Raw genomic sequence first — 113,149 nt, 5'->3', positions numbered from 1 at the left:
CGAGGCTCCGCACCGACACGGTGTAATGCGGACGAGGGGGTTTAGGCCCCTCTTCCGGAATCCAATCCGGAGCGCACCGATGAGCGACGGCCAGTCCAGCGCCGCGACGACAGCCTCGTCGTCGAGGTGGAGTATCGTTCGGCCTCAGGCCGCTAATCGGAAAGCCGGCAGCGGGTAGCGGCGTGCCTCGTCGGGCGGCAGCAGCTCCAGCCTGGCTCCGCTCGCGATCGATGCCGCATCGGCGCCGATGATCCGGCCCAGCAGGCTCGCGCCTTCATCCAGCGCGATTTCGGCGAGGACGATCGGAACCTCCTCGTTAAAGGAAGGATGGTTGGGGCGGGTGATCAGCGAGAAGGACACGATCCGGCCGCAGCCGGTCACCTCCGTCCAGATTAGGTCGGTCGAGCCGGTATAGGGGCAGATCGGCCGGGGATAGAAGAACAGGGGCCCACCGTCGCGGCTCTGCTGCAGCAGCAGCCGGCCCTCGCGCCAGCCCGCCAGGAGCGGCGCATTATCCTCGTCTTCGTAGGGTTGGGGGTAGGCGATCTCAGAGCTCATTGTACAGCCTCCAGGATAATGCTGCTGGCGGAAAGACCATGGCCGTAGCCGACCATGCCGTAACCCGCGACGAGGCCGCGTTTGGCATTGGCGACCTGCCGGTCGCCGGCCTCGCCACGCAACTGCCGCACCGCTTCGGTGACGCTGAGCAGACCGCCCGCGATGCCGGCCTGCCCGCAGGACAATTGGCCGCCGCCGGTATTCAGCGGCAGGCTACCGTCCCAGGAGAAGCTGTTGGCGGCCAGGAAGGCGCTCACCTCGCCCTTCTTGCAGAAGCCGAGATCCTCCAGCTGGATCGCCACCATGATTGGGTAGTCGTCATAGAGCTGGATGAAATCCATGTCCCTCGGACCGAAACCCGCCTTGTCATAGAGCTTTCCGGCAAACGTCTCCCAACCGCCGCGCAGCGGAGCGATTTCCATCGGCGGATGATTATGGCGCTCGAAGCCGGAGAGGATGCGAACGGCCTTCCCGGCCGGCGCGCGGTCCAGCGTGGTGACAACGACCGCCTCGGCGCCAGCGCAGGGCAGTACGCAGTCATAGAGGCAGATCGGGTCTGCGATGACGCGGGCGTTCAAGTAGTCGTCGATCGTCATCGGGCCGCGCAGGAGAGCGTGCTCGTTGCGCTGCGCGCTGCGGCGCTGGTCGACAGAGATGCGGCCGAGATCCTCGCGCCGCGTACCATAGGTCTCCGCGTGCTTGCGCTGGATGATGCCGAATAGGCCGTTGGCGCCGCCGAAGCCGAGCGGCGTGCCATAGTTGCGCAGGCCCCGGCTAAAATTGTCCATCAGCTTGAAGTGGCCGCCGACATCATAATTGTCGCCGGCGATGCACAGCACTGTCGTGGCCTGGCCGCTCTCGATGGCGTGCTTGGCGTTGATGATGCTCGCAACCGGGCCTGCACTCCCAGCGGTGCCGAGATAGGCCCAGGAGACGGAGATGCCGAGCTGTTCCGCCGCCGTCACCGTGTTGTCAGGCGGCAGTTCGAAAGAACAGATCGCCAGTCCGTCGACATCCCTGAAGGACAGGCCGGCTGAAGCCAGCGCCTTGCCCCCTGCTTCCGCGAGAAAGGAGAACAGCGTGCGTGTCGTCCGCTTCTCGTAGGCGGTGTGGCCGTAGCCGGTTATTCCGATGCTGCTTGTCATGACCGCCTCAGATGATGTGGTTGCGCCTGAGGTCTTCGATCTCGGCCGGCGAAAGACCGAGCCAACCACCAAAGACCTCGTCATTGGATGCGCCGGGATCACGCCCCGACCAGCGGATGTCTCCCGGCGTCTCGCTGAGCTTTGGCACCGGCGCCGGCATGCGCATCGGGCCCAATGTCTCGTCAACAAGCGTGCGGACAGCTTCCCGAGCGGCGACATGAGCATCACCCAGCACGTCGGCGATATCGTTGATCTTGCCGGCGACGACATTGTGAGCGACGAGCTTCTCCAGTGCGAGCGCAGTGGGCTGTGTCTTCAGCCAGGCAGCGACCTCGCCATCGATCGCAACGCGATGCGTGACGCGGTCGGCCATGGTCGCGAAGCGGGGATCGTGCTTGAGATCCGAGCGTCCCATAGCATCGACCAAACCTTCGTAAATCCGCTGGGAGCCGCAGCTGATCGCAATCGCGCCGCCATCCGCCGTGGCGTAGACATTGCGCGGAACGTCCTCCTCCATCTGGTTGCCGAGCAGTGGCTTCTTCTGGCCGGTCTGGTCGTAGCGCACGATCACGGATTCGATGATGCGCAACAGCGGCTCATAGAGCGCGACGTCGACCACCTGACCACGGCCGCTACTCTCGCGCCGATGGATTGCCGCCAGGGCGCCGAAAGCCCCGAAGACGCCAGCGAGATAATCGCCCATCGGGAATGCCGAGACGGTCGGCCCCTTGTCGGCATGGCCCGTGAACGATGCCAAGCCCGAGAAAGCCTCGGCGATGGTCGCATAACCGCCCTGCTCGCGGTTGGGTCCGGTCTGCCCCCAGCCGCTGACGCGGACCCAGACGATGCGGGGAAAGCGCTTCGACAACTCCGCCGGATCAAGCCCCCAGCGCTCAAGCGTGCCGGGACGGAAGTTCTCGATGACGATATCGCTTTCACCGATAAGTCGCATTGCGAGTTCGCGCGCTTCCGGCCGCGAAATATCGAGCGTGACGACATGCTTGTTGCGCGCCATCGTCTTCCACCACAGGGCTGCGCCATCCTTGTGCGGCGGCCATTCGCGCAAGGCGTCCGGCTTGCCCGGCTTCTCTACCTTGACGACGCGTGCGCCGAAATCACCCAACATCGAGCCGACGAATGGTCCGGCCAGCATCGAGCCAAGTTCGAGCACCTTGAGGTCCGAGAGGGCACCTTCAGGCATAGTTCGGGCGTGCGCTTCCATGATGGCTCGCTTTCTGGAGGGATAAGAGGCGGCGCTGGCCGCCTATTTTGTGGGTGCGGCGACCCGGTCGATGCCGACGAAGATATCGAGCAAAATTACCGCTACGATCGCGACATAGATCGTTCCGGCGGAGATCGCCGCGACCATGGGGTCGATGGCGTACTGGACGTAGTTGAAGAGCTTGACCGGAATGGGCATCAGCGTCGCGGTCGCGTTGAAAATGCTCAGCTCGACGTTGATCCAAGAGATGATGAGCGCGAATAGAGCACCAGCGACCAGCCCTGGCTTAATGATCGGTAGAGTTACCAGGAAGAAGGTCGAAGTGGCAGAAGCTCCGAGATCGAGGCTGGCTTCCTCCAGCGTCTGGTCGAAACGGGCGAGCGAGGCCAGCACCGTCCGCAGGATGTACGGCACGACGATCACGACATGGCCGACGAGCAGGGCGGTATAGCTGCGCGCAAAGCCAAGCATGCTGGCATATTGCAAAAGCGCGGCGCCAATCACGATCGTCGGCAAGATCAAGGGCGCTAGGAAGATCGTGTTGATGACCTTAGCGCCGGGCAGGTTGCTTCGCGTGATCGCCAGGGCCGCCGGCACTCCAAGCAGAACAGCAATCACCGTTGAACCGACTGCGAGCGAAACGCTAAGTCCGATAGCATCAAGATAAGATGTGTCGGCGAGAAAGCGCTCATACCAACGCAAGGTAAAGCCCACCGGGGGAAAGGTCAGATATTCGGTTTCCGTGAAGGAGACCGCAACGATGATCGCGAGGGGGATGGTCAGGAAGGCTAGGCCTGCCCAGACGAAAGTCACTAGGAAAATGCGGCCAATTCGTTCCGAGAGCGTCATCATGCGCGCACCGCTTGGCGGCCCGTCGGCTGCCGTTCGATGAAGAACAGATAAAGCGCGATCAGCACCAGCGTAACGACAAGCAGCCCCACCGCGAGCGCAGCTCCGAAGTTGAAGTCAAAGAGCGAGCCATATTGCTCGAAAATCGACATCGCCATCACGACGGTGCGGCCGCCGCTCATGATGCTGGGAACCACATAGGCGCTTACGGCGAGTGTGAAGACGATCAGCGATCCCGCGACCACGCCGGGCAGACTCAGCGGGAAGGTCACCTTGGCGAAGGTAACGAACCGGCTCGCTCCCAAATCCAACCCGGCCTCGACCAGCGATTTGTCGATGGTCTGGAGGACGCCTGCGACCGTCAACACCATGAAAGGCACGAGGATATAGGTCAGGCCGATGATGATGCTGAGTTCAGTGAACAGGATAGGGATCGGCCTGTCGGTGAGTCCGAGCGCCATCAGCGTCGTGTTCACCAACCCCTGCCGTCCGAGCAGAATCATCCAGCCGAACGAGCGCACGATGTTGCTCGTGAACAGCGGCATGAGTACCAGGATATAGCAGAGGCGCCTGGCCGCGCGGCTGCTCACCACGTTCACGATGTAATAGGCGATGGGATAGCCGATCGCGAAGGAGACCAGCGTCGCGATCAGCGAGAGCTTGAACGTCACGTAGAGGACGCCGGGATAGTAGCTGTCGCCGAGAATGCGGGCGTAGTTCGCCAGGCTCCAGACGCCTTCCTTTGTCTGGAAGCTCGCAACGACGACAACAAAGAAGGGCACAAGGAAGAACGCTGCCATGAAGGCAAGGGGCACGCCGATCAAAAGGGCGGCCCAGCCGTTGCGGATTCTCATCGCAAAGCCTCCCTCGGCCTATCGTGGACGGCGAGCGCGCTCATTTAGTCAGCACCCGACCGCTGTCGCGGTGCCAGGACAGCACCACCTCGTCGCCCACCGTGATCGGTGTATCGCCCGCGAGCGATGCCTTCTGAGCGACGATCTCCTGACCGTCGGTTGTAACGGCGTAAATCCGAACGATTCCGCCGGCGAAGACGATTTCCCTGACGCGTGCGGGCGTCGAGACGACATCGTCAGCGGGGGCTGCTGCGTGTTGGGCGTTGACTGCTTCCGGACGCAAAAGATAAGTCGCCGTCGTACCGGGCCTGGCGTCGTGATGCGCCGCAATCGACAGCGATCCGACAGACAGTGATCCATCCGTCGCGACGGTCGCGGCCAGCAAATTCGCGTCCCCGATGAAGTCGGCTACATAGCGCTCGGCCGGTGCATGATAGATGTCCCGGCCGGAGCCGATCTGCGCGATGCGGCCAGCATCCATCACAGCGATACGATCGGCCATCACCAGGGCTTCCTCCTGGTCATGCGTGACGAAGATGAAGGTGATGCCGAGTTTTTGCTGAAGAGCTTTCAGCTCGATCTGCATCTGCTTGCGCAGCTTGAGGTCGAGCGCGCCAAGCGGTTCGTCGAGCAGCAAAACCTTCGGGCGGTTCGCAATCGCGCGAGCCAAGGCGACGCGCTGCTGCTGCCCGCCCGAGAGCTGCGACGGGAAGCGCTCGGCATAAGCCGCCATGCCGACGGTCGAGAGACATTCCTCGACGATCGAGGAAACGTCGCCGGCAGTCTTGCCCGCGCGCCGCGGGCCGAAGCCTACATTCTGCTCGACGGTCAAATGTGGGAACAGCGCGTAGTTCTGGAAGACTGTGTTCACCGGCCGACGGTTCGGCGGCAGGCGCTTCATCGATCGGCCATCGATCAGGATGTCGCCATCGCTGAACTCGACGAAGCCGGCGATAGCGCGCAACAGGGTCGTCTTTCCGCAGCCGCTAGGGCCCAGCAGAGCCAGGAACTCGCCTTCCGCCACATCGAGCGAGATATCGTTCAGCACCACGAGATCGCCATAGCGTTTCGTCAGGTGTTCGACTCTGATGTAGCCCTTGTTCATCGACATTCCCGGCCCTTCGCGCGTCATTTCAGGCTACGGGTATCGGCATATTCATCAGCGGAACATGTTGCTGGCAGCCATACATGTCTCCTTCCCCAGCCGATCCCTGTGCGCGAGGGCGCTTGATCGTGATCTTGATGGCGTTTGCCATGTCGATCTCGAAAAAGGACGAAATATCCGAAACCGAAAGTCCGTAGGCCTTTGCGACGCTTTCGGGAGTGATCGCGCCGGAGGAGCGGATCGCTTCGTAATTCGCCTTCTCCTTGCACAGGATGTCGAAGGTGATGCGATAGGGGCCGGCGTTCTTGCTGCGGACGATGTCCGCAATCTCGCGGAGGGGACGGACGCTCATCTCACAACTCCTCGATGCTGACGGGGAAAAGCTCGGTCGGCGAATCCACCTTCATCAGGTGATAGGCGCTGAACTCATAGACCGGGCCGACATCGAGGTCGGAGGGCGAATAGGGAAAGGCCAGATTGCCCGAGGGATTGATGATGCCCTCGTAGTGATGGTGCAGCATCGCTCCACTGATCTGATGGCAGGCTGCGTGGGCAAGCTCCTGGCTGGCCGCGGTCACCTCGATCACGAGCCCGACCTCGCGTTGCAGGTCTTTGTCCCGCTCCAGCTCCTTCATCACACCATCCCGGCCATAGACATGGAACTGGATCGAGATTGGAGACGGTGCAAAATAGTCCGTCGCTCGCTGCTTGAGCTGATCCAGAATGCCGTCGAGTGCCGCGATGGTCGTGGGACAACGAATGCCGGCGATTGAGATCGAGCGGTAGCCTGACAACCGCGCGCCCTCGAGCTTGACGTAATAATCCTCCGTTTCGGTCAGTTTCGCGCCCCTAACTCGAACCTGCCTTTCGCCGAGCTGCTCAAACGAGCAGGCGGTGAGATCGATTTCGTGGCCGGGCCCCCCCTGCTTGAAGGGGTTCTCGCGCTCATAAAGTGAATGCGCGGAGACCGACTTGACCGAAGCTCGCCGACCGGTACTGCCCGGCTCAAGCACGAAGCTGTCTTCGTGAATCGTGCCAAGCATCACGTCCATGGCGAAGGGTTCGGCGGAGAACGCTCCGCATTCGAGGATCTTGCCCATGTGGATCGCGAGCGCGGGATCGGCACCCTTCCAGATCGGATAGGCGGCGATCACCGAGTCATCGCAGGCACGGCCGGCGATGATGACGTCTGCGCCGGCGTCGAGAGCTTCGCAGATCGGCTCGTGCCCCATCTGAGCAACGAGGGTGACTGTCTGGTCCAGTGCTTCCTGTGTCAGCGGATGGCCAACCTCGAAGTCGATCACCTCGCCCGCTGCGACCGCACGCTTAGCACGCTCGATCGGAATATCGGAGCGAATGGTCGCCAGCTTGACCTTCAAACCCCTCTCTTTGGCAATCTCGCGAACCAGAGCGGCAGTCCGATCGACCTGCACCCCGGAACCTGCTCCACCCACGCTGCCGACAATGACTGGTATTCCGGCCTTCTGCCCGGCGCTGATCAAGGCCGTCAGCTCTCGCTTGATGCTGACATCGGAGACCAGAGGTTTGCCCGAGCCGAGATAGTGAGGTCCGGGATCGGTCGAACCAGCATCGACCGCAATGACCGCGGGATTGAGGGACATGCCCCGCGCCAGGGCTTCATCACCAAAGCCATAGCCCAGGGTTCCCGTAGGGGTTAGCACGGTGATGGCGGGCATATTTGACCTCGATCTTTCGCTCGGCCGGAAACGGTGGAATTCGCCAGTTTCCAGCGAAATCTTCGGCTTCCATTGAGCGATCAAGGTCCTCGGGGGTCAAATTGCTTCTGACAGGTCAGCCATAACCACCGGATATGTCTCGGCGGTGACTGCGCGAGTCATGCTGCACAGAACGTCAAAGATCGTCGCCGATCGCTGCCGACATAGCCGCAATTTTCGTGGTCAGATTTGATCGGACATGCTCCGTGAGCGCCTTCGTCGCAAGGGACGGTTCGCGGAAGCTGGGCATGACGACCCACACGTTGAAATTCACCACCGGACGAAACGGCCTGACGACCAGCTGATCGGATGTGAACCCTTCAGTGCTGAGCGGATCCACGATCGACACGCCCACCCCGGCCGCGACAAACGAACAGCACGCCTCGGTGAGCTGGACCTTGATGACGATGTTTCGCTCTGAGCCATTTTCGGCGAACACCCGGTCGATTTCCAGCTGTGCCCGATCTTCATCGACCATGCCGATGAAGCGCTCCCCATGCAGGTCGCGGGCATGGATTACCTCACGCGACGCCAGGGGATGGTCCGGTGCCATCGCGCAGACAGCCTTCATCGAGCACAATATTTCAAAATTCACACCAGCGCGGTCCGGTGCGAACATCCCGAAACCGAGGTCGAACCCTTGCGTGGCGACGGCCTCTACGAGAAGCCAGGAATTCCGGCTGGACATCTCGATCCGCAAACCGGGCCTGGTGGCCAGAAATCCGCCCAGGATAGGCGGCAGAACTCTCGCCGCCAGCGATGGATACGAAACGAGGTTGATCTCGCCATAATCAAACTGCTTGATGGCCCGGGCCCGCGCAGAAACGGATTCCACGCTCAGAAAGACCCGCTCGACCTCGGAGTAGAGCATTTGCCCTTCGGATGTGGGCACAACCCCGTTCTTCTGCCGATGAAACAGCGAGAAGCCGCATTTTCGCTCGAGCAGGAAGATCAGTTTGCTGACGGCGGGCTGCGATAGGCTGAGCTTCTCCGCCGCTCTGGTGAAGCTGCCCAATTCCATGATGGTTTTGAAGGCTTCAAGCTGTCGGATGTTCATAGCGAAAAGTTATCTCAGAGCCTTCGATTTCAATTTGATGCGGAACTCAAGCCGAGTCCTCATACCTCTCTCAGGGGAAATAAGCCAAACGGCGAAGGAAAAGCCATGACGCATTTCAAGGCAAAGCGGCTCGCGGGCACGATTTCGTTCGCCGCGCTCGCAGGGTTCGCGACCATCGCCGCAGCCGAGGACTCCATCACGGTCGCCACATATGGTGGGGAATGGGGCGCTGCGATGCAGGCCTGCATAATTGATCCTTTCACCCGCGACACCGGCGTGCGTGTGACGCCTGAGCCTGGGGTCTCGGGTGTGACGCTCAGCAAACTTCGTCAACAGAAGGACGCTCCCTCGCTGGATGCCGTATGGATCGACGGCGGCGTTTCCGAAATCGCGGCGGCCGATGGCGTGGTCGCAGCGGTCGATCCGGTGAAAGTACCCGCCGTGTCCGGCATGGTTCCCGAGGGTGTCTACAAAGGCACCGACGGCAAGATCTTCGCGCTAAGCACGGGCTTCTATTCACTCGGGCTCGCCTACAACACCCGCGACATCAAGCAGGCGCCGGCCTCCTGGCTCGATTTGTGGAAGCCCGAATTCGCCGGCGCGGTGACCTTCCCCAGCCCGTCCAATGCCATGGGCGTGCCGTTCATCGTGCACCTTGCGGGGCTGCTCGGAGGCAATGCGGATAACGTCACTCCCGCCTTCGAGAAACTCAAGCAACTCAAGGTTTCCGCCTATTTCGATACAGCAGGCGCGGGAACCAATCTGTTCCAAAGCGGCGAGGTCATCATCGGCGCTCACTACGCCAGTTCCGCCTATGCCATGCGCGACCAGAAGCTTTCGGTCGCATTCGTTGTGCCGAAGGAGGGAGCAATCGGCGGTGACATCCGGTTGCATCTCGTGGCCAACAGCAAGAAACAGGCGCTGGCAGAGAAATTCATGAATTATGCGATTGGCAAAACACCAGCCAAGTGCATGGCAGAGAAGATCTATGTCGGGCCGGCGACAGCGGCAGTCGAACTGTCGGACAATGCCAAGCAGCGCATGCCCTGGGGCCAGGATGGCTCGATCAAGAGCCTGGCACTGCCCGACTGGAACAAGATCAATGCAAACCGCGCAGCCATCATCGAAGCCTTCAACAAGACAGTAGTCGCCAAGAAATAAGCCCAGCCGTGCGGTCTCCGAAGTCGCGGCAATGGCGGGCGGATCAGCCGCCCGCCATCGAGCTGTCACAAACAGGCCGCGGATGAAATCTTGCAACTCGGCGCAATCATACTCGACGACGCGATCTGCAAGGCTGAACGGGCGTGCTGCCTTCGGCCTGCCTTGCCGAAACCACCAGAGCCGAAATCTCGACTTGAGGTGAAGACGAAGGGAATGCGAGACACTCGCGACCGGACAATACTACGAACTGCGCTATCCCACGCTGAGCTCATCGTGCTCTCTGGGACTTCTCGCGATCGTCGCCGGCGCAGTGTTCGTGATCGGTGCTAAGGTCGACTGCCTGTCCCGGGCGCGGACTGAGCTTGTCGTCTCGGCGGGCTGCTCGCAGACGCCACCCACGGCCTCGGCAACTCCGTTAGGCTCTGATCATGTGTCAGCGCAAATGACGCCCCCGAAGCCGAACCGGGTAAGACAATGCCGGCAGCCTACTGAGATAGGTCTCGGCAAAATCCTCATTGTTCGGGCCTTCGAAAAGCGCACTCCCTGAGCCCGTTGAAGACTGATATTCACCCGGATCAAAAGCCGCAGCCGGGCGATTCATCAGCTTGCCCCACGCGCGGGTGCCAATAGCTCGCGATTACGAGAAGGCCCGGCCTGTCGAGGTCGGATGCCTGTCAAGCTTGGAGTTGATGCATCTGCGTTCAGCAACCGCAGTAAGATCGCCTAACCCAGAGGTGCGCCGTAGCGCTCGACCTGATAGGGCTGGCGGGCCAGTCCAACGCAGAAGCTCGCCACAGCGTCCTGCAGCTTCTCGGCCAGCACCTTCATTGGTGCGTTAACGGCTTCGAGGCGCTCCCGCGCCGCCTCGGCCTGGCGTGCCAGTTTGGAGATATCGAGTGTCAGAAGTCGGCCTTCCTTGACGACGAAGCGGCCGCCGATCATCACATCGCGCACCGCCGTGCCGTCCTCGACATGAACGATCTGATTGACGGTGCGGTTGTGCGGCAACCAATTAATGTGACCAAGATCGACGAAGACGAGATCAGCCTTGTAGCCGGCTTCGATCCGCCCGATGCGCCCCTGGAATCCGAGCGCGCGGGCGCCTCCTTCCGTAGCCGCATGCAGTGCCTCGGGCGTGGTAAGCCACTGGAGCATGTCGGGACCGCGAACCTTCGAGACGAAGGAGGCCAAGCGGGTCGCCTCGTACATGTTCTGGTTGTCGCCGCTGTTCGAGCCGTCCGTGCCGATCGCGACGTTGACACCCGCGTCGAGCATCGCCCTGAGATCCGCCAGCCCACTGCCGAGTCGCATGTTGCTCGCGGGATTATGAGCGACCGAGGCGCCGTGGCCGCCGAGGATGCGCATGTCGTCGGGGTCGAGCCAGACACCGTGCGCCACTGTGAAATCGGGGCCGAGCAAGCCGAGCCGGTCGAGATGGGATGTCAGGGTACGACCATAGCGCTTTACCCCGGCCAAGGCCTGAATCTTCGATTCCGAGACGTGGCTGTGCAGGCCGAGGCCAAAGCGGCGTGCGCAGTCACGGCAGGCTCCGAGGAACTCGTCAGAGCAGTGCAGCGGAATCGTCGGGGCGAGCGCAATCTTCAGCCGCTCGCTGTCAATACGCGTCTGCGTCACGAAAGCCTCGAAGCCTTTAAGCGTCTCGGCGTAAGGCTGCAGGCGGAAGCGGTCGACCTCGGCGCGCAGCGGCTCGGGTAGTGCGTCGTAAAGGCCAGGAATCGCCTCGTAGAGTGTCTTGTCTGCGACCATGGGAGCGATTGTCGCTCGCATGCCGACGTCCTGATAGGCCTGCGCAACGGCGGACATCCCCTCCACAGACGGGGCGGGAACCTCGAAGAACAAGTCATAGCAGGCAGTCGTACCCTTGAGCACCATCTCAGCGCCGTTGAGCGCAGCGCTGAGATATTTGTCCTCAAGGCTGCGGTTGCCGCTGATCCACGGTCCGGCTGCGAGCAGCAATTCCAGCGTCCACCGATCGCCCATTGCCTTGGCCAACGCGCCATGACCGTGTGTATGGGCATTGATCAATCCGGCATGAACTAGCTTACCAGCAGCGTCTACGGTGGCAGCGTCCGGCGGAGCTGAAAGGCCCTGGGGGCCAATCTCGCGGATCGTATCCCCCTCGAGCAAGAGGTCGAGCGCTTCGGCCTGAACCTTTCCCGGCAACAGGACGAGGGCGTTACGAATGATCGTGTAGAGCGGATTGGTGCTCATCGGGATCTCCTTCTCGGGCCGTTGGTCAGTGCCGCTGCTCGGCAGCAGCCCAGGGAAAGAACACCCGCTCCGCTACAACGATAAGTTGGAACAGCACGATACCGAGCAGCGCCAAGATCAACATGGCGCCGAAGGCAACGGGTACCTTGAAGAAGGCGGTCGCAGAGGTAATGAGATAACCCAGCCCGCGTTCGGCCGCGACGAACTCGCCTACTACCGCGCCCACAACCGAAAGGGCGATCGCAGATTTCAGGCCGGAGAAGACAAACGGGATCGAATAGGGCAACCGCACGCGCAGCAATTCTTGCAGCTTCGTCGCCCGGCATGAGCGTGCGAGTTCCACCAGCTCCGGCGGCACAGCTAGAAGACCGGTGGTCATCGATATCACCAGCGGAAAGAAGGCGACCAAGAAGGTCACGATCACGCGCGGCAGCTCGTTGGGCCCAAGCATCACGACGAGGATCGGCGCGATCGCAACTTTGGGGACCGACTGAGTCAGCACTAGCAGGGGATAGATCGCGTCAGCAGCCATCCGCGAGGAGGAGATTAACACGGCAAGCGGGAAGCTGACGGCGATCGAAAGCAGGAAGCCAAACAGCACTGTCCTGAGCGTCGCCAGCGTATGCTCTCCCAGAGCCGGACCCATGGCCGCGGTATCTTGGAAGATCCGGGAGGGTGCCGGCAGCAGATATTCCGGAACGGAAAAGGCCCGGACGCTGATCTCCCAGATCCCCATCAGTACGACGAGGGCCACGAGCGGGATCAGGAATTCGCGGCTCGATGCGAGCAACCCCGAGAATTTAGTGTTCGACATCGAAGCGCGCTCCCTGCTCGCCGAAGATCAGTTCGCGGATGCGGCCAGCACAACGCTGGAATTCCGGATCGCCCGACATCGCGAAATCGCGCGGACGCGGCAGATCGACGTCGATGATCTCAGCTATCCGCCCGGGGCGCGGCGACATCACCACAACTCGGTCAGCCAGGATAACTGCCTCGGGAATTGAGTGCGTGACGAAGACGATGGTCTTCGGCGCATTGGCCCAAATCCGCAACAGCTCGATCGTCATGATCTCCCGGGTCAGCGCGTCGAGCGCACCGAAGGGCTCATCCATGAGGAGAATGTCGGGGTCATGGACTAATGCGCGGCAGATCGCAGCGCGCTGCTGCATGCCGCCGGAGAGCTGGCGCGGCCGATGATCAGCGAAGTCGGCAATACCGGCTACAGCCAGCAGATCCTTGGCACGCCGTCGCGCAGCTTCGTCAGCACGCCCCATAATGGTCGAGGGGAACATCACGTTCTCCATGACCGTCGCCCAAGGTAATAGGGTAGGTGCCTGGAAGACGATGCCGGTGTCCTGCCGCGGTGCGGTGACCCGGTCTCCGTTGATGGTGATATTGCCCTCGCTCGGCGGCACGAGGCCGGAGATCAGTCGCAGCAATGTGGACTTGCCGCAACCTGAGGGGCCGACCAGCGTGACGATTTCTCGGTCTCGAATCGAGAGGTCGATCCCGTCGAGCGCGCGCACTCCGCCCTTGCCGACCGAGCCAAATACCTGGCCGGCTCCGTTAATTTCAATCATGTCTGCTCTCCGGCGGCCGTCCTGTTCGCGGCGCTCACTTCTTGGCCGGCAGGAACGACATATCGACCGCGGTCGCAGGGTCGGCCTTGGCATCGAGGTCCTGCGACTGGGCAACAACCTCGTAGGTCTTCTTCAGACGTTCCGAAGTGATGCCGCCAACCCCAGCTTCCTTGGCATGGTCGGTGAAGATGAAGCCCAGCGTCGCCTTCAAGCTACCGAGACAATCGTCCAGGTCGACCTGGGGGATCGCTTTCACATGGGCCTCGCAGGTCGCCTGTGGGTCCTTGCGGGCGGCCTCCCAGGACTCGGTCGTCGCCTTCATAAAGTTTTTCAGCATCTCCGGGCGGTTCTTGATGCTCGCTTCGGTGGTGTGGAAGGCGAGCGAATAGATCGCGAAGCCCGCCTCGACGAAGGGCAGGAAGGCGAGCTCTTTACCGGCGCGCTGGGCCTGCTTGTTCTGATAGTAAAAATTCGTCGAGTATGAGGGGATCGCGTCGACCCTGCCGGCAATCAAGAGCGGCCCCATCGCCGAGCCGTCGACGGTGACCCATTCGATCTTGTTCGGATCGGTCTTGGCGGCGGCGGCTACGGCCGGGAAGTACAGCCGGTGGCTGTTGCCCGGTGTGATACCGATCTTCTTGCCTTCAAGTCCGGTGAAGGTCGTGATCCCGGAATCCTTGCGGACGAAGAGGGAGTGCGGGGAGTGCGCGTAGACGGCGCCGATCATCTTCAGAGGCACCGAGCTGCGCTGGCGAGCGGTGAACAGCGCAGAGACATCCGCCATCCCGATATCGGCTGCTCCGCCGGCGACCTTGCTCAGCGTATCCCCCGAGCCGTTACCCCTGCTGATCCGCAACTCAATACCGTTGCGCTGGTAAATCCCCGCCGCGATGCCGGCGTAATACGGGGCGTAGTCTCCCGTCGGAATCCAGTCGAGCATTAGATGGACGTTCTCGGCAGCTCGCGTGGTGGCGGGAAGTGCCAGGAGCCCAGCGGTGGCGCCCAGAACGACACTGAAAATGCCCGTTGCGACTTTCGACATGATGGCTGTCCTTTCTCGTTCCCTTCCTGTCAGGAACCTCCGGCGAGCCAATCAAATCAAATACCAAATTGGCGGCGGTATATGAGTTCGTGTTATGCTGAGCGCCCCGCGATCTCGAAATTCCGAGCTCAATGCTGATCGCTGGTGGTGCTGGGCACCAATTCCGTCAAGACGCGGACGAACGTGCGCGCGATGCGCGATAGCGGATCGACCCTCGACGACAGCAGATGCGGCCTCGTCGTGGTCTTCGGTATTAGCGGCCGAGACGAGATATTTGGCCAGACATTATCGATCAGGACAAACTCATCGACGATCGCAATGCCTCCTCCGGACTGGACAAGCGAACAGGCATTTGGCGTGTAGCGAACCTGCGTATTGAAGCGGACCGGCTTGGGCGAACTACTCAGCGCCCTACTTACCACCATCCCGTAAGGGGTTTGCGGTCCGTAGCCGATCATCGGATAGGGAACGAGGTCGGCCGCCTTCAGCACGCGCTTCTCACCAAGAGGATGTCCTTCCGGAAAGATTACCCGCAGTCGTCCTTCGGCGATCTGCATCGCCTTTACGCTCGGATCGTCGACCGCCATGGACGTGACCGCCAGGTCGGCTCGATGGCTGGCGATGCGCCCAATCAACTCGGTTAGCGTCAGGATCTCGAAGTCGATCCGGACATCGGGGTGGCTCTGCCGGAACCGGCCGATCGCCTTGGGGACGAATTTGTGGCCGACGCTGGGACTCGCCAGGAGCCTGATTGAGCCGGCGCTTCCGCGGCGCAGCTCCTCGGCCATGTCGTTGACGCGCATCACCCCTTGATGGACCAGCTCAACTTCCCCGAAGAGTTGCCGCGCTTCGGGCGTCGGCTGAACGCGTCCCTTGACCCGTTCAAAGAGCGTAAGGCCCAGCCGGTCCTCGGTATACGACAGAAGGCGGCTGATCGCAGGCTGAGATACCGAGAGCAGGCGCGCGGCGCCGCTGATCGAACCGGTTGCCATGACGGCTCGGAACATCTCAATCTGCCGAAGATTCATGGTCATTATATATAACATCCGGTTATATATCTGCAGGAATTTGATATATACAGTTTTTAAGCGCGCTCGCCTAGAGTGCTCACAGCTCGACGAAGTTTTCGATCTGGCAGCTGTAGTATTGTCGCTTCTGCTGGCAGTTGCCGCGGCGCAACTTGGTCGAATAAGCCCGATGGATAACCGCGGGATGGCCGTGGAACGCATGTCGCTCAAATGCGATCCGCTACAGCGCTTGGGGCGAATTTATCGTCTATTCCGAGCTTGCCCGGACGATCTTCTTTCCGCGCTGGTACTATGGAAATAGCGCCGAGACCGACCTCTAGCTCGAGACCGCGATGACCGGCCGAAACGCAACCGCTCTTCGATGTCGCGAGACGGATCCGCTTGCGCCGCGGCCGAACGTGACGCCCCAGGCGCGCATGCCGAAATACTTGCTCCGCGGCAGCTACGCGGGCGCGCGGCGACCTGAGACCGTAATCTTCCTCCAAATCTGAGCAGCGAAACGCGATCGATCAGGTCGGTTTTCCGCGGATGCGCAGAAAAGTTAAGGCGCCGCTGACAACCATTCGGATTCGGGCGACGCTAGGACTTTGCCAGCCGTTCCAGCGCAAGTCTCAGTGGCTCATCGGACACTCTGATGAAACCGAGATAGGGATGATCCATGTCGATGATCAACACCAGGGCTCCAGCAACCGATACCGCTGAAACAAGCAGGAATGTGACTACCGTGGCATTTCTGGGAGCTAGCAAACCAAACGATGCAAATAGGAGCGCTAGCCAAAACGCGATGATGAATATGAACACGCTTGGAAATCCGCCGGATTCGGTTTCCGGTCGCAGCCAACGTGTTTCAGCAATCTGCCCGCTCAGCTGGAGAGCCCGCGATTGAAGCCAACGTTGGCCATCGGTCGTCGGTGCCAGGTTCCGAAGACCTTGCTGAACGGGCTCGATATCCAACCCGTCATTGAGCGATGTGTTATCCAGCGCGCCGCCAGCAACTTCGGCCTGGCGCCGCTGAAGAACCTGAACAAGCAGGCCGCGCATGTCGGAAGCCTCGGGCCCATAATGAACGAGAACCCGATCCAGCAATAAAATTCGCGCGGCCGTCGTCCTGAGCTCAGCTCCGGCATCATCGAAAGACCGCTTTGCCGATGCGATTAGCAGGCCGAGTGCGAGCGCTGACAGTGTCCCGATGATCGCGGTTGCGAGTTTGATCGCATCCCTGGATTCGCTTGTGAGGTGGTGGTTAGGCAAACGGCTTGCTGCCAGCATGCCAAGCATCGCCGAGCTAAAAATGACGAGAAAAACCGCGAAACCGATCGAAACAGGTTCCATCAATACGCTCACGGTTCTGCCAAGCGATGCCGAAGATGCACAGGCGTAACAGACTAACACATGAAGCCGGAAACACCCGCTTGTACCGCTGCCAGGCGATCGAGATCTCGTAGCTTTGGCTTTGGTCTCGCTGGCGTACCGCGTCACAGCCCCGTGACGCCCCGGGCGCACGTACCTGAATACTCCACAGCCGGTAGCTACGCGGGCGTATGCGTGCGGGAGGCAAGCTGCATTGGCTCTTGGTGGCAGCTAAAGTGTTGGGACCAGCCACCGACCGTGATCGAGAACTATGTCAGGCAAACCTCGGCCGCCTCATTTAGATGAAGCCCCCACCGTCACCATCGGGGAGAACCTGACTGCGGACGATAGGTATTGGACCGGCCGAGATGGAACCTACGACGTCGACCGCGCAGGTGCTCACGCTTATGCATCGAAGCTCGTCCTAACCCAAATTCTCCTGCCTATCATAACAAGTCATCCCGCCAGCAAAGGCCCCAAACTGGAAGGACGAATGGATGCTGCTCTTCAGGCACTGCTCGCGATCGAGCCTGAAAGAGGACGGCGCGTTACCCTGGCCGACGAGAAAATTCTGTTTCGGGTAGGGCAAGAATTTCATCGGCGATGGGACCGAAGAAACCCAAAAGATCCGTTGATTGGTGCGTTGTGCCGCGAAGCGATCAGGCAAGCCGATGAATTTTTCGATTCAAAGGGGCCGGATTCTCAGAAGACAGAATTGGATCGCCTGAAACTAAAATTCAAATCGAAGTTGGATTATTATTGTTCGGTCGGCTCCGCATTGGTCGATTACGATGCTCGGCGCAGGGAAATCATCACTTCGCAGATTGTGGGGCTGTTAGGCGAGCTTGGGCTCGTCAAGGGCGAAAAATGAGCTAATTCAACCAGCGATCCCGCTGGCCGATCAGTCTAATTGGTCGACTCCCTAAAGCCAATCGGGAGTCCATCGTGGATAAGCTCAGAACCATCAAAGAGGCAGCCGATGAAGTCGGCGCAAAAGACTGGCAGGTCCGCCGCGCGGTAAGCCGCGGGCTGATCCCTCATTTCACTCCGTTCAACTCGCGCAAACTCGTCCGTCTCCCGGACGTCCTCGCAGTGATCGAGGCGTCAAGAAAGGGAGGTCAGTCGTGATCCAGCAAAGGACAAGGCGGGTAGCAATCATTTGCTGCGACAGAGAATTCGAGACCCTAAACGACGTTCTATACCAACTTGTGCCCGATGCATTGCAGGTAATGGAAACGCACTATGAAGTCGAAATTGAAGACGGGCTAACAATATTCGTCCCCTACGAGTGGACCGAAGGAAGAATGCACGTCCTGCAGTTTCCGAGCCCTGGCTGATGGCTCCGAAAGTGAGCGGCACCTATTCCGCCGCGACTACAATAGCGGAGGCCGTCCCATTGGACGGCCTTTTACCGCTGAGCACCATCAAGCTCATGCAAATAGCGCCGACTTCATTTAGCTGCAGCGCGTTTGCCGTGATCGTCAATTCGAAGAAGGCAGGCGCTAATGAATGATATCGCTAAACCAGGCGCTACAAACGATGACGAGGAAGACCCGTTCCTCATCCCGTCGGGCCAGACCGGCTCCTATGTCGATACGCTCGCAGTTGCTCAGCGTACGACGACGGCTATTCGCATCGGCATCGGCTACGACATCGTTGTGCTGCTCATCCTGGAGGCGCCGCAATGGACGTCCAGGTGATGCCCGACACCGCCGCGGCCATCGCATTCTTGGAGGCCGTCCATCCGGACGGTCTCTGGTCTTTGACAGCGATCCCACCGGAGCGCAGCAGATCCCCGAACGGCCGTGTTTTCCTGCCGCACGAACGTGGACAAGCGGCCGGCTGGATTGATGCCCACCAGGGCGTTGCCGGCCTCTATTATAGCGTCAACGAGGTTCGCGCCGACTTCCGTGGCGTGAAGGCTACCAAAGCCGACATCGTCGCTGCGCGTTATGCCCATGTCGATATTGACGACATGGGCGGTCTCGCACGCCTGAATGCATATCGCCTCGAACCGTCGTTCATCGTGTTCTCGGGTGGTGGCTATCAAGCCTTCTGGAAGCTCGCTGAGCCAACGACGGACCTCGACCGCGTGGAGCGGATCAATCGCCAGCTCGCCGCCGATCTCGGCGGTGACAATTGCCATAATATCGATCGCATCATGCGGCTGCCGGGCACGATCAACTTGCCGAACGCGAAGAAGCGCAAAGTTGGCCGCGTGCCAACGCTCGCCCATGTCGTCGAGGGAATCTGAGCCGTGAAGATTTACAAACTCGACGAATTCACCGAGTCCAAGGAAGCGGCGAAGCTGCCGGCCATCACCGCCAGCAGCACCGTCGATCTCGCCGACGTCATGCCGATCGACATAGACAAGCTGAGCGCCTTCCTGCCGGAGGATATCCGCAGGCTGATCCTCGACGGCGATGACCTCGATCACCCCATCGGCAGCAAGGGGGCTCACTTCCCGTCGCGTAGCGAGGTGGTGTTTGCTGCCGGCTGTGGCATGGCTCGCGCTGGCTTCGATGAGATGACGATCGCAGGCGTCTTCATCAACGAGAGCTACAAAATATCGGCGTCGATTCTTGAGAAAAAAGGCCGCTCAAAGAGATACGCCCTGAAACAAGCACGTGCGGTCGTCATGGCCGTCGCGAACGCGCTACCGGACATGGCCAGGACAGGCCCCCGCTCCACGGTACGGAACACCATGGTAGCCCTGCGTAAGCTCGAACTACGATTCGCCCATGACCTGTTCAGGCGGCGTAATTTCGTTGAGGGGCTCCAGCTCGAAGCCTTTCGTGGCGAGATCACTGACGACATCTCGGCAATGCTGCGCCGGGCTATTCTCGATGATTTCGGCTTCGACCCGGGCAAGGAGCACGTGAGAGATGCCGTCCATATGCTGTGCCTGGAAAATCGCTTCCATCCGGTCCGGGATTATCTCGCGGGTCTGAAATGGGACGGGACACCGCGCCTAGATAATCTGTTCCGCGACTACTTTGGCGCCGAGGACACCGCGCTGAATCGTGCTTTCGGCAGGATCATGATGGTTGCCGCGGTCCGGCGCGTCCGCCATCCCGGCACGAAGTTTGACCAGATCGTCGTGCTTGAGGGAGCGCAGGGAACCGGCAAGTCGACGGCGATCGCCATTCTGGCTGGACCGGAGAGTCATTCAGACCAGGACATCCTCACGCTCGACTCCAAAGGGCAGGTCGAAATGCTGGAGGGCGTCTGGCTCTACGAACTCGGCGAGTTGGAGGGGCTGGGTCGGGCTGATGTTGCCAAGGTGAAGGCGTTCGCCTCCCGGCAAACCGATCGCGCGCGGATGGCGTACGCGTATTTCCGCGAGGATCGCGCGCGGGAGTGCATTTTCATCGGCACGACCAATGACAGCCATTACCTAACGGATCAAAGCGGCAACCGGCGCTTCTGGCCCGTAAAGACGGGGCGAATCGATCTGGAGGCGCTGAGGCGCGATCGTGATCAACTCTGGGCCGAGGCAGCACACCGGGAAGCCTCCAGGGAGCCCATCTCCCTGCCGGAAGCACTCTGGGGGAATGCGGCGGTCGAGCAGGCCGCACGGACGATGCGAGATCCGTGGCTCGATATCCTCGAAAAGGAACCAGGTCAGGAGGCCAGCGAAACTACCGTGCGGGTTTCCAGCGCCTATCTTCTCACCGAGGTCCTTCAGATCGAGCCGGGGCGGCAGAAGCCCAGCGACCAAACCCGGTTGGGCGTCTGCATGCGCCTCCTCGGCTGGGACGGCCCCAAACGGATGCGCGTCGACGGACATAATGTCCGAGGCTACGAACGGCCGAAACCCGAAGGCTGGCGCACGAAGTCCGACGCCTACAAGCGGTCAGGATAGGCGCTGTGGCGGTGTGGCAGTGTGTGGCGGTGCCGTAGCGGGGTGGCCGGCGGTGTGCAGGCCACAGTGCAGCCTACCGCTAGGTGGGCGGGGCCGGTGCCCAGCCCCGCCACGGGGCGCCACACCGCCACGCGGCTGCGATTTCAACCTCGGAGAGCGATTGTTCTCAAGTATCGAGACGCCCGCCGAGACGGCATCTGAGCGTATTCTCCAATTCCGTGGTCGCGCTCGTGGTTTCATCTCAAAAGCTCTGAATATATTCGGCGCCCGATGAATAATTGTACGGGTTCCTTCGCCGTGATTTTCTGAGCATTTTTTCTTCTCAGGGGTCGCCATGACGTTCCGAACCAATATCACCAAGCGGATCCGGCGCCGCAAACTCAAGTCCGGCGAGGTCGTGAAGCAGCTGCGCTATGTGCTGAACTATCGCGAGCCGATCTCGGGCGATCGTCGCCAGGAATTCCACGAGACGCTGAAGGCCGCCGAGGCCCGCCGCAATGATCTCACGGCCAAGGTGATGTCGAATTCCTATGCCGACGAACGCAAGGCGCCGACGGTTGGTCAGGCGGTCGACCATTGGATCGCCGATCGCGATGGCAAGGTAAAGTCGAACACGCTCGCTGGCTACAAGGTCGTGGTCGAGCATATCCGCGGGCCATATTTCGACGGCTCCGCCAAGGACAAGCTGGTCTGGAAGGCATCTGGGAAGCTGCCCAAGGGCTGCCGCCTCGTACCGATGCTCGGCGAGATCAAGACGAGCGAGCTGACCACGGCCCGCATTCGGGCTTGGCATCGCGATCTGGCCGCGCTCTCGGGGCAATACACGGCCAACCGGGCAAAATCGCACCTGATCTCGATCCTCGCCCTGAACGAGGAGGACTACCGGGTGCGGGCGCCGAGCATGCCGCGCGGCCTCGGTCGCAACCGGGTCAAGACGAAGAAGGCGATCCTGACGCCGGCGGAGATCGGAAAGCTGGTCGAGGCGGCCCGCAATGATCCTGAGCACGGGCTTTACTACGCCTTCCCGTTCCTTGCAGGGACGCGGCCGTCGGAGCAGCTCGGGCTGCTTTGGGAGGATGTCGACTTCGACGCGAACGTCATCCGCATCCGCCGCATCCAGGAGCGCGACGGCTCGCTGACCAACATGACGAAGACCGAGGCCGGGACGCGCGACATCCCGATGAGTGCGGCCCTGCGCGCACTGCTGCTGGAATGGCGAGTGCGCTGTCCGAGGTTGGGTAAGACGCTGCACCGCGTCTTCCCTGGTCCTGGCCGGCTCCAGCCCTGGCCGAAGGTCGCCCGCATTGGTGGCGGCGGACCGCTGCTCTACCAGAACTACCGCAGCCGCTACTGGGAGCCGGTGTTCGAGACGCTGGGCCTGCCCTATGTTACGCCGCATTCGGCGCGGCATTCCTTCATCTCGACGCTGCAGGCCGAGGGCATCGAGGTCGGTCTCGTCGCCAAGCTCGCCGGCCACGCCAACGCAACCGTGACGCTTGGCCACTACACCCAGGCCGTTCGCGGCGGCGAGGCGGCGGTGGCGGCGCTCGACCGGGCCTATGTAGCGGGCAGGTAGAACGCGCTGGCGCATGCGGACGTTCGCGAGCGGGGAGGATGGCGAGGAGCCGCCCTCCCCGTCGTCATTGAGGTCGCTACCGGCGTTATTGGCACCCGCGGCGATCCTGCGTCGAACGCAATATCAGGCTGCTTCCCGGAAAATTATGCGCTGCGTCTCCGCGTGTTTCGATCGTTCCAGAACACGATGGAGACGACGCCATGGACCAGTACCGCCTGATCGATCTGCGCAGTCAGGCGCTGACCATCGTCACGCTGGAGCAGGCCGCCGAACTCGCCGAGATCGACGCCGACGAGATTCTCTGGGCGATCGAGGCCGAGGGCATCTGTGAGACCGACCTGCACGTCATCGCCGCCGTAGACGAGCCCGCCGCGCTCTGATGCGCGGCGTTCTCCATGACCGCATCGTCGCCCGCCTCATCGCGGAGCGGCGATCACGGCGTCTGACGCAGGCTCAGCTCGCGGAGCGCCTCGGCCGCTCGACCGGCTTCGTGTTCCGCTAAGAGGCCGGCGCCCGCTACATCGACATCGCCGACTTCATCACCATCGCCCGCGCGCTCGGCGTCGACCCTTACGAGGTGCTGCGGCAGGCCCAAGCGCAGGGCTGACGGACGGGCGCGGCGCTCCGCAGCTATAGCCATAGCGGCCAGCCCGCTCCCAGGCGCGCGGGTACGTACCCCGGCCCGCGGTGTGGCCATGCTGGGTGGCCGGGCCCGCCAACCGAGCGCCGTAGAACCATACCGCCGGCTCTCGGGGGGATGTTGCTTCGCAACTCCCCCATCTTCATATGGCAAGCGTGATTGTCGGAGGGGCCCACTCGACAATCGCAAACCTCTCCGAACCTGTACCATAGCACGAGTGATGACGCAGCTTGGCAGTGTCACTCATTGACGCTCGCTGGGAGCTACTTAAAGCTGAGAAACAGCATGGGGATATGATTTGCCTGCCTTTGTTGAACAGCTTGAACAACTGGTCGTGGGAGATCCCGAGTTCTCGAAGCTCGAGGCAAAGCTGGGCCGATTTTGTCTCTTTGAGGCGATGAACGTTGTCCATGGCGAGGTCAGACTTGGGAACTTTCTAGCAGCCTTCCTCGACCCCGCAGGGTCTCATGGGTATGGGCCGTCGGTCCTCCGGACACTCGTGATGGAAGCCCTGCGCGCTGGCCAGTCTCACGGTGTGCAGACGGCTGGGCTCTCCCCGCTACACGCACACATCATGGCGTTTGAGCGGGCCGAGATTGTCCGGGAATTTCGACATATCGACATTCTCGTCAAACTTCGGCAGCTCAACATCGCGATCGCTATCGAACTAAAGATTGGCTCGACGCAGGGGCCAGGCCAGCTGGCTGGTTATAGGTCTGTCATGGAGCAAGAGTTTCCGAATTGGCGGAAGCTCTACATCTTCCTGACGGTGGAAGATGAAGAGCCCGCAGACGCGGAGTGGATTCCGCTTAGGTATGCGCAGCTCGTACCGGCATTTGAAAAACTCGATGGCAGCGGTGCGGCTTCAGCTGCGATTGAAGCGTTTCGGGCATTTATTGAAATGCTGAAGAGGCATCACGTGACAGACCAGCAGCTTGAAGAAATCGCCAACGGACTTTGGTCCCGCCATAAAGAAGCTTTGAATTTTTTAATGGAACGCAGACCTGACAGACTTCGCGGCGTGCTTCAAACAATGGCTGCAGAAGCCAATCTGATCATTGCTGATCTCAATAAGTCAGGCAATTTCACATTCGATGCATCGGAGCCCCAAACTGCTAACATCCTGAAATTCGCTTGTCTCGACTGGGAGTCCTTGCCGCATTTTAAGAGCGGAAGTGGGTGGACAGATAGCGGCCGCATTCTCCTCTTCGAGATCAAGCGCGAGGGCGATGAGATCAATGCTTACCTATATTTGGGCCCGTGTTCGGCTGAGGTTAGGCAGACGGTCGCCTTGGCTCTCTTACAGGGCCGAAAGATCACAAAGGGTCGCTGGCTGTTGATTGCGAACGAGGAATTGTACAGCGAGAGGACTGGCGAGATCGTCGACATCCAACCCGTCGTCACGCGGAATTTCGCTAGGTTTTGCCAGAGTGCTGCGGCGAGATTTACGCCACTGCTGAATCGCGCATTAAACGACCTGCCCCGGCAGCCGCCCGCTTCGGTGGAAAACGCGGTTGTTCACGCTACCGCTGCAATCAGCGACTAACTCGTACTTGATGCCTCCTCACGAGAGTCGGCCAAGCTCGACATCGGAAGTCCGCGAGCTCGGCCGATCGGCCCGCACGAGGCGTGCAGCACTCTCCGTCGAAGGAATGCCCCGGCCGTTGTGGTGCCATATCGTCAGAATGATAGGCAGTGCACGACGCCGTTGTTGTTGGTGCAGCGGGTGAGACTGGGCGACGATGCCGCCTGGCGGCGATTGAACTCGCTGTTGCCCCGCTCCAGCTCGATCGCGAGTCGCGCCTTCGCCTCAGCATCGCTCATCTGGCTGGAGCGGACGCTCTGCGCCAGCAGATCGCCGACCGCGAGATAGCGGACGCCAAGGTCGTTATTAATCTGGCCTGCGGTTCCAGCCGCGACGCGACCGCGAATGCAGTCCCACATTGTCAGATATGAAGCCGACTGCGCGGAGCATTTCGACTGCGCGTCGACGAGGCCTACGCAGCCGGACAGGGCGATGCCAGAAATCAGTGCGGCGGCGAGAGTGATGAGTTTCATTCAGAGGCTCCTCAAGGCAAAAAATCGGCACGGAAACACGCCGAAAATCCGCGCACAATCATGGGCTTGCAGACGCGATCAGCTGCGCGCGCAGGAATTTTGGATCGGCGGTTTCGCGGACATGGTGTGCGGCCGCCGACAAAGCGGCGCGGTGCCGTGGCTGGATCGCCAGCATGAACACGACATGCGCGGTTCGGATCGCCCAGACCTCGACATCGGGAGCAACGCGCCGGAGATCGTCAGCGACATCGCGAATGAAGCTTTCACGCTCCTTGCGCTGGAAGTGCTGATAAACCAGGAGCGAGTGGCCGGCTCTGTAGGTTGCCGCCAGCTCGTCGCGATAGACATATTTCGAGGAATTGCGCCGCCCCTTGGCCACCGAACCGATCTCAATGCCGTTGTCGGGATCGAAGAAGATCAGATCGGTATCGGCTAGGGCCGCACTCGCCTGCTTGAACCAAAGCTGCCGCTCGAACAGCGTCTCGGGCACGACGGTGTTGACGAAAACGGCACCCGGCAGGGTCTCGCTGCCTTCGATCAAGATCAGCCGACGAGCATCAGGCTCGTCCCAAACCCGCCGCAGCAGCGCGAACAGCTCGGGATCGTGCTGCTCCTGCTTCGGCTGATCGAGGTAGCTGAGCTTGTTCCCGTCGCTGCGCCCGTCATTCGGCGTCAGCATCCAGCAGACGCCGAGCCTCAGCCCCGACTGACCGAGCAGCCTTAGCAGCGCATATTTCCGATAGTCGTTGACGTCGCCAACGTACTGCTCTTTCACGCCCCATCCCCCGAATCATCCACTCGGGGCGCAGCATGCGCGAATACCCCATTTTGGGGTATTCGAAATTCGGGTTGATCTGGGCGGCCGGTTTCATCGCTTCAGGCGCCGGCTTTGGCTTCAACCCAACCCGAACTCTACGAGTCCCTGCTCCGAACGCTCATCCAGGCGCGCAAGAACGCCGGTATCACGCAGGTCGAACTCGCGGCCCGCATCGGCCAGCGGCAGACATTCGTGTCGAAATATGAGACCGGGGAACGGCGGCTCGATGTGGCCGAGTACATCGCTATAGCGAGAGCGATCGGCGCGGAGCCGTTCGAGCTGATACGAAGGGCCGAGCCAGTGTCCTCATGAAATTGTCCGCCAGGCAGCAAACTGAGATCCGCTCCGTGTTGCCCCAGCTGCAGATTGTTTTGTGAGCGAAGCCTACGGCCTGAACAGGCTCCGATGGTGTGTCAAATACGGGGCATGGCGCGCATCTAGCCCTTCAATTCTTGCGCTCTTCGCAAGACCGAGGCGAAGGCGGTTATCATCCGAGACGACGCTAGAGATAAGCATCTGACCGTCGTCTTCGAAACTAATCAAATGACGATCGAATAGTGCATCGATGTGAGCGCACAATAAAAGCCCATTGAAAGGATCAAGCCGCTCTGAATTCGATGAACATTTCCAGGACTTAATATGGGAAGCCCGGAGAAGTTCGCTATGATCAACGCCAGCGATGGGGCAAGTGCCATTCCACAAAATCATTAATGCGCTGCGGAATTCACCTTGGCCTATTCTTGCGGCCTGCAAGCGCTCTTTCTCTGTTAAGGGATCCTCTTGCGGCGCAACAATACGTACGGGCCCATCGCGCGTATCGACTCTCGAATGATCGTCCAGCAAAGTGATTAGAGTTTCGAGCTGATCCTCATGAACACCCATTGCCAAGCCATGGTGGCCGGCCGCGATTCGATTATTGCTGACATAGACCGGGAACTGCGCCAGGTTGCTATTAATGTAGGTTCGAGCCGGGTACTGCAAATCGACACCCGGCAAGCTGCGCAATTCGCTAATGATATCCAGAAATTGCGGGTGAACTACGAGTGGGCGCACCTCCGTCTCGCGCTTAACGTAGATGATTACGTTCCCCCGGCGAAATTGGCTCAACTTTTGAGTCGTGTGACGCCGTAGGAAGCCTAGCGCTTCCAATCCTGTTACCAGCCTAGCGCCCGTAAGTGGTCTCGATGCAGGGGTAGCAACATCGGGTACGATCGATAGACTTATTCTGTCCGCTTTGCGTGCCCAGGTACGGACATTGGCCTTCGGCCAAACTACTCGTAGCCGGCCAATAAGCTCAGCCAACTCAGGTCGCGGCCGCGTGTCGAAAATATTCACTGGCTCGCTATTATTGGGCGCGTCACCACTGTAGTCACAGAGCCAATCGGCCTTGCGCGTCGTCGCCAACACAGCGTCGAACAGACCGATAAACAAGGTCTCACCAGGAGACGGGCTAACAAATCCCGCCCAGATCTTCCGATTCCGAAATATGGCTCTCTTGGGTTGTTGCGTGTCCTGATACCGTTTGAACCCAGCTGGGTTATCGCGCCAAAGTTCGAACAAGCTCATTCCGCCGACGCCTGGCTTAGACGTTTGGTGACGAATTATGCAAACCTCCGAGGGCGCAATGCCGGCACCAGTCAGAAGATCATTGAATTCGGCGCCTGAGGACATAGCTGGATCGCGCCTGCTCATTTAGGCTGCTCCCACAAGATCGCCTGCCGTAACTTTAGCCGCTTTAAAGCTCATCCGTGCTACTGCCAAAGCCAGGCTCAAACAGACGTTGATGGTATTTCTCCGCGTACGGATTCGTCATGCCCGCGATGAAATCGCAAATTGCGCGGGCCACCAGGCGCTGCTCCGCCTCTCCAGCTGCTCGCCACGCCCCCTCGCTTCCGGCATCCTCTAGTTTCTCAAGAATTTGAACGGCGCCTGTGCCGAATGGATCAAGGCTTGCTGCACCGACAAGCGCTAGCGGCCGCTCAGCAAAGGCTTCAAAAAGATCCCGGATGATCTTTTCACCCTTATACTCGAGAGTTTGGACTTCTCGTCTACGAACGATACCCTTGTAAGTGATTACCTTTGAAAGGTGATCGAGAAGCGTGCGTGTCTCATCTGGCACCAAGGCATTAAGATCAAGGAGAGGATTATCAAAAACACCTTGGTGGTTCACCTCAATGCTCGTGATAAAATAGCCAACCAAATGCGAGATTGCGTGCTTGCGTTCGCAAGCGTCCGCGGAGAAAAGTTTCCCTATTAAATCTTCGATTGCAACATCGCGCACGTGTTTGACACCGGCATTCTTGAAGCCATGTAAGATACTTTCGCCGATCTCATCTCTCTTTAGAATACGCCGCCCGATACCGTCCTCGAGATCGTGGACCCCATAAGCGATATCGTCGGCCAGTTCCATAATCGAGCAATCGAAATTTTTATAAGCTGGTTTTCCGCTCGACCCGAGACGCCTGAATTCCTTCTGGTCAGTTTCTGAGAAAATGCTCAGCGCCTGCTGTATGAGATCTTTGTCTTCATCATAGAAGCATTTTGGTGGTTTTGGCTTTAATGCAGCTGCACCGTACTCTCCATATGCGACCGGATATTTAAGGGCCCCAAGAATAAGCCGGCGTGTCCCTCGAATGCCTTCGCCTCGATAATACTTTTCGAGGCGGGTAAGAATGCGGATCGTCTGGGCGTTGCCTTCGAAACCGCCATAATACTTCATCTGGGAATGAAGAGCTCGCTCACCACCATGGCCGTATGGAGGGTGTCCCAGGTCGTGAGCGTAGCAGATTGCCTCTATCAACTCTGAGCTAGGGAGGATTTCGCGGTAGGGCGCTTCCTGTCGAGCAGCAAGGTTCCAGACAATCCCCCTCCCAATTTGGCCGACCTCGAGCGAGTGAGTTAGGCGCGTGCGATGAAAATCTCCTTCGCCCGTACCCATGACTTGGGTCTTAGTTTGAAGGCGCCGAAATGAAGCGGAGTGAATGATCCGGCCAAGATCACGCTGGTAAGGTTCTCGGGTATCAGCAGCAAAGGTCTCCTTCCCGTTGCCAGCATCTTTAGGCGGTGCTTGGAAAAGTGGCGATCGGTAAGTAAGCGCCAACACAATATCGTTTTCCAGGCAGTCGACCATGCTTGCACTCCAATACGATCGTTGCGGCAATGCGCCGAGCAAGAATTTGTAGGCTAAGAGGAAATTTGCGACCGAATTCCGCTTCGCCGGACCTCTTGGGACCGCCAGTTTGGTACATGCGCCGTCATAAGCGCCTTGAACAGCCGTCCGTGGTTTGGGACCCTTAGGTGCAGCAGCTCGTGAACTACTACAAAATCCTGGAAGGCGGTGGGCTGCTCATCAAGTTCGAAAGCGAGAGTGATAATTCCCGAAGTCGAGCATGATCCCCATTTCCGGGTCATCTTTTGAACGCGCACCAGGCGAGGCATGACGCGCAGCCGAACCGTCCAGGTGTCAACCCGTCGCTTCAGCCGCATTGCGGGCGTGAGGCAGGCCTCCATCGGCCATCTCATCGCGTAACGATCTCGACGATCAGGTCGACGATCTTCGTGCGAGCGTCGCGGTCGATGCCGAGAAGCGGGCGGTAGAGGGCCGCCCGGAGCTGGCGCTGCTCATCGGAATTCACCTGGGCGTTCGGAAAGCGGGCCATCAGTCTCTCGGTCTCCTTGGCGAGGTCCAAGGGTGAGACGGCGCCCTTCTTCAGGGCTTCATCGTCCTTGAGCGCCCAGAAGATGCCGAAGGCTTTCGGCGAAAGTCCGGTCTCCTTCGCTGCCTTGGCCGCAGCGTCCTTCTCGGCGGCGAGCGCCGCCAAAAGGTCCATGGCGGCGAGGCCGGTCGTCTTGCGGCTCTCCATATCCTTCAGAATGCGCTCGGCGCGGTCCTTGAGGGGCTGGAGAACCGGAGCGGCGGTCGCGTCCTCGTCGATCTCGTGCTGAAGCCCGCGAACGAGGTTCAACACCTTGCCTTCGTCGCTGCCCTTCTCGCCACGAAGCGCGTCCAAGGTCTTCAGGTCGAACGTCACGCTCTTGGTGAGCGTGCCGAGGCCGCTCTGCGTGGCGCTCTCTTCCACCAGCCGTTTGGTCTTGTAGGCGAGATCGGCGACGAAGCCGACCTTCTCGGCATAGGCGTTGCGGACGGCTGCATAGAGCTGTGCGAGACGCTTGAACGTGACGATATGATCGCGCAGCTCGGGCGACGGCGACAGGATTTCCCAAAGCGCCTCGATGTCCTTGTAGGCCTCGAAGAACGCCTTGCGCGGCTCCGGTTCTAGGAAGCGACCATAGACGATGCGCTCCAGACGCTCGTCGGCGTCGCCACCTTCTCCGGCATCGAGATACTCCGTCTCGGCCTTCGCAATCTTTTCCAGGAAGTCCTTCAGCAGCAGGTCGAGGTCTTCGATGACGCCGCTCACGTCGGACGAATCGAATTTCAGCGCCTTCTTCAGCTCCCGCAGCACGCCGACGAAATCGACCACGAGGCCGACGCGCTTCTGGATTCCGTTCGGATCGACATAGGGGCGATTGACCCGCGCCACGGCCTGCAACAGCACATGGTCTCGCATCGGCTTGTCGAGGTAGAGGCAATACAGCAGCGGGGCGTCGTATCCGGTCAGCAGCTTATCGGTGACGATCAGGATTTTCGGGTCCTTGTCCGCCTTCTTGAACAGCAAGCGAACGTCTGCCTCGCGCTCGTCGCTGACCTGTAACTTGGCCACCAGCGGGCGGTCGACGACGTCTGCCGCGTTCTCGGTGTAAATCGGCTCGCTCCACTCCGGCGGCAGCAGCTTGTCGAGGGCGCGCTTGTACTTGGCGCAGGCCTCGCGGTTCACGCCGACCAGAAACGCCTTGTAGCCGAGCGGCAGCACGTTCTCCTTGAAATGATCAGCAACGAAGGCCGCCACCTGCTCGATGCGGTCGTCGGCGGTGAGGAAGGTGCGCAGACCCACGGCGCGGTCGAGAGCCTTGTTGAGTTCGTCGATGTCGGTGACGCCTTCGGCCTCGGCCAGCTCGAAGAATTCTTTGTCGAGCCGCTCCGCCGGCACGGTCATCGTGCTCGGCGCCATGACGTGCTTGATCGGCAGCGTCGTCTCGTCCTCGATCGACTCGGCAATGGAATATTTGTCGAGATAGCCCTTCTCGTCGTCCTTGCCGAAGATCTTGAACGTGCCTTCGCCCTGTTCGGTCTTGGCGATGGGCGTACCGGTGAAGCCGATGATCGTGGCGTTCGGCACCGAGGCCATCAGATAGGTGCCGAGGTCCTTGGCAACGGAGCGGTGCGCCTCGTCGATAAAAACATAGATGTTGTCGCGGGTGCTGCTGTCTTTGTCGACGCCCTCGAACTTGTGGATCATCGACAGGATCAGGCCGCGCTTGTCGCTGGTCAAATAGTCCTGCAACTGCGCTTTGGTATTGGCCCGCCAAGTGGCGATGTCCTGCTTCTGCATCTCGCCGAGCAGCTTCTCGACCCAGCCCTTCATCTGGCCTTCGAGCTCGGTGCGGTCGACCACCAAAATCACGGTGGCGTTCTTGAAACGCTCCTTCTGTTCCAGGATCAGCCGCGCCGCCGTGAGCAGCGTGAAGGTCTTGCCGGAGCCTTGGGTGTGCCAGACGAGGCCGCGGTCCTTGGTGGAATCGGCGCAGCGCTCGATCACCGTGTCGATGGCGCGGCGCTGATGCTGGCGCAGAACCGACTTTCGGGTCTCGCTGTCCTCGACATAGAACAGAATCCAGTGCTGAAGCGTGCGCAGGAAGTCGGTGCGCTCGAAAAACGCCTGCACGGCGAAACGGTAGGCTTCGTCCGGCGCCTGCTTCCAGCGGGCCAGGAAGCGGCGGTTGGCATTCCAGGTGACACCGTACCAGTAATCGAGCAGATGCGTGACGTTGAACAGCTGCGGCGAGCCGATCAGCTCCGGCGTCTCGATCTCATAGCGGCGCAACTGCTTGATGGCCCGCTCGATGGCGTCGCCATCCTTGGGGTTCTTGTGCTCGACGATACAGACCGGCACACCGTTGATCAGAAACATCCCATCGGCGCGGTTGCCCTTGCGGGCGGGCGGCTTCAGCGCCCATTCCCAGGAGACGTGAAAGGCGTTGACCTCGGGGTGATCGAAATCGATCAGCGTCACCCGGCGGTGGCGCTTCTGCTCTTCGTCGTACCACTGCCGTTCGCCGCGCAGCCAGGACAGCATCTCGCGATTGCCTTCGATGGTCGGCGGCAGGGCGTCGAGCGTCTCGATGACCGAGCGGATGGCATCCTTGCTCATCCAGCCATTGAACTGGGCGAGCTTCGCTTCCAGTTCGTCCCGCAGCAGCATCCCGGCCTCGCCACCGCGCTTCTGCTTGGCGACTTCAGGGGTGAGCGGCGTCCAGCCGATCTCGACGGCGTGCTTCACCATCGGAAACTGGACAGTGCCGGCTTCGCTGATCTTGAATTCGCTCATGCCGCAGCCTCCGTTTCCTTCGCCGGTTCGAGCGCCGAGAGGTCAAGGTCTGCGACGCGGATTTCGCCCGTCATCAGCTTGTGCAGCAGAGCCTTGAACAGCTCATCGAGCACGGTCCGCTTGCGCTTGTGCAGATCAATCTTGCGGTCAATAGCATCGAGAATGGTGACGATCTCGCGTTGCTCGCCGAGCGTTGGCGGACACACAATCGGTAGATCTCGCACAATCTCCAGGTTCAGATTTTGTTGCTGACCGCCATGAGCAAGCTGGCGTATTTCGTCATAGCGCCAGCTAAGAAAATGGAAGAGAAAAAGCGAATCGACACTCTCATCCAATGGACGCAACGCCGCACACGCTTGATTGCAGGTAGCGTCGATGCCAAGGATAGCCACCTTCCCTCGTGTTACTCCCTGTCCATACATCGCCATCAACAAGGTTCCGGCCTGAAGCCACTTGGCAGCAGAGCCTTGCAGACCGGCTTCTGTGATGTGTTCTTCTGTGCTGGTGATTACGCCATAATTGACCTCTGTTGTTTTCACCCAGGGGATTGTTCCGCCTTCCCAAAACTCGGAATTTGCGCGCGAAGGGGTTCCTCCGGACACTGCTGAGTAGTGTTTGCCAAGCGGCTCCACATCCCAGCTCTCCGGCACAAGGCCGATTTCGGTGTGCTTCCGCGCCTCGCCGCGCAGGCCCTTCGTGAACAGAGCCCGCATCGCCGCGCTCTTCAGACTTCGTGAAACAGTAAGACTCTGGTCATGCAGCTTTATCGCGTCCTGCACACTGGCAAGAGCGCCGACAATCTCGCACTGTTCATCGAGTGTCGGAGGAAGTGGGAACGGCAGGCTATCAATTGTTCCCGTGTTAAGGTTGAATTTCCCATCGGCCGCAGGCGTGGCACGTCCTGCGATTATTCTATTGCCACGCTGCGATGCAAAGAAGTACGCCGCGAAGTGAGGATCGACTCGTTCAAGCTTCAATCGCGCGCGGATTAAATACGAAGCAAACAGTGCGTTTTCCGGCTGATTTCCATAGACGGCGCACGAACCAAGTCGTTCTACTACCCCGTTCGTCCGGATAAATATGAGATCGCCTTCATCAAGGCGGTATCGGCTTGCCTCGGATGAATTTAACTCGGCAAATTTTAGATCGCTCGTATTTACGTGGCCCAGTTCAATATTCGGAATTCGGAGAACCGGGAATTCTGTTGGTTCACTGCGGCACCTGACTGACGTGCCATATTGAAGCCACTCGCGAACGGAGGCAAAGCGAACGGCAACCCAACCTTCAGGAATCGGACCTAATTCTTCACGCAAATTGTATTCGTGATCTACGTTCATTAAGGAAGCCTCGCGAACATCCTGAACAAGCTCGCGTCGTTATCAACAATGTCGCTGGATAACTGACGCAGTAAGGCCAACAAGGACTCGATGTCTGCAGGTTCTTCGTCTTTTTCATTTCCCACCCATCGGCTCGGGCTGAGATTGTAATCCGCCTCTTCGGCCTGCGTCCCCGTGATGACCGCGATCTCACCCTCGATTGGCTCGCCCTTCAAGAAGGCCGCCGCCAACGGCCTGATGTCATTCTCGGGAATATAGTTCTTCGGCTTACCCTTCTGCAGCCGCTTACTGGCGTTGAGAAGGACAATCTTGTCCTTGCGCGCCGCCGACTTGCGCTTGTTCAGCACAACGATCACGCCGGCAGCGCTAGTGTTGTAAAAGAGATTGTCCGGCAAAAGGATCACGCCATCGATCAGGTCGCCATCGACGAACCATTTACGGATGTTCCGTTCCTTGTCCTCGTTCTTCGAGCCCGAGCCGCGCGTCACTGCGCCCGTATCAAGCACCACAGCGGCGCGGCCGTGCTCGCCCAGGCAGGCGAGCGTATGCTGAAGCCATGCCCAATCGCCCTTGCCCGTGGTGATGCCGCCCGCCGTGCGGAAGCGATCGAACGGATCGTTGGCGAACACATCCGGAGCAAACGGCTGGTTCCACATCGGGTTGGCGACGACAACGTCATGCGTCTTCACCTTGCCGTCCGCCGTGCGGAACTTCGGATTGATCATCGTGTCGCCGCGGGCGATCTCGATCCTCATGTCGTGAATGATGCCGTTCATCTGCGCCACGGCGTAGCTCTCGGCCTGAAGCTCCTGGCCGGTGAGCTTCAGCGGCACCTTGCTGGTGGGGTCGAGTTCGCGCGCCACCAATTGCAGCTTCACCAGAAGCCCCGCTGAGCCGCAGGCATAGTCGTGGCAATCCTCGCCAGGGCGAGGCCGCATGATATGCGCCATCAGGAAGCCGACCTCTGTCGGCGTGAAGAACTCGCCCGCGCTCTGGCCCGAGCCTTCGGCGAATTTCCTGAGCAGGTACTCATAGGCGCGGCCGAGGAAATCCGGCTGGACATCGGCGAGGCCGAGCCGGTAACGCGCATCCGAGAAGATCTCGATCACGCCGCGCAGCTTGGCGGGATTGACGTCGCGCTCGCCATTGCGTTCGGCGGCGAAGTCGACCACGTCGATGACGCCCGACAGGGCCGGGTTCTGCTTCACCACGGCGCGGACGGCCTTGGTCAGGTGCTCGCCGATGTCCTTCGGCTTGGTGGTCTCGCCCTTGTCGTCGAGCGGCCAGTCATAAGCATCGCGCCCGCTGATGACGCCCCAGCGGGCTTCCGGCGGAAGATAGAAGCGCAGCAGGAAATGATCGCCTTCGGCAATTTCGAGCGCGGTTTCCCGGTCTCCGTATTCCTCAGCCAGCCGCATGATCTCGTCGTCGAATACATCCGAGAGGCGCTTCAAAAATAGGAGCGGCAGCAGGTAGTCCTTGAACTTGGCAGCATCCTTCTCGCCCCGGATCGAGCAAGCGGCGTCCCACAGCATCTGCTCCATCGATTTGGTGGAGGGCACACGCGGCGCGCCGCGTCGCCGACGAGTGACACCGGCCGCGGGTTCCGGCGACTCAGTAGTATCTTCAGTCGCGATTACCCCCGCTTCCTTGGCCAGAGCGGCGATCACCTCGCGAGCAGCCTTCTGCGGCATGTTTGAGCCCCCTTCCCAGCGATTGACGGTCGCGAACGACACGCCCAATCGCTCGGCAAGCTGTTCCTGAGTAAGGTTCAGCTTGGCCCTGATGGCGCGGAGGGTGGCAGCGATAACCTGCGCATTTGTCATATTTGCAATATTTGTTATATTGCAAATCGTGTCAACTGCAACGGCGATGCACGCGCTGCTTGAGCGCCTCTTTTTCTCGGCGCCGAAGCGTACTTGTAACCGCGAGGTAACCACGGGCTTCCAGAGCCCTTCGAAAATGACCTCGAATCCCTCGAGCCCGAAAAGCAAAAAGCGCCGGAAGATCCGACGCTTGCATGCTTCTCAAGCCTTGAGATTGTCTGGAGCGGGCGAAGGGATTCGAACCCTCGACCCCAACCTTGGCAAGGTTGTGCTCTACCCCTGAGCTACACCCGCATCCGAGACAGTCGCGCCGTGTTGGCGGCGCGGTCGGGTTATTGCCCCAAAGCACCGCGAAGCGCAAGCACCCCAGCGAAAGTTTTTTGCCGCCTTCCACAAAAGCCCGGAATCGCTCTACCCATCTTGCTGCCGACGCCACGCGAGGCTAGGCATCCTCGGGCCCGCTCCTGCCGTTCCGGCAGGCGGTTTCATCGACGTCCCGAAACCTGTTCGCCCCTGCCGATCGCTCCACCATGACCGCGCCCGTCACGTCCGACCAGCTCTGTGCCTATCTCACCGAGAAGGGCATCACCTTCCATCGCACCGACCATCCGGCCGTGTTCACCGTCGCCGAGACGGCGCCGCATCGCGACGAGATGGTCGGCCACCACACCAAGAACCTGTTCCTGAAGGACAAGAAGGGGCGGATTTTCCTGGTCTCGGCCGAAGCTCACGCGCGAATCGACCTGAAGCGCCTGCACGAGCGCATCGGCGCCAGCGGCCGGCTCTCCTTCGGCTCGGCCGAACTCTTGATGGAGAAGCTCGGCGTCACGCCGGGCTCCGTCACCGCCTTCGCCGTGATCAATGATCGCGCAGGCGACGTCACCATGGTGCTGGATGCCACGCTGGCGAGCGGCGAGGACGTCAATTTTCACCCGCTGATCAACACGGCGACGCTGCGGGTCAGCCGCGACGATCTGCTGGCCTTCTTCCGGAACACCGGGCATGAGCCGCTGATCGTCGATTTGCCGGTCCCGCCCGATGGACAGAACGGCTGAAGCACCCCATCTATGGCGCAACTGCGCGGGCGGCCATAAGGGCACGCCTTCGCCTCCAGAGCCTATCACGAAGGACGACCCATGTTGGTCAATGGCGAGGCGGCCGGACAACCCGGCCTGATCAAGGACACCACGACCCAGGGCTTCCGCGAGGACGTCATCGCGGAATCGATGAAGCAGCCGGTGCTGATCGATTTCTGGGCGCCCTGGTGCGGCCCCTGCAAGCAGCTTACCCCCGTCATCGAGAAGGTGGTCAAGGCGGCCGGCGGCAAGGTCAAGCTCGTCAAGATGAATATCGACGAGCACCCGCAGATCCCCGGCCAGCTCGGCATCCAGTCGATTCCCGCCGTCATCGCCTTCAAGCAGGGCCAGCCGATCGACGGCTTCATGGGTGCCCAGCCCGAGAGCCAGATCAAGGTCTTCATCGAGCGCCTGGTCGGGCCGATGGGCCCGGGCGAAACCGCAGAGCTGATCGAGGCCGCCGCGGCCGCAATCGCAGCCGGCGACCCCGCCGGGGCGAGCGAGCTCTATGCCGGCGTGCTCGAGATCGAGCCCGACAACCTCGCGGCGATCGCGGGCTTGGCACGGCTGCATCTCGACAATGGCGATATCGAGGGTGCCAAGGGCATTCTCGGCATGGCGCCGCAGGACAAGGCCGGCGATCCGGCGATCACGGCCGTGCGCGCCGCGATCGAGCTGGCCGAGCAGGCCGCCTCGCTCGGTGACACCGCCGAGCTGGAAGCCAGGGTCGCGGCCGATCCGAAGGACCACCAGGCCCGCTTCGATCTGGCGCTGGCGCTCAACGCCCGCGACAGGCGCGAGGAAGCGGTCGACCATCTCGTCGCCATCATCAAGGCCGATAGGAAGTGGAACGACGACGGCGCACGCAAGCAGCTGCTGCAGTTCTTCGAGGCCTGGGGCCCGATGGACGAGGCGAGCGTCAGCGGGCGCCGCAAGCTCTCGACCCTGCTGTTCTCCTGACCGGCACAAGGATTAGGCGCGCATGGGCATGAACGCCGTCTACGAGGGAGCCAAGGATTGCCCGGAGGCGATTCCGCTCTTTCCGCTCGGCGGCGCGCTGCTCCTGCCGCGCGGCCAGATGCCGCTCAATATCTTCGAGCCGCGCTATCTCGCCATGATCGACGACGCGCTCAAGGGTGAACGCGTCATCGGCATCATCCAGCCCGAGCCGGAAACCGGACGGCAGCCGGAGATCCCGCCGCTGCTCAAGGTTGGCTGCCTCGGCCGCATCACCCAGTTCTCCGAGACCGGCGACGGCCGCTACATCATCACGCTGACCGGGATCAGCCGCTTCCGCCTGCTCGACGAATTGGCGGTGACCACGCCCTATCGCCAGGGCCGCGTCGGCTATGACTCATTCACCGCCGATTTCGCCGCCCGCACCGGCGAGGACGAGGTCGACCGCAAGGGCCTGCTCAAGGCGCTCCGCGACTTCGCCAAGGCCAACGACCTCAAGATCGACTGGAAGGGCGTCAACGAGGCGCCGAACGAGGCACTGGTCAACGCGCTCTCGATGATGTGCCCGTTCGGGCCGCGCGAGAAGCAGGCGCTGCTGGAAGCGCCGACGCTGAAGGACAGGGCCGAGGTCCTGGTCGCGATCACCGAGATCGAGCTGGCGCGCGGCGGCGGCGATCCGGACACGACCCTGCAGTGACGCCAGCGACGCTGCCTGTCGAAGCGCCGCCCACCGTCTGGCCACCACGCCGCGCGGTCACCGCCTGGCTGTTCTTCGACTGGTCGGCCCAGCCCTTCTTCACGCTGGTTACGACCTTCGTCTTCGCGCCCTTCTTCGCCTCGGCGCTGGCCAAGGACGCCGCCGACGGCCAGGCGCTCTGGGGCTATGCGACAGGCTTCGCCGGTCTCTGCATCGCCCTGCTCTCACCCCTGCTCGGCGGCATCGCTGACAGGACAGGACCGCGCAAGCCCTGGATCGCCGCCTTCGGCGCGCTCCTTGTCATCGGCTCCGCGATGCTCTGGTTCGCGGTGCCCGGCTCGGCCGCTGCGGTGCCGATCGCACTCGCCGGTTTCGTCATCGCGACGATCGGCGCCGAATTCGCCACGACCTTCAACAACGCGATGATGACCCGCCTCGTGCCACCGGAGCGCCTCGGCTGGCTTTCCGGCACCGGCTGGGCCATCGGCTATCTCGGCGGGTTGCTCTCGCTCGCGATCACGCTTGGGTTGCTCGCCGCCGATCCGCAGACCGGCAAGACGCTCATCGGTATCGCGCCGATCCTCGGGCTCGATGCCGCCGCGCGCGAGGGCGACCGCTTCTCGGGACCACTGACCGCGCTCTGGTTCATCATCTTCGTCACGCCGATGTTCCTGCTGACACCGGATTCCGGCAGGACGGGCCTCAGCCTTGCCGAAGCGGCCAAGGGCGGTGTCGGGCGCTTGAAGGATACGTTGGCCGAATTGCCGAAGCTGCCGTCGCTCGGCCGCTTCCTCATCGCCAACATGATCTATCAGGATGCACTGGTCGCGCTCTTCGCCTTCGGCGGCATCTATGCAGCCGGCGTCTTCGGCTGGCAGACGATCGAGCTCGGCATCTTCGGCATCCTGCTCACCGTTACCGGCACGCTGGGCGCCTGGGCTGGCGGCAAACTCGACGACCGGATCGGCGGCAAGCCTGTGGTGCTGGGCTCCATCGCCTGCCTGCTCTTCGCCTGCCTCGGTATCCTCTCGCTCAGTGCCGACCACATCCTGTTCGTGATCCCGGCCGCCCCGCCCGTCGCCGGCGACGGCCTGTTCGCGTCGTTGCCGGAGCGTGTCTATCTCGGCCTCGGCCTGCTGATCGGCCTCGTTGCCGGGCCGATGCAGGCGGCCTCGCGCAGCCTGATGGCGCGATTGGCACCCGAGGGACGCATCGGCGAGTTCTTCGGGCTGTTTGCGCTGTCGGGGAAGGTCACGTCCTTCATGGGACCGACGCTGGTCGCGCTGGCGACGACGGTCTTCGCCAGCCAACGGGCGGGGCTCGCCGTGCTGATCGTGTTTTTTCTGGCGGGCGCGGCGCTGCTGGCCGGCGTGACGGTCGCCCGCAAGTCATAGGGGCTTCCTTCAATCATAGGGTGTCTTCCCGCACGCGCTGCGGCACGCAGTGCTGCTGCGCAGATGCGGGATCGCGCTCATAACAAGGCACCCATAAAGCAAAGGGCGCCCACTTCACGAAAGGACGCCCTTACCGGAAAACGGTCCCGTGTCTGCGCAGCAGCACTATCGTGCCGCAGCGCGCACGGGATGACACCCTTCAGATAACGGCCTTCACCGAACCAGAATGTTCCTGAACTGCCAGGGATCGCTGGTGTCGATATCCTCCGGGAACAGCCCCGGCCGGCCATCGAGCGGCGTCCAGTCGGTGTAATAACCCTTCACCGGCCCGAGATAGGGCCGCTGGATCTCGAGGCAGCGGTTGAAGTCGAGTTCCTCGACCTCGACGATCCCCGCACGCGGATTCTCCAGCGCCCAGACCATGCCCGCCAGCACGGACGAGGTCACCTGCAAACCGGTCGCGGTCTGGTAGGGCGCAAGCGAACGCGCCTCCTCGGTCGAGAGCTGCGAGCCGAACCAGTAGGCGCCCTTCTCGTGGCCGTAGAGCAGCACGCCGAGCTCGTCGATGCCGTCGACGACCTCCTTCTCCTCCAGGATATGGTGCTCTTCCTGCGGACGGCCGGCATTGCCGAACATCTCGTGCAGCGAGAGCACGGCATCATTCGCGGGATGGTAGGCGTAGTGGCAGGTCGGCCGGAACACGGCCTTGCCGGCCTCGTCGCGCACGGTGAAATAGTCCGCGATCGAGATCGACTCGTTATGCGTGACCAGGAAGCCGTATTGCGCGCCCGGCGTCGGGCACCAGCTCCGGACCTTGGTCTCGGCACCAGCCTGCATCAGATAGATCGCCGCCTGCGAACCGGTCTCGTGGCCATGAGCGTTCGCCGGCATCCATTTCTCATGCGTGCCCCAACCGAGCTCGGCCGGCTGCACGGCTTCGGCGATGAAGCCTTCGACCGACCAGGTGTTCACGAAGACGCCCGGCGGCTTGGGATTCTTCGAGCGCTGCGTGTCTCGCTCGGCGATGTGGATGCCCTTGACGCCGACGCGCTGCATCAACGCCGCCCATTCCTCGCGGGTGTTCGGCTGCGTCGCATTGAGACGCATATCGGCGGCGAGGTTGGTCAGCGCCCGCTTCACCAGCGAGGAGACCATGCCGGGATTGGCGCCGCAGCAGGAAACGGCCGTCGGCGTGCCGGCCGGGCGCGCCCGCTTGGCCGCCAACGTCATCTCACGCAGCGCGTAGTTCGAGCGCTCGGCCGGGCCCTTGCTCTCGTCGAAATAGAAGCCGAGCCAGGGCTCGTTGACCGTGTCGATATAGAGCGCGCCGAGGCTGGAGCAGAACTCCATGATATCGCGCGAGCCGGTGTCGCAGGAGAGATTGACGCAAAAACCCTGCCCGCCGCCGGCGGTCAGCAGCGGCTCCAGCATCGTCTTGTAGTTCTCGATGGTGACGGCTTCCTGGATGAAGCGGATGCCGCGCTCGTCAAGCAGGTGGCGGTTGGAATCGTCGGGAGCAATGACAACGAAGCGGCTCTTGTCGAACTTGAAGTGCCGTTCGAGCAGCGGCAGCGTACCGCGGCCGATCGAACCGAAGCCGATCATCACGATCGGGCCGGTGATCTCGCCGTAGACGGGCCAATTCGTCATTCTCTCAAACTCCTGGGTTTCTGGGACAAAAAAGGTCAAAAGGGTCGTATGAGCGCAAAATCGCGCCGTCAATCGCCGCGACGCTTTCCATACGGCCTGCGCATGGAAAGCGCCGGGCAATGACGGCGCTATGACGATAGGTCTGAAGCGTCAGGCGGCCTGGGCCACCGCCTCCGCCTCGAAAGTCGCTGTCGAGGCGGCGCCGCTGGCAACGAGCACGCCGCTGGCGCCGTCGAGCGCGCCGTCGCGCAGTTCGATCGCAAGGAAGCGCTCGCGCTCGACCGGGCCGGGCATGGCAAGCTCGCGCGTCAGCGCCGGATCGAAGCCGAAGCGGGCATAGTAGGGCGCGTCGCCGACGAGGATGACGGCACCATGCCCACGGCAGGCCGCGCGCCACAGCGCTTCGCGCATCATCGCCTTGCCGAGCCCCTCGCCCTGCAGCTCCGGCTTCACCGCGAGCGGGCCGAGCAGCAGCGCCGGCACGCCATTGGCTTCCACATGCCAGAGGCGAACGGTCGCGAGCACTTCGCCGTCACGCTCGGCGGTGAGCGCGAGGCCATCAGCCGGCAGGCGACCCTCGCGCAGGCGCTCGCTCGACTTGGCGGTGCGGCGCTCGCCCAGGCAACGGTCGAGCAGCACCTCGCGGGCGGGAATGTCGTTGGCGATCTCGTCGCGGATCGTGATCATGACGCACCTCCTGCCGGAGCGCCTGCATTCACGCAGACCTTCCCGGCGCCGCGCGGACGCGGCCACAAGCGGATGGGTTGTGTGGAAGAGGGGTCCGGCGGGAGCCACGCTCCGCACCTCCGTTCTGGAGATGCGAGCGCTCCACCCGACTTAGCGTCGGACAGCCTGCCTTGCGGCAGGGCGCTTCGCCGGACCCGATGGGATCAGGAAGGAGCTTACGCTCCTTTCGACGTCAGATGACGTACTGCTTCAGCGGCGGGAAGCCGTTGAAGGCGACGGCCGAATAGGTCGTCGTATAGGCACCCGTGCCCTCGATCAGCACCTTGTCGCCGATCTCCAGCGAGAAGGGCAGCATGTACGGGGTCTTCTCGTACATGACGTCGACCGAGTCGCAGGTCGGGCCGGCGAGCACGCACGGGACGGTCTCATCGCCATCGCGCACGGTGCGGATGGGATAGCGGATCGCCTCGTCCATGGTCTCGGCGAGACCGTTGAACTTGCCGATATCGAGATAGACCCAGCGGACCTCGTCCGTTTCGGCCTTCTTCGAGATCAGCACGACCTCGGCCTCGATCAGGCCGGCCTCACCGACCATACCGCGGCCCGGCTCGATGATCGTCTCGGGCAGCTGGTTGCCGAAATGCTTCGACAGCGCCCGGAAGATCGCGTCGCCATAGGACGGCACGCCCGGAATCGGCTTCAGGTAGCGCGCCGGGAAGCCGCCGCCGAGGTTGACCATCGACAGCGAGATGCCGCGGGTGGCGCATTCCTTGAAGATCGCCGAGGCCGAGGCCAGGGCCGAATCCCAGGCGTTCACATTGGCCTGCTGCGAGCCGACATGGAACGAGATGCCATAGGCCAGCAGGCCCATGCGATGGCCGTGCTCGAGCACGTCCGCGGCCATTTCGGGCACGCAGCCGAACTTGCGCGAGAGCGGCCAGTCGGCGCCGGCACCGTCGCAGAGGATGCGGCAGAAGATGCGCGCATCGGTCGTGCCGGTCTTCTCGGCGGAACGGGCGACCTTCTCGACCTCGGCCGTGCAGTCGACGGCGAACAGGCGCACGCCGAGCTCCATGGCGCGGACGACGTCGCGCTCCTTCTTGATGGTGTTGCCGAAGGAGATGCGATCGGCCGTGGCGCCGGCCGCGAGCGCGAGCTCGATCTCGACGACCGAGGCGCAGTCGAAGCAGGAGCCGAGCTTGGCCAGCAGCGCAAGCACTTCCGTCGCCGGGTTGGCCTTCACCGCGTAGAAGACGCGGGTGTCGGGCAACGCACGGGCGAAGGCATGATAGTTCGCGCGCACGACTTCGGTGTCGATGACGACGCAGGGCCCGTCTTCACGTCGGGTACGAAGAAACTCACGGATGCGCTCGGTCATGAGACGCGGCTCCCCTACGACGCAAGCGGCGTCGATGCGATGTATCGCCGGAGTGAATCGACGCTGTCGCGCGGCGCTGTGGAGACGCCTGCTACAACGGACGATCCGTCCGGACCCGAAACACCGTTCGATTGGGGAAGACCCCGCACGGCCGGCAATGAAGGACAAGCCTCTTCGGTGCCGGCCTGTGGAAAGCCGGCGAGACCAAAAAAGCCCGCTCCGTCGTTGCTTTAAGCTGCGTCCCCCGTGGAGATTCGGGGTTCGCCGGTTTTGCCTCCGGCTGCCGGTCTGTGTCGGGGAACGGCGTCCTTGCGGAAACCGGGAGGCGTGATTTGAGGGATGTCCATCCCCTCCATCCGTCCTCCAACCCCTGGCGGCTGTCCGGCCTCTTGTCCGGATGCCCACCGACCAGCACGCGGCCACAGGCACGTGCGAATTGGGTGAACGCGATATACGGATGCTCGCCCCGGACCACAAGTGTTTTGTGCACCCGAAGCCGCATTTTTTTGCAACGCCGATCCGCGTCCTTTCGGAGCCGCACAAATGCCGGAAAGCGATTTGCCGGCTATGACTTAGCCGAGCCTCCCGCAGAGGCGGGGAAAGGTTGCGATATGTTCATCTGCCGTCAATGCCGGATGCCCTAGACCGGCCCCATTCGATGGCCTTAACTCTCGGTGCCGCCCATCTTGAAAGCCGGGGCGACGGGGAAGACGGAACACGCATGATCACGACAGACCGCCGCCGCGTCCTGGGCGGACTTTCAGCCGCGCTTTGCCTCTCGGCTGCGCCCTCCGTCCTGCTCGCGCAACAGCCGCGCCCCCAGCCACAGCCGCAGGGCCAGCCGCAGACGCCGCCCCCCCAGAATGCCGCCCCGCAGCCGCGCTTCGGCTTCGAGGACGTGCAGCGCCGCGCCCGCGAGATCTCCGCCGTGCCCTACGAGCCGATCGCGCCCCTGCCGGAGGCGCTGGCCAAGCTCGACTACGATTCCTGGCGCGACATCCGCTTCCGCCCCGATCGGGCCTTGCTGCAGCAGAACGGCTCGCCCTTCCGCATGCAGATGTTCCATCCGGGCTTCCTCTTCACCCGGCCGGTCACGGTGAACGTCGTGCGTGACGGCGTGCCCATGCCGGTGCCCTATGCCGCGAACCTGTTCGACTACGGCCGGGTCAAGTTCGACAAACCGCTCCCGGTCAATCTCGGCTTCGCCGGCTTCCGCCTGCACTATCCGCTGAACGATCCCCGCGTTTACGACGAGCTGATCTCCTTCATCGGCGCCAGCTATTTCCGGGTGCTCGGCCGCGGCCAGCGCTACGGCCTTTCGGCCCGCGGCCTGTCCATCGGCGCCGGCACGACGGCCGAGGAGTTCCCGGTCTTCCGCGAATTCTGGATCGAGGCGCCCACGGCCAACACCGAGCGGATCGTCATCCACACCCTGCTCGATTCGCCCGCCGTGACCGGCGCCTATCGCTTCACCATCTATCCCGATCTCGACACCGTCATGGAGGTCGCAGCGACGCTTTATCCGCGCGCGCCCATCGAGAAGCTCGGCCTGGCGCCGCTGACCTCGATGTTCTTCACCGGCGAGAACGACCGCCGCTTCTTCGACGATTTCCGCAGCGAGCTGCACGATTCGGATGGGCTGATGATCCATTCCGGCAGCGGCGAATGGATCTGGCGCCCGCTGCGCAACCCGAAGCAGCAAGCCGTCTCCTCATTCGTCGAACGCAGCATCCGTGGTTTCGGGCTGATGCAGCGCGACCGGACCTTCGAGCACTATCAGGATCTCGATCTCAACTACGAGCTGCGCCCCTCCTACTGGATCGAGCCGCAGGGCGACTGGGGAGAGGGCGTCGTCGAGTTGATCGAGATGCCGACGACCGACGAGACCAATGACAACATCGTCGCTCTCTGGGCGCCGAAGACGCCGCTGGAGCCGGGCAAGGAATTCTCCTTCGGCTACAAGCTGATCTCGATGCTCGATTCCGGCGACCTGCATCCGGGCGGGCGCGTGGTCAACACATACCAGGCCAAGCCCAAGGCACTGGGCTCGGGCGAGCCGGTCACCGAGGGCTCGCGTCGCTTCATCATCGACTTCGCCGGCGGCGATCTCGACTACCACCTGAAGCAGCCCGAGAAGGTCGAGATCGTGCCTTCGATCACCCATGGTCGGATCGACCGCGCCTTCATCGTACCGAACCGCAAGACCGAGGGCTTCCGCGCCTTCGTCGATGTCGTGGTCGAGCCCGGCCAGATCGCGGAGATGCGCGCCTTCCTCCGCAGCGGCGGCAAGACGCTGACCGAAACCTGGAGCTACCCCTGGCGCGCCGAAGCGCAGGGATAATCTGAACAAGATCGGCCTGAAGGAGCCCACGCCATGGGCGTCGTCGAGAACGTCGAACAGAACCGCTTCGAACTCACACTCGACGGCGGCACCGCAATCGTCGCCTATCGCCGCGACGGCGAGCGGCTGGTGCTGGTCCATACCGAAGTGCCCTCCCAGTTTGCGGGGCAGGGCATCGGATCGAAACTGGCGAAGGGCGTCTTCGAGCTGCTCCGGGCGAGCGGGCGCAAGGCCGTGGTACGCTGCGAGTTCCTCAAGGGCTGGGTCGCCAAGCACCCCGAATACGACGACGTCGTCGACGGCTGAGGCCGACCTCAGGACGCTTTGCGGCTGCCTCGGCGCGCCGGCTGCTTCTTGCGGCCGTAGAGTTCGAGGCGATGGCGGACGAGCTCATAGCCGAGTTCCGCCGCGATCCGCCGCTGCAATTCCTCGATCGCATCCGAGGAGAATTCGATCACCTCGCCCGAATCGACGTCGATCAGGTGGTCGTGATGCTCCTGGTCGGCATGCTCGTAGCGCGAGATGCCGTCTTCGAAGGCGTGGCGCTCGATCGCACCCTGCGATTCCAGCACCTTCATCGTGCGGTAGACGGTCGAGAGCGACAGCGTCGGATCATGCGCGAAGGCGCGAGTGAAGATGCCCTTCGCGTCGGGATGGTCGTCGGCTTCCGCCAGAACGCGCAGGATCAATCGCCGCTGCTGCGTCATGCGCAGCCCGGCACCCTTCAACTGGCTCTCGAAAACGGCAATGCGCCGGTCGGTCTCGGTCATGCCTTGCCATAGCAATGCCGGCTGCCAATTGCAAAAAAGGCCTAAAAGAAAATCATTATCATTTGCAATATAAATGCAAATGATTTTCAATCTTATTAAAGCCACGATGACGCTACTCGGCCGCTGGCGGCTACCCGCCCTCGTCAGAGCGAAGCCTTATCGCCCGAGTTCGCTCGCGATGCCGGCCACAAGTTCGAACGAGCGCTTGCGCTTGTCATGGTCGAAGATCGGCGCGGTGATCATGATCTCGTCCGCGCCGGTCTCGCGCACGAAGGCGCCGAGCGTGCGCTTCAGCGTTTCCGGCGAGCCAATGAAGGCATAGCGCAGCATCCCCGAGACATGCGCCTTCTCGGCCGGTGACCAGTACTGCTCGATATCGTCGATCGGCGGCTGCAGCTTGCCGCGCGCGCCCCTAACCATGCCGACGAAGCGTTGCTGCAGCGAGGTCGCGAGATGGCGCGCCTCCTCATCCGTATCCGCCGCCACGACATTGATGCCCGGCATCGCATGCGGGGTTGCGAGCTGCTCGGACGGCTTGAAGCGTTCGCGATAGACCGCGAGCGCCTGCATCAGCGCATCCGGCGCGAAATGCGAGGCGAAGCTGTAGGGCAGCCCAAGCTCAGCCGCGAGTTGCGCGCCGAACAGGCTCGATCCGAGAATCCAGAGCGGGACGTTCAGCCCCTCGCCCGGCACCGCACGGATCGCCTGGTTCGGCCCGGCCGGCGCGAACAGCGCCTGCAATTCGAGCACATCCTGCGGGAAGCTGTCCGATGACATCGGGCTGCGGCGCAGCGCCCGGAGCGTGAGCTGGTCGGTGCCGGGCGCGCGGCCGAGACCGAGATCGATCCGGCTCGGAAACAGCGCCTCGAGCGTGCCGAACTGCTCGGCGATGACGAGCGGCGCATGGTTCGGCAGCATGATGCCGCCGGCTCCGACGCGAATCCTGCTCGTCGTCGCAGCGAGCTGGCCGATCACCACCGAGGTCGCGGCGCTGGCGATGCCGACCATGTTGTGATGTTCCGCCACCCAGTAGCGGGTGTAGCCGAGCGCCTCGGCATGGCGGACCAGGTCGGTGGATTTCAGCAGCGCTTCGCGTGGCCCCTCCCCTTCGACGACGGGAACGAGATCGAGGACGGAGATCGCGACCATGACAGCCCCTGCAAGCTGGTACCGGAGGAGATCCGGCGGGAAGGCTAGGCTTCACCAGATGGGAAGGCTGCGCGCTCCGATCCAGAGGCCGGCGTGCTTCGTCATGGCTCGCCTGCGCTGGCGTTCTGGCGGAACGGGCCGGGCCTTGCCGCGTTTCCAACCGGAGACACCCATGCCGAAGGGAGCGCAACCATGACCGCCACCGCCAACCCCGCCAGGGAAAGCCTGCGCAAGGAGCAGAAGGAGCAGCGCAAGGCCGCGCGCGAGCACGGCAAGGATGCCGAGCTCGACCGGGCCCTGAAGGACACCTTCCCCGCCAGCGACCCCGTCGCGAGGCAGGAGCCGACCAAGCCCGGCTCCAAGGACAGGGGCTGAACGGACCCGATGAGGGTCGCCTCTAGTCGCGCTGATAGAGCAGCCGGGCGCGGATCGTGCCGTCGAGCGCGCGGATTTCCTTGAGGATGTCGCGCGCCTCGGCGCTGGAGACGCCGTCCGCCTCCATCACGACATAGCCGACCTCGCCGTCGGTCTGGTAGTTCTGAGCGGCGATATTGACCTGCCGGTTGGCGAAGACGTCGTTCAAACGCCGCAGCATGCCCGGCACGTTGCGCTGGACATGGATGAAGCGGGTGCCGATCGGGCGTGCCGGCAATTGCACCTGCGGGAAATTCACCGCGCCCACCGTCGAGCCGACATCGGAATAATCGACGAGCTTGCGCGCGACCTCGGCGCCGATGCGCTCCTGCGCCTCCTCGGTCGAGCCGCCGATATGCGGCGTCAGGATGACGTTGGAGAGCCCCTGCAGCGGCGTGACGAAGCGCTCGGCATTGGAGGCCGGCTCGACCGGGAAGACATCGACCGCCGCGCCCGCCAGATGGCCGCTTCTCAGCGCCGCCGCCACCGCATCGAGATCGACGACCGTGCCGCGCGAATTGTTGATGAGGTAAGCGCCCTTCTTCATCTTGGCGACCTGCGCCGCGCCGATCATGCCGGCGGTCTGCGGGGTCTCCGGCACATGCAGCGAGACGATGTCGGCGGCGCCGAGCAGGGCGTTCAGGCTCTTCGTCGGCTCGGTGTTGCCGTGCCGCAGCCGGTCGGTGTGATCGAAATAGATCACGCGCATGCCCATCGCCTCGGCCAGTGTCGAGAGCTGGCTGCCGATATTGCCGTAGCCGACGATGCCGAGCGTCTTGCCACGCACCTCGAAGGAGCCGTTGGCCGACTTGTCCCAGCCGCCCTGATGCGCGTCGCGCGAGCGGTCCGGAATGCGCCGGAGCAGCATCACGATCTCGCCGATGGTGAGCTCGGCGACGCTGCGGGTGTTGGAGAACGGCGCGTTGAAGACCGGGACGCCGCGCAGCCGCGCCGCCTCCAGGTCGACCTGATTGGTGCCGACCGAGAAGCAGCCGACGGCGAAGAGCCGGTCGGCCCCGGCGAAGATTTCCGGCGTGAGCTGGGTGCGCGAGCGGATGCCGAGCACATGCACGCCCTGGATCGCCTTGAGCAGGGCCTCGCGATCGAGCGCCTTCGGCAGCCTTTCGAGATTGCTGTAGCCGGCCTGCTCCAGCAGCTCGACGGCGGAATCGTTGATACCTTCCAGCAGCAGGACCTTGATGCGGTCCTTCGGAAGGGAAAGGCGTTCGCTGGGGCTGGTCATGACGGTGCGCTCGTGAAGGAGCGGTTGCTATAGTCCCCGCAACGCGGGAGGCCAACGCCCTGAACGCAATGCTGCTACGAAAAACCGCGCAGCGGATGCAAAAAGCTCATGGCAAGCTTCAGGCCTTCTCGACGACCAGTGTCGAGCCTTCGACCCTGACGACCTTGACCTCGGTTCCGGCCAGCAGCTCCGGCCCGACGATCCGCCAGGAGGAATCGCCGACGCGCACACGACCCTCGCCGCCCGCCATCGTCGTCTCCAGCCGGAAGACCCGGCCGATGAGTTGGCGGCCGCGATCGTTGAGGCCGGTCGCGGCATCCGGCTCCTCGCCCTTGCGGCGCGTGAGCAGGCGCCCGGCAGCGACGCATGCGATGGCGAGAACCGCAAAGACGATGCAGGCGGCCTGCCAGCCGAGCCCGAAGATGCCGACCATGGCGCCGGTAATGAGCGCCGCCAGCCCGAGCCAGATCAGGAAGACGCCGGGCGCCAGCATCTCGCCGCCGATCAGCACGAGCCCGAGAATGGCCCAGCTCCAGCCGCCCAGATTCGCGAACCAGTCGAACACGGCAGCCTCCGCTCAGGCGCCCGGGCGGCCGGAGGTCGGCACCGAGCCGGCCCCGTTGCGGCGTTGCGCCGTCGCGTCCTCGCCGAACACGGCCTTCGTCAGCTGCGCGATGCCGCCGACAGTGCCGGCGAGCGAAGCGGCCTCGATCGGCACGATCACGACCTTGCTGTTATGGCTGGAGGCGATTGCCTTCAGCGCATCCGTATAGCGCTCCGCGATCAGGAAGTTGGCCGCCTGGATGTCGCCCTTGCCGATCGCCTCCGAAACCATGGCCGTCGCCGCCGCTTCGGCCTGCGCCAGCCTCTCGCGCGCTTCCGCGTCACGCAGCGCTGCTTCCTTGCGGCCCTCGGCGGCGAGAATCTGCGACTGCTTGGCGCCTTCAGCCTTCAGGATCTCCGCCTGCCGCAGGCCTTCGGCTTCGAGCACGGCGGCGCGCTTCTCGCGCTCGGCCTTCATCTGCCGGTTCATCGCGCCGGCGATATCGGCCGGCGGCAGGATGTCCCGGATCTCGATGCGGGTGACCTTGACGCCCCAGGGCGAGGCGGCGGCGTCCATCACCCGCAGCAGCCGCTCATTGATCTCGTCGCGATGCGACAGGAGCTGATCGAGGTCCATCGAGCCGACGACGGTGCGGATATTGGTCATGGTCAGAACCATCAGCGCGTCGTGGAGCGAGGCGACCTCGTAGCAGGCCTTGGCGGCGTCGAGCACCTGGAAGAAGGCGGCGGCATCGATGCGCACGCCGGCATTGTCCTTGGTGATCGCCTCCTGCGAGGGAATGTCGAGCACCTGCTCCATGACATTCACCTTGTGCCCGATGCGATCGATATAGGGCACGATCAGGCCGAGTCCGGCGCTCAGCGTGCGCGAATAGCGGCCGAAGCGCTCGACGGTATAGTTGAAGCCTTGGGGAACGGTGCGGACGCCCCGCGCGATCGTCAGGATGACCAGCGCCACGATGACGATCACGGCGATGTTGAAGCCCGACAAATCCATCTCGTCCCCCCAGCGGCGCCGGCGCGCCGTCATGCCCATCCGGCCCTCAAACTGGCGTTTGCGAGAGCCGTATGCAAGCGCGGGTCATGCAGGGCGAGCCATCCTCGATGACGGCTCGCCCCGAAATCCGTATCAGCTCTGCGTTGCGCTGGTATTGCAGCGCGCCAGCATGCGCGACGCCGCGGTCACGCCAGCAAGCGAGAACTGATAGGTGGTGACGTTGCCGCGCAGCGAGCGCGCTTCGAGCGTCATGGTGCGTCCGCCGCGCATCGCCTTGAGCAGCGCTGGCTCCCGCTCCAACCGTTCGAGCCAGGCATTGCTGCCTTCGGTCAGCATGCGGAAACTGTCATCGCCGATCGTGACGGTGACGACGGAGTCCTGAGCAAAATCATAGCCCGTCTGGAAGCTCGATTCCGTGTCGGAGGCTTTATTACCCGTTTGAACGAAGAAGAAGACTTCGCCATGACGCAAATTCGACGGTTCCTCCGACGAAGGTTTGCTCATGATGAAGCAACGCGACAGGTCACCCTTTGCGTAAGTGGCAGCATTCCAGTCGCCGAACTGGCCCAATGATTGCGGGCCCGCCGCCTGTACGGCCGTACCCGCCAGAATGGTGAGGCAGGCGGCCGAAAGCGCTGTCTTGAACATGGTCTCATCTCCTTTCATCGCGGCCCACTTGAGAAGGAGAGTGTTACCGAGGCGTAAATAGGGCCCGGATAATTGATGCGTCGATCCGGCGCAGGACGGGCTGGGCGGTCGCGAGGGCGAGACACTCGCGGTCAGAACCACCCTTGTCATTCCGGGGCTTCGCGTAGCGAAGAACCCGGAAACCACGACCGGGTGAAACACTCAATGCCGCGCTGCAAGCCTCCCACCCAGTCGTGGATTCCGGGTTCACGCCTCCGGCGCGCCCCGGAATGACAAAGGTGGTCCGCCCCAAAACGACGATGCCCGGCACAGGGCCGGGCATCGAATGGAATCAGGAAGGCAATGCCTCAGGCGAACTGGCCGTGGCAGTGCTTGAACTTCTTGCCGGAGCCGCAAGGGCACGGCTCGTTGCGACCGACCTTGCCCCAGCTCTCCGGGTCTTCAGGGTTGCGGTCCAGCACCGTCGTTTCGGCATCCGTGGCGGCGAACTGCACGCCGGTCGCGCCATAATCGCCGAAGCCCGAGCCCACGCCGTCCTGCGCCTGCATCGGCGCCTGGTCCTCGGGCTGGTCGAAGCGCACCTCGATGCGCGAGAGATGGCCCGTGACCTGCTGGCGCAGATGGCCGATCAGCCCATCGAACAGCTCGAAGGCCTCCTGCTTGTATTCCTGCAGCGGGTCGCGCTGGGCGAGGCCGCGCCAGCCGATGACCTGGCGGAGATGGTCGAGCGTGACCAGATGCTCGCGCCAGAGATGGTCGAGCGACTGCAGCAGCACCTGCTTCTCGACATAGGTCATGACCTCGTCGGTGTTGCGCTCGATGCGGCCGGCATAATCCTCGTCGGCGAGCTTGCGGATGCGCTCGCGGATCTCGCTGTCGGCGATGCCCTCTTCCTTGGCCCAGTCCTCGATCGGAAGATCGAGGTTGAGATGCTGGATCACCTCCTGCTTGAGGCCGGCGGTATCCCACTGCTCGGGATAGGCCTCTTCCGGGATGTGGCGGGCGACGACATCCTCGACCACGCCATGGCGCATGTCGTCGATGGTCTCGCGCACGCTCGCTTGCTTCATGAAATCGCGGCGCTGCTCGAACACGACCTTGCGCTGGTCGTTCATGACGTCGTCGTATTTCAGGATGTTCTTGCGGATGTCGAAATTGCGCGCCTCGACCTTGCCCTGCGCCTTCTCGACGGCCTTGTTGATCCAGGGATGGACGATCGCCTCGTCCTCTTTCAGGCCGAGTTTGGTCAGCATCCCGTCCATCCGGTCGGAACCGAATATGCGCATCAGGTCGTCCTGCAGCGACAGGAAGAACTTCGAGCGGCCGGGATCGCCTTGGCGGCCGGCACGGCCACGCAGCTGGTTGTCGATGCGCCGGCTCTCATGGCGCTCGGTGCCGACGATGTAGAGGCCGCCAGACTTGAGCACGCGCTGCTTGAACTCGGCCACCTCGGCGCGGATGGCGGCGGCCTTGGCGTCGCGCTCCGGACCCGGCTCCACGCCGGCAAGCTCATGGTTTATCCGCATCTCGGCATTGCCGCCGAGCTGGATGTCGGTGCCGCGGCCAGCCATGTTGGTGGCGATGGTGATCGCGCCGGGCACGCCGGCCTGTGCGACGATATAGGCTTCCTGCTCGTGGAAGCGGGCGTTCAGCACGGCGAAGGCCTTGGTGGTCCTGCCCTCGCGCGCGGCCTGATAGACCGGCTCCAGCGCCTTGGGATCGGTGAATTCGAGAAGCTTGTAGCCCGCCTTCTCCAGCATCTCGGCGATGAGCTCAGAGCGCTCGATCGAGGTGGTGCCGACCAGCAACGGCTGGCCGTTGGCCTGCGCGGCTTGAATCTCGCGGATCACGCCGCGCACCTTCTCCTCGAAGGTGCGGTAGACCTCGTCGTCCTCGTCCTTGCGGGCGATCGGGACGTTGGTCGGGATCTCGACGACCTCGAGCTTGTAGATCTGGAAGAACTCGTCGGCCTCGGTCGCCGCCGTGCCGGTCATGCCGGCGAGCTTGGCGTAGAGGCGGAAATAGTTCTGGAAGGTGATCGAGGCCAGCGTCGCGTTCTCGGGCTGGACGGTGACGCTCTCCTTGGCTTCCAGTGCCTGGTGCAGGCCTTCCGAATAGCGCCGGCCCGGCATCATGCGGCCGGTGAACTCGTCGATGATCACGACCTCGTCGCCGCGGACGATATAGTCCTTGTCGCGGGTGAACAGCGAATGCGCCCGCAGCGCCTGATTGACGTGGTGGACCAGCGTGACGTTGTGGGCGTCGTAGAGGTCGCCCTCTTTCAGGATCCCGGCCTCGCGCAGCAGCTCCTCGATATGGTCGTTGCCGGCCTCGGTCAGCGCGACCGTGCGCTGCTTCTCGTCGACCTCGTAATCGGCCGGGACGAGGCCGGGCAGCACCTTGTCGATCGAGACATAGAGCTCGGACTTGTCGTCGAGCGGGCCGGAGATGATCAGCGGCGTGCGGGCTTCGTCGACCAGGATCGAGTCGACCTCGTCGACGATCGCGAAATGGTGGCCGCGCTGGCTCATCTGCGCGGTGTCGTACTTCATGTTGTCGCGCAGATAGTCGAAGCCGAACTCGTTGTTCGTGCCGTAGGTGATGTCGCAGGCATAGGCGCGCTGGCGCTCCTCGTCGTCGAGCCCGTGCACGATGATGCCGACGGTCAGGCCGAGGAAATTATAGAGCTTCGCCATCCACTCGGCGTCGCGCCGAGCGAGGTAGTCGTTGACGGTGACGACATGGACGCCCTTGCCTTCGAGCGCATTCAGATAGGTCGGCAGGGTCGCGACCAGCGTCTTGCCTTCGCCGGTCTTCATCTCGGCGATGGCGCCCTCATGCAGCACCATGCCGCCGACGAGCTGGACGTCGTAGGGCCGCTGGCCGAGCACGCGCTTGGCCGCCTCGCGCACCGTGGCGAAGGCCGGGACCAAGAGGTCGTCGAGCTTCTTGCCCTCGGCGATCTGCTTCTTGAACTCTTCGGTGCGCGCCTTGAGGGCCTCGTCGCTCAGCGCGGCGATCTCTTTCTCCAGCGCGTTGATCGCGGCGACGCGGGGCTGGTAGCCCTTGACGCGGCGGTCATTCGACGAGCCGAAGAGTTTCTTTGCGAGCGCGCCAAGCATGTTGGGCCTTTCAGGTGATGCGTTGAGCCCCCAGTCGGCGCGGAATCGTTTGTCGCGCGCGAACCGGAGGTTCGGTATTCTCGAAATGCGACCGCGTGTTTAGACGCGAGCGCGGGCAGGGTCCAGCGTGCGTTTCGACCAATCGGCAGTGAAACGGCAAGTGAATTCGGCTCCCGATGTGGGGTTTTTCCGCCCCGCTTCCAAGAGCGGCGCGCAAGATCGTCGGACGCTGCGGCATCCAGGCCGGTGCAAAGCTGCGTGATCGGCCGTCGTGATCGCCTGAACCGCCTTGCCTTTGCCGCGTTCATCGGGCAGTGCAGCCGCCAAACCGCCTCGGTTCCGACGAAAGGCCGTCATTCATGAGCTCAGCCCGTTTCATCGCCGTCCTCGGCTTCGCGCTGCTGGCGGGCCCGGCCTTCGCCCAGGCCGACAAGGTCGTCGCCAAGGTCGACGGCATCGCCATCACCGAGAAGGACATCCAGCTCGCCTCCGAGGATCTCGGCGAGCGCCTCGCCCAGCTCCCCGAGGAGCGCAAGCGCGACGAAGTCATCAACTATCTCGTCGATCTCAAGCTCGGCGCCAAGGCCGCGGCCGAGGCCAAGATCGGCGATACGCCCGATTTCGCCGCCCGCCTCGCCTATTACCGCGAGAAGGTGCTGCTCGACGAGTATCTGACCCGCGAGGGCAAGAAGGCCGTCACGGCTGAAGCGGCCAAGAAGCTCTTCGACGACACCACCAAAGCGATGACGCCCGAGGAAGAGGCCCATGCCCGCCATATCCTCGTCGAGGACGAGGCGCAGGCCAAGGCCGCCGTCGCGCGGCTGAAGAAGGGCGAGGACTTCGCCAAGGTCGCGGCCGAACTCTCCAAGGACCCTGGCTCGGGCAAGGAGGGTGGCGATCTCGGCTGGTTCACCAAGGACCGCATGGTGCCGGAATTCGCCGAAGCCGCCTTCAAGCTGAAGAAGGGCGAGATTTCCGAGCCGGTGAAGAGCCAGTTCGGCTGGCACGTGATCAAGCTCGAGGACAAGCGCTCCAAGCCGCTGCCGGACTTCGCCGCCGTAAAGCCGCAGATCGACCAGTATCTCGAGCGCAAGGCCCAGCAGGACCTCGTCCTCGCCATGCGCGAGAAGGCCAAGGTCGAGCGCCTCGACAAGCCGGCTGCGGACGCCGCCAAGCCGGCCGAGCCGAAGAAGAACTGAGCGCTTCGCTCGATACCACGCAATTTTGAAGGGCGGCCCTTGTGGCCGCCCTTCTTGTTTTCGTCATCGGCCTGCGGCAGAGGGGCTTTCGAACGAGACGCGCTGCCCGGCGAACGCACGATTCGCCGGTGATCCAGCAGCGCTCCGCAGGAGGAAGCCCGATGGCCGGCAAGGATGTCCCCGTTTCCCCGCTCGCGCCGAAGCGCCAGCCCAAGGTGCCGCCGATTCCGGGCGTACGCTTCGCCACCGCCGAGGCCGGCATCCGCTACAAGGGCCGCCAGGACGTCTGGTTCGCGCTGCTCGACGAGGGCACGCAGGTCGCCGGCGTCTTCACCCGCTCGAAATGCCCCTCCGCCCCGGTCGACTGGTGCCGCGAGAACCTGGGCCAAGGCTCCGCACGCGCCGTCGTCGTGAATTCCGGCAATGCCAACGCCTTCACCGGCCTCAAGGGGCGTGACGCGGTCAAGCTTACCGCCGAGATCGCCGCCAAGGCCGCCGGCTGCAAGCCTCAGGAGGTCTTCATCGCCTCGACCGGCGTGATCGGCGAGCCGCTCGACGCCACCAAGTTCAAGGGCGTGCTCGACGAGTGCGCCAAACGCGCTGCCGACGGTCCCTGGATCGACGCCGCCCGCGCGATCATGACCACCGACACCTTCCCGAAGGCGCTGACCCGCAAGGCCAAGATCGACGGCAAGGAAGTCGTCATCGCCGGCATCGCCAAGGGCGCCGGCATGATCGCGCCGGACATGGCGACGATGCTGTCCTTCGTCTTCACCGATGCGCCGATCGCCGCTCCCGTGCTCCAGGCCCTGCTCTCCAAGGGCGTGAAGGGCTCGTTCAACGCGGTCACCGTCGACAGCGACACCTCGACCTCGGACACGCTGATGCTGTTCGCGACGGGCAAGGCGGCGGCGCGCGGCGTCCCCACCATCACCGAGATCAACGATGCCCGCCTGTCCGGCTTCAAGCGCGCGCTGAACTCGATCCTGCTGGAGCTCGCTCATCTCGTCTGCAAGGACGGCGAAGGCGCCCGCAAGTTCGTCGAGGTGCGCGTCTCCGGCGCGGCCTCCGCCCGTTCGGCCAAGCGCGTCGCGCTCTCGATCGCCAATTCGCCGCTGGTCAAGACCGCCATCGCCGGCGAGGACGCCAATTGGGGCCGCGTCGTCATGGCCGTCGGCAAGGCCGGCGAACCGGCCGATCGCGACAGGCTCGATATCGGCTTCGGCGATATCGTCGTGGCCAAGCAGGGCGCGCGCGCGCCGTCCTACGACGAGGTCGCGGTCTCCGACTACATGAAGGGCGACAATATCGTCATCACCGCCGATCTCGGGCTGGGACGCGGCAAGGCCACGGTCTGGACCTGCGACCTGACCAAGGCCTATGTCGAGATCAATGGCGACTACCGCTCCTGAGGCTCCGGCCTCGTTGGAGCCGAGCTGCAGCTTCATTGCCGCCCACCTGCTCGTCACCGCGATTTTCTGGGGGTCGAGCTTCCTGTTCATCAAGCTGATGAGCGGACAGGTCTCGCCCTTCGCCATCGCGGCGGGGCGCGGCCTGCTCGGCGCGGTCTCGCTCGCGCTCTGGCTGCGCTGGCTCGGACAGAGCCCGCTGCCCCGTCGCCACGAAATCCGCCACTGGCTGGTCCTCGGTGCCACCAATGGCTGGATCCCGAATATCCTGACGGCCTACGCCCTGATCCAGCTTGCCAGCGGCCCGGCAGCGATGATCCAGGCGGCCGGGCCGCTCGTCACGGCGATCGTCGCGCATCTGATCTTCGCCGAGGAGCGCTTGAGCGGACGACGCCTCGGCGGCATCCTGATCGGGCTTGCCGGCGTCGCTCTGCTGATCGGTCCCCGGCTGTTCGAAGGCGGCGCCACCAGCCTCAGCGTCCTCGCGATGGTCGCGACCATGCTGAGCTATGCGGCCGGCAATATCTATGTCCGGGCCGTGCCGGCCCCGGCCGGCGATCCGATGCGCCTCGCACTCGGCCAGCAGGTCGTCTCCGGGCTCAGCGCCTCGCTCCTGGCTCTGCTCTTCGCCGGGCCGGCGGCCTTTCTGCCCCTGCGCGACCATTGGGCTGCCATGCTCGCCCTCGGGGTCGTCTGCACGGCAATCCCGATGACGGTGTTCATGCGCCTGATCCGGGCGGCCGGTCCGACGCGCGCGGCGATGACCGGCTATCTCGTACCCACGGTCGCCGCGGTCATGGGCATGCTCGTTCTCGGCGAAACGCTGGAGTTGCGGCAGATCGCCGCCGGCTGCATCATCCTGATCGGCGTCTTCCTGGTGACGATGGCGCCGCGTCGGGTGGGGGCTGCATGAGGATCGGAATTGTCGCGGCGACCGCTCTGGTCGGCGCCATAACGGCTGGTTGCGTCGACCGCAAACCGGCGACCGTGGCCTTCTCTATCGAGGAGGCCGCCTTCATCAAGAAGACCGGCACGGGCGTGATCGTCGGCCATGCCTTCCGCACCAAGCCGAGCGGCGTGGTGGTCAATGCCGCCGGGCAGGTCGTGCGCCTGATCCCATCGACCGCCTTCGCCCGCGAACGCTTCGCCAATTTCTACGGCAAGGGCAAATACGTGCCCCACAGCGGCTATCCGCGCGAGGACGAGGTCGATCCCGCCTATTCCGAATACATCCGCACGACCAAGGCCGAGGCCAATGGCCGCTTCGCCTTCGACAAGGTCGCGCCGGGCAGCTATTTCCTGACCACGCAGGTGATCTGGGGCGAGGAGACGGCCTTCACCCGCGAGGGCGGCTCGGTCTATGACAGCGTCACGCTGACGGGCAAGGAAACCGAGCCCGTCCAGGTCATCCTCTCCGGCAACTGAGACACCCCGTGAAGCTGCTTCTCGTCGTCGCCTGCGCCCTGATCGATGCCGACAACCGCGTCCTCGTCACGCAACGCCCGGAAGGCAAGGCCTTGGCAGGCCTCTGGGAGTTCCCCGGCGGCAAGCTCGAAGCGGGCGAGCGGCCGGAACCCGCGCTGATCCGCGAGCTTTCGGAAGAACTCGGCATCACCGTCAAGGAGGACTGCCTGGCGCCGCTGACCTTCGCGAGCTACGCCTATCTCGAATTCCACTTGCTGATGCCGCTCTATATCTGCCGGCGCTGGCAGGGCACGGCCATGTCGCGTGAGGGCCAGGCGCTGAAATGGGTTCGCCCCGGCAAATTGCGCGACCTCGCCATGCCGCCGGCCGACGAGCCGCTCATTCCGCCGCTGATCGACCTTCTGGGAGCGTAATCGGCTGCTCCGGCGCGAGGGGCACAGCCTGCCCTTCGTCGAGCCCGAGCTGGAAACGCTCGAAACGCTGCAATTCCTCCTCGATCGCCGCCTTCAATGCCGGCGTCTCGCAACCGTCGAGCCAGGTCCATTGCTGCATCAGGAGCTTGCCGGCCGCCCGGTCGGTCTTGAGGTCGAGCACCGCCACGACGCGCTCGCCGGCCAGCACCGGCAGGCCGAAATAGCCGTAGATCCGCTTCTCCTTCGGCAGATAGGCCTCGAAGACATGGGCATAGTCGAGGAAGAGCTTCGCCCGCTTGCGCTGGATCATCAGCGGGTCGAAGGGCGAGAGGATATGGATGAGCGTTTCGTCCGGCGCGGACAGCGGTTCCAGCGCGGCTGGATTGGCCCAGTGCTGCGTCTTGCCGGCCCTCTCCACGGCGACGGGCACGAGGACCCGGCGCTTGACGCGGGCGGCAATCAGCTCGGCCACCGCCTTCTTCGAGGGCGCGTCGAGATGGCAGATCGAATCCAGGCTGACCAGCCCCTGCGCCGTCAGCGCCCGGTCGAGAAGATAGGCGGTGATCTGCCGCTCGCTCGCCGGTGTCGGCTTCTTCTCCCACTGGAAATGCCGGTCGAACAATTCATAGGTCTTGACCATGCCGGCGCGCGCCGAGATCGCGAGCTCGCCATCGTAGAAGGCCCGTTCCAGCAGGCCCTTGGATGGCTTCTTGCTGGCCCAGAGATGCGCCTTCTCGATCAGCTCCTCCTCAATGTCGCGGATCGAGAGCGCTCCGTCCCTGCGGATGCGGCGTAGAAGCTTGCGCGTCTCCTCGCGGGCGCCGACCGCCGACCAGCGCTTCGGCTCCTCGCGATGCGCCTTCATCCCCGGCAGGAAATAACGGATGTCGCGGGTGGGCACATAGGCCAGCGCATGCGTCCAGTATTCGAAGACGCTCTTCGAGGCCGATTGCAGATGGGCGAGATCGGCCCGGCGGTAGGCCGGGATGCGGGCATAGAGGATATGGTGGTGGCAGCGCTCGATCACGTTGATCGTGTCGATCTGGACATAGCCGAGATGCTCGATCGCGGCCCGTGCCGCCTCCGGCCCGGTGCCAAAGGGATCACGTCGGTCGAGCTGCTGGGCGCGAAGCCAGATGCGGCGGGCCTGCTCGGCAGGAAGGGAGATCGGCTTGCGCGGGGGCATGGGCGCAAGCTAGCCCCACCGGTCGCATCCGGTAAGGGGCTGAAGGCGCCGCCGCTGACAGGATCTGGCGGGAGTGTCGCGCAGCCCCTCAGAACTCGCCGCTCAAGCCCATCCGCGCGCCGCCGAAACTGTTGCCGGTCAGGCTGACGCCGGCATTGATCGCAACGGGAATGGCCACGTCGAGCCGATGCGCCACGGCGAAGCCCGCCGCCCGACTGGGCGCTGGCCGCTCCCGGCAGAGCGAAGGCCGCGAATAGGGCAAGCGCAAGCGGACGGCGTGACATCGGCGCTCCTCCGGAACGATCCCACAACGGGAACCATGGGATAAAACACAAGAATAGGTTGCATATGGTTGCACAACCGGAAATTCACAGCCAACGGCTGCGATAGTGACGGTGACAACCATCAGCCCTTCGCCGACTGGATGGCTCTTGCCAGACGTTGTCGGTTACGGCGCGACGATCAGTGCCCAGTAGACCTGATATTTCGAGCCGGGTGCATAGGCCGTGGCGATGCCCATGCGCTTGGCCTTCGCATCCTTCATGACGCGATCATGCTGGGGCGAATCCCGCCAGCCCGAAAAGGCTTCGGCGAGACGGCGATAGCCGGCCGAGAGATTGGCCTCTCCCCCCGGCTGCCCCTCGCGGGCGAGGCGCGCCTTGACCGCATCCGCCTGAGCGGGCTTGTCCGAGCCGGCCATGGCCGTGGCTTCGCGCTGCGCCGCAGCGACCAGCGCGGGATCCAGCACGAGGGGCCCGAGCCCGGCATTGAGCCGGTAGGCCGAGATCATCGCCCGCGCCTGCTCCGTATCGACCTGAGCCGAGGCCGAGCCGAGATCGCGATAGAAGGCCGGCTGGCCCTGCCGCTGCGGCTCAACGCAGCCGGCAACGCCGAGGATCGCAAGGGCGCCGGCAAGCGCGGCCGGGCAGGTCATCGTGCGCGAAGCTGCGGCGCGGCGGAAAAGGCTGGGCATCCGATCATTCCTTGCTGTCATCCTTGGCCGGCTCGGGCGCCGGGGCGGGAGCGGGCTTGCTGGCCTCTGCCTCCTCCTCCTCGAGCTCCTCCACCGCAACCGGCTTGCGCGAACGGCGGGCCGGAGCGGCTGCCGCAGGCTTCGGCGCTTCGCGCTTCACGCGGCTGCGCGCGCCCTCTCGCTGTCCAACCGCCTCGGCGATGCTGCCGAGCGAGTGCTCGACGCCTTCCAGCCCACGCACCATCAGCTCGGGCACGGCCGCGGCCGGCTCCATCTCGGCGAGGCGCTTGTGGATCGCGAAATTCAGGTCGCTGTTGACGCGTCCGGTGATCTCGACGTCGCCGACCACACAGACGAGCTCGAAATCCATCGTCGTGGTGCCGAGCTTCTTGAACATCACCGCCGGCGGCGGCTTCTGCATGACATCGCCATGGTTCGAGGCCACTTCGGACAACATCGCCCGCACCTCGCCGGCATCCAGCGTCCGCGGCACGGTGAGCGCGATCAGCACGCGGCCCGTGCGGTCGTTGCGGACGCGGTTGCGGACAATACCGGAGATCAGGTTCGAGTTCGGGACGATCACGGTCGCCCGGTCGAAGGTCGCGATCTCCGTGGACCTGACATTGATGCGCTTGACGATGCCCTCGACGTCGCCGACCAGCACCTGGTCGCCGACCCGAATCGGCCGCTCCCAGAGCAGGATCAGGCCCGAGACGAAGTTCGACACCACCGATTGCAAGCCGAAACCGATACCGACCGACAGTGCCGAAGCCACCAGCGTCAGGCGCTCCAGGCTCAGGCCCACAGCCGAGACCGTGATCGCCGCCGCAGCGATATAGCCGACATAGCCGGCAGCCGTCGTGATCGAGTTGCGCAGGCCGGGATCGAGCGTCGTCGTCGGCAGGAACTGGTTCTCGAGCCAGCGCTGCATCGCCCGCGTCGCGCCGATGCCCATCGCAAAGACGATCGCGCCGACGACGATGGTCGAGAGCGAGACCGTGACCCCACCGACCTGGAAGCCGAAGAAGGCCGCGCGCAACGAAACCAGGAAATCGCTGGATTCAAGCCCCCAGGGCGCCAGGATGAGCAGCAGCGTCACCGCGATCAGCAGGAGCTTCAGCACGCCGACGCCGATGACCGAGATCTTGTCGAGCGTGGCCGCGCGCAGGCCCATGCCCGCCTTCAGCGTCAGGGCGAAGCGCCCCTTGCCGCCGAAGAGCCGGGGAATGCCGAGATCGATGAACAGGAAGACCAGCAGGAACAGGCAGGCGACGATGCCGACCCAGAGTGTCTGCTCGGCCAGGAAGGCAGCGAAGATGACATAGCCGGTGAATGTGGCGGCGATGATGCCGAAGCCGATGATCCAGCCGATAACGCGGACCGGCCCGAGGCTTGCGCCATCCACCGGGACATAGGGGCCGAGACAGGCCTCCTGCTCGACCTCTTCGTCGTCGCGGATTTGGTAGAGCCCGGCGATCAGGGCGAGCGCGAACAGGATGGCAAAGAACGCCTTCACGATGATCGAGACGGCAAGGCCGGCAGCGATGGCTTGCAGCCAGGCCTCGAAGACCTTGCCGACCGACATCACCGCCGCGAGCGAGCTCGCGATCCAGACGACGCTGCGCGCCGTCGAATCCATCACCTTGACGAGCCGCCTTTGCGGGCTCGACGGCGCGAACAGCGCGTCGGCGAGCGCCTGCACGAAGGCGAAAAAGGCGAGACCGACAACGACGGCCCAGATCACCGGCTGGATGCGCGGCGGCAGGAGCCCCGTGGTGTTCAGGGCCTTGTAGATCAGCCAACTCGCCAGCACCGGCGGTGCCGCACCCGCGACGATATGGGCGAGCGCGATATAGAGGCAATGCAGGTTGTCGGTGTCCTGCGTGTTGCTGAAGCGGGCCTTGAAGCGCGGCAGGTAGCGAGCCCGCGCCAGGTAGAGCAGGAGCGCCCCGATCAGGGCCAGCGCGACCACCGCACCGCGCATGCCGGAGAAGGCTTCGCTGACGCCCTCCAGCCAGCCGCCGAAGATATAGCCGGAGGCGCGAAGGTCTTCTGGCGCGGTCGCGATCGCGTTGCTCCAGACCTCCGGATTCACCACGGAGGGACCGGGGGCGAACAGTTGCTTGGCGAAAATTTCGCGGCGCTTGTCACCGATATTGCTCTGCAATTGCTCGGCCTGGAGCAACGAGGCCTTGGCGAGTTTCAGCGTCTCGTCGGCATCGGCGAAGGCCTTGGCCCGCGCTTCACGGTCGCGGACGATCTCGGCGCTTTCCGCAGGTGCGCTCGCTTCGGGCTTCGGGCCAAGCTGGTCGAGCCGGAGTTTGGCCTGCTCGACGCGCGGCGTCTGCTCGTCGATGATCAGGCGCAATTGATCGAGCGAGGGCTGCAGGCGCAGGCGCAGGCGCTGCAATTCGGCATCGCTCGGATTGGGCGAGGCCAGCGTCGTCTCGATCTGGGCGAGGTCGGCGCGGACATTGTCCAGCCGGGCGCGCAGGCTGCCCGGATCGGGCGCCGTCTGGGCCAGGGCCGAGCCGGCCACCGCGCAGGCCATGGCAACGAGGAGCAGGCAGGCCGCCAGAAAGCCTCGCAGGCTCGAAAACGACGCTTGCGTCCTGCGCGCTGCCATGGCGATGCGGCCCTGTCCGTCCAGTTGATTCGGCTCCGGCTCGACCCTCGGCACAGCCATGCGCGCAAGGCAAGATGAAGAGCGGAATTCGACCGGCACGAAGGGCTCCAGGGCTCGCGGATTCGGAAAGGGCGGGGAGACAGGCCCCGCCGCCTCATCCCTGTAAAACGCGACCTGAAGATGGCAGAGGCGCCGCTTTCGACGGCATGCCGCTCAATCGCGCCCCGTGCTCCCGGGCTTGGCGCGGTTGCGATAGCTCGCATTGCCGAGGCCGGTGCCGATCGTCAGCACCGCCCAGTTCTCGACATCCTGCATCGCCGGCATCTCGCTCAACCCTTGGATCACGGCATCGTTGTGCATCACGATCTCGGTCTCGTGCTCTCCGATCTCCGGTACGAGCGCACGGATGCTGTCGACGAGGTTGAAACGGCTGCTTTCCCAGTTGCCGGGCAGGTTCTGGGCGCCGCGATCGATCGCGGCGTCGGGCTGGATCAATCCGGGGCAACCGACACCGATAAAGGGCGCCACCCGCAAGCCCTCCTTCTCGGCGTTACCGATCTGCTCGCGCAGCATCTTGCCCAGCCGCTCGATCGCCTCGTCCCGGCCCGGTTTCTCATCGGCATGGCGCCAGAGCTCGGATTGCCAGACCCGCGCCTTGCTCAGGTCCGGCGCCTTCTTCTGGCGGAGCTCGACGATGCCGGCGCGGATGTTCGAGCCGCCGATATCGACGGCCACGAGGCTGTCATAGGCCTCGAAGATCCATTTCGGCGCGAGATGCGTACTGCCGACGAGCCCCGCCTCATCGGGATGGTGGCTGATCGGCACAAGATCGAGATCGCGCCCCTCTGTCCGCAGGATGATGGCGGCGCGCGCGATGGCGAGTTCGCCGACCCGGCTCTCGCGAAAGCCGCCGCCGACCACGATCCGCTCGATCTCGGCCCAGCTCTTCAAGCGGGTAAAGCGGCGGATGACGAAGGCGAGCGATTGCGCGAAGCCCTCGATGGCGCTGAGCACCAACGCCGCTTCTCTCGCGTCCCCATCCTGCAACAGCGCGTCGAGTTCCTTCTTGCCGATCTCGTCGGTCTTGCCCTCCAGCGGGTCGTCGCCATTGCGCTTGAGATGGCGGCGCAGCGCGTCGAGATGCTCGATGAAGGCGCCGCGACTCGCCTTGTCGCCGACGAAACCGTCATCGTCCCGGACCTCCAGATTGTAGCTGGTGACCACGACGGAGGGCAGCTCGGCAGCGCCATGCGGCCCTGTCGCGGCCTTGGCCGCATTGCGTGACGTCTCGGCGGTCGCCGTGGCCATGATCTTCCCCCTCGCTCGATGCGGATCAGCGGAGGCAACCCGCCGGCAGAGGCAGCGGTTCCCGGACGGGGCGTGCGCCGCATGCAGCCCGCCCACGCCTCATCCGCTCGCCGCAGCGGTTGACCGCCATCGCGATCGCCGCTCCAACAGGGGGAAGCTGCATCGATGCGGCCTTGGGGGATGGAACGTGTCGGATCTGATCTTGCGGATGGTCGTCATCGGCGTCGGCGCGACCGCACTCACCGATATCTGGGCCCAGTTCCTGCGCCTTTTCGGCTTCCCCAAGCCGAACTGGGCGATGCCCGGCCGCTGGTTCGCCCACCTGCCGCGCGGCCGCGTCTGGCATGAGGACATCGCCAAGTCCGAACCCGTGGCCGGCGAGCTCGCGATCGGCTGGATCTGCCATTATCTCATAGGCATCGCTTTCGCCGGCATCGTGCTGGCGATCGCCGGCGCCGGTTGGGCCCGTAACCCGACCTTCCTGCCGGCACTCATCGTCGGCTGGGTGACGATCGGCTGCGGCTGGTTCATCCTGCAGCCCGGCATGGGCATGGGCATCGCGGCCTCGAAGAAGCCGAACGCGAACCAGATCCGCATGCTCAATTTCGTCAGCCACACCCTCTTCGCCATCGGCCTCTATGGGACGGCGCTGCTGACGCGTTGAAACGCCTCAGTCGAGGATGCGCGTCTCGTAGGCATAGAGCTGCCGGAAGCCGAGACTGCCATAGAGGTTGATCGCGACCGCATTGCTCTGCTCGACCTGCAGATAAGCGCTGTGGCTGCCCATCGCCGCAGCCCAACCCATCAGTCCCCGCACGATCTTGCGGCCATAACCGTGGCCGCGATGATCGGGATGGACGCAGATCAGGCCGATCTCAGCCATGCCGCGCTCGGCGACGCTCATGCCGAACGCCACCGCCTCGCCCTCGACCACCCAGGTCGCGAAAGCGGCCGGCAACCGAACCTTCTCGATGATGGCCGCGAGATTGGTGACATGGGTCTTGTTGCCGCTCTGGAGCGCGGCGGCGCCGGCCGTCCATTCCAGGCTCGGCCGCGCCTCGATCTGCAATTCAGCCTCTTCGGAAGCGGCAAAACCGGCGAGCGGCGCGATCTGGCCGAAGGACCTGTCCTTGACCCGGTAGCCGCGCTCCAGCACCGCCGCACGCGTCGCCTCCGCCACCAGTGGCGTCAGCCGGATCGCGGGAGTAAGCCCGTCGGCGCGATAGAGCTCCTCGATCAGGTCGAGCATCGTGGTGTCGAGTTCGGCGCCATAGCTCAACGGCGTCGCCGAGTTGGCCCGGCCGGAATAACCATTGGCGAAGCGCAGCACCCAATCGCCGACGACGAGCGTCGAGAGCGCCGGCCAGGCATTGATGATGCGTCGCTCGCAGCCGAGCACGAGTTCGCTGTTGTCCGCTTTCGTCAGCATCCTATCCCCCCGGACGGCTTGCGCGGTGTCGGCCGCCAGCCCGGCAGCGCCATCTCGAAGCCCTTGAACTCGAAACCCGGCGCGACCGTGCAACCGACCAGCGTCCAGGCACCGAGCGAGGTCGCGCTCTGCCACCAGCCGGCCGGAACCACGAATTGCGGCCGCTGGCCAGCTGCAAGCTCGATGCCCAGATGATGGGCCGAAGCGTCATGCCCGTTCGGCGAGACCGTGATGACCAGCGGCGCCCCGGCATAATGATGCCAGATCTCGGCGGCATCGACGCGATGCCATTCCGAAGTCTCTCCGGTATCGAGCAGGTAGTAGATCGCGGTCGAGAAACCCCTGCCTTCCGGCCCGGCTCCATCGCGAAAAGTCTCGCGATAATGGCCACCCTCGGGGTGGGGTTTGAGGTCGAGCAGGCGGATCACCTCCGCCGCCGTCAGCCCGTCGAGCTGCATCGCCATGCTCAGAACCGGTTCTTGGCTTCGCGTAGGGCCGCGAAGACCTCGCCCGGTGCAGCGCCCGCCAGGCCTACCGCCTTCGCCAGCGCGGGCTCTGCTGCCCGGAAGAACGGATTGGTCGCCTTTTCCTCGGCGACCGTGGTCAGCGCCCAGAACCGGCCTTCCGTCTTGGCCTTCTCCGCCTCGGTGAAGCGTGCCTTGAGCACCTCGTTCGCCGGATCGACCGAGCGGGCAAAGCGGGCATTGGAGAGCGTGTAGTCATGGCCGCCGAGCAGGCGGGTATCGCCCGGCAGCCCCATCAGGCGCGAGAGCGAGGTCCACATCCGCTCCATCTGGCCGGGCTGGACCCGCCCGCAGCCCATCACGAAGACGACATCACCGACCAGCGCGAGCTTGGCGCCGCGACCAATGAGGCTCAGATGCCCGTCGGAATGGCCGGGCGTATGCCAGATCTCGAAGCTTTCGCCGCCGAGCGTAACGGCATCACCTTCGCTAAGGACGCGGTCGAGCGGCGCGCTCGTCCGTGCGTCGGCCGGGCCGACGACGTTCGCGCCCGTTGCCTGCTTCACCTCGGCGACGCCCTGCGTGTGGTCGTGATGGGCGTGGGTGATGAAGATGTCGCTGATCGTCCAGCCCTTGGCCCTGGCGGCGGCAAGCGTCTCGCCGGCATCGGGCACGTCGACAGCCGCGCAGGCGCCGCTGGCAGGGTCGTGGAGCAGCGCGCCCGCATTGTCGTTGAGCGTGCGGAAAACGTGAAGGTCGAGCGGCATGGCTTCCTCCGGCAGGGTCGGCCCACCGGAACGGCGAGCGATCACGCGCCCTGCATGGGCCATGCCCGTCCGCCGATCAACCCGGCTTCACCGCAGGGCAGCTCTTGCGTTCGGGCCGCGCGCGTTCCATTTCAAGCGCCATGCCTCTCGACGTCGTCGACCTGCGCGCCTTCTATGCGAGCCCGCTCGGCCATGTCGCCCGGCGCGTCATCGGCCGCGCGATGCTGCGGTTCTGGCCGGATTGCGCGCGCCAGCGCCTGCTCGGCCTCGGCTATTCGACGCCGTATCTTTCCGTGCTCGGCATGCAGGCCGAGCGGACCATCGCCTTCATGCCGGCAGCACAGGGCGTGGTGAACTGGCCCTCGCCCGGTCTCTCCGCCTCCGCCCTGGTCGAGCCGACGCTCCTGCCGCTCCCGACAGCCTCGATCGACCGGGTCGTGCTCGTCCATGCGCTTGAGGAGACCGAAAGCCCCGACGATCTCCTGGAGGAGGTTTCGCGCGTGCTCAATCCCGGCGGCCGCATGATCCTCGTCGTGCCGAACCGGCGCGGGCTCTGGGCCCGGATGGACGGCACGCCCTTCGGCCAGGGCCGCCCCTTCAGCCGCCGGCAGCTCTCCGCCTTGATGCGTGGCGCCGAATTCTCGCCCGAGCACTGGACCGAAGCTCTCTATGTCCCGCCCCTGCAAAAACGGCTGCTGATGCGCTCGGCGCTGGCCTGGGAGCAGATCGGTGCCGGCCTCTCGCTCCCCTTCGCTGGCGTCCATATCATCGACGCTACCAAGCAGTTCTACCGGCGCGCGCCCTTGCGCGCGACACGGCGCAGTTTCGCGCTGAGGCCCGTCCTTCTGCCACAACCCGCACCGACGCCGCGTGCGGCAAACCCGCCTGTGAAGCCACGAACGGGTTGACAATTTCGCCTGGGCGCGACCAAGGTCCGCCGCTTTTCAAGCCCGGTTTCACTGTAAACCGCCGCTCCGCCCGCTCATGGCGCGGAATCTGAACTGGATCACGATGCGTAGCTATCTGGATTTCGAGAAACCGGTCGCCGAGCTGGAGGCGAAGGCGGATGAACTGCGGGCCCTCGAGGCACGCGGCGACGGTATCTCTCTGTCGGAGGAGATCGGCAAGCTCGACGCCCGCGCCAGCCAGGCGCTGAAGGAGCTCTATGCCGCGCTGACGCCCTGGCAGAAGACGCTGGTGGCGCGCCATCCGCAGCGCCCGCATTTCAAGGATTACTGCGCCGGGCTGATCACCGAGTTCACCCCGCTCGCCGGCGACCGCGCCTTCGGCGAGGACGAGGCCATCGTCGGCGGCTTCGGCCGCTTCCGCGGCGAACCGGTCTGCGTCATCGGCCAGGAAAAGGGCGACTCGACCGAGACCCGCATCCGGCACAATTTCGGCATGCCCAAGCCCGAGGGCTATCGCAAGGCCGTGCGCCTGGCCGAGCTCGCCGACCGCTTCGGCCTGCCGGTCCTGAGCTTCGTTGATACCGCCGGCGCCTATCCAGGCATCGAGGCGGAGGAGCGCGGCCAGGCCGAGGCCATCGCCCGCTCGACCGAGACCTGGCTCGGCTTGCGCAGCCCAAGCGTCGCGCTCGTCATCGGCGAGGGCGGTTCGGGCGGGGCGATCGCGATCGCCGCCGCCAGCCGCGTCATGATGCTGGAGCACGCGATCTATTCGGTGATCTCGCCGGAAGGCGCGGCCTCGATTCTCTGGCGCGACACCGCCCGCGCCCAGGACGCCGCGACCGGCATGAAGATCACGGCACAGGATCTGCTGAAATTCGGCATCATCGACCGGATCGTGCAGGAGCCGACGGGCGGCGCCCATCGCGACGGCCAGGCCGCGATCAACCGCGCGGGCGATGCGATCTCCGCCGCGCTCGCCGATCTGGCCGGTCTCAGCGCCGATGACATCGTCAACAAGCGCGCGGACAAGTTCCTAGCGATCGGCCGCAATCTCTGAGCAATCCGGGGCTGCGAGATATCTCGCACCCGCGAAGGCAAGGTTTCTTTACCCAGCGTTGACCATGTGGCCAGACCCGGGAAGCCTATGGTAAGGAACCGTCAAGCCTAACGCATCTAATACGAGTCGACGGGCACAATTTGGCCGTCTTGCGAAGTCACAGGTCGCGCCCCGGCCTGCCGTTCGATGGGATTGACGACGTGGCAATCAAGCAACTCGCGCTCGTGGCTTTTGTTGCATTGACGCTGGCTGCCTGCGAGGAAGACCGTTATCGCGGCTCTGCCCGCCACAACATCCCGATTCCGAACGCGACCTACGCGCTCATGTCCGAGAAGGGCATGAGCAAGGACCAGCCGATCATCATCCGTTCCTTCAAGAAGGAATCGGAGCTCGAGGTCTGGAAGCGCAAGGCCGACGGACAATACGCGCTGCTGAAGACCTATCCGATGTGCCGCTGGTCCGGCCAGCTCGGCCCGAAGGTTCGCGAGGGCGATCGCATGGCGCCGGAAGGCTTCTATGCCATCGCGCCGCAGCAGATGAACCCGAACTCGTCCTATTACGTCTCTTTCAACATGGGCTATCCCAACGCCTATGACCGCTCCTATGGCCGCACCGGCGCGCATCTGATGGTGCATGGCGCCTGCTCCTCGGCCGGCTGCTATTCGATGACGGACGACCAGATCGGCGAGATCTACGCCCTGGTGCGCGAGGCCCAGAATGCCGGCCAGCGCGCCGTGCAGATGCAGGCCTATCCCTTCCGGATGACCGCGCAGAACCTCGCCAAGCACCGCCTCGACCCGAACATCGCCTTCTGGAAGAACCTGAAGGAAGGCTCCGACTATTTCGAAGTCACCAAGGACGAGCCGGCCGTCTCCGTCGCCGGCGGCCGCTATGTCTTCAACGGCGGCCAAGCTCCCGCCGCCGTCGCCGAGAAGCGCCGCGAGGACGAGGTCCAGGTCGCATCGCTCGTCGCCAAGGGCACGCCCGCGATCAAGCTGATCTATGACGACGGCGACCAGCACACCTCCTTCAAGCGCGCGCTCGCCTCCAATGGAGCCGACGCCTTGAACCGCTCCGCCTCCTGGGCGTCGCGGGATGTCGGCATTAGCCGCCAGGACGCGCTCGCCATTGGCCCGCGCGTCGTCGTGCTCGACAATGCCGGCAAGGCCAAGGCGACCGTGCGCGCCGCCTCCGCCGACAATGACGCCGTTCTCGCCGCCGTCGCCGCAGCGCCGGTCGAGGAGCCCGCCAAGCCGGTGGAAGCCAAGCCCGCCCTGGTGGCACCGCGCCCGGCTGCGGCGCCTGCCGCCACGCAGCTCGCCAAGGTCACCCCGGGCAACGCCCAGCAGGCGCCGGTGCTGGCGAACGCCTCCTCGACCCCGGTCGTCCCGGCTGCCCCGGTCGAGGACAAGCCGTTCCTGCAGCGCGCGCTCAGCTTCATGCCGACCTTCGGCGGCACGGCCGATCAGGGCATGACCACCGCTTCGGCCCCTGTGGTCTCGGTCGTTCCGGCTCAACCGACCAGCACCAGCGCTCCGCTGCCACCGCGTCGTGCCACCGGCCTCAGAACCTCCAGCCTCGACCAGTCGACGGCGGCCTATGCGAGCCAGCCGGTCCAGCGCTGAACGGACCGGCTAATGGCTTTCTGGTCGTGACAAAATTGTCACACATCACCGGATAATCCCGACTGCCTTTTTCGCAGGCGCGAAGGCCCTCGTTTCGGGGGCCCTTGCTTTTTGCGTGGGCGATCGGCCCAAAAGCTCGCCTTGCCGGAAAACGCGCCTCGTCCGCTTGATGGCGTGACAGCGCGATCACTGCGCGGCGAGGGGTTTTTGCAGATGCCTGATCTCTTCCGTTCCTCGATTCTGGGCTTGGCCCTGGCGGCGGGCGTCAGCGGCGCCCAGGCCTCCGACCTGCCGAGCAAGAAGGGCGCGCCGCCGGTCCCGGTCGTCCCGGCGATCACCTGGTTCGACATCGCCGTCAACGTGAAGGCCCAGACCGACTACAATTTCCGTGGAATCTCGCAAACCGACCGCAAGCCCGGCATCGGCGGCGGCGCCGAGCTGCAGGTCTACAACAACCTGTTCTATGTCGGCGTCTACGGCGCCAGCGTCGACCTCGCCACGCGGCCCGATGCCGAGATCGATTTCTACGGCGGCATCCGGCCGAAATTCGGCGATCTCGCCTTCGATTTCGGCGTGATGCAGTACTATTACCCCAGCGAGAAGCAGCTCATCGACGCCACCGGCGTGTTCTGGACCCCGAAGAACACCGACTTCACCGAAGTCTACGGCAAGGTCTCCTATACCTTCGCGGAGAGCCTGACGCTTGGCGCCAGTGCCTATTACGCCTGGGACTGGCTTGGCACCGGCGCGAGCGGCACCTATGCCTCGGTGACCGCCAAGTACAACCTGCCCTTCCTCGAAGGCCTCTCGGTCTCCGGCGAGCTCGGACATTACTGGCTCGGCACCACCAATCTCGCGATCTGGTCGACGGTGCCGGCAACCAACCTCCCGGACTACACCTACTGGAATGCCGGCGTGTCCTATAACTGGAAGAACCTCACCGCCGATCTCCGCTATCACGACACCACCCTGTCGAAGACGGAGTGTTTCGCGCTGACGGCCGATCCGCGCGGCATCACCACGGCTAGCGGGCGCTCGAAATGGTGCGGCGCGGCCGTGGTCGCCACGCTCTCCTTTGACATCACCGCAAGCAGCGTCGGCATCTTCGCGCCGAAGTGAGGCTCCTGCCCTTCGCAGACGGAAAAGGCCGCCCAAGGACGGCCTTTTCTTTTGGGACGATGCCAGCGGTCAGACGATCTCGGAGACCAGCTTGGCGATCAGGCTGTTGGAGAGGATGACCGGCAGGCCGGCTTCCGCCGCCTCGCGGCGATGCCGCTCGACGAAGCCCATGCAGTCCATCAGCAGGATCTCGGCTCCGCGCCCGGCAAGATCGCGAGCTGCTTCCGCGACCGAAGCCCCACCACCGCCATAGGGCGAGGCAGCCGCATAGAGCGGCGCTCGGCCAAGCGGCGCCCATTTCCCGGCCTCGGACGCGATCTGCTCGACCAGCGGCACGATGATGCCGAGTTGCCCCCCTTGCACCAATGCCGCCACGGTCGGCGGCAGGATGCGATCGGGCTCGATCAATCGCGCCGTCTCCGTCCTGAGGCTCTCGAAATGCCCGGTGCAGAGCATCAGGATCGTCGTGCAGCCCTCGGCCTCCAACATCGCGAGCTTGACTTGCGCCGCCGCCTCGGTGCGCGCCCGGTCGATGACGACCGCGCTGCCATCGAGCAATTTGGTGATCAGCACCGGCTTGCCGGCCTCGGCCGCGAAACCCCGTTCGATCTCGGCGCGGCTCAGGCCATCCAGCACCCCGGCATGGCGGCGCGGCAGACGCGTATCCAGCACGCCGTCGAGGATCGGCGTGATGTCGGCGCGCGGCGCCTGGCCGATGGTCAGCATGCCCAGCTTGCTCATGGCAACCCCTCTTCCGAAATGAAGGGGCCCCGGGGCGGTCGCTCCGGGGCCGGTCTCGTTCAGCGCTTCCAGAAATTCTTCGAGACGGAGTCGAAGAAGGAGAAGATCGCATCGCCCGCGATCACGCCGGCCGCGAAGACCTCCATGTCGCCCTCGCCGCTCGCGCCGCGCAGCTTCTCCCAGATGATCCGGCAGAGGATACCGGCCAGAACCGCCCAGCCCGCCATCGGGAAATTGATCAGCAGGCCGGTGGCGAAGAGCACACCGATCTGCCGCTTCGGCCCGCCGATGAACTGCAGGATCGCGCCGGGGATCGCCCAGATGAAGAGCTGCCAGGCAACACCCGGAGCCACGCCTGCCTTAATCGTCGCGGCATAGACCTTGTTCACGGGGGCGACGAGGTTCTGGTCGAAGAAGGACTGGTAGGAGACCAGCACCACCGCGCCCGCGACGACGAAGGCGAACATCGCGGCGAAAAGCTGCTGGCGGCGGCCCTCGAGTTCGAAGGCGGGGTCGGCGCCGTTGCCACGCAGCAGATAGCCAGCCTTCAGGTCATAGCCCATGTCGGCGAAGGCAGGTCCCGTCGCGGCCGAGAAGCCGACGAGCAGCGCCAGGGCCGGCATCGGGAAGCCGATGAGCATGCCGATGATCAGCGTGATCAGCGCCACCGCGAAGGCCGGGAACCAGCCGGAATGCATCGCGGCGAGGCCGACGATCAGTTCATGCACATAGGCTGCGAAGGCGGCGTAGAGCACGAACAGGATCAGCATGCCCATCGACATGTCGCTCATCAGCCCGCCGACCACCGCGATGAACACGGCGATCACGAGATAGCCGACCGTGCCGAGGCCGAGCGCCCGCTTCACCTCGACATCCGAGACACCCGCAGTCGCCTCGCCCGCCTTGGCCTCGCTGCGGCGGAACAGCAGCACCGCCACCTGAAGCAGCGCGACGAGGCCGGCGCCGATCATGAAGCCGTGCGGGATATAGGCAGCCATCAGGTCGCCCTTGGGGATAAGGGTCTCGAAGGTCGGTCCGCTGAAGAGCTGGCCGGAATAGCCGCGCAGCAACAGGCCGATGCCGAACATCGCGAGCGCCCAGATATTGCCGATGAATGCGACGCCGAAGGCCGACATCGGAATGCCGGAGACGGCGGTCGAGCCGGCGAAGCCGATCCAGGCCAGCGGAATCTTGATGAAGGGGGCGGCAACACCGGTGCCGAAGCCGATACCCATCAGCACCGCCTTGCGGCCGCCCTCGTCGCCGGCCTTGATCGCCTCGGCGGCGGCGACGCCCGGAGGCCAGGCGCCCGTCGCCGGGAAGACGCGGGAATCGAACATCCGGTAGAGCAGGTAGGCGTCGAGCAGCATCGCGAAGAAGGCGCCCGCCAGCATCGGCAGGACGAGGTCCGGCCGGCCGAGCAGCCAGGGAATGCCGACCGGCAGGAGCAGGCTGTTCGCCGCGCCGAACGTGGCCGAGGAGATCGCACTCTGGGCCAGGTTCTGGACATGGATCGAACGGTAGCGGGCGAAGATCGCGAGCGGCACGCGCGCCAGCGCCATGGCGGCGAGCGCGCCGATCAGCGAGGTGTTGGCGGTGATGCCGAGCGACACCAGAAGCTGCATGCCGATGATCGCGCCGAAGACGCAGAGCACGGCGATGAGCAGCAGCGTCGCCGGCTCGAACAGGCTGGGGTGCCGCCGAGGCACCCCCTTCGTTGGATTGGTCATGCCTCAGTCCCCTTATTGGCCCCTGTCGGGCGTGTGCGTTGTGATCCCTGTCGCTCAGGCAACCAGGATGCCGGCCTTGGCTTCGCCGACATCCTGCGTGGCATGCGCGCCCTGCACGCCGTAATCGCGCTTGGCGGCATCCGGAGAAACCAGCCCGAGCGCGATGTCGCGGGCGATCGCCTCGCGCGAGCGCTCGGAGGCCGGGCCGTAGCCGGCGCCACCGGCGAGCACGAGCTCGACGATCTCGTGCGGCTGCGTGACCTGGACGAGCTCGCCGGTGCCGACGTCCCTGAGGACATGGCCCTGCTCGTCGATGACCCGGCCGGAGGCACCACCGCCGGCCTTGCCGCCGAACAGGCCCGGGATCGGGTTGTTGACCCCTTCCGGATAGAGCGAGACCAGCGTCGGCAGCCCGTCATCGGCGAGCTTGCGCAGCCGCACGCGCTGGCCGAGGCCGCCGCGATGCTGGCCGGCGCCGCCGGAATCGGTGAGGTAGGTCTTCTCGACCACCAGCACCGGCACCCGCGATTCGAAGGTCTCGATCGAGGTGTTCGCCGCCGAGGTCGGATAGAGCAGACCCGACTTGCCATCGCCCTGGGCCGAGCCGCCCTGACCGCCGCCACAGAAGAGCATGTCCGAATACGTGTCGCCGATTGCGTCGCGGCCATAGACGCTCGCCGCCACCGGCAGGCCGGTGAAGGCCTGAACCTGCTTCGGCGCCGCCTTGGACAGCGCACGGAAGATATTCGGCGCGAGATACCAGCCCGTCCGCGTCCGCAGATTCACCGCCAGCGGCTTGTCGCAGTTCAGGATCGAGCCCTTCGGGGCCTCGACCGAGAAGGCGCGGTAACAGCCGGCATTGCCGCGCACCGACGGCGTCAGCATGCATTTCAGCGGGTAGGTCGCATGCGCCATCGTGTAGTTGAGCGTGCAGTTCAACCCGCCCTGCGGGAGCTGCGGCGGGGCTCCGGCGAAGTCGAGATGGATCGTGTCGTCCTTCACCGTCAGCGCCAGCGGATAGGTCATCGGCGTGCCCAGCGGGTTGTTCGAGACCGTGCCGTGATAGGTGCCATCAGGCAGCGCGCGGATCGCCTCGCGCATCGCCTTCTCCGAGCGGCTCTGCACGACATGGGCGAGCGCCCGGAGGTCCTGCATGCCGTAGTCGGTGAGGAAGGACTGCAACCGCTCGGCACCGATCGCATTGGCCGCGACGAAGGAGTGGAGATCGCCGAGCACCTGCTCGGAATTGCGCACGTTCTCACCGAGCAGGCGCACCAGCGTCTCGTTGATCCGGCCGGCCTCGTAGAGCTTCATCGGCGGGATCTGGAAGCCCTCCTCGTAGATCTCGCGAGCCCGGAGCGAATCCTTGGTGCCGCCAATATCCGAGACATGGCCGACCGTACCCATCAGCCCGACGACGCGGTCGCCGAGGAAGACCGGCGTGACGATCGCGATGTCGAAGAGATGGCCGGCGCAGAGCCAGGGATCGTTGGTGATCAGCACGTCGCCGGGCTTCAGCGTCTCGGCCGGATAGCGCTCCAGCAGCGCCTTGACCGCACGCGGCAGCGTCAGGTTGAACACCGGCATCGCGCGAGGCGAATGCGCCAGCGTTTCGCCTTCGGGGTCGAGCAGTTCGCAGGCGAAGTCCTGCGCTTCCGAAATCACCAGCGAGAAGGCGGTGCGGCAGACCGTCAGCCACATCTCCTCGACGACGTTGATCATCCGGCTCCACATGATCTCCAGCGAGATCGGATCGGCCTCGATCCGGCGCGCGGCCTCGGCCAGAGGCATGTCGGCGGTGATGGTGGTCTCGGCCGCACTGGCCTGGCCGACATGGATGATGAGGTTCAGGACATCGTCGATGGCGACGCTGTCGCCGGGCGGCACGATCGTGGTCGCCTCGCGCTCCTCGATGATCGCCGGGCCCTTGACGGTGTCGCCGGAACGCAGGGCATAGCGGTCATAGACCGTGGCCTCGCTCCAGCCGCCCTCGAACCAGGCCTTGCGCGTGCCCTTGATCTTGGCCGCTGCATCGCCACCGCCGGCCGCGCCGGAGAGCGAGAGGGTCGGAACCGGCCCCGCGCAGCGAACACGGAAATTGATCGCCTCCAGCCGCGCGCCCTCATAGACCGAGGTGTAGCGGGCGGAATAGGCCTTGCTGAAGGCGGCGCGGATCGCTTCGAGGCTCGCCGCATCGATGGTCCCGGCCGGCAGCGGCACGGAGATGTCGTGCATCTGGCCGACGAGGCGCATATCGGCCGTACGCTCGACCGTGACGTCGGCGGGCTTCACCCCGGCCTCGATCAGGTGCTTGCGCCCTTCCGCCTCGAGCTGGCCGAGCATGGCGTTGACGGCAGCCGCATCGAAGCCCTCGGAGAATTCGACCGGCAGCGAACGCACCATGTCGAAGGAAAGCGGCGCAGCGAGGAAGCCGAGCGCGGAAGCCGCGCCCGAGGCCGGCGGGATGATGACCTGCTTGACGCCGAGCACGCGGGCGACATCGACGGCATGCGCCGGACCGGCGCCGCCGAAGCCGACCATGGCGTAATGGCGCGGGTCCTTGCCCTTCTCGACGAGATGGACGCGGGCGGCGGCGCCCATGCTTTCGACCACGACCTTGTGGATGCCCCAGGCCGCTTCCTCGATCGAGAGGCCGAGCGGCGCAGCAACCGTCGAGACGGCCTTGCGGGCCGCCTCCAGATCAAGCGCCATGCGCCCGCCCAGGAAGAAACCGGGATCGTAATAGCCGAGCACGAGATTGGCGTCGGTCACGGTCGGCTTGGTGCCGCCCATGCCGTAGCAGGCAGGACCGGGATCGGAGCCGGCCGAATGCGGGCCGACCTTGAGCAGCCCGACCTCGTCGATCGCCGCGATCGAGCCGCCGCCGGCACCGATCTCGATCATGTCGATGACGGGCGCCTTGATCGGCAGGCCGGAGCCCTTGGCGAAGCGGTTGACGCGGCCGGCTTCGAGCATCGGCGCGATCTCGGCGCGGCCGTCCTCGATCATGCAGGCCTTGGCGGTGGTGCCGCCCATGTCGAATGAGATCACGTCCTTATGACCGGCGAGCTCGCCGAACAGCGCCGTGGCGAGGCCGCCGCCGGCCGGGCCGCTCTCGAGCAGGCGGATCGGGAAGGTGCGCGCCGTCTCAGGCGAAACGAGGCCACCGGCCGAATGCATCAGCGTCAGCGATCCCGTGAAGGAGCGGGCCGCAAGCTCGCGCTCAAGCCGCTGCAGGTAGCGCCGCATCAGAGGCTGGACATAGGCATTCGCCGCGGTGGTGACGAAGCGCTGGTATTCCCAGATCTCGGCAACGACCTCGCTCGACAGCGAAACGGTCAGCTCCGGGCAGGTCTCGCGGATGATGCGGCCGGCTTCCTGCTCATGCGCGGGGTTGCGGTAGCTGTTGAGGAAGCAGACCGCGATCGCCTCGCAGCCGGCGGCTTCCAGCTCGCGGGCGGCCTTGCGCACCGCATCCGCATCGAGCGCGGTGACCACATTGCCATCGCGGTCGATACGCTCGGCCACTTCGAGGCGGTGTTCCCGCGAGACCAGCGGATCGGGGAAGGTCAGGAACAGGTCGTAGATATCGTAGCGCTGCTCGGTCCCCATTTCGAGGATGTCGCGGAAGCCGCGCGTGGTGATGAGGCCGAGCTTCGAGCCCTTGCGCTCGATCACCGCATTGGTGACGAGCGTCGTGCCGTGGACGATGTCACCGACATCGGCCAGCGTGATCCCGGCCATCTCGGTCAGTTCACCAAGACCGATCAGCGCCGCTTCAGAGGGGTCATGCGGAGTGGTCAGGCGCTTGTGCAGCCGGACCGAACGCTCCTGCGAGTCGTAGAGGATGAAATCGGTGAAGGTGCCGCCGATGTCGAAGCCGATACGCCAACGATTGCTCATGGAGCGGTCTCCGCGATTGAGAGGTTCAAGGGGTGGAAGCGCTTGTCATGGGTCAGGGCCGCGATCTCGGCGGCACCCTCCCCGAGCGAACGGATGATGGCGATGCGTTCGGCCGGCTCGACCGTGGCGGCCGGGAAGGACAGGCAGAGCGCGACCTCGTCGCCGGTTGCGGGATCGCCGACAGCGACCGAGAGCGCGCGCACGCCGCGCACAGCTTCGTCGCGGGATTCGGCGAAACCCTCGTCGCGAACGCGCGCCAGGCGAGCTAGCAGGTCGTCCATGTCGCGCGGCGCCGTCTCGGACGGCGCGCTGAAACCCGCCGGATAAAGCGCACGAACCTCGTCATCCGGCAGACGCGCGAGCAGGGCGCGGCCGGTGCTGGAGGCAAATGCCGGAATGCGGTCGCCGATCGAGGTGACGACCCTGAGCGCATGGCGGCCGGGATGGGCGGTGACCGCGACGATATCGGTGCCACGACGGACACTGACATAGCCGGTATGGCCGATCCGGTCGGAGATGTTGCCGACCACCGCGTCGGCACGGTCGATCAGCGAAGCGGCGAAGCGATAGAGATGGCCGACCTGATTGAGCAGCAGCGAGGGTCGGTAGCGCTTGCTCTCGCCGACCGTCTCCAGCAGCCCTTCGTCGCGCATCGCCCGCAGCAGACGCGAGGCATTGCTCTTCGGCATGCCCAACAAAGTGACGAGGTCCGTCACCGTCACGTCATGGCGTGTGCTGGAAAAACAGCGAAGCACATCCACGGCCGATGACAGGATGGACATCGCGGCTTCACCCTTAAAGTTCCATTAAATGGAACTTGAGTTGCAATAATAGGAAAAATACGCGAGTTAAGGAAGATGTCAATCCTGTGACCGCGTTTTCGCTTCCGCTCGGGAACCCGGCAGGCGCCTCGACGCCGGTCCGGCTTGGCTGTATCCCGGCCTCCTTGCCGCCTCGGGCCTCGCCTGCCTGCGGTCATGGAGATCACCGGATGAGCGACAGCCTGCTGTATCTTTCGCGCGACGACGTCCGGGCGCTGGCGATCTCGCCTGACGAGGCCCGCGAGGCCGTGCTGCAGGGCTTTCGCGACCACGCCGCCGGGCTGAACCGGAGCATCCCGAAAACGGCGCTGACGCTCGGGGCCGGCCATGGCTTCCAGGCGATGACGGCGGCGTCCTCCGCACAGCAAATTGCCACGGTGAAATGGGTGGCGATGGCGCCGGTCGCGGCAGGCTCGTCCCTGCCCGCCGTCAGCGCGCTGATCTGCGTCAACGACTTTGCGACGGGCATGCCGCGCGCGATCCTCGACGGCGACGAGATCACCCTGATCCGGACAGCCGCGATCACCGCCGCCGCAGCCTCGCGCCTCGCACCGCCCACGCCGCGCACCATCGGCTTCGTCGGATGCGGATTGCAGGCCCATGCCCATCTCGCCGCCTTCCGCGCGCTCTATCCGGGCCTGACGACGGCACTGGCCATGAGCCGCAGCCGCGCCTCGGCCGAGCGCCTCGCCGAGGCCGCGCGCTCGACCGACCTTGCCGCACAGGTGCTTGATGATGCCGACGCCCTGCTGGCGCAGAGCGATATCGTCATCTCGATGGTGCCGGGCGGCCCCGGCATGGCGCCCTTCCTCAATGCGCAGCGCTTAAAGCCCGTCGCCTTCGCCGCTGCAGTCGATACCGGCCGGAGCTGGTTGCCGGAGACCCTGCCTGCCTTCGACGTGCTCGCCACCGACAGCCTCGAACAGTCGCGTGCGCCTTATGACGCCGCCGGCAATCCGGTCACGACCGTCGCCTTCGGCCATGACATGTCGGAGCTCGCGGGAGCCCCGCACCCGACAGCACCGGCCGGCCGCTCCTTCTTCTGCTTCCGCGGCGTGGCGCTGGCCGATCTCGCGCTCGCCCATCTCGCCGTCGAAAAAGCCCGCGCACAGGGGCTCGGCACGAGCCTGCCGCGCTGACCCGGCCTAACTTTATCGGACCACGCCATGACCCAGCGCCTTCGCGACTTCGGCCTCATCTGCGGCATCCTGCAGACCGGCCCATTCAACGCGATCACCGACGTGCCCGGCGTCAAGCTCGGCCATTACACCTTGAACGAGGGCGATCTGCGGACCGGCTTCACGGCGCTTCTGCCGCATGACGGCAACCTGTTTCGCCGGAAGGTCCGCGCCGCGGTCGATGTCATCAACGGCTTCGGCAAAAGCGCCGGGCTGATGCAGCTCGCCGAGCTCGGTCAGATCGAGACCCCCCTGCTGCTCGGCAATACCCTGAGCGTCGGCACCGGTTTCGATGCACTGGTGACGCGCGCGCTCGCTGATAATCCCGACATCGGTCGGCAGACCGGGACGGTCAATCCAGTCGTGCTCGAATGCAATGACGGCTATCTCTCCGACATCCGCGCTCGCGCGCTGACGCAGGCCCACGCCTTCGCCGCGCTCGACGCCGCCGCTTCCGGCCCCGTCGCGGAAGGCGCGGTCGGCGCCGGCACCGGCATGAGCGCCTTCGGCTTCAAGGGCGGCATCGGTACGGCCTCGCGCCGCTTCACGCTCGACGGCGCCGATCACACGCTCGGCCTGCTCGCGCTCGCCAATTTCGGCAATGCCGGCGACCTCGTCCTGCCCGATGGCCGCCGCCCGGCTCCGCCCGAGGCGAAGCCGCAGAGCGAGCGTGGCTCGGTCATACTCGTCATCGCGACCGACGTGCCGCTGGAATCGCGGCAGCTTCAGCGCATCGCGCGACGCGGCGGCGCCGGCCTCGCCCGACTCGGCGCCTTCTGGGGCAATGGCAGCGGCGACATCGCCGTCGCCTTCACCACGGCGGATCCGATCGACCACGATCAGCCTGATGATCTCGTGCCGCTGCGCGCCCTCAACGAGAACCGCATCGACACGCTCTTCCGCGCCGCTGCCGAGGCGACGCAGGAAGCCGTGCTCAACGCGATGGTCGCCGCGCCCGCCACGACCGGGCGCGACGGACATCACCGCCCATCGCTGGGGGATTGGCCCCGGGCGAACGCGGGCTGAGGCCGCTCAGGCCCACTCGCCCTTGCGGAACACCGGTACGCGCCGGCCGTCCTCATGGACGCCGTCGATATCGACCTTGCCGGAGCCGATCATCCAGTCGATATGGATCAGGCTCTTGTTGCCGCCCTGCGCCGCGATCTGGTCCGGCGTCAGGTTGGCGCCGTCGACGAAGCATTTCGAATAGCACTGTCCGAGCGCGATATGGCAGGACGCGTTCTCGTCGAAGAGCGTGTTGTAGAACAGGATGCCGCTCTTCGAGATCGGCGAGGAATTCGGCACCAGCGCGACCTCGCCGAGCCGGCGCGCGCCCTCGTCGGTATCCAGCACCTTGTTCAGCACCGCCTCGCCGCGCGACGCCTTGGCCTCGACGATCCGCCCGCCCTCGAAGCGCACCTGGATCTCGTCGATCAGCGAGCCCTGATAGGAGAGCGGCTTGGTGCTGGAGACGTGGCCTTCGACCCGGCGCGCATGCGGCGTGGTGAAAACCTCCTCGGTCGGGATGTTCGGGTTGCAGACGATGCCGTTCTTGGCCGGCGAGGCACCGCCCTGCCAGTCATGGCCATCGGCGAGCCCCACGGTAAGATCGGTGCCGGGCCCGGTGAAATGCAGCGAGGCGAAGCGCTGGCCGTTCAGCCAGTCGCGCCGTGCCCGCAGCGCCGCATTATGAGCAGACCAGGCCGCGACCGGGTCGGCCTGATCGATGCGCGAGGCCGAAAAGATCGCCTCCGCCAGCTTGCCGACTGCCACTTCCTCGGCGTCATCCGGGAAGACCTGCCTGGCCCAGGCTGCGCTCGGATAGGCAAGGATGTTCCAGTTGATGTCGAAGCCGGCGATCTTCTCCAGCGCCGGCTGATAGGCCAGGGAGTTCGCCTTGCTGGCGCGGCCGACCTTGGCCGGGTCCTCGTTCGCCAGCAGCATGGGGTTGTCGCCGACGATGGCGAGCCGGGCGGTATTGGCGGAAAAGGCTTCGGCGACGCCCTTGTAGAGCCAGGCCGGCGCCTTGTCGAAGCTCGCATCCGGCGCATAACGATAGCGCGCGAGTGTCACCTCCTCGTCGGCCAGCATCGGCGTCACGATGCCGGCGCCGGCCTTGTAGGCATGCGCGGCGATCAGCCGGACCAGCGGCAGTGCCGCGACCGGCGCGGTCAGGAACAGGTCCTGCCCCGGCTGGAGATTGAGGCCGACGCGGATGGCGACCTCGGCCAGTTTGTCGAGCTTGGCGGGATCGATGGCAGAGGGGCGCTGATCTTGGGGGCGCTGGTGAACAGTCATGACACTCGACCTGTCGGATTCGGGATAGCGGCCATTGCTGGCCCAAATCGCCGCCGGGTCAACCACCGCGACGGCAGGACAGCCATCCGATGACCGGCCGTCGGCCCTTCAGCCGCCCGCCTTCTCCACCTTGGTTGTCCGCCTGAGCTTGCTCGCCCGCAGCAGGTGGCTGCGCATCAGCGCCGAGGCGACCTCGTTCTCGCTCGCCTCCAGATGGTCGAGCATGGCCATATGCTCGGCGCAGTTCACCCGCACGCGCTCCATGCCCTGGTCCCAGTCATAGTTCGACAGGCGCCGGAGCTGGTTCTGGCGCCGCATCGCCGAATGGAAGAAGCGGTTGCCGGTCGCCGCCGCGAGCCCCTCGTGGAAATCGGCATTCATCTCGTAGAAGGCGATGCTGGACGATTCCCGCCAGGGCCGCTCCAGTGCCTCACCATGCCGCGCCCGCATCTCGGCGATCCAGCCGGGATCGAGCTGGAAACCGGGCTCGAGCATCGCCATCGGCTCGATCAGCAGGCGGAAGCGATAGCTCTCGTCGCGCAGGCGCTGGTCGCGCGGCTCGTGCAGGAAGCGCCAGCCATAGCCCGGCTTGCGCTCGACCATGTCGAGATCGGCCAGCCGCGCCAGCAGCTTCTGCGCCTCGGGCCGGCCGAGCTCGTAGCGCCGCATCACCTCGAGCTCCGACACTTCGTCCGGCAGCAAGCCGTTCTCGCGCTCGCGCGCCAGCCTCACCATGGCGAGGTCCAATGTCTCCGGCGGGCGGGCACTCTCGTTCGCCGCCGGGAGCTGGATCAGCTCGATGCCCTTGTTGAGATGCCGGCGCACCACGCCCTGCTCGGCAAGATGATCCAGCGCGGCACGCACGGGTGTGCGCGACACGCCGAGCCGCTTCGCCGTGGCGTTCTCGTTGAGCCAGGCACCGGCCGCCAGTGCGTCGTCGCGCACGAGCTGCAGGATGCGTTCGGCGATCTCCTGTTGCAGCCGGGTCGGCGCCGCCATCGGGAAAGGCCCTTGATTGTTTTAGTTGATAATGAAATACACTACAGCACGATCTCCTGTCAGCATACCGGAAAGATATGCGCCATGGTCCAGCCCTGCCCCTTCGTCGATGTATCCGGCACCCCTTATGAGCGTGGCCGCCAGCACGGCGCGGCCGTGCCGCAGCGCGTCAAGCGCTCGATCGAGCTCTATGGCGGCCAGCTCGGCGAGCTCGGCTACGACGCCAAGGCCAAGTCGGTACTGATCGCCGAGTTCGCGAAGGAGATCGAGGCTTTCGGCGCGCATTACATCGAGGAGATGCGCGGCATCGCCGACGGCGCCGGCGTCGCGCTCGAAGACATCGTCATGGTCAATGCCCGCACCGAGGTCATCGCCAAGGCGCGCCTCGTCAAGAACAAGCCGATCGAGGCCCAGGAGGAGCTCGACGACGGCTGCACCGGCGCGATCATTCTGCCGGAGCGCAGCGCCTCGGGCGAACTGATCCACGGCCAGAACTGGGACTGGAAGGCCGAATGCGCGGAGACCGCGATCGTGCTGCGCGTGCGCCGCACCGACGGCCCGGACTTCCTGACCTTCGTCGAGGCCGGCGGCCTCGCTCGCTGCGGCATGAACGCGGCCGGCATCTCGATCACCGCCAATTACCTCGAATCCGAGCGTGACTTCACGCAGGCCGGCGTACCGCTCGCCCTGATCCGCCGCAAGGTACTGGAGCAGGAGCATCTCGCCTTCGCCATCAAGGCGGTGGCGACGACGCCGAAGGCCTGCTCGAACAACATGATGCTCTCGACCGTGAAGGGTTTTGGCATCGACTTCGAATGCGCCCCGGACGAGGCCTTCCCGCTCTATCCGCAGGACGGCATGATCGTGCACGCCAATCACTGGGTCGGCCAGATCGCCCTGACCAAGATCAAGGACACCGGCATCCCGCGCGTGCCGGAGAGCTTCTATCGCGACTGGCGCGTCCGCAAGCTGCTCGACGAGGCCGGCCGCAAGCTGACCGTCGACGACCTCAAGCAGGCCTTCTTCGACGATTTCCTCTCGCCCTATTCGGTCTGCCGCCCGGCCCGCCCGAACGAGCAGGGCAACCTCTCGGCCACGGTCGCCATGGTGGTCATGCAGCCGGCGAAGGGGATCATGGAAGTCGCGCCGCTGCCGGCCCAGAACCGCGTCTTCACCCGCTACAGCCTGACCGAGGAGCCCGTGCTGCTCGCCGAAGCGGCCGAATAATCCGGTCACACCGCGTCACAACCGAAAAAACAACAGGGGAACATGATGCGCCGAACCACCACCACCGCCCTCGCCGCCGCGCTGCTGTGCGGCGGCCTCGCCCCGGCCGCCGGGGCGAGCACGCTCAAGATCCAGCTGCGTGCCGACATCCGCTCGATCAATCCGGGCGTCAACCGCGACGCCAATACCGATGGCGTCGTCGTCCAGATGGTCGAGGGCCTCGTCGCCTATGGCGAGGACGCCCTGCCGAAGCCGCTGCTGGCCGAGAAGATCGACATCTCCGCGGACGGCAAGAGCTACAGCTTCACGCTCCGCCAGGGCGTGAAGTTCCATAACGGCGCGCCGCTGACCGCGGCCGACGTCATGTGGAGCTGGAACCGCTACATGGACCCGAAGACCGACTGGCGCTGCCTCTCGGAATTCGACGGCCGCGGCCAGGTCAAGGTCGAGAAGATCTCGGCACCGAACGACAAGACCGTCGTCTTCGACCTGGACAAGCCGAGCGCGCTCTTCCTCTCGGCGCTCGCCCGCACCGATTGCGCCATGACCGGCATCCTCCACAAGGACTCGGTCAAGGCCGACGGCTCCTTCGACAAGCCGATCGGCACCGGCCCGTTCAAGTTCGCGGAATGGAAGCGCGGCGAGTACATCAAGCTGGATCGCTTCGCCGACTACGCCTCGCTGCCCGGCAAGGTCGACGGCCTGACCGGCGCCAAGAAACCGCTGGTCGACGAGGTCCGCTTCCTCGTCATTCCCGACAACGCGACCGCCAAGGCCGCCCTGCTGAAGGGCGATATCGATATCGTCCCGGACATCGCCAATACCGACATCGCCGAGCTCAAGAAGAACGATAAGGTCAAGACCTCCGTCGTCACCAGCATGGGTCTCGTCGGCCTGATCATCCAGACCCGCGACCCGCTGCTGCAGAACGTCAAGCTGCGCCAGGCCATGGCCGCGGCGATCGACTCCAAGGAGCTGGTCGGCGCCGTCACCGACGGCATCGGCTCGCCCAACAATTCGATCGTGCCGGCGCTCTCCGCCTATTACGGCCCGGTCCAGAAGCAGGGCTGGAAACACGACCCCGCCGCCGCCAAGAAGCTCCTCGCGGAGGCCGGCTACAAGGGCGAGAAGATCGTGATGCTCGCCAACAAGCGCTATCCCGAAAGCTTCGACGCCGCCGTCGTCGCCCAGCAGATGCTGCAGGCCGTCGGCTTCAACATCGAGATCGAGGTGCTGGAATGGGCGACGCAGCTCGACCGCTACAGCAAGGGCAACTACACGATCCAGGCCTTCCCCTATTCGGGCCGCATGGACCCTGCGCTGAGCTACGAGTCGATGACCGGCCCGAAGGACAAGCAGCCGCGCAAGCTCTGGGACAATCCGGAGGTTCAGGCCCTGCTCGACAAGTCCATGGTCGTGAACGACAAGGCCGAGCGCCAGAAGATCTTCGACGAACTGCACAAGCGCTTCATCGCCGAGGTGCCGATGGTGATGCTCTATAACGGCATCGTCGGCGGTGCCATGGGCGCCAAGACCAAGGGCTATGTCTCGACGCTGAGCTCGCTGCCCCGCGCCTGGGAAGTCAGCACCGGCCCGTAAGGCCACCACCTCGCCTTTCGCGACCTCCGACAGCGCGGCATGCCCCATGGGGCATGCCCGGACGACAAGACAACGAGGGAACGGGAATGATCCGCTTTTCGGCCTCTGTGCTGACGCTCGCGCTTCTTACCGGCGCAGTTCAGGCACAGACCATCAATGTCGCGCTCAATGCCGACATCCGCTCGACCAATCCGGGCGTCAAGCTGCCCTCCAAGGTCTGGGACAATCGCGAGGCCGATGCCCTCATCGAGAAGGCGACGCTGGTCGGTGACGAGGCCGAGCGCGGCAAGATCTTCGACCAACTCCATGTGACGATGCTGGCCGATGCGCCGCTGATCTTCCTCTACAACCAGGTCGACACGGCCGTCGTCTCGAAGCGCCTCCAGGGCTTTGCCCCGTGGGTCGCCTCCAGGCCGCGCCTCTGGGAGGTCGCCGTCGCCAAATGAGGGTGGCGGCCGTTCAGCCCGGCTCGATCGGCGCCGGGCCGACGGGCGCGCCCTTGATGATATGGGTCGCGATCAGGGCCGCCAGCCGCCCCGCATCGCGCGCCTTCAGGGCCGCCATCATCTCGAAATGCTCGCGGTCGCTCTTCTGGAGCAGTTCATGCGAGCTCCACACCGTGATCTGCGAACCGCGCCCGCGGTCGCGCAGGCCCCAGATCATCTCCTCCAGCACAGCATTGCCGCAGAAGGAATACATGAATTGATGGAAGGCGCGGTTGATCTCGCTCTGCTCGGTCCGGCTGCCGGTCGTGACCGCCGCGGAGAACTGTGCCGCCATCGCGTCCAGCCGTGCGATCGCAGCGTCGTCGATCCGCGCGACGATGCCTTCGGCCGTCGCCCGCTCCAGGATGATGCGCGTCGCGATGATCTCCTCATAGGTCTTCAGGTCGACCTCGGCGACGCGATAGCCCCGGTTCGGGACATGTTCGATCGTCTTGCGCACGGCGAGTTCGTCGAGCGCGCTGCGCACGTCGAAGCGGGTCGCCTGGAAGCGCTCCTCGAGATCGATCTGGCGCAGCCACTCGCCCGGCCTGAACGCGCGCAGACGGATCGCCTGCGCGATCTCGTTGGCGAGCATGGCGCGCCGCGTGCTGGTGTTCTTGCGTTTCCGCTCGGACGTCATGGCAGGCTCTCTAAAGCATTTTCGAGCGGGTTGGACACCGGTTCGCGTGAAGAACCGAAGGTCCGCGTCAGCGAACATGCGGCGAACCAACGCTCTAGCAGGATTCGCGCGACACGGAAGAAGTTGGTTGCGAAGACAACCATATCATGCAACATAATTGGCGCCAATAATTTCGCCATAGGAGAGAGCCCGTGAACGCCGTGGCAGAACAGACCGCCAAGCCCGATGCCGAGGCGGCCGCCCGCGCCAAGGCGCTCTACGAGTACGGCCCGACCTCGATCTATTCCTCGAAGCACGATCCGCGCTTCCCCTATTGCCTCTATGTCCCGCCGAGCCTGGGCCAGGGCGGCGAGAAGCCGGAGCTGATCGTCGCCATGCACGGCACCGGCCGCGGCTTCACCGGCTATCGCGACGCCTTCTCGGCCTTCGCCCGCTGGAACAACTGCATCATCCTGGCGCCGCTCTTCCCGATCGGCGTGATGGGCGACGGCTATCGCGACGGTTTCAAGTACATGCGCGAGGGCAACCTCCGTTACGACCATGTCCTGCTCGCCATCGTCGAGGAGGTCTCCGAGCGCTACGGCATCGCCTTCGATCGCTTCGGCCTGTTCGGTTATTCCGGCGGCGGCCATTTCGCCCACCGCTTCCTGATGCTGCAGCCGAACAAGCTCTGGGGCGTCTCGATCGGCGCGCCGGGCTCGGTCACCCTGCTCGATCCCAGCCGCGACTGGTGGGTCGGCACGCGCAACTTCGCCGAACTCTTTGGCCAGGAGCTCGACATTCCCGCGATGAAGCAGGTCGCGGTGCAGATGGTCGTCGGCGCCGCCGATCTGGAGACCTGGGAGATCACCCACAAGCCGGGCGGCCGCAACTGGATGCCCGACGCCAACCATGCCGGCACCAACCGGCCGGAGCGGCTGGCGAGCCTGCGCGACAATTTCGCCGCGCACGGCATCGCCGCCCGCTTCGACCTCGTGCCGAACACGCCGCATGACGGCGTCAAGGTCGTGCCGGTCGTCGAGGATTTCTTCGCCGGCGAGCTTCGCCGCATCCGCGCCGCCCGCAAGGCCGGCTAAGCGATCACAAGAACAACAGGGGAAACATCATGAAGCGCTTCCTTGTCTCCGCCGCTGCGCTGGCCCTTTCGGCCGGCGCCCTGCAGGCCCAGACGCTGACCGCCGTGCTCAACGCCGACATCCGCTCGACCAATCCGGGCGTGAACCGCGACGGCAACACCGATTCCGTCGTGCTGCACATGGTCGAGGGCCTCGTCGGTTATGCCGAGGACGGCTCGGTCGGCCCGCTGCTGGCCGAAAAGGTCGAGATCTCGCCAGATGGCAAGACCTACACCTTTCGCCTGCGCAAGGGCGTGAAGTTCCATAACGGCGCGACCATGACCTCGGCCGACGTGCTGTGGAGCTGGACCCGCTACATGGACCCGAAGACCGACTGGCGTTGCTTGTCGGATTTCGACGGCCGCAACGGCCTCAAGGTCGAGAAGACCTCGGCTCCCGATGCCGACACCGTCGTGATGGAGATCAACGAGCCGAACGGCCTCTTCCTCGACTCGCTCGCCCGCGCCGATTGCGGCGGCACCGCCGTGATCCATAAGGACTCGGTCAAGGCCGATGGCAGCTGGGACAAACCGATCGGCACCGGCCCCTTCATGCTCGGCGAGTGGAAGCGCGCCCAGTCGGTCCAGCTCCTTGCCTTCGACCAGTATGTCTCACCCAAGGGCGACAAGCGCGACGGCTATATCGGCTCGAAGCGCCCGCTGGTGAAGGAAGCCCGCTTCATGGTCATCCCCGACGCGGCGACGGTGAAGGCCGGCCTCCTCGCCGGCTCGCTCGACATGGCGCTGATGCCGGAATCGGACGTGCCCGACCTCAAGAAGGCCGCGAACCTGACGCTCGCCATCGCGCCGAACCCGGTCCGGCACAGCCTGATCATCCAGACGCGCGATCCCGTCATGAAGAACCAGGCGCTGCGCCAGGCGATCGCCGCCGCGATCGATTTCCCCGAGCTCGTCGCCAACGTCACCAACGGCCTCGGCAAGCCCAACAACTCGCCGGTCTACACGACCTCCAAGTATTACGGCGAGGCCGAGAAGCAGGGCTTCAAATACGACCCCGCCGCCGCCAAGGCGCTGCTGCAGAAGGCCGGCTACAAGGGCGAGAAGATCGTGATCCTCGCCAACAAGCGCTCCTCGGTGCCGAGCTTCAACACCGCTGTCATCGCTCAGGCGATGATGCAGGCGGCCGGCATCAATGCCGAGATCGAGGTCCTTGAATGGGCGACGCAGCTGGATCGCTATAACAAGGGCAACTACCAGATGCAGTCCTTCTCCTATTCGAGCCGCTTCGACCCCGCGCTCGGGTTCGAGCAGATCGCCGGCCCGAAGGACAAGCAGCCGCGCAAGATCTGGGAGGAGCCGGAGGCGCTCGCCCTGATCCAGAAGTCGATGGTGGTCACCGACACCGCTGAGCGCCAGAAGATCTTCGACGACCTGCACAAGCGCTTCATCAACGAGGTCCCGACCATCTTCACCCATAACGACCTCGATATCGTCGCCCATTCCAAGAAGGTCAGCGGCGTGACGCCCTGGGCGTCGCAGCTGCGCCTTTGGGAGGTCAGCGTCTCGAAGTGAGGCGTGTTCCGGCTTCGCCTCACGGCGGGGCCGGTTTTTGTTCCTGAGGCTTGGGAGGGCCTTTGATGTTTCGGTTTGCGCTGACGCGGATCGCGATGGCCTTGCCGACGCTGCTGATCGTTGCGGTGTCGGTGTTTGTCCTGATCCGGTTGATTCCGGGCGATCCGGCCCAGTTGATGCTGGGTGACCTGGCGACGCCCGCGAGCCTGGCCGACCTGCGCGCGCGTCTGGGTCTCGACCAGTCGCTGCCGGTGCAGTTCGGCATCTGGATCGGCAATGTCGTGAGCGGCGATTTCGGCCAGTCGATCTCGTCGCAGCAGGCGGTGCTGCCGCTGATCCTGCAGCGCTTCTGGGTCTCGGCCCAGATCGTGCTGGTCGCGGTGCTGCTGGCGAGCTGCGTCGCGGTGCCGGCCGGCGTCATCGCCGCCTGGAAGCAGGATTCCGCGCTCGACCTCAGCCTCGTCGCGACTGCGACGCTCCTGCTCTCGATCCCGACCTTCTGGCTGGGTCTCCTGCTGCTGCTGTTCTTCGGGCTCAAGCTCGAATGGCTGCCGGTGGTCGGCTATGTCTCGATCGCGGAGAACCCCTGGGCCGGCATCCTCTATCTGGTCATGCCGATCCTGACGCTGTTCCTGCACGAGATCGGCGTGATCCTGCGCATGGCGCGGGCCTCAACGCTGGAAGTGCTCCGGCTCGACTACATCACCCATGCCCGCGCCAAGGGCCTGTCGGAGGGCGCCGTGCTCTGGCGCCACGCCTTCAAGAACGCCTTCGGCCCGACCTGGACGCTGATCGGCCTCGTGCTCGGCAACCTGCTCGGCGGCATCGCGGTCGTGGAAACGGTCTTCACCATCCCCGGCCTGGGCCGCCTGCTGGTCGATGCGATCTTCGCCCGCGACTATCCGGTCATCCAGGGCTGCATGCTCTTCGTCGCCTTCACCTATGTCCTGGTGAACCTCGTCATCGACCTCTGCTACCCAGTCTTCGATCCAAGGGTGACCGCCCAATGAGCAGCGACGGCACCATGACCAGCAACAGCACCCCGAGCACCGGCGCCTCCGTGAAGAAGGCCCGCCGCATGAAGCTCCCCGCCCCCAATGCGATCGTCGGCGGCACGCTGATCGGCATCCTGCTCGTGACAGCCTGCATCGGCGCGCTCTGGACGCCCTATGATCCGCTCAAGCTCTCCTTCCGCGAGAAGCTGGCGGCGCCCAGCGCGCTGCACTGGCTCGGCACCGACGAGTTCGGCCGCGACGTGCTCTCGCGCCTGATGGCGGGCGCCGCAACCTCGGTCTGGATCTCGATCCTGACGGTGACGCTCGCCGTCATCGCGGGCACCACGATCGGCCTGTTCTCCGGCTATATGCGCGGCTGGACCGACCGCATCATCATGGCCTTCAACGACGCGCTGCTGGCCTTCCCCGGCATCCTGCTGGCGCTCGGCCTGCTCGCGGTGGTCGGCGCCAACAAATACGGCATCATCGTCGCGCTCGGCATCGCCTACACGCCGTCGGTCGCCCGCGTCGTGCGCGGCACGGTGCTCTCTCTGCGCGAGCGCGAGTTCATCGCCGCCTCGCGCGTGATGGGCAACTCCGAGGGCTTCACCATGGCCCGCCACATCCTGCCGAACTGCATCGCGCCGCTGACCGTGCTGGCGACCTCGATGTTCGGCTATGTGCTCCTGGCCGAGAGCGCGCTCTCCTTCCTCGGTCTCGGCGTGCCGCCGCCGGCCCCGACCTGGGGCAACATGCTCGCCGGTTCCAGGCCCTATATCGGCCAGGCCGTCTGGCTCGGCATCTTCCCGGGCCTGTGCATCTCGCTGACCCTGCTCGGCATCAACCTGCTCGGCGACGCCGTGCGCGACCGGCTCGACCCGCGGATGAGGGGCTCGCGATGACCAAGATAGCGCCTCTCCTCGATGTCTCCGGTCTCACGCTGAAGATCGGCGGCTCCGGCCGGACCGTGGTCAACGACGTCTCCTTCCAGGTCTATCCCGGCGAGATCGTCGGCATCGTCGGCGAATCCGGCTCAGGGAAAACGCTCGCGGCCCGTACCGTGATGGGCTTCATCCCGCCGGCGGTGCGGCTCGACGGCGGCACGATCCGCTTCGACGGCCAGGACGTCATGGCGATGAGCCCGAAGGACCTGCGCGCCATGCGCGGCTCCAAGGTCGGCATGGTCTTCCAGGAGCCGATGACCTCGCTCAACCCCTCGATGCTGATCGGGCGCCAGCTCGACGAGGGGCTGGCGCTGCACCGCAAGCTCGATGCAGGCCAGCGCCGGGCGCTGATCCTCGACATGCTCAGGAGCGTGGGCCTGCGCGATCCGGAAGGCGCGCTCACCGCCTATCCGCACCAGTTCTCCGGCGGCATGCGCCAGCGCATCATGCTGGCCTCGGTGATGTTGCTGAAGCCGGCTTTGCTGCTGGCGGACGAGCCGACCACCGCACTCGACGCCGTCGTCCAGCGCGACGTCATGGAGCTGATGGTCGAGCTGACCCAGGCCAACGACACTGCCGTGCTGCTGATCTCGCATGATCTCGGCATGGTCGCGCGCTATTGCAGCCGCATCGTCGTGATGTGCCAGGGCGACGTGGTCGAGCAGGGCCTGAGCGACGACATCCTGGCCCGGCCGCGGCACCCCTATACCCGCAAGCTGCTCTCGGCGATGCCGCACCGACTGCCGGCGCGGCTGGTCCCGGAGGCGAAGACGCCGATCGTCGCGGTCCGCGACCTCGTCGTCGAATATCCCGGCCGGCAGGGCTTCTTCCGCAAGGGTGAGGCGAAGCGCGCCCTGCACGGCATCAGCCTCGACGTTCAGCCGGGCGAGGTCGTCGCGGTGGTCGGCGGCTCGGGCTCGGGCAAGACCACGCTCGGCCAGTCGATCGCGGGCCTCGTCAAGCCGGCCGGCGGCGAGATCCGCTTCAACGGCAAGCCGATCGCCAAGAGCGAGACAGCCTACTGGGACTACCGGCTGAACTGCCAGATGGTCTTCCAGGACCCCTACTCCTCGCTCGATCCGCGCATGACCATAGGGCAGCTCGTGGCGGAACCGCTCAGGCTCGTCCCCGACATGAGCCCGGCCGACCGCAAGGCGCGCGTCGCGGAGGTGCTCACCGAAGTGGGCTTAAGCGACGGCTTCGCCGAGCGCTATCCGCACGAGCTCTCGGGCGGGCAGCGCCAGCGCATCGCGATCGCCCGCGCGATCGTGCGCCGGCCGAGCTTCGTCATCGCCGACGAGCCGGTCTCGGCGCTCGACGTCACGGTGCGGGCGCAGGTGCTCGAGCTCTTCGACGAACTCCAGAAGAAGCACGGCTTCTCCTGCCTGTTCATCAGCCACGATCTCGGCGTGGTCGAGCAGGTCGCCGACCGCGTCATCGTCATGCAGGACGGCAAGATCGTCGAGGAAGGACCACGCGACGACATCTTCGACAACCCAAAACACCCCTACACACAGAAACTCCTCGCAGCCGTCCCAGGACTGGAAAGCACAAGCGAGGGTGGGGTGAGGCTCTTCTGGAGACGAACCGAAAACGACAAGGCGATCGTCGGCTGAGAGGCGAAACAAAGAGGCCCGGAACCCATCCTCGGCGGCGGCACAGCGTGATGGCTTCCGGGCCTTTCTTTCGCTCCGCCGCAGGGCGGAGCGAAGAGGTGGCTTTGTCGATCAGCGCTTGCGCTTGGCGCCGACCAGCTCGTCCCATTTGCGGAAGGCGACGACCATCTTGTCGGGCTTCAGCGGCAGCTCGATCGGGTTCTTCGCGATGAGGTCGGCATATTCGGGCCGGCCGAACTCCGCGATCACCTCCTGGCTGCGCTTCGGCGCCAGCGAGAGCGGCACGTCCTTCACTGCCGGGCCCGGATAGAGATAGCCCTCGTCATAGGAATAGGCCTGCATCTTCGGCGTCAGCACATGCGCCATGATGTCGAGCACGACGGCGAGGCGGTCGTTCGGGATGCCCTTCGGCACGCACATGAAGAAGGCGTCCGAGACCCAGTGGAAGCCCTTCAGCGTCTGGATCTTCGCTTCCTTCGGCACGATGCCGAGCGCGCGCGGGTTGATGTCCCAACCCGTGGTCGAGATGATGATGTCGCGCGAGCCGTCGCCGAACTCCTTCATCGTCGCGCCGGTACCGGCCGGGTAGTACTCGATGTACTCGCCGATCTCCTGCAGGTAGGCCCAGGTCTTGTCCCAGCCATTGACCGGGTCCTGCGGATCCTTGTCGCCGAGGATATAGGGCAGGCCCATCATGAAGGTGCGGCCCGGTCCCGAATTGGTCGGGCGCGCATACATGAACTTGTTCGGGTTGGCCTTGGCCCAGGCAAGCAGTTCCTCGGCCGTGGTCGGCACCTGCTTGACGCGTGCGGGCATGTATTCGAGCAGCGGCCCGGACGGGTAGTAGTTCACCACCGTGCCGAAGCCCGCGCCCTGGACCTTGTGCAGGTTGAGCGCCGCCGGCTCGTAGTTCTGCTCGATGTTCGGGAATTTCTCGGCGAAATCCGGGAAGATCTTGAGCCAGAGATTCTGCTCGAGACCGGCCGCGAGCCCGTCCGAGCCGGTCAGGACGAGGTCGAGATCGGAACGGCCGGCATCCTGCTGCGCCTTGATCTTGCTCGCCAGCTCCGGCGCCGGCGCCTTCACATAGGTGATGCGCGAGACCAGCTTGGGGTTGTTGGCGCGGTAGTCGTCGAAGGCCTGCTGCATCAGGGCCAGCGCACCGCCGACATCGATGATGTTGATGCCGACCGGCGCCGAGGGCAGCGCCGGCACGGCCGCACGCGCTCCGGTGCCACCGAGCGTCAGCGCGCCGAGCCCGCCCAGGACGGTGCGGCGATCCACGCCTTTCGAAAATTCACTCATGCTTCTCCCCTTTTCTTTGGTTGATGACGTCTTCAGGCTGCCGCCTCGGCGGCGAAGTCGCGGCGCTCGTTGCCGACGCGCACGCTGCGAACCCGGAGATCCGGCGACCATTCGATCGCGCTCTCCGGCAAGGTGATGCCGGCACCGGCCAGTGCATCGGCGATGCAGGCCAGCGCATGGGTCGAGGCCATCGCGACCGCCTCCTGGGGCGTCGCAATCCCCCAGGCGACGACATTGCGGACGGCGTCGTCGAGCTTGAGGGCCGAGCCCGCCAGCGAGCTTCCATTGACCTGATAGACCGATCCGTCGACCCGGAGTTCGACCGGCATCCCGGCGAAGCTGTAGCGGCCGGGTACGGCGCCGGCTGCCACCACCGCATCGGTGACGAGGATCGAGCGTTCGAAACCCTTGGCCCGGATCAGGCTCTTCAGCGCCTTCGGCGGCAGATGGATGCCGTCGGCGATGAAGCCGGCCATCAGGCGATCCTCGCCAAGCTGCGCGAAGAGCGCGTTCGACAGCTTGGGCAGATCCTGCGGCAGGCCGTTGCCGAGATGGGTCGAGAGCGTCACCCCGACATCGGCGGCGGCGGCGACAACGTCGAAATCAGCGGCGGAATGGCCGATGGCGACGACCTTGCCCATACGCGCCAACGCACCGGCGAGCGCGATGCCGCCCGCGATCTCCGGCGCCAGCGTCACCATCAGGATCGGCCGCGACAACAGTCCTTCAAGATGCGCGATCAGGTCTGCGGTGGCCGCCGTCATGGCTTCCGGCGGATGGCAGCCGCAATAACCGGCCGACGGATTCAGGAACGGCCCTTCGAGATGATAGCCCGGGCACATCAGCGGCCCGAGCCGGCTGCCCTTCACCGCCGCATCGAGCGCGCGGAAGCGCTCTTCCAGCTCATGCGGATGGGCGGTGATGATGGTCGGCAGGCAGGTGGTGACGCCCGTCGCCAGCATCGCCTCCAGCGCCCGGTCGAGTTCGGCCGCTGTCACCGTGCCGGAGTTGAAATCCAGCCCGGCGAAGCCGTTCACCTGGAGATCGATGAGACCGGGCGTCTGCATGGGTCAGCCCTTCCGGTTGAGCAGGGAGGCGGCCGGCGGATCGATGAACAGCACGGTGCGCTTGTGAGTCTGCAGGATCGAGGCGGGTGCCAGATTGCTCACCGGCCCTTCCAGCGCCGCCTTGGTCGCCGCGGCCTTGCGGGTGTCGGAGACGGAGAGGATGATCAGCTCGCTCTTCAGAATCTGGCGGATGCTCATCGAGATCGCCTGCTGCGGCACCGCGTCGAAGCTCGGGAACCAGCCCTCGCCGAATTGCTGTTGCCGGCAGGCATCGTCGAGATTCACGACCAGATAGGGCTCTTCCGTGTCGAAGTCGGCCGGCGGATCGTTGAAGGCGAGATGGCAGTTCTCGCCGAAGCCCGCAAAGCAGACCGCGATGCGCTTGCCGGCGATCTGCTGGTTAAGCTGTTTCACGGCCGCCGCGGGATCGCCCTCGCCATCGACCGGAATGAAGCTCGGCGCATTCTTCAGCGGGGCCATGAAGCGCTCGCGCAGATAACGCCGGAAGCTCGCCGGATGGCTCTCGGGCAGGCCGACATATTCGTCGAGATGGAAGGCCGTGACCTTCGACCAGTCGATGCCCTCGGCCACGACGAGATGGTTCAACATCTCGAACTGGCTGGCGCCGGTCGCCACGATGATCGTCGCCGCGCCATGGCGGGCGAGCTCGTCCCGGATCGCCTGCGCGCCAAGCGCCGCCGCCTGCCGGCCGAGCTCGTCCTTGTCGGAGGCGAGATGCATCTCGATCATCGAATTTTGAACCTTTTGCGCCAGAAAATTTCCGATATTCTGGAAACGAGCTTATGAAGCTTTGTCCGAAACGCAACGATTAATTTTGAACGCAACCGTTCTGAATAGAGCCCGCCTTGTCCCTGCTGACGCTCGACGAAACCCGCCTCGCGCTTGCCCATGACCGGGACTGCGCCCGGATCTATCGGCTGATCCTGAATGGCGAAGCGCATTCGCGCGCCGATATCGGCCGCATCCTGCAGTTGCGCTCGACCAGCGTCTCGCGGGTTGTCGGCGACCTCATCGCGCGCCGCCTCGTCATCGAGGCGCTCAGTGAGGCAAGCGGTCGCGGCAGGCCGCCAGCGATCCTCGTCGCCCATACCCGCCGTATCGGCGCTTCCGTGATCTATGTCTCCAGCCAGTCGCTCTCCGGCGCGCTGGTCGACCTCAACGGCCATCTCGTCGCCGAGCGCCGACGCCCGATTGCCGGCGATGCCGACAATGCAGCGATCGCGGCGGTCATGGCCGAACTGGCGCGCGATCTCCTTGACGCGATGCCGCCGGGCATGAGCCATGCCGGCACAGCCGTCTCGCTCTCCGGGCTGATCGACCTGAAGCAGGGCCAGTGGCTGTTAGCCTCACGCTGGCCGCGCATGCGCGGGCTCGACATCGCCTCCGTGCTCGAACCCGTGGCCGGCCCCATCACGATCTGCCGTAATCTCGACGCCGAATTGCGTGCCCGTGCCGCCCGCGAGCCCGAGAGTTTCGCAGGCGGGACGATCCTGCTGCATTGGGGCTGGGGCGTTGGTCTCGCCTATGCGGTCGACGGCGAACCCTTCGCGCCGACCGGCTCCTTCGGTGAGATCGGCCATTGGCGGCTCGCGGCGCTGTGCGGGCGCCGCTGCGGCTGCGGCAACACCGCCTGCCTCGAAACCGGCGCCGCGCTCTGGTCCCTGCTCCCGGCTCTGCGCCGGCATTGGCCCGATCTCGACCAGGACGAGGTCCGCCTGGCCCGGCAGCTCGCCGGCCTCGACCTGCTCGCCTTGCCGGAGGTCGAAATGGCGACCGAACTGCTCGCCCGCACGCTCGCCAACGCCTGCCGCATGCTCTTCCCGGCCCGCATCGCCATCAGCGGCCCCTTCTCCGCCAACCCGCAGCTCTGGGCCCGGTTCAACACCCTGTTCCGGGCGGAAGGCACCATGGAGGGCTTCGCCGTGCCCGATCTCGCCGGCGTGCCCGCCAGCCATCTCTATGAAATTCACGGCGCCGCCGCGCCTTTACTCAGCCGCGCGACCGAAGCGCTCCTGCTCGAACAGACCTGAATCAAGCGGCTCCCGATGCCGCAGCAAGGTGCCCGCCATGCCGTCGAATCCACTGGCGCCTCGAAATGTGGTACACTAGTATCCCAGTCGGATGCTCCGGATGCCGCTCACGGCATCGCAAAAGAGAGCCGAACCCAGGGAGAGATCATGATCCACCCGACACGTCGCACCGTCATGGCCGGAGCGGCCGGCCTCGCTGCGTTGAAAGCCGGCGGAGCACTGGCGCAAAGCGCCCCCGTCGCCCTCAACATCATCGATGTCGCCGGCAATCTTCAGCTGACCCAGACGGCAATCGAGAAATTCGCCAGAGACGATCCGAAGCTGATCTCGCGCCTGAATTTCTCGCGCGCGCCCTCGCCGGAACTGCCGGCCAAGCTCAAGGCCCAGCAGGCGGCCAACCGCGTCGATATCGACCTCGTGCTGACCGGCCCCGGCGCCATGTCGGACGGCATCCAGCAGGGGCTCTGGGTCGATGTCTGGAAGTCCCACGCCAAGCACCTGCCGAAGCCGGAGGAGGTCTATCACGAGCAGGCGCTGATGATGCAACGCAATTTCGGCCGGAACGAAGGCGTCGCCGTCGTCTAGCGGCATTGGCTGTTCACGCGATGCGGGCGGGCAATGCCGCCGGCGAGCCCCTGACCTATTTCCGCAATCTGGTCGCCGATATCGCCGCCCGCAGCGAAACCGCGATGAGCCAGCGCCACGCCTTCACTGTCTGCCGGCTCGCGCTGGAAGCGCAGGCCAAGGCAGCCTGGCTGCCGGCGCGCCCACAAGCAACCTGAACGCTGTCATCCCGGGCGACCGCAGGGAGACCCGGGATCCATGCCTGAACCTCTGCCGGAAACGCTCCGGCATGGATCCCGGATCGGCGCGGCTTCGTCGCTTGTCCGGGATGACCACGGTGGAATGATTGAATGAAGATGGGGAACGTCTGACATGACACGCAAGCTCGGCATCGCCGTGATCGGGCTCGGCCCCGCTTCCCTGCCGCATTCGAAAAGCCTGCTCGACCTCGCTGGTCGCGCCGAGACGCGCTGGACGGTCAGCCGCACACCGGATCGCGCCAAGGCCTATGCCGCGCAGTTCCCCTTCCCGACCACGACCGATCTCGACGCCGTTCTGGCCGATCCGGCGGTCGATGCCTGCATCGTACTGACGCCCCCGTCGAGCCATCTCGACGTCTCCGCACTCTGCCTTGAAGCCGGCAAGCATGTTCTGGTCGAGAAGCCGCTGGAGCTGACCAGTGAGCGCGGCCAGCGCCTCGTCGATACGGCTCGCCGGACGGCTAAGACCTTCGGTGTGACCCTGCAGCACCGCTTCCGCCCGGCGAGCCTGCGCCTGAAGGCAGCGCTCGAATCCGGCGAGCTCGGCACGATCGAAGCTGCCTTCCTTTCCGTGCCGTGGTGGCGCCCGCAGAGCTACTATGACGAACCCGGCCGAGGCACGCTCAAGCGCGATGGCGGCGGTGTGCTGCTGACGCAGGCGATCCATTCGCTGGACCTGTTCCGCTCGCTCGTCGGAGTTTCCAGGGTCGTCGCAGCACAGGCCCGCACCACCGCCCTTCACCGCATGGAAACCGAGGACTACGTCTCCGCCCTCCTCGAAACCGGCAACGGCGCCCCCGCCACGCTGGTGACGACCACCGCCGCCTATCCCGGCTACCCCGAACGCATCGAGATCACCGGCACCAAGGGCTTCGCCGCCCTGATCGGCGGGCGCCTGCGCCTCGCCTATCTCGACGGGCGCGAGGAGATCGTCGAGGCGGAGGGCTCGACCGGCAGCGGCGCCAACATCATGGATTTCCCGCATGACGCCCACCGCGCCGTCATCGCTGATTTCCTCGATGCGATCGAGCAGGGCCGCGACCCCATCGTCACCGGTGAGGAGGCGCTGGCCTCGCAGAGGCTCGTCGACGACATCCTGAAAGCTGCACGGCAGGGGTGACGCGATCGGTTTCTTGACTTCGAGATGATTTGGATGTGTTGCCGATGATGAAACGCCGTCATTCCGGGCTGGCCCCGGAATCCATCGTAGAGCGCGGAGCCCTATGATGGATTCCGGATCGGCGCCGCTTCGCGGCTTGTCCGGAATGACGCGTATGTTGCTATCCAAATGTCTCCGATAAACGTCGTCCTCGCCTGTGATCTCGGCGGCAGCAGCTTCCGCGCCGCGCTGATCGACGATCGCGGAACGACATTGGCCGAGCATACGGTGCCCGGCCCGGCCCTGCACGACCATCTCGACCGCTCGGAAGTCGCGGCCACGGCGTGGTGGGCGCAACTGCTGGAAGCAGCCGGCAAGCTCGCCGAACAAGCGCCGGAGCCGTTCGCAAGCGTCCAGGGCATCGCGATCTGCGGCGTCACCCGGACACAGGTCTTTCTCGAGCATGACGGGCAGGAACTACGCCCCGCCATGACCTGGAAGGATGCACGTTCCGACGGAATCGCCTCCCGCTTGCGCGAGGCGCTGGCCGATCATCCGGAAGCCCCCCGCATCAACGCCTTCCACCCGCTCGCGCGCCTCGCCTGGTTGGCCGAAAACGAGCCTGAGAACGCCCGCGCGCTCGCTTGCGTGCTTGAGCCCAAGGACTACCTGAACTTTTGCCTGACCAGCCGGCGCGCGAGCGACCCGGTCTCGCTCGCGCGATTGATTGCCTGCACCGAGAACGCCGATGGCCGCTCGGGATTTGATGCCATTGGGCTGCCGCCGGGCGTGATCCCCACGATCCTCGAACCCACTGAGATCGTCGCCTCCGTCCGCGCCGGTCTGCCCACACCCTTCGACAGGCTCGCCGGCGTGCCCGTCTTCTGCGGTTGCAACGATACCTGGGCGGCGGTGGCGGGGCTCGGTGCCCTTCGATCAGGCTATGCCTACAACATCTCCGGCACCACCGAAGTGCTCGGCGTGCTCGGGCCCGATCAGGCCGAAGCCGAGGGGCTGATCTCCGTCGATTGGCGCGGCCTCTGGCATCTCGGCGGCCCCAGCCAGAACGGCGCCGACACAGCCGCCTGGCTCGCCGGCCTGCTCGGCAACACCGGCCCCGTCGGCGAGACCATCGAGCGACTCCTTGCCGGTCCACGTCATCCGCAGCCGCTGCTTTTCCTGCCCTATCTGCAGGGCGAGCGCGTGCCCTATTGGGACCCGAACCTGCGCGGCGCCTTCATCGGGCTCGGCCGCCAGCATGGCCCGACCGATCTCGCCTATGCCGTGCTCGAAGGCGTCGCCTGCCAAAACCGCCTCGTGCTGGAGCGGGCGGAAGGCGCGCTCGGCAACCGCGTCAACGAGATCCGCTTCGGCGGTGGCGCTGCCGCCAATCCGGTCTGGGCGCAGGTCAAGGCCGATATCTGCGGCCGCCCGATTGCAGTCGGCACGGCCAGGGAACCCGGCCTGCTCGGCGCCGCGATCATCGCCTGGACGGGGCTTGGCCGCTTCGCCTCGCTGGAAGCCGCGCAGGGCACGCTTGTTTCGATCGCCCGCCGCTACGAGCCCGCCCCGGCGCGCCGCCCGGCCTATAACGCACTCTACGCCCTCTACCGGCAGAGCGAAGCGGCGCTGGCCCCGATCTCGGCCGATCTCGTCGCGCTGGCGCAGGACACGGCCGCGTTGCCCGGCCTCGCCAACCGGGAAAGCGCGACGTAAAGGACTGATCATGCCGACGATTCGAAGCCGGACGCCGGCGCGCATATGATCGCGAAGAAGGAACGCTGAGCTTGGGCCGCATCGACCCGCGCGAACTGATCGGACGCTACGGCACGGCGCTCGCCGGCCTCGCGCTGATCCTGTTCTTCCTCATCTTCGCGCCGAACTTCGCCAGCACGATGAACATCATCAACGTGCTGAAGGATACGAGCTTCCTGGCCATCCTCGCTCTCGGCTTCGCGCTGGCCTTCACCGTGGCCGAGCTCGACCTCTCCGTCGCGGAGATGGCAAGCCTCGCGGCGGTCGTCTGCGGCTGGCTGGTCCATGCGCAATATCCGCCGGCCGTCGCGGTATCGGCTGCCCTTGGCGTCGGCATCGTGCTGGGCGCGCTGAACGGCTACGGCGTCACCGTGCTGCGCATCCCCTCGCTGATCATGACACTCGGCACCGCGGCCATCGCCAAGGGCTTCGCCTTCATGATCACGCAAGGGGTCGCCTTCGTTGGGCGCTGGCCGGTCGGCTTCACCGGGCTCGCCCGCGGCTACTCCTTCGGCATCCCCAATCTCGTGCTCTGGATGGCGGGCGCGACGCTCTTCGCCTATGGCCTCGTCAAATGGACGCGGACCGGCGCACATATGGTCGCGACCGGCGAGGCGGACGAGGCGGCGCGGCTCGCCGGCATCGCCACGGCCCGGATGAAGCGCATCGGCCTTTTGCTCTCCGGCGTCTTCGCCGGCCTGATGGCCATGCTGCTCGCTGCCAACCTCTCCTCGGCCGCGCCGAACATGGCGGGCGATTACCTGCTCTATGCCATCGCCGCCGTCCTGCTCGGCATGACCATGTTCGAGCCCGGCAAGCCCAACATCCCCGGCACGGTCTTTGCGGCGCTGGTGCTCAAGGTGCTCGGCAACGGCTTGGTGCTGATGGGCGCGCCCTATTACATCCAGGACATCGTGCTCGGCGTCATCATCATCGGCTCGGTCGCCTTCTCGGCCAGCGCGATGAAGAAGGCGGCGTTCAAGGTTTAGGTTCAACGACAACGATCGGAATGAGGGGAGTGGGTTTCATGTTCGGTTTCAGGAAAATGCTGGTGGCCGCCGCCGCGCTAGTCGCGCTCGGCCAGTCCGCGAGCGCCTTCGAGCTCGGCATCATCGGTTTCCAGTTTACATCAGAGACGCATGCGCGCGTCGCCAACGCCGCGGCCGCCGCCGCCAAGGCCAAGGGCTGGAACGTCACGCTGCTGAACTCGGAAGGCGCGCTGCCCAAGCATGCCGAGCAGTTCGACGCGCTGATCGCCAAGAAGGTCGACGCCATCATCATCGCCATGGGCAAGCCGGTCGAGGCCGATGCCCAGTTCAAGGCGGCGAAGGACGCCAAGATCCCGGTCATCACCGTGCAGTCGGGTTCGAGCCCGCATGCGCTCTTCGACATCCAGACCAACGAATACAAGGTCGGCGCCGATGCCGCGCTCTACCTGCTCGGCCAGCTCGGCTACCAGGGCAACATCGTCTCGGCCCGCTTCGACCTCAACGTCGCCTCGCGCATCCGCGGCCGCCTGCTCGACGCCGTCCTCGCCGAGAACCAGGCGGTGAAGGAGCTCGGCAAGTTCTCGATGGCGCGCACCCAGAGCTGGCGCGACGATGTCCGCGCCGGCATGCAGGCGCTGCTCCTGCAGAACCAGGGCAAGATCAATGGCATCTGGGCCTCGTTCGACGGCCAGGCCTATATCATCGACGACCTGCTGCAGGCCCAGGGCGTGAAGAAGGGCCAGATCCCGCTGGTCTCGGTCGATGGCGGCAAGGAGAGCTACGAGCGCATCGCCGATCCGAACTCGACCTTCATGGCGACCGTCGCCGTGCCCTTCGACGAGATGGGCAAGCAGGCGGTCGATGCGATCCAGGCGATCGTCGTCGACAAGAAGCCGAAGGAGAGCATCACCTCCGGCCCCTATCTCTTCACGGAAGCCGTGCTGGTCGACAAGAACAACGTCCAGCAGTTCCTGAAGAAGTGAGGCGTGCTTCCCGCGTCATGGTCGGGCCTGTCCCGACCATCCACGCCTTCGTCGTTCGAGGGCGGTGTTCAAGACGTGGATGCTCGCCACAAGGGCGAGCATGACGGCAGCGCCAGCCATTCGGGCCCATGACGAGCATTGAGGCCATGACCTTAACGACCTCTCCCACCCCCCTCCTCTCGCTGCGCGGCATAGGCAAGGCCTATGGCCCGGTCGTCGCCGTCCGCGATGTCGATCTCGACATCTTCAAGGGCGAGGTCGTGGCGCTCTGCGGCGACAACGGCGCCGGGAAGTCGAGCCTGATTAAGGTGATCTCCGGCGCCGAGGAAGCGACCAGCGGCACGATCAGCCTGCGCGGCAAGCCGGTCACCTTCGCCTCGCCGCATGACGCGCTGGAGAACGGCGTCGCGACGATCTACCAGGACCTCGCGCTGGCGCCGCGCCTCTCCATCGCCCAGAACGTCTTCATGGGCTCGGAATTGACCAAGCCTGTCCTGCTGCCCTTCCTGCGCATCCTCGACAAGAAGAAGATGATCGCGGAATCGCAGCGCTATCTCTCTCAGCTCTCCGCCGCGGTCACCGACATGACGCGGCCGGTCGAGCGCCTCTCCGGCGGCCAGCGTCAGGCGGTCGCGATCTCGCGCGCACTGCGCTGGAACGCCGAGATCATCATCATGGACGAGCCCACCGCCGCGCTCGGCGTCAAGGAAAGCGCGCTCGTCCTCGACCTCATCCGCAAGCTCAAGGCGGATGGGCGCACCGTCATCCTGATCAGCCACAACATGCGCGACGTCGTGGCGTTGGCAGATCGCGTCGTGATCATGGGCGCGGGCCGCAAATACGTGGACCGGCCGCTCGGCGATCTCACTGCCGACGACATCGCCCATATGATCATGGCCGGCAACGCCAAGGCAGCCTGAAGCGATGCGCGAAGCCATCGTCATCGATACCGATCCCGGCCAGGACGACGCCGTCGCCCTGCTGCTCGCCTTCGCCAGCGCCGAGCGGATCGATCTCAGGGCGATCACCACGGTCGCCGGCAATGTCCCGGTCGCGCAGACCACCGCGAATGCCCTGCGCATCCGCGACCTCGCCAGCCGCGACGACATCCCCGTCCATCGCGGCGCCGAAGGTCCGCTGGTCTTCGCTCTCGAAACCGCGGAATTCGTCTGCGGCCCGGATGGGCTCGCTGGAGCCGATCTGCCCCCACCGAAAAGCGAGGCGGCACCCGGCCATGCCGTGCAGGCGATCATCGATATCTGCCGTGCAGCGCCTGCGGAGGGCATCACGCTCTGCCCGCTCGGGCCGCTGACCAATCTCGCCCTCGCCTTCCGGCTGGCGCCGGACATCCTGCCGAAGGTCAAACGCATCGTACTGATGGGCGGCGCCATCGGCCTCGGCAACATCACGCCTGCCGCCGAGTTCAACACCTATGTCGACCCGCATGCCGCAGCGGTCGTGTTCGATTGCGGCCGGCCGATCGTGATGTTCGGCCTCGGCGTCACGCTCCAGGCCATCGCCAACCATGATCAGATCGCCCGCATCGGCGCGCTCGGCAACGCGGCGGGCAAGGCCGTTCACGGCATGCTGACACGTCCACGCCCCGGCGGGCTCGGCTCGAACGGCCATCCGATGCACGACCCCTGCGTCATCGCCTTCCTGCTCTGGCCGGACTTGTTCGAGGGCCGCGACTGCTTCGTCGCGGTCGAGACCGGCGACGGCCCCTTGCGCGGGCGCACGACCATCGACTGGAACGGTCGTCTCAAGCGCGTACCCAACGCCCATGTCGTCTCCGCCGTGAAGGCCCATGACCTGTTCGAGCGGATGATCGAACGCCTCGCCACGCTGCCTTGAGAGACCAGACCATGCCGCATTTCGTCGAAGCGCTGCAGCAGGAAGCGGCGGAAGCCATCGCGCAGATGCAGGAGGCAGCCTTACGCGCCCGCCATGCCCATGCCCGCGCCGAACTGATGCGCCACATGCTGACCACCGCCCGCAAGGTCAAGGACAAGCCGAAGGCCGAGGCTGTCGAGACGGTCGTGCGCGAATGGATGGACGCCTGGAATCTCGGGCGCAGCGACTGGCCGCATATCGCCCGCGAGATGGAGACCTTCACCGCGGCCTTCCATGACTACGCCAATGATCCGAGCGATGCCCATGACACGCGCCTGCGCGAAACCTGCGCCACGCTCGATGCGGTGCTGGAGCAGGAGGGCACCTCGATCTCCGACCAGATGGCCTTCCGCTCGCAATGCGCCCATGGCTGGTGGGAGCAGGTCAAGCCGGTCCCCGCCGACCTGCCCGGCCGCAAGCCGCGCCCCTCCGTGCCGGCGCTTGAATCCGGCAAAGCATTCTGGGAAGCCGGCTGCGCCGATTTTTGCCGCTGAGCAGTTTGCGACGGAAACGCGCCGTCATCCCGGACAAGCCGCGAAGCGGCGCCGATCCGGGATCCATGTCGGAGCGCTTCCCTTGGAGGTTCAGGAATGGATCCCGGGTCTCCGCTACGCTCCGCCCGGGATGACCCGCGATAATCCCGTGCAGTCCGAAGAGCGTTACGGCAGCTGCTGGTTCTCGAAGAAGCCGTCCAGCGGGATCTGGGTCGTCTTTTCGAAATCGTCCATCGCGTCGAGCAGGCGCTGGCGGTAGTTCAAGAGGGCCAGCAGCAATTGCGCCGCGTCGCGCGACAATCCGTAGCGCGCCCAGCTCTCGGAGGTCCGCCGCTCCAGCCCGATCTGGTCGCCGAAGGCCTCGACCGTCTTGAAGCCGAGGCCCTGCACGACCTTGAGCAGCTCTTCGGCCGACATGCGCGGCTTCACGACATGGGAATGCACCCGCTCCAGCATCAGGCGGATATCGGAGGGCCGGAACTGCAGGGAGTTGCGCGCGAACTGCTCGAAATTATTGGCCATGGCGTGTCTCCCGTTCGGCTCCCTCTGTCGCCCTCGCACTGCCGGCCAGCAGGGCCTCCGCAGCGCCTTCATCTGTGATCAGCACCTTCGCCGCGCTCGCCCGCAAGGCCGCGCGGATCGCATGTTCCTTATGGGCACCGCCGGCCGCGATCGCGACGAGGCCGATGCCCCTGAGATCGGCCGGGCTCACCGCCATGATACGCCGGTTCACCGGATGGTCCACCAGCTCGCCCTCGGCATCGATGAAATGGCAGACGAGATCGCCGACCGCTCCGGCCTCCTTCAGGCCCGCCAGATCCGATTGCGGCAGGAGCCCCTCACGGAACAGCGTCGAATCCGGCACGAGATCGCCGACGCTGACCAGCGCGACATCCGCCGCCCGTGCCCGGTCGAGCAGGTCCCGCAAGCTCGGCTCGCGCCAGAGGGCATCGCGGATTTCGGCGTTCGAGACGAAGACCGGCGCCGTCAACTGGAAGCAGTCGGCCCCGAACATGTCGGCGACGCGGCGCGCCACCGCCGAAGGATTGATACTGCGCGAATGGGTGAGGCCGCCCAATAGCGAGACCACCGACATCGCCTCGACCTGACGCGGCTGCATGCCCCGGAGCGCCAGATGCAAGGTCTGCCCCCAGCCGACGGCCAGTGACATGTTGTCGGTCAGCTTGTCCGAGAGCCAGAGGCCGGCGGCATAGCCGACGAGCGCCGATACGCTGGCCGCATCGCGCGCCGCCGGCACCACCACCGCCTCCTTCAGGCCGAAGGCGGTGACGAGGCCGCGCTCAAGACCCGCCTGCCGGGCCGAGCGCGCATCGATCCTGATCTTGACCAGCCCTTCGGAGCGCGCCGCCGCGAGCATGCGGATCACCTTGATCCGGCTCAGCCCCAGCGCCTCGGCGATCTGCTCCTGGGTCAGGCCCTCGACATAGTAGAGCCATGCAGCCCGGACTTTCGCCTCCGCGACCGGCACCTCGCCCTGGATCTGTCCTGCTCCGAATGCGTCTTCCACGAGCGCTCCCTGCCGCACCGCCTCGGGCACTTGCACCAGCATCACCGCATCGCGAGGTCCAAGGCAACCCGTTTGAACATCTGTGCGCTTGACAGGACGAATGACATGTTCTTTTGTTCCTATATAAGAACATATGTCCTAGGGAGTGACATAACGATGGCCGCGATCCAGCCGCAGCCGCCTTTGGGCGCGCCCGTCGCCGGCCTGTCCCTGGCCGAAGCTCTCGAAATGCGTGCCAAGGCCGGCAAGCCGGTCCGCGTCGGCCTGATCGGCGCCGGCCAGATGGGCACCGACATCGTCGTCCAGATTTCGCAGATGACCGGCATCGAGATCGCCGCGGTCGCCGATATCGCGCCGGATCGCGTTTCGGAGGCCGCCGCGCTCGCCGGGCGCAAGGGCGAGGTCGACAATGTCTCCGACGAGGCCGGGCTCGATGGCGCCCGCCGCAAGGGCCGCATCGCCGCCACGACCTCGCTCGACCTGATCTGCCGCTCGCCCCATGTCGACGTCATCATCGACGCCACCGGCAATCCCGAGGCCGGTTCGCGCGTCGCGCTGACGGCCATCGCCGCGCGCAAGCATATTGTGATGATGAATGTCGAGGCCGACATCACCATCGGCTCCTATCTCGCGGTCGAGGCGGCGAAGGCGGGCGTCGTCTACACGCTCGGCGCCGGCGACGAGCCCGCCGCCGCGATGGAGCTGATCAATTTCGTCCGCGCCATGGGCTATCCGGTGGTCGCCGCCGGCAAGGGCAAGAACAACCCGTTCCGCATCGACGCCGTCCCGGCCGATTATGTCGAGGAAGCCACGCGCCGGAACATGAACCCGCGCATGCTCGTCGAATTCGTCGATGGCTCGAAGACGATGGTCGAGATGGTCGCCATCGCCAATGCCTGCGGCTTCGTGCCGGATATCCCCGGCATGCACGGCCCGGCCGCGCCGAAGGACGAGTTGCAGAACTATTTCTGCCCGAAGGAGGAAGGCGGCCTGCTCTCGCAGAAGGGCGTCGTCGATTTCTCCGTTGCCAAGGGCGTCGCGCCCGGCGTCTTCGCCGTCGCCGAGATGCGCCATCCCCGCGTCCGCGAGCGGATGAGCGACCTGCATCTCGGCCCCGGTCCCTATTATTCCTTCTTCCGGCCCTATCACCTGACGAGCCTGGAAGTGCCGCTCTCGGCCGCCGCCGCGACGATCTTCAACCAGAGCCATATGCGCCCGCTGCCGGTGCCGACCTCCGAGGTCGGCTGCGTCGCCAAGCGCGATCTCGCCGCCGGCGAGACGCTCGATGCCATCGGCGAATACGGCTATCGCGGCTTCGCTCTCTCCCGCGCCGATGCACAGGCGCGCAAGGCCCTGCCGATCGGCCTCGCCCAGGGCGCGACCATGACCCGCCCCGTCCGCAAGGGCGAGCTGATCACGCTGGCCGACGCCACCCCCGACGAACGGCTGAAGATCGTCGAGGTGCGCCGCGCCCAGGACGCGATGATCGCCGCGCTGACCTCCGGAGCCCAGGCATGAGCGCTGACCAGAAGCCGAACCAGCGGCCCGAGCTCGCCGCCCTCGACGATACGACGGTGGCGCAGGCGCTGACCCGCATGCACCTGATCCGCAAGTTCGAGGAGGCGGCCGAGGCGAGCTACATGCGCGGCCTGATCCACGGCACGATGCATCTCTCGATCGGGCAGGAGGCGAGCGCCGTCGGCACGACGCTGCCGCTCGAAGCCCATGACTACATCCTCTCGACCCATCGCGGCCATGGCCACTGCATCGCCCGCGGCGCCGAGCCGAAGCTGATGTTCGCGGAATTCTTCGGCAAGGAGACCGGCTACTGCAAGGGCCGCGGCGGCTCGATGCATATCGCCGATGTCGAGGGTGGCAATCTCGGCGCCAACGGCATCGTCGGTGGCGGCCTGCCGATCGCGGTCGGCGTCGGCATGAGCATCAAGGCGCAGAAGAACGGCCGGGTCTGCATGGTCTTCTTCGGCGACGGCGCTTCGAACGAGGGCGCCTTCCACGAGGCGCTGAACATGGCCTCGATCTGGAAGCTGCCGGTCGTCTTCGTCTGCGAGAACAACAAATACGGCATGTCGATGGATATCGGCCGCGCCATGGCGGTGGCAAACGTCGCCGACCGCGCGGCGGCCTATGGCATGCCCGGCCATTGCCTCGACGGCAACGATCTCGCCGGCGTCGCGGCCGTCGCGAAGATCGCGATCGCGCGCGCCCGCTCCGGGGAAGGCCCCTCGCTGATCGAGTGCAAGACCTATCGCTGGCGCGGCCATTCCAAGAGCGACCGCAATCTCTACCGCTCCAAGGAAGAGATCGAGGAATGGCGCAACCAGGACCCGATCCGGCGGCTCGAGGACGAACTCAAGGCACATGACCGCTTCGACGCGGCCGCGCTGATGAAGCTCGAAGAGGATGCCCAGCGCGACATCGACGCCGCCGTCGAGTTCGCCCGCGCCTGCCCGGACCCCGATCCGAAAGACCTGACCCGTGACGTCTATGCTCTCTGACACGCTCGAAGCCGTGAGCGAGATCCGCGAACTCTCCTACGCCGAGGCCGTGCGCGAGGCGCTCGGTCAGGCGATGGAGGCCGACGAGCGCGTCTTCCTGTTCGGCGAGGATGTCGGCGTCTATGGCGGCGCCTTCGGCGTTTCCGGCGATCTCGTCCATCGCTTCGGCACGGAGCGCGTGATCGACACGCCGATCAGCGAGCTCGGCATTGCCGGGGCCGCGGTCGGCGCCGCGATCACCGGCATGCGCCCGGTGCTGGAGATCCAGTTCTCGGATTTCGTCACGCTCGCGATGGAGCAGCTCGTCAACCAGGCGGCCAAGATCCGCTTCATGTTCGGCGGCAAGGCGAGCGTCCCGATGGTCGTGCGCCTGCCCGGCGGCTCGGGCACGGGTGCCGCCGCCCAGCACAGTCAGAGCCTCGAAGCCTGGTTCGCCCATGTGCCGGGCCTGAAGGTGCTGCAGCCGAGCACGCCGCACGACGCCAAGGGCATGCTGCTCGCGGCGATCGACGACCCCAACCCCGTGCTGATCTTCGAGCACAAGCTGCTCTACAAGACCAAGGGCCATGTCCCGGCCGAGGCCTATCGCGTGCCGATCGGCCAGGCCGCGATCCGCCGCGAGGGCACGGACGTCACCATCGTCGGCTCCTCGATCATGGCTCGCAAGGCCGAGGCCGCGGCCGAGCGCCTGGCCAGCGACGGCATCTCGGCTGAGGTGATCGACCTGCGCTCGATCCGCCCGATCGACTTCATCACCATCGCCGAGAGCGTGCGCAAGACGCATCGCCTGCTGGTCGTCTACGAGGGCGTGAAGACCATGGGCATCGGCGCCGAGATTTCGGCGATGATAGCCGAGAGCGAGGTTTTCGACTTCCTCGATGCGCCGATCATCCGGCTCGGCGGCGCGGATGCGCCGATCCCCTACAATCCGGTTCTGGAGAAGGCGGCCGTCCCGCAGGAGGACGACATCGTCACCGCCGCCACCAATCTCGTCCGCCGCGGGGAAGCCTGATGCCCATCGAGGTCATCCTTCCCAAGGTCGACATGGACATGGAGACGGGCACGATCGAGGCCTGGCATGTCAAGGAAGGCGACCAGGTCCGTCAGGGCGACACCATCTTCGAGATCGGCACCAACAAGGCCGTGATGGAGGTCGAGGCCCCCGCCACAGGCGCGATCCGAAACATCAAGGCCGAGACCGGCGTGCCGATCTCGGTCGGAACACCCGTTGCGTGGATCTACCTCGACGGTGAGGCCGCCACCACACCGTCCGAGCCGGCAGCCGCTGCGGCTACCGTGGCGGCTGCCACATCCCTTTCGAAGACCGAGGCGCCGGCCGCGCCAGCGATTGCGGTCGCACCGACCTCGTCCGGCCTGCGCGCGACCCCGCTCGCCCGCCGCATCGCCCGTCAGAACGGCCTCGACCTCAAGACCGTGGCCGGCACTGGCCCGCGCGGACGCGTCAGTGAGGCCGACGTGAAGCGCCATCTGGAGCAGCGGCCGCGCTGCGCTCCCGCACAGGAAGTGCGCCCCGCACCGGCTCCATCGGCGAATGCCTCCGAAGGTCGCCTGCAACCCTTCTCCGCGATCCGCCGCATCGTCGCGAACCGGCTCTCCGAGAGCATGCGCACCGCGCCGCATTTCTATCTGACATCCGAGATCGAGATGAGCGCCGCCCGCGACCTGCTCGGCCGCCTCACCAAACGTCACGAACGCACCGGCGCGCCCAAGCCCAGCCTCACCGTCCTGATCGCCCGCGTCGCCGCCCGCATCCTGCGCGATCACCCGGTGATCAACGCCTCCACCGAGGGCGAGGCTACCCGCTTCCACGAGCGCATCGATATCGGCATCGCCATGGAGCGCGACGGCGAACTCGTCGTGCCCGTGCTGCGCGATGCCGGCAGCATGGACATGCCGGCCATGACCCGCGAATTCGCGAGGCTCCGCGAGGGTATGGCGAAGCGCACGCTGACCCCGGCCGAGCTCGGCGGCGGCACCTTCACCATCTCCAATCTCGGCATGTACGGCGTCGACTCGTTCACCGCGATCATCAACCCGCCGCAGGGCGCAATCCTCGCGGTCGGCCGCACCGTCGACAAGCCCGTCGGGCGCGATGGTCAGATCGTGCTCAGGCCGATGGCGAACTTCACGCTGTCCTCGGATCACCGCATCGTCGATGGCGTCGCGGCGGCCCGTTTCATGGCCGATCTGCGCGAGGCCCTTGAAAACCCCGAGCTGCTTCTGTGAAGGAAGATATCGTCGGTCGCCGCGCCGCGGATGACCGGCACGAGATGACGATCTGACACGAAGATCGACCGGCGCATTTGGCGTAAAGGTCGG

104 protein-coding genes and 1 tRNA gene are annotated in these 113,149 nt (G+C 64.7%); 52 read left to right on the top strand and 53 right to left on the bottom strand.

Translation table 11 applies throughout. The features are described from left to right. Positions 1–144: 144 nt before the first annotated feature. From ACODTJ_RS16015 to ACODTJ_RS15975, 9 genes are all read right to left on the bottom strand, one after another. Complete coding sequence (locus ACODTJ_RS16015) at positions 145–558, bottom strand: Zn-ribbon domain-containing OB-fold protein (RefSeq protein WP_488849393.1); 414 nt, start codon at positions 556–558, stop codon at positions 145–147. Next, complete coding sequence (locus ACODTJ_RS16010; RefSeq protein ID WP_488849391.1) at positions 555–1,703, bottom strand: thiolase family protein; 1,149 nt, start codon at positions 1,701–1,703, stop codon at positions 555–557. Before ACODTJ_RS16010 ends, ACODTJ_RS16015 begins: the two co-directional genes overlap by 4 nt. A 7-nt stretch (positions 1,704–1,710) precedes the next feature. Then, a complete protein-coding gene (locus ACODTJ_RS16005) occupies positions 1,711–2,904 on the bottom strand; it encodes a CaiB/BaiF CoA transferase family protein (protein WP_488849388.1) in 1,194 nt (397 codons plus the stop codon). A gap of 63 nt (positions 2,905–2,967) precedes the next feature. Then, on the bottom strand, positions 2,968–3,777 hold the full coding sequence (locus ACODTJ_RS16000) for an ABC transporter permease (protein ID WP_488849386.1): 810 nt from the start codon (positions 3,775–3,777) through the stop codon (positions 2,968–2,970). Then, positions 3,774–4,589, bottom strand: a complete 816-nt coding sequence (locus ACODTJ_RS15995) for an ABC transporter permease (RefSeq protein WP_488849406.1) — start codon at positions 4,587–4,589, stop codon at positions 3,774–3,776. The genes ACODTJ_RS16000 and ACODTJ_RS15995 overlap by 4 nt, the downstream gene beginning before the upstream one ends. A gap of 79 nt (positions 4,590–4,668) precedes the next feature. Then, the gene (locus tag ACODTJ_RS15990; RefSeq protein ID WP_488849384.1) at positions 4,669–5,733 is read right to left on the bottom strand and encodes an ABC transporter ATP-binding protein; all 1,065 of its coding nucleotides are present in this window, start codon (positions 5,731–5,733) and stop codon (positions 4,669–4,671) included. Positions 5,734–5,761: 28 nt separating this feature from the next. Next, on the bottom strand, positions 5,762–6,085 hold the full coding sequence (locus tag ACODTJ_RS15985) for a DUF4387 domain-containing protein (protein WP_488849382.1): 324 nt from the start codon (positions 6,083–6,085) through the stop codon (positions 5,762–5,764). A gap of 1 nt (position 6,086) precedes the next feature. Continuing rightward, positions 6,087–7,430: an acyclic terpene utilization AtuA family protein gene (locus tag ACODTJ_RS15980; RefSeq protein WP_488849380.1), complete on the bottom strand. Its 1,344-nt coding sequence runs from the start codon at positions 7,428–7,430 to the stop codon at positions 6,087–6,089. Positions 7,431–7,605: 175 nt separating this feature from the next. Next, positions 7,606–8,526, bottom strand: coding sequence for a LysR family transcriptional regulator (locus ACODTJ_RS15975; protein ID WP_488849378.1), 921 nt, complete (start codon positions 8,524–8,526; stop codon positions 7,606–7,608). A 105-nt stretch (positions 8,527–8,631) separates the two neighbouring features. Between ACODTJ_RS15975 and ACODTJ_RS15970 the strand changes: the two genes are divergently transcribed. After that, on the top strand, positions 8,632–9,687 hold the full coding sequence (locus ACODTJ_RS15970) for an extracellular solute-binding protein (RefSeq protein WP_488849376.1): 1,056 nt from the start codon (positions 8,632–8,634) through the stop codon (positions 9,685–9,687). 723 nt (positions 9,688–10,410) lie between these two features. Here ACODTJ_RS15970 and ACODTJ_RS15965 read toward each other — a convergent pair. The 6 genes from ACODTJ_RS15965 to ACODTJ_RS15940 all read right to left on the bottom strand — a co-directional run bounded on the left by ACODTJ_RS15965 (position 10,411) and on the right by ACODTJ_RS15940 (position 16,901). Beyond that, on the bottom strand, positions 10,411–11,919 hold the full coding sequence (locus ACODTJ_RS15965; protein WP_488849374.1) for an amidohydrolase family protein: 1,509 nt from the start codon (positions 11,917–11,919) through the stop codon (positions 10,411–10,413). A gap of 25 nt (positions 11,920–11,944) precedes the next feature. Then, entirely contained in the window at positions 11,945–12,733 is a 789-nt protein-coding gene (locus ACODTJ_RS15960; RefSeq protein WP_488849372.1) for an ABC transporter permease, read from the bottom strand. Further along, on the bottom strand, positions 12,720–13,499 hold the full coding sequence (locus ACODTJ_RS15955) for an ABC transporter ATP-binding protein (protein WP_488849370.1): 780 nt from the start codon (positions 13,497–13,499) through the stop codon (positions 12,720–12,722). The genes ACODTJ_RS15960 and ACODTJ_RS15955 overlap by 14 nt, the downstream gene beginning before the upstream one ends. A gap of 34 nt (positions 13,500–13,533) precedes the next feature. Further along, positions 13,534–14,541, bottom strand: a complete 1,008-nt coding sequence (locus ACODTJ_RS15950; protein WP_488849369.1) for an ABC transporter substrate-binding protein — start codon at positions 14,539–14,541, stop codon at positions 13,534–13,536. A gap of 128 nt (positions 14,542–14,669) precedes the next feature. Next, the gene (locus ACODTJ_RS15945; protein ID WP_488849367.1) at positions 14,670–15,575 is read right to left on the bottom strand and encodes a LysR family transcriptional regulator; all 906 of its coding nucleotides are present in this window, start codon (positions 15,573–15,575) and stop codon (positions 14,670–14,672) included. 573 nt (positions 15,576–16,148) lie between these two features. Continuing rightward, positions 16,149–16,901 carry a bestrophin-like domain gene (locus ACODTJ_RS15940; protein WP_488849365.1) on the bottom strand — a complete coding sequence of 251 codons (753 nt, stop codon included), beginning with the start codon at positions 16,899–16,901 and terminating at the stop codon, positions 16,149–16,151. A gap of 511 nt (positions 16,902–17,412) precedes the next feature. On the opposite strand from ACODTJ_RS15940, the gene ACODTJ_RS15935 reads away from it, so the two are divergent. The 9 genes from ACODTJ_RS15935 to ACODTJ_RS15895 all read left to right on the top strand — a co-directional run bounded on the left by ACODTJ_RS15935 (position 17,413) and on the right by ACODTJ_RS15895 (position 24,546). Beyond that, on the top strand, positions 17,413–17,790 hold the full coding sequence (locus ACODTJ_RS15935) for a hypothetical protein (RefSeq protein WP_488849363.1): 378 nt from the start codon (positions 17,413–17,415) through the stop codon (positions 17,788–17,790). Positions 17,791–17,864: 74 nt separating this feature from the next. Further along, positions 17,865–18,047: a hypothetical protein gene (locus ACODTJ_RS15930; RefSeq protein WP_488849362.1), complete on the top strand. Its 183-nt coding sequence runs from the start codon at positions 17,865–17,867 to the stop codon at positions 18,045–18,047. 377 nt (positions 18,048–18,424) lie between these two features. After that, positions 18,425–18,619 (top strand): hypothetical protein, encoded by a 195-nt coding sequence (locus ACODTJ_RS15925; RefSeq protein ID WP_488849360.1) that lies wholly within the window; start codon positions 18,425–18,427, stop codon positions 18,617–18,619. After that, complete coding sequence (locus ACODTJ_RS15920; protein WP_488849358.1) at positions 18,619–19,173, top strand: DNA-primase RepB domain-containing protein; 555 nt, start codon at positions 18,619–18,621, stop codon at positions 19,171–19,173. Before ACODTJ_RS15925 ends, ACODTJ_RS15920 begins: the two co-directional genes overlap by 1 nt. 3 nt (positions 19,174–19,176) lie before the next feature. Beyond that, a complete protein-coding gene (locus ACODTJ_RS15915) occupies positions 19,177–20,784 on the top strand; it encodes a virulence-associated E family protein (protein ID WP_488849356.1) in 1,608 nt (535 codons plus the stop codon). Positions 20,785–21,118: 334 nt separating this feature from the next. After that, entirely contained in the window at positions 21,119–22,360 is a 1,242-nt protein-coding gene (locus ACODTJ_RS15910; protein ID WP_488849354.1) for a tyrosine-type recombinase/integrase, read from the top strand. A 200-nt stretch (positions 22,361–22,560) separates the two neighbouring features. Continuing rightward, a complete protein-coding gene (locus ACODTJ_RS15905; protein WP_488849352.1) occupies positions 22,561–22,740 on the top strand; it encodes a hypothetical protein in 180 nt (59 codons plus the stop codon). Beyond that, on the top strand, positions 22,740–22,862 hold the full coding sequence (locus tag ACODTJ_RS15900) for a hypothetical protein (protein WP_488849350.1): 123 nt from the start codon (positions 22,740–22,742) through the stop codon (positions 22,860–22,862). The genes ACODTJ_RS15905 and ACODTJ_RS15900 overlap by 1 nt, the downstream gene beginning before the upstream one ends. 535 nt (positions 22,863–23,397) lie before the next feature. Next, positions 23,398–24,546 (top strand): PD-(D/E)XK nuclease family protein, encoded by a 1,149-nt coding sequence (locus ACODTJ_RS15895; RefSeq protein ID WP_488849404.1) that lies wholly within the window; start codon positions 23,398–23,400, stop codon positions 24,544–24,546. 134 nt (positions 24,547–24,680) lie between these two features. Here ACODTJ_RS15895 and ACODTJ_RS15890 read toward each other — a convergent pair whose 3' ends face one another. After that, on the bottom strand, positions 24,681–25,058 hold the full coding sequence (locus ACODTJ_RS15890) for a hypothetical protein (protein WP_488849348.1): 378 nt from the start codon (positions 25,056–25,058) through the stop codon (positions 24,681–24,683). 58 nt (positions 25,059–25,116) lie between these two features. Next, entirely contained in the window at positions 25,117–25,833 is a 717-nt protein-coding gene (locus ACODTJ_RS15885) for a hypothetical protein (protein ID WP_488849347.1), read from the bottom strand. Between the two features lie 114 nt (positions 25,834–25,947). Between ACODTJ_RS15885 and ACODTJ_RS15880 the strand changes: the two genes are divergently transcribed. Next, the gene (locus ACODTJ_RS15880) at positions 25,948–26,187 is read left to right on the top strand and encodes a helix-turn-helix domain-containing protein (protein ID WP_488849345.1); all 240 of its coding nucleotides are present in this window, start codon (positions 25,948–25,950) and stop codon (positions 26,185–26,187) included. Positions 26,188–26,259: 72 nt separating this feature from the next. On the opposite strand, the gene ACODTJ_RS15875 is transcribed toward ACODTJ_RS15880, so the two are convergent. From ACODTJ_RS15875 to ACODTJ_RS15845, 7 genes are all read right to left on the bottom strand, one after another. Next, a complete protein-coding gene (locus tag ACODTJ_RS15875; RefSeq protein WP_488849344.1) occupies positions 26,260–27,441 on the bottom strand; it encodes an HNH endonuclease in 1,182 nt (393 codons plus the stop codon). Between the two features lie 169 nt (positions 27,442–27,610). Beyond that, positions 27,611–29,005 (bottom strand): anti-phage deoxyguanosine triphosphatase, encoded by a 1,395-nt coding sequence (locus ACODTJ_RS15870; protein WP_488849342.1) that lies wholly within the window; start codon positions 29,003–29,005, stop codon positions 27,611–27,613. Positions 29,006–29,058: 53 nt separating this feature from the next. Next, positions 29,059–29,361, bottom strand: coding sequence for a M48 metallopeptidase family protein (locus tag ACODTJ_RS15865; RefSeq protein ID WP_488849403.1), 303 nt, complete (start codon positions 29,359–29,361; stop codon positions 29,059–29,061). Between the two features lie 32 nt (positions 29,362–29,393). After that, entirely contained in the window at positions 29,394–32,324 is a 2,931-nt protein-coding gene (locus ACODTJ_RS15860) for a type I restriction endonuclease subunit R (protein WP_488849340.1), read from the bottom strand. Further along, entirely contained in the window at positions 32,321–33,661 is a 1,341-nt protein-coding gene (locus ACODTJ_RS15855) for a restriction endonuclease subunit S (RefSeq protein ID WP_488849338.1), read from the bottom strand. The genes ACODTJ_RS15860 and ACODTJ_RS15855 overlap by 4 nt, the downstream gene beginning before the upstream one ends. After that, positions 33,661–35,655 carry an N-6 DNA methylase gene (locus tag ACODTJ_RS15850; RefSeq protein WP_488849336.1) on the bottom strand — a complete coding sequence of 665 codons (1,995 nt, stop codon included), beginning with the start codon at positions 35,653–35,655 and terminating at the stop codon, positions 33,661–33,663. Before ACODTJ_RS15850 ends, ACODTJ_RS15855 begins: the two co-directional genes overlap by 1 nt. 51 nt (positions 35,656–35,706) lie before the next feature. Then, a tRNA-Gly gene (locus tag ACODTJ_RS15845) sits at positions 35,707–35,781 on the bottom strand. Between the two features lie 236 nt (positions 35,782–36,017). Between ACODTJ_RS15845 and ACODTJ_RS15840 the strand changes: the two genes are divergently transcribed. The 4 genes from ACODTJ_RS15840 (at position 36,018) to ACODTJ_RS15825 (ending at position 39,611) form a co-directional block, all read left to right on the top strand. Beyond that, entirely contained in the window at positions 36,018–36,542 is a 525-nt protein-coding gene (locus ACODTJ_RS15840; protein ID WP_454654640.1) for a prolyl-tRNA synthetase associated domain-containing protein, read from the top strand. Between the two features lie 81 nt (positions 36,543–36,623). Further along, positions 36,624–37,523 (top strand): thioredoxin, encoded by a 900-nt coding sequence (gene trxA, locus ACODTJ_RS15835; protein WP_454654638.1) that lies wholly within the window; start codon positions 36,624–36,626, stop codon positions 37,521–37,523. 22 nt (positions 37,524–37,545) lie between these two features. Continuing rightward, positions 37,546–38,217: an LON peptidase substrate-binding domain-containing protein gene (locus ACODTJ_RS15830; protein WP_454654637.1), complete on the top strand. Its 672-nt coding sequence runs from the start codon at positions 37,546–37,548 to the stop codon at positions 38,215–38,217. Then, positions 38,214–39,611 (top strand): MFS transporter, encoded by a 1,398-nt coding sequence (locus tag ACODTJ_RS15825; RefSeq protein ID WP_454654636.1) that lies wholly within the window; start codon positions 38,214–38,216, stop codon positions 39,609–39,611. Before ACODTJ_RS15830 ends, ACODTJ_RS15825 begins: the two co-directional genes overlap by 4 nt. 213 nt (positions 39,612–39,824) lie before the next feature. Here ACODTJ_RS15825 and ACODTJ_RS15820 read toward each other — a convergent pair whose 3' ends face one another. The 3 genes from ACODTJ_RS15820 to ACODTJ_RS15810 form a co-directional block, all read right to left on the bottom strand. Further along, on the bottom strand, positions 39,825–41,261 hold the full coding sequence (locus ACODTJ_RS15820; RefSeq protein ID WP_454654635.1) for a homospermidine synthase: 1,437 nt from the start codon (positions 41,259–41,261) through the stop codon (positions 39,825–39,827). A gap of 150 nt (positions 41,262–41,411) precedes the next feature. Then, entirely contained in the window at positions 41,412–41,948 is a 537-nt protein-coding gene (locus ACODTJ_RS15815; RefSeq protein WP_454654634.1) for a GNAT family N-acetyltransferase, read from the bottom strand. 232 nt (positions 41,949–42,180) lie between these two features. Beyond that, positions 42,181–43,326, bottom strand: a complete 1,146-nt coding sequence (locus ACODTJ_RS15810) for a type III PLP-dependent enzyme (RefSeq protein WP_454654633.1) — start codon at positions 43,324–43,326, stop codon at positions 42,181–42,183. A 721-nt stretch (positions 43,327–44,047) separates the two neighbouring features. Between ACODTJ_RS15810 and ACODTJ_RS15805 the strand changes: the two genes are divergently transcribed. Together ACODTJ_RS15805 and ACODTJ_RS15800 are read left to right on the top strand one after the other, a co-directional pair. Next, a complete protein-coding gene (locus tag ACODTJ_RS15805) occupies positions 44,048–45,667 on the top strand; it encodes an OpgD/OpgG family glucan biosynthesis protein (protein WP_454654631.1) in 1,620 nt (539 codons plus the stop codon). Positions 45,668–45,700: 33 nt separating this feature from the next. Continuing rightward, complete coding sequence (locus ACODTJ_RS15800) at positions 45,701–45,973, top strand: GNAT family N-acetyltransferase (RefSeq protein WP_454654630.1); 273 nt, start codon at positions 45,701–45,703, stop codon at positions 45,971–45,973. Between the two features lie 8 nt (positions 45,974–45,981). On the opposite strand, the gene ACODTJ_RS15795 is transcribed toward ACODTJ_RS15800, so the two are convergent. Together ACODTJ_RS15795 and ACODTJ_RS15790 are read right to left on the bottom strand one after the other, a co-directional pair. Beyond that, a complete protein-coding gene (locus ACODTJ_RS15795; RefSeq protein ID WP_454654629.1) occupies positions 45,982–46,437 on the bottom strand; it encodes a Fur family transcriptional regulator in 456 nt (151 codons plus the stop codon). Between the two features lie 156 nt (positions 46,438–46,593). Further along, the gene (locus tag ACODTJ_RS15790; protein WP_454654627.1) at positions 46,594–47,586 is read right to left on the bottom strand and encodes an LLM class flavin-dependent oxidoreductase; all 993 of its coding nucleotides are present in this window, start codon (positions 47,584–47,586) and stop codon (positions 46,594–46,596) included. 192 nt (positions 47,587–47,778) lie between these two features. Here ACODTJ_RS15790 and ACODTJ_RS15785 point away from each other — a divergent pair, with 192 nt between their 5' ends. After that, positions 47,779–47,961, top strand: coding sequence for a hypothetical protein (locus ACODTJ_RS15785; RefSeq protein ID WP_454654625.1), 183 nt, complete (start codon positions 47,779–47,781; stop codon positions 47,959–47,961). A gap of 22 nt (positions 47,962–47,983) precedes the next feature. Here ACODTJ_RS15785 and serA read toward each other — a convergent pair whose 3' ends face one another. The 5 genes from serA to secA form a co-directional block, all read right to left on the bottom strand. Further along, positions 47,984–49,243 (bottom strand): phosphoglycerate dehydrogenase, encoded by a 1,260-nt coding sequence (serA, locus tag ACODTJ_RS15780; RefSeq protein ID WP_454654624.1) that lies wholly within the window; start codon positions 49,241–49,243, stop codon positions 47,984–47,986. A gap of 118 nt (positions 49,244–49,361) precedes the next feature. After that, positions 49,362–49,808 carry an NfeD family protein gene (locus ACODTJ_RS15775; RefSeq protein ID WP_454654622.1) on the bottom strand — a complete coding sequence of 149 codons (447 nt, stop codon included), beginning with the start codon at positions 49,806–49,808 and terminating at the stop codon, positions 49,362–49,364. A 12-nt stretch (positions 49,809–49,820) separates the two neighbouring features. After that, on the bottom strand, positions 49,821–50,804 hold the full coding sequence (locus ACODTJ_RS15770) for an SPFH domain-containing protein (protein ID WP_454658923.1): 984 nt from the start codon (positions 50,802–50,804) through the stop codon (positions 49,821–49,823). A 132-nt stretch (positions 50,805–50,936) separates the two neighbouring features. Next, entirely contained in the window at positions 50,937–51,452 is a 516-nt protein-coding gene (locus ACODTJ_RS15765; protein ID WP_454654621.1) for an invasion associated locus B family protein, read from the bottom strand. A 347-nt stretch (positions 51,453–51,799) separates the two neighbouring features. Beyond that, positions 51,800–54,574 (bottom strand): preprotein translocase subunit SecA, encoded by a 2,775-nt coding sequence (secA, locus tag ACODTJ_RS15760; RefSeq protein ID WP_488849328.1) that lies wholly within the window; start codon positions 54,572–54,574, stop codon positions 51,800–51,802. Positions 54,575–54,933: 359 nt separating this feature from the next. Between secA and ACODTJ_RS15755 the strand changes: the two genes are divergently transcribed. The 5 genes from ACODTJ_RS15755 (at position 54,934) to ACODTJ_RS15735 (ending at position 59,020) form a co-directional block, all read left to right on the top strand. Next, on the top strand, positions 54,934–55,773 hold the full coding sequence (locus ACODTJ_RS15755; protein ID WP_454654617.1) for a peptidylprolyl isomerase: 840 nt from the start codon (positions 54,934–54,936) through the stop codon (positions 55,771–55,773). Between the two features lie 161 nt (positions 55,774–55,934). After that, on the top strand, positions 55,935–57,185 hold the full coding sequence (gene argJ / locus ACODTJ_RS15750; RefSeq protein WP_454654615.1) for a bifunctional glutamate N-acetyltransferase/amino-acid acetyltransferase ArgJ: 1,251 nt from the start codon (positions 55,935–55,937) through the stop codon (positions 57,183–57,185). Beyond that, positions 57,166–58,095, top strand: coding sequence for a DMT family transporter (locus tag ACODTJ_RS15745; RefSeq protein WP_454654614.1), 930 nt, complete (start codon positions 57,166–57,168; stop codon positions 58,093–58,095). Before argJ ends, ACODTJ_RS15745 begins: the two co-directional genes overlap by 20 nt. After that, on the top strand, positions 58,092–58,607 hold the full coding sequence (locus tag ACODTJ_RS15740; protein ID WP_454654612.1) for a carboxypeptidase regulatory-like domain-containing protein: 516 nt from the start codon (positions 58,092–58,094) through the stop codon (positions 58,605–58,607). Before ACODTJ_RS15745 ends, ACODTJ_RS15740 begins: the two co-directional genes overlap by 4 nt. After that, positions 58,604–59,020, top strand: a complete 417-nt coding sequence (locus ACODTJ_RS15735) for a (deoxy)nucleoside triphosphate pyrophosphohydrolase (protein WP_454658922.1) — start codon at positions 58,604–58,606, stop codon at positions 59,018–59,020. The genes ACODTJ_RS15740 and ACODTJ_RS15735 overlap by 4 nt, the downstream gene beginning before the upstream one ends. Here ACODTJ_RS15735 and ACODTJ_RS15730 read toward each other — a convergent pair. The 4 genes from ACODTJ_RS15730 to ACODTJ_RS15715 all read right to left on the bottom strand — a co-directional run bounded on the left by ACODTJ_RS15730 (position 58,986) and on the right by ACODTJ_RS15715 (position 65,113). Further along, on the bottom strand, positions 58,986–60,206 hold the full coding sequence (locus ACODTJ_RS15730; protein ID WP_454654611.1) for a winged helix-turn-helix domain-containing protein: 1,221 nt from the start codon (positions 60,204–60,206) through the stop codon (positions 58,986–58,988). The genes ACODTJ_RS15735 and ACODTJ_RS15730 overlap by 35 nt on opposite strands. 448 nt (positions 60,207–60,654) lie before the next feature. Further along, complete coding sequence (locus tag ACODTJ_RS15725) at positions 60,655–61,179, bottom strand: CAP domain-containing protein (protein WP_488849324.1); 525 nt, start codon at positions 61,177–61,179, stop codon at positions 60,655–60,657. A gap of 4 nt (positions 61,180–61,183) precedes the next feature. Further along, the gene (locus ACODTJ_RS15720; protein WP_454654609.1) at positions 61,184–63,805 is read right to left on the bottom strand and encodes a DUF3772 domain-containing protein; all 2,622 of its coding nucleotides are present in this window, start codon (positions 63,803–63,805) and stop codon (positions 61,184–61,186) included. A gap of 213 nt (positions 63,806–64,018) precedes the next feature. Further along, on the bottom strand, positions 64,019–65,113 hold the full coding sequence (locus ACODTJ_RS15715) for an ROK family protein (RefSeq protein WP_454654607.1): 1,095 nt from the start codon (positions 65,111–65,113) through the stop codon (positions 64,019–64,021). Positions 65,114–65,321: 208 nt separating this feature from the next. Here ACODTJ_RS15715 and ACODTJ_RS15710 point away from each other — a divergent pair, with 208 nt between their 5' ends. Then, positions 65,322–65,777: a DUF2938 domain-containing protein gene (locus ACODTJ_RS15710; RefSeq protein ID WP_488849400.1), complete on the top strand. Its 456-nt coding sequence runs from the start codon at positions 65,322–65,324 to the stop codon at positions 65,775–65,777. A gap of 6 nt (positions 65,778–65,783) precedes the next feature. Here the strand turns inward: ACODTJ_RS15710 and ACODTJ_RS15705 are convergent, their stop codons facing one another. The 3 genes from ACODTJ_RS15705 to gloB are packed head-to-tail and all read right to left on the bottom strand — an operon-like array spanning position 65,784 to position 67,773. Next, positions 65,784–66,542 (bottom strand): GNAT family N-acetyltransferase, encoded by a 759-nt coding sequence (locus ACODTJ_RS15705; protein WP_298922750.1) that lies wholly within the window; start codon positions 66,540–66,542, stop codon positions 65,784–65,786. Then, positions 66,536–67,000 carry a cupin domain-containing protein gene (locus ACODTJ_RS15700; RefSeq protein WP_298922754.1) on the bottom strand — a complete coding sequence of 155 codons (465 nt, stop codon included), beginning with the start codon at positions 66,998–67,000 and terminating at the stop codon, positions 66,536–66,538. Before ACODTJ_RS15700 ends, ACODTJ_RS15705 begins: the two co-directional genes overlap by 7 nt. 8 nt (positions 67,001–67,008) lie before the next feature. Next, positions 67,009–67,773, bottom strand: a complete 765-nt coding sequence (gene gloB / locus ACODTJ_RS15695; protein WP_298922751.1) for a hydroxyacylglutathione hydrolase — start codon at positions 67,771–67,773, stop codon at positions 67,009–67,011. Between the two features lie 140 nt (positions 67,774–67,913). Here gloB and ACODTJ_RS15690 point away from each other — a divergent pair, with 140 nt between their 5' ends. The 4 genes from ACODTJ_RS15690 to ACODTJ_RS15675 all read left to right on the top strand — a co-directional run bounded on the left by ACODTJ_RS15690 (position 67,914) and on the right by ACODTJ_RS15675 (position 72,482). Then, positions 67,914–68,681, top strand: coding sequence for a class I SAM-dependent methyltransferase (locus ACODTJ_RS15690; protein ID WP_298922752.1), 768 nt, complete (start codon positions 67,914–67,916; stop codon positions 68,679–68,681). A gap of 103 nt (positions 68,682–68,784) precedes the next feature. Continuing rightward, on the top strand, positions 68,785–69,738 hold the full coding sequence (locus ACODTJ_RS15685) for an acetyl-CoA carboxylase carboxyltransferase subunit alpha (protein ID WP_454654605.1): 954 nt from the start codon (positions 68,785–68,787) through the stop codon (positions 69,736–69,738). Between the two features lie 200 nt (positions 69,739–69,938). Then, complete coding sequence (locus tag ACODTJ_RS15680; protein ID WP_454654604.1) at positions 69,939–71,363, top strand: L,D-transpeptidase family protein; 1,425 nt, start codon at positions 69,939–69,941, stop codon at positions 71,361–71,363. A gap of 213 nt (positions 71,364–71,576) precedes the next feature. Continuing rightward, positions 71,577–72,482 carry a TorF family putative porin gene (locus ACODTJ_RS15675; RefSeq protein ID WP_454654603.1) on the top strand — a complete coding sequence of 302 codons (906 nt, stop codon included), beginning with the start codon at positions 71,577–71,579 and terminating at the stop codon, positions 72,480–72,482. Positions 72,483–72,551: 69 nt separating this feature from the next. Here ACODTJ_RS15675 and ACODTJ_RS15670 read toward each other — a convergent pair whose 3' ends face one another. From ACODTJ_RS15670 to ACODTJ_RS15655, 4 genes are read right to left on the bottom strand one after another with little or no spacing between them, the layout of a single operon-like run. Continuing rightward, the gene (locus ACODTJ_RS15670) at positions 72,552–73,223 is read right to left on the bottom strand and encodes an AroM family protein (protein WP_488849321.1); all 672 of its coding nucleotides are present in this window, start codon (positions 73,221–73,223) and stop codon (positions 72,552–72,554) included. Between the two features lie 59 nt (positions 73,224–73,282). Next, entirely contained in the window at positions 73,283–74,953 is a 1,671-nt protein-coding gene (locus ACODTJ_RS15665; RefSeq protein ID WP_488849319.1) for an OPT/YSL family transporter, read from the bottom strand. A gap of 54 nt (positions 74,954–75,007) precedes the next feature. Continuing rightward, complete coding sequence (locus tag ACODTJ_RS15660; RefSeq protein ID WP_454654598.1) at positions 75,008–78,856, bottom strand: hydantoinase B/oxoprolinase family protein; 3,849 nt, start codon at positions 78,854–78,856, stop codon at positions 75,008–75,010. Next, entirely contained in the window at positions 78,853–79,638 is a 786-nt protein-coding gene (locus tag ACODTJ_RS15655; RefSeq protein WP_454654596.1) for an IclR family transcriptional regulator, read from the bottom strand. Before ACODTJ_RS15655 ends, ACODTJ_RS15660 begins: the two co-directional genes overlap by 4 nt. A gap of 209 nt (positions 79,639–79,847) precedes the next feature. Here ACODTJ_RS15655 and ACODTJ_RS15650 point away from each other — a divergent pair, with 209 nt between their 5' ends. Next, a complete protein-coding gene (locus tag ACODTJ_RS15650) occupies positions 79,848–80,816 on the top strand; it encodes a hypothetical protein (protein WP_454654594.1) in 969 nt (322 codons plus the stop codon). A 27-nt stretch (positions 80,817–80,843) separates the two neighbouring features. Further along, positions 80,844–81,881, top strand: a complete 1,038-nt coding sequence (locus tag ACODTJ_RS15645; protein ID WP_454654593.1) for a DmpA family aminopeptidase — start codon at positions 80,844–80,846, stop codon at positions 81,879–81,881. Positions 81,882–81,887: 6 nt separating this feature from the next. Here the strand turns inward: ACODTJ_RS15645 and ACODTJ_RS15640 are convergent, their stop codons facing one another. Further along, positions 81,888–83,153: an aminopeptidase gene (locus tag ACODTJ_RS15640; protein WP_454654591.1), complete on the bottom strand. Its 1,266-nt coding sequence runs from the start codon at positions 83,151–83,153 to the stop codon at positions 81,888–81,890. Between the two features lie 108 nt (positions 83,154–83,261). After that, positions 83,262–84,152, bottom strand: coding sequence for a GntR family transcriptional regulator (locus ACODTJ_RS15635; protein ID WP_454654589.1), 891 nt, complete (start codon positions 84,150–84,152; stop codon positions 83,262–83,264). Positions 84,153–84,236: 84 nt separating this feature from the next. On the opposite strand from ACODTJ_RS15635, the gene ACODTJ_RS15630 reads away from it, so the two are divergent. From ACODTJ_RS15630 to ACODTJ_RS15620, 3 genes are all read left to right on the top strand, one after another. Further along, a complete protein-coding gene (locus ACODTJ_RS15630) occupies positions 84,237–85,379 on the top strand; it encodes a C45 family autoproteolytic acyltransferase/hydrolase (RefSeq protein ID WP_454654588.1) in 1,143 nt (380 codons plus the stop codon). 42 nt (positions 85,380–85,421) lie between these two features. Beyond that, positions 85,422–86,978, top strand: coding sequence for an ABC transporter substrate-binding protein (locus ACODTJ_RS15625; RefSeq protein WP_454654587.1), 1,557 nt, complete (start codon positions 85,422–85,424; stop codon positions 86,976–86,978). An 86-nt stretch (positions 86,979–87,064) separates the two neighbouring features. Next, entirely contained in the window at positions 87,065–87,424 is a 360-nt protein-coding gene (locus tag ACODTJ_RS15620; protein WP_454654585.1) for a hypothetical protein, read from the top strand. 13 nt (positions 87,425–87,437) lie between these two features. Here ACODTJ_RS15620 and ACODTJ_RS15615 read toward each other — a convergent pair whose 3' ends face one another. Then, the gene (locus ACODTJ_RS15615) at positions 87,438–88,103 is read right to left on the bottom strand and encodes a GntR family transcriptional regulator (protein WP_454654583.1); all 666 of its coding nucleotides are present in this window, start codon (positions 88,101–88,103) and stop codon (positions 87,438–87,440) included. Positions 88,104–88,294: 191 nt separating this feature from the next. Between ACODTJ_RS15615 and ACODTJ_RS15610 the strand changes: the two genes are divergently transcribed. The 5 genes from ACODTJ_RS15610 (at position 88,295) to ACODTJ_RS15590 (ending at position 94,305) form a co-directional block, all read left to right on the top strand. Continuing rightward, entirely contained in the window at positions 88,295–89,179 is an 885-nt protein-coding gene (locus ACODTJ_RS15610) for an alpha/beta hydrolase family protein (protein WP_454654582.1), read from the top strand. 29 nt (positions 89,180–89,208) lie between these two features. Beyond that, positions 89,209–90,750: an ABC transporter substrate-binding protein gene (locus ACODTJ_RS15605; protein ID WP_454654580.1), complete on the top strand. Its 1,542-nt coding sequence runs from the start codon at positions 89,209–89,211 to the stop codon at positions 90,748–90,750. A 65-nt stretch (positions 90,751–90,815) separates the two neighbouring features. After that, entirely contained in the window at positions 90,816–91,760 is a 945-nt protein-coding gene (locus tag ACODTJ_RS15600; protein WP_454654578.1) for an ABC transporter permease, read from the top strand. Positions 91,761–91,828: 68 nt separating this feature from the next. Then, positions 91,829–92,647, top strand: a complete 819-nt coding sequence (locus tag ACODTJ_RS15595) for an ABC transporter permease (protein WP_454658920.1) — start codon at positions 91,829–91,831, stop codon at positions 92,645–92,647. Next, on the top strand, positions 92,644–94,305 hold the full coding sequence (locus ACODTJ_RS15590; RefSeq protein ID WP_488849314.1) for an ABC transporter ATP-binding protein: 1,662 nt from the start codon (positions 92,644–92,646) through the stop codon (positions 94,303–94,305). The genes ACODTJ_RS15595 and ACODTJ_RS15590 overlap by 4 nt, the downstream gene beginning before the upstream one ends. Positions 94,306–94,416: 111 nt before the next feature. Here ACODTJ_RS15590 and ACODTJ_RS15585 read toward each other — a convergent pair whose 3' ends face one another. From ACODTJ_RS15585 to ACODTJ_RS15575, 3 genes are read right to left on the bottom strand one after another with little or no spacing between them, the layout of a single operon-like run. Continuing rightward, the gene (locus ACODTJ_RS15585) at positions 94,417–95,610 is read right to left on the bottom strand and encodes an extracellular solute-binding protein (RefSeq protein WP_454654575.1); all 1,194 of its coding nucleotides are present in this window, start codon (positions 95,608–95,610) and stop codon (positions 94,417–94,419) included. 32 nt (positions 95,611–95,642) lie between these two features. Beyond that, positions 95,643–96,677, bottom strand: a complete 1,035-nt coding sequence (locus tag ACODTJ_RS15580; RefSeq protein ID WP_454654574.1) for an N-acetylglucosamine-6-phosphate deacetylase — start codon at positions 96,675–96,677, stop codon at positions 95,643–95,645. A gap of 3 nt (positions 96,678–96,680) precedes the next feature. Next, positions 96,681–97,427, bottom strand: a complete 747-nt coding sequence (locus ACODTJ_RS15575) for a glucosamine-6-phosphate deaminase (protein WP_454654573.1) — start codon at positions 97,425–97,427, stop codon at positions 96,681–96,683. Positions 97,428–97,543: 116 nt separating this feature from the next. Between ACODTJ_RS15575 and ACODTJ_RS15570 the strand changes: the two genes are divergently transcribed. The 10 genes from ACODTJ_RS15570 (at position 97,544) to ACODTJ_RS15525 (ending at position 106,765) form a co-directional block, all read left to right on the top strand. Then, a complete protein-coding gene (locus tag ACODTJ_RS15570) occupies positions 97,544–98,728 on the top strand; it encodes an ROK family protein (protein ID WP_454654571.1) in 1,185 nt (394 codons plus the stop codon). 147 nt (positions 98,729–98,875) lie between these two features. After that, positions 98,876–99,313 (top strand): hypothetical protein, encoded by a 438-nt coding sequence (locus tag ACODTJ_RS15565; protein ID WP_454654569.1) that lies wholly within the window; start codon positions 98,876–98,878, stop codon positions 99,311–99,313. A 20-nt stretch (positions 99,314–99,333) separates the two neighbouring features. Then, positions 99,334–99,510 (top strand): hypothetical protein, encoded by a 177-nt coding sequence (locus ACODTJ_RS15560; RefSeq protein WP_454654568.1) that lies wholly within the window; start codon positions 99,334–99,336, stop codon positions 99,508–99,510. A 154-nt stretch (positions 99,511–99,664) separates the two neighbouring features. Next, on the top strand, positions 99,665–100,672 hold the full coding sequence (locus ACODTJ_RS15555) for a Gfo/Idh/MocA family protein (RefSeq protein ID WP_454654567.1): 1,008 nt from the start codon (positions 99,665–99,667) through the stop codon (positions 100,670–100,672). A gap of 168 nt (positions 100,673–100,840) precedes the next feature. Beyond that, positions 100,841–102,367 (top strand): xylulokinase, encoded by a 1,527-nt coding sequence (locus ACODTJ_RS15550; protein WP_454654566.1) that lies wholly within the window; start codon positions 100,841–100,843, stop codon positions 102,365–102,367. 71 nt (positions 102,368–102,438) lie between these two features. After that, positions 102,439–103,395: an ABC transporter permease gene (locus ACODTJ_RS15545; protein ID WP_454654565.1), complete on the top strand. Its 957-nt coding sequence runs from the start codon at positions 102,439–102,441 to the stop codon at positions 103,393–103,395. Positions 103,396–103,433: 38 nt separating this feature from the next. Next, complete coding sequence (locus ACODTJ_RS15540; protein ID WP_336810227.1) at positions 103,434–104,378, top strand: sugar ABC transporter substrate-binding protein; 945 nt, start codon at positions 103,434–103,436, stop codon at positions 104,376–104,378. Positions 104,379–104,524: 146 nt separating this feature from the next. Continuing rightward, a complete protein-coding gene (locus ACODTJ_RS15535) occupies positions 104,525–105,298 on the top strand; it encodes an ATP-binding cassette domain-containing protein (protein WP_454654563.1) in 774 nt (257 codons plus the stop codon). A 4-nt stretch (positions 105,299–105,302) separates the two neighbouring features. After that, complete coding sequence (locus ACODTJ_RS15530; protein WP_454654562.1) at positions 105,303–106,232, top strand: nucleoside hydrolase; 930 nt, start codon at positions 105,303–105,305, stop codon at positions 106,230–106,232. A gap of 11 nt (positions 106,233–106,243) precedes the next feature. Then, a complete protein-coding gene (locus ACODTJ_RS15525; protein WP_454654561.1) occupies positions 106,244–106,765 on the top strand; it encodes a hypothetical protein in 522 nt (173 codons plus the stop codon). Positions 106,766–106,930: 165 nt separating this feature from the next. Here ACODTJ_RS15525 and ACODTJ_RS15520 read toward each other — a convergent pair whose 3' ends face one another. Continuing rightward, on the bottom strand, positions 106,931–107,287 hold the full coding sequence (locus ACODTJ_RS15520) for a hypothetical protein (protein ID WP_454654560.1): 357 nt from the start codon (positions 107,285–107,287) through the stop codon (positions 106,931–106,933). Next, complete coding sequence (locus ACODTJ_RS15515; RefSeq protein WP_454654559.1) at positions 107,277–108,293, bottom strand: sugar-binding transcriptional regulator; 1,017 nt, start codon at positions 108,291–108,293, stop codon at positions 107,277–107,279. The genes ACODTJ_RS15520 and ACODTJ_RS15515 overlap by 11 nt, the downstream gene beginning before the upstream one ends. Positions 108,294–108,449: 156 nt before the next feature. Between ACODTJ_RS15515 and ACODTJ_RS15510 the strand changes: the two genes are divergently transcribed. The 4 genes from ACODTJ_RS15510 to ACODTJ_RS15495 are packed head-to-tail and all read left to right on the top strand — an operon-like array spanning position 108,450 to position 113,056. After that, positions 108,450–109,811, top strand: a complete 1,362-nt coding sequence (locus ACODTJ_RS15510; RefSeq protein WP_454654558.1) for an NAD(P)H-dependent oxidoreductase — start codon at positions 108,450–108,452, stop codon at positions 109,809–109,811. Further along, positions 109,808–110,809 carry a thiamine pyrophosphate-dependent dehydrogenase E1 component subunit alpha gene (locus tag ACODTJ_RS15505; RefSeq protein WP_454654557.1) on the top strand — a complete coding sequence of 334 codons (1,002 nt, stop codon included), beginning with the start codon at positions 109,808–109,810 and terminating at the stop codon, positions 110,807–110,809. The genes ACODTJ_RS15510 and ACODTJ_RS15505 overlap by 4 nt, the downstream gene beginning before the upstream one ends. Continuing rightward, on the top strand, positions 110,799–111,821 hold the full coding sequence (locus tag ACODTJ_RS15500; RefSeq protein WP_454658919.1) for an alpha-ketoacid dehydrogenase subunit beta: 1,023 nt from the start codon (positions 110,799–110,801) through the stop codon (positions 111,819–111,821). Before ACODTJ_RS15505 ends, ACODTJ_RS15500 begins: the two co-directional genes overlap by 11 nt. Further along, positions 111,821–113,056 (top strand): dihydrolipoamide acetyltransferase family protein, encoded by a 1,236-nt coding sequence (locus ACODTJ_RS15495; protein ID WP_454654556.1) that lies wholly within the window; start codon positions 111,821–111,823, stop codon positions 113,054–113,056. The genes ACODTJ_RS15500 and ACODTJ_RS15495 overlap by 1 nt, the downstream gene beginning before the upstream one ends. Positions 113,057–113,149 lie beyond the last annotated feature (93 nt).

The organism is Allobosea sp. FG18 (assembly GCF_057809495.1).
The sequence above is the reverse complement of the archived record's forward strand: the minus strand, read 5'-3'. Positions and strand labels throughout refer to the sequence as shown.

Bases quoted from the DNA above. Each gene is read 5' to 3' on its own strand.
- ACODTJ_RS16015 (WP_488849393.1), bottom strand. From the start codon at position 558: ATGAGCTCTGAGATCGCCTACCCCCAACCCTACGAAGACGAGGATAAT.
- ACODTJ_RS16010 (WP_488849391.1), bottom strand. From the start codon at position 1,703: ATGACAAGCAGCATCGGAATAACCGGCTACGGCCACACCGCCTACGAG.
- ACODTJ_RS16005 (WP_488849388.1), bottom strand. From the start codon at position 2,904: ATGCCTGAAGGTGCCCTCTCGGACCTCAAGGTGCTCGAACTTGGCTCG.
- ACODTJ_RS16000 (WP_488849386.1), bottom strand. From the start codon at position 3,777: ATGATGACGCTCTCGGAACGAATTGGCCGCATTTTCCTAGTGACTTTC.
- ACODTJ_RS15990 (WP_488849384.1), bottom strand. From the start codon at position 5,733: ATGAACAAGGGCTACATCAGAGTCGAACACCTGACGAAACGCTATGGC.
- ACODTJ_RS15985 (WP_488849382.1), bottom strand. From the start codon at position 6,085: ATGAGCGTCCGTCCCCTCCGCGAGATTGCGGACATCGTCCGCAGCAAG.
- ACODTJ_RS15980 (WP_488849380.1), bottom strand. From the start codon at position 7,430: ATGCCCGCCATCACCGTGCTAACCCCTACGGGAACCCTGGGCTATGGC.
- ACODTJ_RS15975 (WP_488849378.1), bottom strand. From the start codon at position 8,526: ATGAACATCCGACAGCTTGAAGCCTTCAAAACCATCATGGAATTGGGC.
- ACODTJ_RS15970 (WP_488849376.1), top strand. From the start codon at position 8,632: ATGACGCATTTCAAGGCAAAGCGGCTCGCGGGCACGATTTCGTTCGCC.
- ACODTJ_RS15965 (WP_488849374.1), bottom strand. From the start codon at position 11,919: ATGAGCACCAATCCGCTCTACACGATCATTCGTAACGCCCTCGTCCTG.
- ACODTJ_RS15960 (WP_488849372.1), bottom strand. From the start codon at position 12,733: ATGTCGAACACTAAATTCTCGGGGTTGCTCGCATCGAGCCGCGAATTC.
- ACODTJ_RS15955 (WP_488849370.1), bottom strand. From the start codon at position 13,499: ATGATTGAAATTAACGGAGCCGGCCAGGTATTTGGCTCGGTCGGCAAG.
- ACODTJ_RS15950 (WP_488849369.1), bottom strand. From the start codon at position 14,541: ATGTCGAAAGTCGCAACGGGCATTTTCAGTGTCGTTCTGGGCGCCACC.
- ACODTJ_RS15945 (WP_488849367.1), bottom strand. From the start codon at position 15,575: ATGACCATGAATCTTCGGCAGATTGAGATGTTCCGAGCCGTCATGGCA.
- ACODTJ_RS15940 (WP_488849365.1), bottom strand. From the start codon at position 16,901: ATGGAACCTGTTTCGATCGGTTTCGCGGTTTTTCTCGTCATTTTTAGC.
- ACODTJ_RS15935 (WP_488849363.1), top strand. From the start codon at position 17,413: ATGGATGCTGCTCTTCAGGCACTGCTCGCGATCGAGCCTGAAAGAGGA.
- ACODTJ_RS15925 (WP_488849360.1), top strand. From the start codon at position 18,425: ATGAATGATATCGCTAAACCAGGCGCTACAAACGATGACGAGGAAGAC.
- ACODTJ_RS15920 (WP_488849358.1), top strand. From the start codon at position 18,619: ATGCCCGACACCGCCGCGGCCATCGCATTCTTGGAGGCCGTCCATCCG.
- ACODTJ_RS15910 (WP_488849354.1), top strand. From the start codon at position 21,119: ATGACGTTCCGAACCAATATCACCAAGCGGATCCGGCGCCGCAAACTC.
- ACODTJ_RS15905 (WP_488849352.1), top strand. From the start codon at position 22,561: ATGGACCAGTACCGCCTGATCGATCTGCGCAGTCAGGCGCTGACCATC.
- ACODTJ_RS15900 (WP_488849350.1), top strand. From the start codon at position 22,740: ATGCGCGGCGTTCTCCATGACCGCATCGTCGCCCGCCTCATCGCGGAG.
- ACODTJ_RS15895 (WP_488849404.1), top strand. From the start codon at position 23,398: ATGAACGTTGTCCATGGCGAGGTCAGACTTGGGAACTTTCTAGCAGCC.
- ACODTJ_RS15890 (WP_488849348.1), bottom strand. From the start codon at position 25,058: ATGAAACTCATCACTCTCGCCGCCGCACTGATTTCTGGCATCGCCCTG.
- ACODTJ_RS15875 (WP_488849344.1), bottom strand. From the start codon at position 27,441: ATGAGCTTGTTCGAACTTTGGCGCGATAACCCAGCTGGGTTCAAACGG.
- ACODTJ_RS15870 (WP_488849342.1), bottom strand. From the start codon at position 29,005: ATGGTCGACTGCCTGGAAAACGATATTGTGTTGGCGCTTACTTACCGA.
- ACODTJ_RS15865 (WP_488849403.1), bottom strand. From the start codon at position 29,361: ATGCGGCTGAAGCGACGGGTTGACACCTGGACGGTTCGGCTGCGCGTC.
- ACODTJ_RS15860 (WP_488849340.1), bottom strand. From the start codon at position 32,324: ATGAGCGAATTCAAGATCAGCGAAGCCGGCACTGTCCAGTTTCCGATG.
- ACODTJ_RS15855 (WP_488849338.1), bottom strand. From the start codon at position 33,661: ATGAACGTAGATCACGAATACAATTTGCGTGAAGAATTAGGTCCGATT.
- ACODTJ_RS15840 (WP_454654640.1), top strand. From the start codon at position 36,018: ATGACCGCGCCCGTCACGTCCGACCAGCTCTGTGCCTATCTCACCGAG.
- trxA (WP_454654638.1), top strand. From the start codon at position 36,624: ATGTTGGTCAATGGCGAGGCGGCCGGACAACCCGGCCTGATCAAGGAC.
- ACODTJ_RS15830 (WP_454654637.1), top strand. From the start codon at position 37,546: ATGGGCATGAACGCCGTCTACGAGGGAGCCAAGGATTGCCCGGAGGCG.
- ACODTJ_RS15820 (WP_454654635.1), bottom strand. From the start codon at position 41,261: ATGACGAATTGGCCCGTCTACGGCGAGATCACCGGCCCGATCGTGATG.
- ACODTJ_RS15815 (WP_454654634.1), bottom strand. From the start codon at position 41,948: ATGATCACGATCCGCGACGAGATCGCCAACGACATTCCCGCCCGCGAG.
- ACODTJ_RS15810 (WP_454654633.1), bottom strand. From the start codon at position 43,326: ATGACCGAGCGCATCCGTGAGTTTCTTCGTACCCGACGTGAAGACGGG.
- ACODTJ_RS15805 (WP_454654631.1), top strand. From the start codon at position 44,048: ATGATCACGACAGACCGCCGCCGCGTCCTGGGCGGACTTTCAGCCGCG.
- ACODTJ_RS15800 (WP_454654630.1), top strand. From the start codon at position 45,701: ATGGGCGTCGTCGAGAACGTCGAACAGAACCGCTTCGAACTCACACTC.
- ACODTJ_RS15795 (WP_454654629.1), bottom strand. From the start codon at position 46,437: ATGACCGAGACCGACCGGCGCATTGCCGTTTTCGAGAGCCAGTTGAAG.
- ACODTJ_RS15790 (WP_454654627.1), bottom strand. From the start codon at position 47,586: ATGGTCGCGATCTCCGTCCTCGATCTCGTTCCCGTCGTCGAAGGGGAG.
- ACODTJ_RS15785 (WP_454654625.1), top strand. From the start codon at position 47,779: ATGACCGCCACCGCCAACCCCGCCAGGGAAAGCCTGCGCAAGGAGCAG.
- serA (WP_454654624.1), bottom strand. From the start codon at position 49,243: ATGACCAGCCCCAGCGAACGCCTTTCCCTTCCGAAGGACCGCATCAAG.
- ACODTJ_RS15770 (WP_454658923.1), bottom strand. From the start codon at position 50,804: ATGGATTTGTCGGGCTTCAACATCGCCGTGATCGTCATCGTGGCGCTG.
- ACODTJ_RS15765 (WP_454654621.1), bottom strand. From the start codon at position 51,452: ATGTTCAAGACAGCGCTTTCGGCCGCCTGCCTCACCATTCTGGCGGGT.
- secA (WP_488849328.1), bottom strand. From the start codon at position 54,574: ATGCTTGGCGCGCTCGCAAAGAAACTCTTCGGCTCGTCGAATGACCGC.
- ACODTJ_RS15755 (WP_454654617.1), top strand. From the start codon at position 54,934: ATGAGCTCAGCCCGTTTCATCGCCGTCCTCGGCTTCGCGCTGCTGGCG.
- argJ (WP_454654615.1), top strand. From the start codon at position 55,935: ATGGCCGGCAAGGATGTCCCCGTTTCCCCGCTCGCGCCGAAGCGCCAG.
- ACODTJ_RS15745 (WP_454654614.1), top strand. From the start codon at position 57,166: ATGGCGACTACCGCTCCTGAGGCTCCGGCCTCGTTGGAGCCGAGCTGC.
- ACODTJ_RS15740 (WP_454654612.1), top strand. From the start codon at position 58,092: ATGAGGATCGGAATTGTCGCGGCGACCGCTCTGGTCGGCGCCATAACG.
- ACODTJ_RS15730 (WP_454654611.1), bottom strand. From the start codon at position 60,206: ATGCCCCCGCGCAAGCCGATCTCCCTTCCTGCCGAGCAGGCCCGCCGC.
- ACODTJ_RS15725 (WP_488849324.1), bottom strand. From the start codon at position 61,179: ATGCCCAGCCTTTTCCGCCGCGCCGCAGCTTCGCGCACGATGACCTGC.
- ACODTJ_RS15720 (WP_454654609.1), bottom strand. From the start codon at position 63,805: ATGGCAGCGCGCAGGACGCAAGCGTCGTTTTCGAGCCTGCGAGGCTTT.
- ACODTJ_RS15715 (WP_454654607.1), bottom strand. From the start codon at position 65,113: ATGGCCACGGCGACCGCCGAGACGTCACGCAATGCGGCCAAGGCCGCG.
- ACODTJ_RS15710 (WP_488849400.1), top strand. From the start codon at position 65,322: ATGGTCGTCATCGGCGTCGGCGCGACCGCACTCACCGATATCTGGGCC.
- ACODTJ_RS15705 (WP_298922750.1), bottom strand. From the start codon at position 66,542: ATGCTGACGAAAGCGGACAACAGCGAACTCGTGCTCGGCTGCGAGCGA.
- ACODTJ_RS15700 (WP_298922754.1), bottom strand. From the start codon at position 67,000: ATGCAGCTCGACGGGCTGACGGCGGCGGAGGTGATCCGCCTGCTCGAC.
- gloB (WP_298922751.1), bottom strand. From the start codon at position 67,773: ATGCCGCTCGACCTTCACGTTTTCCGCACGCTCAACGACAATGCGGGC.
- ACODTJ_RS15690 (WP_298922752.1), top strand. From the start codon at position 67,914: ATGCCTCTCGACGTCGTCGACCTGCGCGCCTTCTATGCGAGCCCGCTC.
- ACODTJ_RS15685 (WP_454654605.1), top strand. From the start codon at position 68,785: ATGCGTAGCTATCTGGATTTCGAGAAACCGGTCGCCGAGCTGGAGGCG.
- ACODTJ_RS15675 (WP_454654603.1), top strand. From the start codon at position 71,577: ATGCCTGATCTCTTCCGTTCCTCGATTCTGGGCTTGGCCCTGGCGGCG.
- ACODTJ_RS15670 (WP_488849321.1), bottom strand. From the start codon at position 73,223: ATGAGCAAGCTGGGCATGCTGACCATCGGCCAGGCGCCGCGCGCCGAC.
- ACODTJ_RS15665 (WP_488849319.1), bottom strand. From the start codon at position 74,953: ATGACCAATCCAACGAAGGGGGTGCCTCGGCGGCACCCCAGCCTGTTC.
- ACODTJ_RS15660 (WP_454654598.1), bottom strand. From the start codon at position 78,856: ATGAGCAATCGTTGGCGTATCGGCTTCGACATCGGCGGCACCTTCACC.
- ACODTJ_RS15655 (WP_454654596.1), bottom strand. From the start codon at position 79,638: ATGTCCATCCTGTCATCGGCCGTGGATGTGCTTCGCTGTTTTTCCAGC.
- ACODTJ_RS15650 (WP_454654594.1), top strand. From the start codon at position 79,848: ATGAGCGACAGCCTGCTGTATCTTTCGCGCGACGACGTCCGGGCGCTG.
- ACODTJ_RS15645 (WP_454654593.1), top strand. From the start codon at position 80,844: ATGACCCAGCGCCTTCGCGACTTCGGCCTCATCTGCGGCATCCTGCAG.
- ACODTJ_RS15640 (WP_454654591.1), bottom strand. From the start codon at position 83,153: ATGACTGTTCACCAGCGCCCCCAAGATCAGCGCCCCTCTGCCATCGAT.
- ACODTJ_RS15635 (WP_454654589.1), bottom strand. From the start codon at position 84,152: ATGGCGGCGCCGACCCGGCTGCAACAGGAGATCGCCGAACGCATCCTG.
- ACODTJ_RS15630 (WP_454654588.1), top strand. From the start codon at position 84,237: ATGGTCCAGCCCTGCCCCTTCGTCGATGTATCCGGCACCCCTTATGAG.
- ACODTJ_RS15625 (WP_454654587.1), top strand. From the start codon at position 85,422: ATGATGCGCCGAACCACCACCACCGCCCTCGCCGCCGCGCTGCTGTGC.
- ACODTJ_RS15620 (WP_454654585.1), top strand. From the start codon at position 87,065: ATGATCCGCTTTTCGGCCTCTGTGCTGACGCTCGCGCTTCTTACCGGC.
- ACODTJ_RS15615 (WP_454654583.1), bottom strand. From the start codon at position 88,103: ATGACGTCCGAGCGGAAACGCAAGAACACCAGCACGCGGCGCGCCATG.
- ACODTJ_RS15605 (WP_454654580.1), top strand. From the start codon at position 89,209: ATGAAGCGCTTCCTTGTCTCCGCCGCTGCGCTGGCCCTTTCGGCCGGC.
- ACODTJ_RS15600 (WP_454654578.1), top strand. From the start codon at position 90,816: ATGTTTCGGTTTGCGCTGACGCGGATCGCGATGGCCTTGCCGACGCTG.
- ACODTJ_RS15595 (WP_454658920.1), top strand. From the start codon at position 91,829: ATGAAGCTCCCCGCCCCCAATGCGATCGTCGGCGGCACGCTGATCGGC.
- ACODTJ_RS15590 (WP_488849314.1), top strand. From the start codon at position 92,644: ATGACCAAGATAGCGCCTCTCCTCGATGTCTCCGGTCTCACGCTGAAG.
- ACODTJ_RS15585 (WP_454654575.1), bottom strand. From the start codon at position 95,610: ATGAGTGAATTTTCGAAAGGCGTGGATCGCCGCACCGTCCTGGGCGGG.
- ACODTJ_RS15580 (WP_454654574.1), bottom strand. From the start codon at position 96,677: ATGCAGACGCCCGGTCTCATCGATCTCCAGGTGAACGGCTTCGCCGGG.
- ACODTJ_RS15575 (WP_454654573.1), bottom strand. From the start codon at position 97,427: ATGATCGAGATGCATCTCGCCTCCGACAAGGACGAGCTCGGCCGGCAG.
- ACODTJ_RS15565 (WP_454654569.1), top strand. From the start codon at position 98,876: ATGATCCACCCGACACGTCGCACCGTCATGGCCGGAGCGGCCGGCCTC.
- ACODTJ_RS15560 (WP_454654568.1), top strand. From the start codon at position 99,334: ATGCGGGCGGGCAATGCCGCCGGCGAGCCCCTGACCTATTTCCGCAAT.
- ACODTJ_RS15555 (WP_454654567.1), top strand. From the start codon at position 99,665: ATGACACGCAAGCTCGGCATCGCCGTGATCGGGCTCGGCCCCGCTTCC.
- ACODTJ_RS15550 (WP_454654566.1), top strand. From the start codon at position 100,841: ATGTCTCCGATAAACGTCGTCCTCGCCTGTGATCTCGGCGGCAGCAGC.
- ACODTJ_RS15540 (WP_336810227.1), top strand. From the start codon at position 103,434: ATGTTCGGTTTCAGGAAAATGCTGGTGGCCGCCGCCGCGCTAGTCGCG.
- ACODTJ_RS15535 (WP_454654563.1), top strand. From the start codon at position 104,525: ATGACCTTAACGACCTCTCCCACCCCCCTCCTCTCGCTGCGCGGCATA.
- ACODTJ_RS15530 (WP_454654562.1), top strand. From the start codon at position 105,303: ATGCGCGAAGCCATCGTCATCGATACCGATCCCGGCCAGGACGACGCC.
- ACODTJ_RS15525 (WP_454654561.1), top strand. From the start codon at position 106,244: ATGCCGCATTTCGTCGAAGCGCTGCAGCAGGAAGCGGCGGAAGCCATC.
- ACODTJ_RS15520 (WP_454654560.1), bottom strand. From the start codon at position 107,287: ATGGCCAATAATTTCGAGCAGTTCGCGCGCAACTCCCTGCAGTTCCGG.
- ACODTJ_RS15510 (WP_454654558.1), top strand. From the start codon at position 108,450: ATGGCCGCGATCCAGCCGCAGCCGCCTTTGGGCGCGCCCGTCGCCGGC.
- ACODTJ_RS15505 (WP_454654557.1), top strand. From the start codon at position 109,808: ATGAGCGCTGACCAGAAGCCGAACCAGCGGCCCGAGCTCGCCGCCCTC.
- ACODTJ_RS15500 (WP_454658919.1), top strand. From the start codon at position 110,799: ATGCTCTCTGACACGCTCGAAGCCGTGAGCGAGATCCGCGAACTCTCC.
- ACODTJ_RS15495 (WP_454654556.1), top strand. From the start codon at position 111,821: ATGCCCATCGAGGTCATCCTTCCCAAGGTCGACATGGACATGGAGACG.